Here is a 113,441-nt window from a genome sequence, read left to right as displayed (position 1 = left end):
GCCGCGCAAGGCCGTGCTCTGGTAGACGCCAACCTTGGTTGGCGCTTCCGGGAAAATCGCCAACCAAGGTTGGCAACTACAGACGAGCCGCCGGGCGTGGCCCGGCGTTTCCATTTCCCTACCAGCCACCGCCCAGCGCGCGGTACAGCTCCACCCGCGCGATCGCAGCCGTGGCCTGGCTGTTGGCCAGCGCGGCCTGGTTGTCCAGCGCGATGCGCTGGGTGGTCAGCACATCCAGCATGTCGACCACGCCAGCCTGGTACTGCCGGCGCACCGCGCCCAGTGCGCTCTCGCTCTCGTCCACCGCTACATGCAGCTGCACCGTGCGCTGCTGCTCAGCGGCATAGCCATCGATGGCGTCGTCCACTTCATGCCAGGCCTGCAGCACGGTACGGCGGAACTGCAGCGCCGACTGTTGCTGCTGCAGCCTGCTCAGCGCCAGGTTGGCCTTCAGCCGCCCGCCCTGGAAGATCGGCACGCTGATCGACGGCCCGATGCTGAAGCGGTGCGCGTTCCAGCCATCCAGATCATCCAGCTGCTTGGCCTGGAAACCAGCGTCGCCATTCAAGGTGATGCGCGGCAGGAAACTGGCCTTGGCCACGCCGATGCCGGCGGTTGCCGCATGCAGTGCCGCTTCGGCACGACGGATGTCCGGGCGACGCTCGGCCAGTTCACTGGGCAGCCCCACCGCCACCGCCGGCAACGCCGGCCAGTCACGGCGTGCATCCTGCAGCTGCGCGTCCAGCGCCTGCGGCGGCTGCGCCAGCAGGAACGCCAGCGCATTGCGCAGCTGCGATTCACGATGCCGCAGCGGCGCGATGCGGGCCTGCAGCGATGCCACCTGCGCGGACGCGCTGGACACCTGCAGCGTGCTGGCCACGCCCTGCTGCTGGCGTGCCTCGGTCAGGTGCTTCATGTCGTGGGCGATGCTGAGGTTGTCCTCGGTGATCGCCAGCAGCTGCCGCGTCGCACGCAGCTGCAGGTAATCACGCGCGGTTTCCGCCAGCAGCGCGATGCGCACCGCATGTGCATCCTCCTCGGCCATCTGCACGCGTGCGTCGGCCGCTTCCACCTGGCGGCGCACACGCCCCCACAGGTCCAGCTCCCAGCTCAGCCCGATGCCGGCCTGGAACAGCCCGTAGTCATCACGGCCGCCGTTGCCGGACGGATCATTCAGGCCCACCTCGCTGTTGCGTGCGCGCACGCCACTGGCGCTCGCGCTGACGTTGGGCAGGCGATCGGCGGCGGTGATGCCACGTGCGGCGCGGCTCTGCTGCACGCGGTTGGCGGCCAGCTGCAGGTCCAGGTTGGCGGCGAGCACCTGGCCGGCAAGCTGCCCCAGCAGTGGATCGTCGAAGCCGGCCCACCAGGCCGCGTCCTGGTCGATGGCGTTGCCGGCGACCGCCTCACCCTGCCACTGGCTGGGCAGTTCCGCCTGCGGGCGTACGAAGTCCGGACCCATCGTGCAGGCAGCCAGGGCCGTGCACAGGGTGGCCGCAACGAAGGTGCGGAACACGGTGGCTGCGCTCATGCATCCTCCCCGCTCTTGTGCCCCGGGCTGTGCTGCACGCTCTGCGCGCGGGCGCGGCTGCCCAGGTCAACACTGGCTTCCACCGACATGCCGGCACGCAGCTGGTCCAGCAGTGGCTGGCCGGGTTCCAGCACGATCTTGACCGGAATGCGCTGCACCACCTTGGTGAAGTTGCCGGTGGCGTTTTCCGGTGCGACGGCGGCGAAGGTGACGCCGGTGGCCGGTGCGATGCTGTCGATGTGCCCGCGCAGCGGCTTGCCCGGGAACACGTCCATCTTCAGCTCGACCTGCTGGCCGGCCTGCATGTGGGTCATCTGCGTTTCCTGGAAGTTGGCGACCACGAAGGCGCGCTTCAGCGGTACCACCGCAGCCACCGGCGTACCCGGGGTCAGGTAGGCGCCCACGCGCACAGCGCGGCGGCCGACCATGCCGTCGATCGGCGCGCGCAGCACGGTGTGCGACAGGTCCAGTTCGGAACGCGCCTGCGCCGCTTCTGCACGCTGTACCGCCGCCTGTGCGGCCTGCACGCCAGCGTTGAGGATGTCGGTGCGCTGGCGTGCGGTCGACAGCGCGGCCTGGCCCTGCTGCAGATGCGCACTGGCCACGGCCTGCTTCGACTGCGCCTGCTGTGCGTTCTGCACGGTGCCGGCGCCATCACGGGCCAGTTCGCGGTAACGCTGCTGGTCGGCGCTGGCCAGGGTCAGTTCGGAACGGCTGACATCGACACTGGCCTTGGCCTGTTCGATCAGCGAGTCCTGCTGGGCCAGTGCGGCCTGCGCGTTGGCCAGCTGTGCACGGGCGTTGGCGAGGTCGGCACGGGCCGCCTGCAGGGCCACCTGGTAGTCGCGGTCGTCGATGCGGGCAAGCACGTCGCCAGCCTTCACCGACTGGTTGTCCTCTACTTCCACGGCACTGACAAAGCCGGGAATCTTCGGCGCAACCAGCGTGTAGTCGGCCACGACGTAGGCATTGTTGGTGGTCTGGTGACCGCCGTCGCGCAGCAGCAGCCAGGCTCCGATGGCCAGCGCCAGCACGCCCAGGCCCAGGCCGGTATTGAGAGTGGTTCGATTGATCGTCATGAGGGGGTTCCTGCGAAAGGTTCAGGCCACGGCACGTGGCGGATGGATGCGGGTGGGCATCCAGGCGATGAGGGGAATGAAGGCCAGCGCCACCAGCGCCACCACCCAGTACAGGTCGGCCGAGGTCAGCGCCTGCACCTGTGCATGCAGGCGCGCGCCCAGCTGCGGGCCCTCGGCCAGCCACGGCTGCTCGCCGAGGCGGTCGACCAGCACGGTGGAATGGAAATGACGGCGGCCCTGGGCGACGGCATCCAGCACGCCGCTGGCGAGCACGGCGGCGAAGCCCTTGACCGTGTTGAACCACGCCGAAGCGAACGGGCCGTCCTGTGGCGGCAGGCCGTTGGTCGCCAGCATCAGCAGCGGCAACACCGCCATCGGCTGGGCGAATATCTGCAGCAGCTGCACCCACAGGAAGTTGTCGCGGATCCAGGCCACCTCCAGATGCGAGCCCAGCCAGCAGGCCAGGGCCAGCATCGCCAGGCCAGTGGCCTGCACCCAGCGGCAATCCACTGCACGGATGTTCAACAACGCCGCCACCAACGGCAGTGCGATCACCTGTGGCAGCGCCACCCACAGCAGCATCGGTGCGGTCTGCAATGGCCGGTAGCCCTGCACGCTGGCCAGGAAACCGGAGGGAATCGAGATCACTGCCAGCAGCACGAACAGCACGCCGCCCAGCGTCACCAGCGAGTAGCTGAGGTTGCGGTTGGCCAGCAGCTGCAGCTTGAAGAACGGCAGCGGGTGGAACCATTCATTGATCATGAACAGCACCATCAGGCCGGCGCCGCCACCGATCATCAGGGTGATCATCGGCGAGTCGAACCAGTTCAGGCGCGGGCCCTGCACCAGGCCCAGCACCAGCAGCACCAGCGCCGGCAGGCCCAGCGCCAGGCCCACGCCATCGAACTGGGCAAAACGCTCCAGCCGCAGCGGGTCCTGTGGCAGGCCCCAGCTGACCATCGCCATGGCCGCCAGGCAGTACGGCACGATCTGCCAGAACGCCCAATGCCAGCCCACCTGCTCGACCCAGAACGCGGCCAGCGGCGTGCCCATGCTCGGGCCGAAGGTAGCGGTCAACGCGTAGCCCGCCAGGCCATACAGCTTGATGCCCGGCGGCAGGAAGCGCAGCGCCACGCTCATCAGCAGCGGCGGCAGCGCACCACCGCACAGGCCCTGCAGCGCGCGCAGCAGCAGGAACACCTGCAGGTTCGGGGCAAGCGGGCAGAGCACGCCCAGCACCATGAAGCCACCGATCATCGCCAGCGCGAAACGGCGCAGCGAGAAGGTGGCGGCACACCACGGGGCGAAGGCCATCGCGCTGACCGACATCGCGCTGTAGAGGGCGACGATCCAGCTGCCGTCGTCGACGCTGAAACCCATCGCACCGCGGATGTCGGCCAGGGCGACCTTGGTGATGTTCTCGTTGAAGCCCGACACCAGCACCGCCAGCAGCACGCCACACAGGCCGACCAGGACGCGGCGGTCGAGCCCGGGGGCGGCGGCAGGACGGGGCGCTGCAGCGGCCGGGACAGCGGCGGCCGGCGTATTCATCGCCGGGCACCAATCCGTGCAGTGCACGGCATGTTGGGGGTCATTGGAATGCGCTCAGTGAAACTCCGGGGAGCGCAGTCTAGGGAGCCGGTACCCTGCGAAAAATGGTGCCATCGGCATCCCAGGCGTGCGCCGCGCGCACGCCTGCAGGTGTCACCGGTGGGTGTCCTCGACACGCTCGCACATGGTCTTGATCGAGCGGCGCAGCCACTGGTGCGCAGCATCGTTGTCCAGCCGCGGGTGCCAGGCCTGCACGATGGCGGCGGTGCGCACCGGGATCGGCAGCGGGAACAGGCGCAGCGGCAGGCGCATGCTGACGATCCGCTCCAGCATCACGCTCGGCATCTGCGGCAGGATCAGGTCCGACTCGGCCGCAGCGAAGATCGCGCCGTGGAAGGTCGGGCTGATCAGCGCCACCCGCCGCTGCAGGCCCAGCGTGGCCAGGTCGTCATCGATCGGGCCACGCGGCAGCCCCCGCCGCGACACCGCGATGTGATCGCAGGCAGCAAAACGCTCGGCGCTGATCTCCTCATCGAACAGCGGATGATCCTCGCGCGCAGCGCCCATGAACGAGGTACTGAACAGGTTCTGCACCTTGGTGTCGGGCGCATGCTTGCCGGCGGTGCTGATGTACAGGTCGATCCGGCCCTGCGCCATCGCATCGTCGTCGGTATCGCCCTCGGGCACGAAGCGCAGCACCGCGCGCGGCGCCTGCTGGCGGAACAGTTCACGCAGGCGTCCGCCGAATCCACCGATGAAGACATCATTGGCGCGGACGTTGAAGGTGCGCTCCAGGGTGCGCAGGTCGATCTCGCGACCGGCGTTGAACACGCGGTGGGCCTGCTCGATCACATCGCGGACCTGCTCACGCAGCTGCAGCGCACGCGGCGTGGGCGCCAGCCCGCGGCCGGCACGCACCAGCACCGGATCGCCCAGGGCGGTGCGGATCCGGCCAAGGGTACGGCTCATCGCCGGCGCGCTCAGGTTCATCCGCCGCGCGGCGGCGGCGACGCTGCATTCGTCGATCAGCACGTCCAGTGCCAGCAACAGGTTCAGGTCCGGCAGGGGCATGGCAGTCTCCAGTGGAACATTTTCCAGTAATCCGGATGACTCTACGGCACGCGTGGCCCCCATGGATTGCGCCTGGCGCATTCATTGACTGCCGCGCACGGCATGGGTGCGCGCGGTGACATCGGCGACCATCCCCGGCCTGCCAAGGAGACATCCATGTTCAATACCCTGCTGGTCGCCCTGGACGGCGGCCCCCAGCACGCTCGCGTGCTGGACCTGGCCGCCGCCATTGCCGGCCCCCGCAGCCGCCTGCACCTGCTGTGCGTGCTCGACCCCGAATTCGCGCTGGCGGCCGATGCCAGCGACGCCGACCGCATCGAGTACCCGGAAGCCGCCCGCCAGCGCTCGCGGGCCGAAGCGGTGCTGGCCGAAGCCCTGGCCGAGCTGCGCGAGCGCGGCGTCGACGCCATCGCGCAGATTCCCTCCGGTGACCCGGGCGAAGTGATCAGCGAGCAGGCCCGGCGCCTGAAGTGCGACCTGATCGTGATCGGCCACCGCCACCTGTCCCGCCTGGAACGCCTGTTCGAACCCTCGATCGGGCAATGGACCATCGACCACGCGCCGTGTCCCGTGCTGGTGGAAACCCGCGACCCACAACCCTAGCTGCCATGGCCTCCCGTTCCCCCTTGTTTCCTACCCGCGTCAACTACCGGGCATTCGGCCGCCAGTTTGGTCGAAGCGAGCAGGCACTGCTCGCCGCGATACGCCAGCTCCGTGATCCTACGCTGCAGGCCGAAGGGCTGGCCGGTTTGAGCCACCTTGGCCTGGACCGCGAGGGCTGCGATGCGTTCGTCGCCCTGCTGCCATTGCTGGCCGCGCCCGCCGCCCCGATCGACCTGCTGCCCGCCGGCTCTCCCTTCATTGCCGCCAGCGAACTGGACCTGCTGGTCTGCCTGCTGCGCATTGCCCAGTGGCGACATGCGCGCCCCCGCGAAGACGACACCCTGGCACCGTTGCGCCAGCAACTGGCGCGCTGCGCATTTGCTGTCCACGCGGCGAATCTGCCATTGCGACAACGCTCGCTGTCACCGGTCGGGCTGAGGTTGCTGGACCCGGCCGGCTGGCTGCGCCAGCGCTGAACCATCCACGGGCGGACGCGGCCGCATGGCATTCAGCAGTCGATCGTTCCATGTGCGCTGTCTTCGTCGTCAAGCACCTGCGCATGCAGTACCACCCGGTTGCGGCCGGCACGCTTGGCGGCGTACAGGCCGGCGTCGGCATCGGCCAGCAGCTGGCCTGCGCTGGCCAGCGCAGGCGGATGCAGGTAGCCCACGCCAATGCTGATGCTGACCCGCCCCTCCGGCAGCGGCAGCCCTTCCACCGCCTCGCGCAGGCGTTCGGCCAGTGCCAGCACGCCCGACAACGGGCTTGCCGGCACGATCACCGCGAATTCTTCGCCGCCGTAACGCGCAACACTGTCGCCGCCGCGACCGGCAATGACCTTCAGCACCGCAGCCACGGCCTGCAGGCAGCGATCTCCGGCGGGATGCCCGTGCTGGTCGTTGAACGCCTTGAAGTGATCGATGTCGACCAGCAGCAGCGCCAGCTCGGTGCCACTGCGACGCGCCCGGTTCCACTCCGCCAGCAGCAGTGCATCGAACTCGCGCCGATTGGCCACGCCAGTCAGGCCATCCTGCCGTGCCAGCTGGTCCAGCGATGCCTGCCGTTCCATCAGGTCCACCTGCAGCAGGATGCTGCGCACGCCGAAGCCCAGCGTGGCCACCACGAACCCACTGACCGCCAGTGGCCGTGCATGGTCGACCACCAGCGTACCCACCACCAGCAGCAGCAACGGCAGGATCATCGGCCCGGCCGCCTGCACCGTGCGTGCCAACCGCGGATGCGGCAGGGCAGCCGGCAGCGGCGTGTGGCTCAGTGCCAGCAGCGCCAGCAACAGGAACGGAAGATCGATCAACAGATCGTTGTAGGCGCCAAAGGAATCTTCCGAGGTGTAATGGTTGATGTAGTACGCCACCAGCAGGTAAGCCAGCGCGTAGAGCGCCAGCGCGCGGAAGAAGCTGCGCCGCTCGGGTACATCAACGGCCAGCCAGCGCACCACCGCGAACCCGGCGATGCACAGGTTCTGGATATCGAACATGCGCTGCATGCTGACCAGCGCCAGGGGATCGATCTCGACCCGGTCGGCGAACGACCGCGTATGTACGAAGAACAGCACGCCCAGCAGTGCCGCCATCGCCGCATCGATCAGGCTGATGCTCATTCGTTCGCGGCGCGCGCGGGCCAGGATGAACACCAGCGGGACGCCATACAGCACGTACAGGAACAGGCTTGCCTGCGGGGTGATATCGGCGCGGCCAGCCCCCAGCGCATCGACCATGTTGGAGGCCATGCCGCCCGCCCACAGCAGCAGCGCAAGCGCGGTGGCGCGCCAGCCCAAGGCCGCCCGGTCGCGGCGCGCCCGCCACAGGCAGGCGCCCGCCGCCAGCAACGGTGCGCCGGTGAGGAACACGAACGATCCCACCCCGGCGGGGCCCGGCCACAGGGTCAGCACCAGGCCATGGCACAGCACATACAGCAGCGCCAGCACTACCGGCATGCATCCCCCGATCCGCAAGGCCGTACGCGCGCACGATAGTCCTGCCCGCGCCACAGCGGCGTGATCCACTACGGCAAGACGACACGCCGCGTGCCCGCCATGGCAGTGCCGGCCGCTGGCCGGCAATCCCGGGGAATCACTGGGCTGCGGGTTGCCGGACAGCGGCCGGCACTACCCGAAAGCCGTCAGCCGTGCAGGGCGCGGGCGTGGTGCGCGATGTGCTCGCCGATGAAGCTGGCGATGAAGTAGTAGCTGTGGTCGTAACCGGGCTGCAGGCGCAGGGTCAGCGGGTGGTTGGCCGCATCGCAGGCCTGCTGCAGGCGCTGCGGCTGCAGCTGGGTCTGCAGGAACTCGTCCGCCTCGCCCTGGTCGACCAGCAGCGGCAGGCGCTCGTCAGCCACAGCGATCAGCTCGCAGGCATCCCATTGCGCCCAGTCGGCCGGGTTGTCGCCCAGGTAGGCATGGAAGGCCTTCTGCCCCCACGGCACGTGGCTGGGCGCGACGATCGGCGAAAACGCCGACACGCTGCGGTAGCGCCCGGGGTTGCGCAGCGCGATCACCAGCGCGCCATGGCCGCCCATCGAATGGCCACTGATCGCGCGCGCGTCGGTCACCGCGAAGTTCGCCTCGATCAGCGCCGGCAGTTCCTGCGCCACATAGTCGTGCATGCGGTAGTGCTTCGCCCACGGTGCGCGGGTGGCATTGAGGTAGAAGCCTGCCCCCTTGCCCAGGTCGTAGCCCTCGGCATCGGCCACGTCATCACCGCGCGGGCTGGTGTCGGGCGCGACGATGATCACACCGTGCTCGGCCGCATAGCGCTGCGCGCCGGCCTTGGTGATGAAGTTCTGCTCGGTGCAGGTCAGGCCGCTCAGCCAGTACAGCACCGGCAGCTTCTGCGTTTCCGCCTGCGGCGGCAGGTACACGGCGAACTGCATGTCGCAGCCCAGCGTGCTGGAATGATGGCGGTAGACGTCCTGCCGGCCGCCAAAACAGGCCCGGTGTTCAATACGCTCCATGGTGCTCTCCTGCGCGGCGCGTCAGCGCACGCGTGCTTCTGGTAGATGCCGACCTTGGTCGGCTTATCCACGCGCGGCGTGGACGCCTTTGTTGATCCGTTCATCCAGCTGCGCCAACAGGCGCAGCAAGGGTTCGACACCGGGCTGGCCGTCCAGGTTGCGATACGCCGCCACCGCCACGTTGCTGTGCGGTGGCCATTGGCCATCGGCGCGGGCTTCGTGCAGGCGCGGCAGGAACACCTGCGCCAGCCAGTGCTCGAACGGCATCTCGTCGATGCCGAAGGCGGAATCCACCGCGCGAGGCGGCCCGACCACACCCTCGACCCAGCCCAGTGCACGCAGGGCCTGCTCGATCGGATCGACCAAAGCCGCGCGCGGATCGTCCGCACGCGGCCTGCGCAGGGCATCGAACCAGCCCATGCCGCGCCTCAGTAATGGACTACCGAACGGATCGACTTGCCTTCATGCATCAGGTCGAAGGCATCGTTGATCTTGTCCAGGTCCATGGTATGGGTGACGAACGGTGCCAGTTCGATATCGCCCTTCATCGCGTCCTCGACCATGCCCGGCAGCTGGCTGCGGCCCTTCACGCCACCGAAAGCGGTGCCCATCCACTTGCGGCCGGTCACCAGCTGGAACGGACGGGTGGAGATTTCCTGGCCGGAACCGGCCACGCCGATCACCACGCTCTGGCCCCAGCCACGGTGCGCGCATTCCAGCGCCGCGCGCATCACGTTGACGTTGCCGATGCATTCGAAGCTGTGGTCCACGCCCCAGGTGGTCATCTCGACGATGACCTGCTGGATGGGCTTGTCGTGGTCTTTCGGGTTGATGCAGTCGGTGGCGCCGAATTCGCGGGCCAGCTCGAACTTGGACGGATTGGTGTCCACCGCGATGATGCGGCCCGCCTTGGCCTGGCGCGCCCCCTGGATCACCGCCAGACCGATGCCACCCAGGCCGAAAACCGCCACGCTGTCGCCTTCCTGCACCTTGGCGGTGTTGTGTACCGCGCCGATGCCGGTGGTGACGCCGCAGCCGAGCAGGCAGACGTGCTCCGGGTTCGCGTCCGGATTGATCTTCGCCAGTGAGACTTCGGCCACCACGGTGTACTCGCTGAAGGTCGAGCAACCCATGTAGTGGTACAGCGGCTCGCCGTTGTAGCTGAAGCGGCTGGTGCCGTCGGGCATCACGCCCTTGCCCTGGGTGGCACGCACCGACACGCACAGGTTGGTCTTGCCGCTCTTGCAGAACAGGCACTCGCCGCACTCGGCGGTGTACAGCGGAATCACGTGGTCGCCCGGCTTGACGCTGGTCACGCCCTCGCCCACTTCCACCACGATGCCGGCGCCTTCATGGCCCAGCACCACCGGGAACAGGCCTTCCGGATCATCGCCGGACAGGGTGAACGCATCGGTGTGGCAGACACCGGTATGGGTGATCTTCACCAGCACTTCGCCCTTCTTCGGCGGGGCGACGTCGATCTCGACGATCTGCAGCGGCTGGCCGGGACCAAAGGCGACGGCGGCACGGGACTTCATGGTGGTTTCTCCAAAAACAGGCAATGACAGGATGGGCGGCGCCATGTTGCGCCATCGTTTATTTCAGGTACGAGCGGATCAACGCGCTCATGTCGCGCACGCGTTCGGCGCGTTGTTCGTCGGAGGCCGCGGGTTGGCCGAACTCCTCGCGCAGATGGGCCTCCATCACCTCGGACATCAGGCCGTTGACCGCGCCACGGATGGCGGCGATCTGCTGCAGCACCGGCCCGCAGTCGGCACCGGCTTCCAGCGCGCGGTCCAGCGCATCGCACTGGCCACGGATGCGGCGCACGCGGGCCAGGACCTTCTTCTTCTCTTCGGGGGAGTGCGGCATGGCGGGCCACCTTGGAACTATACTGGGGGATAGTATACACAGCTGCACGAATGTGGCCACGCCGCGCCCAGCGCCGGCTGTTCCGCAGCAGGCCGGCGCGGCAAAATGAATGCACCATAAATAGATTCAATTGTTACTTTTTCATGGCGTAGGGTGCCTGCCCTCCGCCTGCGTTTATCCCCGAGTCACATTGGCGTGACCAGGGAGAAATCATGTACCGACCGTTGTTCGCCCGCAGTCGCTTGTCTGTCGCGCTGGGTTCGGCATTGATGCTGGTGGCCGCCGCACCGGCCATGGCGCAGCAGGCCGCCACGCAGGAACAGAAAGCCGAGCCCGCCAGCAGCAAGACCCCCGTGCAGCTGGACCGGATGACCGTCACCGGCTCGCGCATTTACCGCGCCGGCTTCGATACGCTGGAGCCCGCCGCGGTGGTCAGCCGTGAATCGATCGAGAACTATGGCGACACCAACCTCATCGACGCAGTGACCCGGATTCCCGGCGTCAGTGCTGGCGTGAGTTCACGTGGCGACCAGGCCGGGTTCGGCGCCGGCGTCAACTTCGCCAGCAAGTTAGCAAGTTCGGCCTGGGCAGCAATCGCCTGCTGACTCTGGTCAATGGACGCCGCTTCGTCACCTCCACACCGCCCACCATCTTCGGTGCCGGCGGTGGCTCGGGCATCCAGGTCGACATGAACGCCATTCCCAGCGTCATGGTGCAACGCATTGAAAGCCTGAGCGTTGGCGGTGCACCCACCTATGGCTCGGATGCGATCTCCGGCGTCAACAACATCATCCTGCGCGACCGGTTCGAGGGTGCCGAAGTCGAACTGGGCTATGGCAGAACCAGCAAGAACGACAACGAGCGCTACTCCTGGTCGGCCATCTTCGGTACCGGATTCGCCGATGGGCGTGGTCACATCGTGGTGGCGGCGGAACTGGACAATGCCGATGGCGTGAACGCGCTGCAGCGCGATTTCTACCGCCAGGGCTACAGCCTGCAGGCCAATCCCACGGCGGCCAACGCCACTGCCCAGCCCCTGCGCCGGCCAACCAATGATGGCCGCATCGACGGCAGCATTCCGTTCAATACCGGGCCGGCCGACGGCATCCCCGACCAGGTCTGGATCCGCAACCGGCGCATTGCCAGCATGACCTTCGGTGGCCTGGTGATGCCGGCGACCGGCAGCTACACGCGCAACGGCCTGGGCGACATCCTTGGCTTCGGCCCGAACAAAGACAAACTGTGGCAGTTCAACAACGAGGGCAAGCTGGTCGAGTTCAACCCCGGCATCAGCTACGCGGGCGGCAACGCCTCGGGCGGGGACGGCCTGAACCTGTTCGAGACGGTGCCGCTGATCGCCGACCTCGAACGACGCTCGGTGTTCTCCACAGGCAGCTTCGACTTCACCGACAACGTGCGCGGCTTCTTCGAGCTTTCGCGATACGAAGCGACCGCCCGCGAAACCCTGGACCAGAACGTCTACAACGCCGTGTCCTTCGGCAATGCGCGCCTGGACGGCGGCGGTGCCGCCAGCGGTGCACTGACCTTCAGCGCCAGCAATCCGTTCCTGAGTGCGGAAACCCGCAAGATCCTCGCGGACAACGGCATCACCTCGTTCCGCCTGTCGCGTTCTTCGCGAGACCTGTCGATGAACAACGCCAGCACCGAGACCCGCCTGACCCGCGCGGTGCTCGGCCTGAACGGCTTCTTCGATATTGGAAAGCGCAGCTTCAACTGGGAAGCCAGCGTCACCCACGGCCGCGGTGACTTCGACTACCTCGGCACCGGCCTGATCCAGCAGAACTTCATCAATGCGATCAACGTCACCACCGACGCCAGCGGGCGCATCATCTGTGATGCCACCCGTCCGGGCACCACGGCCGATGCGAACTGCCGCCCGCTGAATCTGTTCGGCGAGAACCAGGCGTCGCGCGAAGCCCTGGACTATGTCTCCACCCGGACCGTGGCCAAGGCGCAGACCCGCCAGACCGTCATCAATGCGTCGGTATCCGGCGGCCTGTTCGATCTTCCCGGCGGCGAGCTGTCCGCGGCGGCCGGCTTCGAACACCGCCGCGAAGAAGGCTCCTTCACCCCCAGCGAGTACCAGCGCCTGGGCCAGGGCCGTTCGGTGCCGACCCAGGCGGCGGAAGGCAAATACCACACCAATGAAGTGTTCGCCGAAGTGCTGGCACCGCTGTTCAATCCCGACTGGGATATCCCGGGCCTGCATCGCCTGGACCTGACCGCCAAGTTCCGCCGCGTCGACAATTCCGTCGCCGGCGCGTTCAATGCGTTCACCTACGGCATCCAGTACGAACCGATCGCCGGCCTGCAGCTGCGCGGCAACAAGACCCAGTCACTGCGCGCGCCGTCCATCGCCGAGCTCTACACCACCCAGCAGCCGGCCTACTACAACATTCCGGAAGTGTGCTCGCTGGACAACATCAGCGGCGGCTCCAATCCGGCGGTGCGTCGCCGCAACTGCCAGGCGTTCTTCGCCGCCTACCCGGGCGCCGATCCGAACACCTTCCGCCAGCAGCCGACCAATACGCTGGGCTCGACCAACGGCAGCACCCGCCTGCAGAACGAAACGGCGAAGTCGTGGACGGCCGGCATCGTGTTCGCGCCGGAATGGATCCCGGGCCTGCGCGTCGCCGCCGACTGGTATGACATCAAGATCAACAACGTGATCACGTCGCTGAGTGCCAACGACATCATCACCGGTTGCTTCGACACTGCCGACTTCAACGCCGCCAACGTGCCCAACGCCAACCGCTTCTGCAGCTTGGTGACGCGTGATCCGAACACCGGCGTGGCTACCGACATCAAGACCGAGTATGGCAACGGCCCGGTGCTGATGTTCCGCGGCTGGACCGCCGAAGTCGGCTACCGTTGGGACCTGTCGCGCTTCGGCGTGCTGGACCTGGACTTCTACGGCTACATGCCGAAGAACCGTGGCCAGGCCGCGAACCGGGACGTGCCGTTCGTCGAACAGGCGGGCAGCTTCAATGAACCCAAGCGCCAGTTCCGCTGGACCGCCCAGCATCGCATCGGCAACTGGAACTACGGCGTGGCCTCCAACTACACCAGCCGCGCCCAGTACACCATGACCGATACCCCGGAAAGTCGTCAGTATTTCTATCGCGACAGCTGGACCACCTGGGACGCCAACGTCACGTACCGCATTACCGACGCCGCACGGGTGACGTTGTCGGTGATCAACGTGGGCGATGACATCGGGCCGTTCCCGTATGTGCTGGATTCACTGGGCCGCCGCTACATGGCCAGCCTGCGCTACAACTTCAAGTAGGCCAGGCGCAGCGGTTCCACAGGCGGGGCCCGGTTTCCGGGCCCCGCTCAATCAAACAGACCTTCTTCCGCCAACCGGGTCAGTTCATCCACCACGTAGCGCACCTTCGGCCGCAGGTGACGCGTCGGTGGCCACAGCGCATGGATGTCGATGTGCCGCTGCATGTGTTCGTCCAGCACCGATTGCAGCACGCCGGAATCGAGATGGCGGCGCACCAGTGAAATGGGCATCTGGCAGATGCCGAGGCCGGCGATTGCCGCTTCGATCACCGCATCGCCATCATTGAGTTGATAGGGCGCACTGGGAATGAACGTTCCCTCGTCCTCCTCGCTGCCGATCCGCCACCAGATCGGCTGGCCATGGCGGAAGCCGACGATGCTGCGGTGCTGCGCCAGTTCCTCCACCGTGCGCGGCACGCCATGCGCCCGCAGGTACTCCGGCGATGCGCAGGTGACCAGGCGTTGGCGCCCCAACCGGCGCGCGACCAGGTGCTCGGCCTGGTGCAGCCCACCGAAGCGGATCAGCAGGTCGATGCCCTCTTCGACTGGATCGACGAAGTGATCGGTGAAGGTCATCGTCAACTGCAGGTCCGGATACTGCCGGCACAACCGCAGCAGCACCGGCAGCACCACCAGCCGCCCGAACGAGGACGGCATGTCGATGCGCAGCCGCCCGCTGGGCAGGCCCGCCGAACCCAGACAGGCCTCGGCCGCGGAGATTTCTTCCAGCGCCGCCGCACAGGAGGCGTAGTACGCCTCGCCATCAGTGGTCAGTGCGATGCGCCGCGTAGTGCGATGGAACAGGCGCACACCCAGCCGCGTTTCCAGCCGGGCGATGGCCTTGCCCACCGCCGAGCGCGAGATGCCCAGCGCGTCTGCCGCCTCGGTGAAGCTGCCCGAGCGTGCGGTCGTGACGAACGTCACCAGGCCATTCAAGGATTCCAGCGGCAGCATCGTTCGCACTCCATTGGGGACAAATAGTCCCGCCCCAAGGGAGATCGAAGCGCTTTATGCACCCGCATGTCAACTCCATCCTGTGTGCATCGCGCCGCTGGCGCCTCTCCCCCGCACCGAGATGACCGACATGACCACCGCCCTCTTCCGCCCGTTCGACCTGTCAGGAACCGCCCTGCGCAACCGCATCGCAATGGCGCCGATGACCCGCGCCCGCAATCCCGGCGCGATCGCCAACGCGCTCACCGCGCAGTACTACCGGCAGCGCGCCAGCGCCGGCCTGATCATCAGCGAAGGCACGCCGGTCTCGCCGCAGGGCCAAGGCTACATCGATGTGCCGGGCATCTGGTCGGCCGAGCAGGTGGCCGGCTGGAAGCTGGTCACCGAGGCCGTACATGCCGAGCAGGGCAGGATCTTCGCCCAGCTCTGGCATGTGGGCCGCATGTCGCATGCCTCGCTGCAGCCCGGGGGCGGTCAACCGGTCAGCGCGGGTACGCGCCCGGTGGCCAGCGCACCGAAGAACACCTCGTTCGTGTACCTGGACGATGGTAGTCGTGGCCACGCCGATCCCACTCCGGCACGTGCGCTGCAGACCGCGGAGATGCCCGGCATCATCGACGACTTCATACGCGGGGCGGACAACGCCATTGCGGCCGGCTTCGACGGTATCGAGCTGCATGCCGCCAACGGTTACCTGTTCGAGCAGTTCCTCAACCCGCTCATCAACCAGCGCGAGGACCGCTACGGCGGCTCATTGCCGAACCGTGCGCGGTTGATCCTGGAGACGGTCGATGCGATGGCCGAGCGCATCGGCGCGCATCGCATCGGCGTGCGCCTGGCACCGAACAACCTCACCTTCGACATGCCGTTCTACCCCGACAACGAAGCCACCTATCTGTACCTGGCCGAGGAGCTGGGCAAGCGCGGGCTGGCCTATGTGCATCTCAACGACAACCTGCAGGCGGGGCAGTCGGTGCTGGGCGAGGCCTTCCTGCGGCAGTTCAAGCAGGCCTACGGTGGCACCGTGATCCTGGCCGGTGGCATGACCCGCGAGCGTGCCCTGCAGCTGGTCGAGGCCGGAACCATCGACCTGGCCGCATTCGGCCAGCCGTTCATCGCCAACCCAGATCTGGTCGAGCGTCTGCAGCACGACGTCGCGCTGGCCACGCCCGACCGCAACACCTATTACGGTGGTGGCGAAGCAGGCTACCTCGACTACCCGCGCGCGCCGTAGAGCCACGCGATGCGTGGATGCGACGCGCCACTCGCCACAGGACACATCACGGCGCCTTCTCCACCTTGGTCGAGTCCGAATCAAAGGTCAGCACACGGGTGCTGATTTCGCCCTTGGCCGAATCCTTGCGACTCAGCTCAAGCCGCCCCTGGTTGCCCTGCGCCACCAGGCTGGCGGCAAAGCTGCCCTCATTGGACAGTGCCGTGATCACGGCGGAGCCATCGGCCGCGACCCTCATGCCCGCCCGATCGCGAACCTTGTAACCCACGCCAACCGGTGCATCCAACGCCATCACCGCGCTGCCGTTGGCCATGGTGCCGATGCCACCGCGCTCATCGCCCTTCGCATCGTAGATGGTCATGCCCGTTGCGCGTGAGTTGCGGGCAATGTCACTGGCATCCTCGGCAATCTGCACGCGCGTGCGCCCTTCACTGTCGAGCACGGTCAGCTTGTAGGTACGGATCTCCGGCACCACGCCGGCATCAGGTGTGGCCACGCTGGTTCCGATCAGGGCCAACGATGCGCCCAGCGCGAACATCGAGGCAGCCAGCAGATTCCTGCGGCGCAGCCCGTGCTCCAGGCGTTCCAAGCGTAGGGCTATATCCTGCTCATGCATGTTGTGCTCCCTGGTTGAGCCTGTTGTTGTTCCGTCACCTGCCATCAGCCTCCACGTGGACCACGCGGGTGGATGCTCCGCCTTCGGCGGAATCCACGCGGCTCAGCTCCAGCTGTCCTTCCGCCCCCTGCGCGACCAGCCTGGCGGCAAAGCCCCCGGCGTTGGACAGGACTCCGATGAGCGCCGAGCCGTCCGCGCCCACTTTCATTCCGGCCCGATCTGACACGCGATAGCCAACGCCACGCGGGGCATCCAGGGCAACCGTGGCGCTGCCATCGTCGGCGGTGACCATGCCGCCGCGTTCCTGTTCATTGCCATCGAAGATAATCAACCCCGCCACCCGCGCATTGCGCTTGATATGCAGGTCCGGCGCGTCCTCGCCGATCTCCACCCGCTTGCGCCCTTCCTGATCAAGCACAATCAGGCGCTGGGTGCGGATCTCCGGAACAATGCCGGCCTCCGGCCTGGCAAAACCGCGACCGGCCAGCACGATCGACATCATCAGCACGGGCGCTGCCACCAGCAGCCAGCGCCATCGGGCTGCCCGTTGCTCCAGCGTGCGTAGTCGCGCTTCCACTTCCAGATCCCGCATGGAATCCTCCCTGGCAACGAGGCCACCAGTCGCAACGACCGGGCACTCCGATCCTGAACTACAGTGCGATCCTAGACCGCCCATCCGTGCCCAACAACATGACGAAAGTCCCCATGAACTCCGTCACCACGTCGTTCATCGTCAACCTCGACGTGCCCGATCTTGCTGTCGCTGAAACCTTCTACACCGAAGCCTTCGGCCTGCGCATCGGCCGCCGTCTCGGGCCGGAGGCCGTGGAACTGCTCGGCGGGCCAACACCGTTGTACCTGCTGCAGAACGAAGCTGGCAGCGTCGCTACTGAAGACGGCGACGTGCGCGACTACGAGCGCCATTGGACGCCGCTGCACCTGGACTGGGTGGTGGATGACATCGAAGCTGCAGTGGTACGTGCGGTTGCGGCCGGGGCGACACTTGAGCAGTCCGTGCGCGAGCGTCGCTGGGGGCGCATCGCCGTGCTGGCCGATCCATTCGGCCATGGCTTCTGTCTGATCCAGTTCAGTGGCGAAGGCTACGACGTGCTGGTCGAATGACCGGCGCATCGTTCACCACGGCAACGGCACCGCTTCGCCGTTGGCACGCTCGCCGTAGTACAGCGACGGCAGCAGGCGCGAGAGGAAACTGAACTCCGTATAGCAGTGCTTGAGCAGGCCCAGGCCGACAGCATCGCCGGCATCGCGCTGCGGATCGGCGCTGTCCAGGCCGAGTACGAAGCGGCTGCGCAGCACGCAGCCAAACGGCGTATCGCGCGCCACGTGCAGCATCTGCCCGTCGCAGGGATCACCGTTTGCATCCAGGCGTACGTGGTCGCCGAAGCCGATGCGCGCGGCGATCACCGCCGATACACCACCTGCATCCTGTGCCGCCTGAAGCCGCTCAGGCACCAGCAGCGTGCGCGGGTCATGGAACTTCAGGCGCGCCGCCACCGGCGGAATGTCAGCCAGCGATTCCACGGCATGGATGCTGGCACCGTGGTAACTGCGTCCACGCTGCCAGGCCGCGTCCCAGCCGCGATGCTCGACATGGTCGACCGGATGCCACCAGCGGATGTGCTGGGTGGTCTCGAAGAAGGTGAACCACCAGTCCAGCATGCGGCCCTTGCAGCCATGCAGATCGGTACGCACCGCCACCAGCAGGGTGCCGTCTTCGCGGCGCTGGATGCCGGTTTCCAGATGCATCGGTGCCGGGTCCAGCAGATCGTGGTGGTTCAGCCAGGCGCGAGCGTTCACAGCGGTTTCCATCGGGGGTCTCCTGCGGGGTTGGGAGGCCCGACAATAAAGAAACGCAATTCGTTTCGCAATTATCTGAATGCGGTAAGATGGGCGTAATGAACAGCACCACCCTGCCCGAGCCCACAACGCCGACCCGCCGCCGCGGCCGCCCCGCGCGACCGGAAACCGAAGTCCGCCACGCGGTGCTGCAGGCCACCCTGGAACTGCTGCTGGCACAGGGTTACGAGGCCACCACCATCGAAGCGGTGGCGGCGCACGCTGGGGTGGCGAAGAAAACCGTGTACCGCCACGCCAGCAACCGCGAGGAACTGGTCGGGTTGGCAGTGCGCGAGTGGACCGACGGCTTCGCGCCGCAGTTGCAGCGCGATGCGCGCAACGCCGACGAGGTGCTGCCGTTGCTGCAGGACATCCTGCAGGCGGTCTGCGCGCAGGCACTGTCGGCGCAGGCGGTGCAGGTGTTCCGGCTGCTGGCCACCGACTTTCCTGGCAAGGACGCGCTGCTGCACGCCTACCTGGACAACGGCATCGAACGCGGCCGTGCGCTGCTGGCCGACTGGCTGGCGCGTCAGCAGCAGCGCGGGCTGCTGCGCGAGGGAGATGCCGCGTGCATGGCGCGGCTGATCCTGGCGATGGCCGTGGCCGAGCCGCTGCGCGAACGCGTGATCGGTGTGGTGGCCGAGGATGCGCCGGTAGAGGTGCATCTGCGTGAGTGCATGGCGTTGTTGGGGCCGGTGTTGCAGGCGCCGTAGTCAACCAGTAAGGCGCAGCTGTGTGCCACGCACTCAGGCGAAGCTACCTCGCAGGGCTCTTTGCAACTTCTTGTATGGCCTACTGGAAAGACTGCAGGGACTATTCGTGGTCGATCTCTTCGGCGCGGTCACATGCGATATCTCTTTTCCGAACTCTGCAATCTCCTGGGGCAACGAATCGATAGCGATCCGGTCCTTTCCATTGCCGAACGCATCGGAGCGAAGGCACCGAAGCCGACTTCCTTCGCGTACTCCAACTCTGTTGGCGGAATGTCTCACCGCCCCACGGGCCTGGAAATCAGCTGGAATCACGAGGTTCTCGCACCCGAATACTATCCACCCCGGAAATCGGGCCGCCACTTCGTCTGCTGGGTAGATTCAGTCTGGTTTGATCCGGCAACAGTAGACAACCTGCCTTTGCAGTTGTCTCCGAGCTCCCTCGCTGAGGATTTGGTTGAGGCTGCTCCTCAGCTCATTGTCGAGGATATGCCCAAGAGAACGGCCGCGATGCTCACAACTCGTCCAGACTGCGTGCTTGCCCTCCCCAGCACGCCTCGGCGCTGGCAGATCAAACTTGCACAGATGCACCGCTACTCCTTGCCAAGCTACGCTGCGGCTGGAAATGATCGTCCAGGGCAGAATGCCAATTCAGACAGGTGGGAATATTGGGATCAGGCTACCGCCTTCTTTCTCTACTGGTGCATTCTCAGAGGCTTCGCAAGCGAACGACATACCTGTGATCACGGCGCAGAAATCCAGAATCTACATCAGCAGCGCATGTCCGTGATGGACTACATCCGTGCGAACTGTATTGAAGGCGAGCTGTGGAGCTGGGATATCCGCGAGCCCGTGCGCCATTTTACCTACATCTACTTTCATGCTCTCTGCAATCGCAACTCAGCACATCCTGGAATTGGAAGACCGGACAGGTGCCATCCCAACGACGATCTGAGCGCGGTGGTGAACCACCTGTCGAAGTACGGGGTACCAAACGTAGATGACGAATGGCGGCTGTTCCGCCATTTCTCAACGATGCTGGACGCACGCTGGAAGGACTATCTTCTAACAGGACTTCAGACAGAAGTAAGCCGCCGCCAGACCGTCCAGCTCACGGCAATGTATCGGAAGATGGTGGACAACCTCTCCGCGGCCTCTGAACTGTCGTAGAAGTCCGAGTATTTATCGGTCCCCACGTATTGCGCGGAGATTCCTGGAGAGGCATCCACGCATGGCGTGGATCTACTGGTCTGGTCCTGGTGGACGCCATCCCGGTAGGTGCCGACCGTTGGTCGGCACCACATCATCCATCGCAACTCACTCGCGCAGCATATCCACGAACGCACGCAGTGCGGCAGGCATCTGCCGCTGCTTCGGGTAGTACAGCGCGAAACCGGCGAACGGTTCGCTCCAGTCTTCCAGCACCGCCACCATCTGCCCCGAGTCGATGTACGGCCGCGCGGTGTCTTCCAGCACATAGGCCAGGCCGATGCCATCGAGCACCGCACTGACCACGGTGCCCTGCTCGCCCAGCGTCAGTCGCCCCGGCACATCAATCTCCAACGCCCGTCCCTCGCGTTCGAATTGCCACTTGTACAGATGGCCACTGGCGAAGCGGAAGCGGATGCATTCGTGCGCGGCCAGGTCGCGCGGGTGCTGCGGCGCCGGGTGCCGGCGCAGGTAGTCCGGCGAGCCGACGATCAGCCCGCGCAGCGGTGGCCCCATCGGCACCGCCACCATGTCCTCCGGCACGAACTCATGCAGGCGCACGCCGGCGTCGTAGCCCTCGGCGACGATGTCGACCAGGCCATCGTTCTCGGTCAGTTCCACCCGGATGTCCGGATGCGCGTGCAGGAAACGCGCCAGCCGCGGCCGCAACTGGGTCGGCACCGCCGCGCGGGTGGCGTTGATGCGCAGCAGGCCGGCCGGGGCGGCCCGGAACTGGTTCATCTCTTCCAGCGCGTCATGCACCTGCCCCAGTGCCGGTTGCAGGCGCTCGAGCAGGCGCTGCCCGGCCTCGGTCAGGGCCACGCTGCGGGTGGTGCGATGGAACAGGCCCACGCCCAAGCGTTCTTCCAGCGCGCGGATCGCATAGCTCACCGCCGAGGTCGACAGCGCCAGCTCGGCGCCGGCGCGGCGGAAGCTGCGGTGGCGCGCGACCGCCGCGAACGCGGCCAGGTGGGAGAGGTTGTCAGTGGCCATGATTGTGCAGTTCCACTTGATGAATCATGCCGATATCCGCGCTTCTTGCAGCTGTGTACGGGGCGTATTGTAAAACGCCTTTCGACAAACCCTGCCAAGGATTCCCCATGTCCCTCGCCCGTGGTTACGCCGCCCATTCACATACCGACCCGCTGATCCCGTACGAGTTCGAACGCCGCGCGGTCGGCCCGGACGATGTGCGCATCGAGATCCTTTACAGCGGCATCTGCCACTCCGACCTGCACCAGGCCCGCGACGACTGGGGTGGCTCGATCTACCCGATGGTGCCGGGCCACGAGATCATCGGCCGCGTCACCGAGGTCGGCAGCAACGTCACCCGCTTCAAGGTCGGCGACCACGCCGGCGTGGGCTGCATGGTCGACTCGTGCCGCCACTGCGACGCCTGCGAGCACGACCTGGAGCAGTACTGCGCCGAAGGCGCGACCTGGACCTACAACGGCCGTGAACGCGAAAGCGGTGCGCCGACCTACGGCGGCTATTCCGACCACGTGGTGGTCGAGCAGCGCTTCGTGGTGAAGGTATCCGACACCCTCGACCTGAAGGCGGCCGCGCCGCTGCTGTGCGCCGGCATCACCACCTGGTCGCCGCTGCGCCACTGGAAGGTCGGCCCGGGCCAGAAGGTCGGCGTGATCGGCCTCGGTGGCCTCGGCCACATGGGCGTGAAGTTCGCCAAGGCACTCGGCGCGCATGTGGTGATGATCACCACCACGCCGGAAAAGGGCGCCGACGCCAAGCGCCTGGGCGCCGACGAAGTGCTGGTCTCGCGCGACGCCGCGCAGATGAAGGCGCACGCCGGCAGCTTCGACTTCCTGCTCAACACCATCCCGGTCGGCCATGACACCAACCCGTACATGGGCCTGCTCAAGCGCGAGGCCACCATGTGCCTGGTCGGTGTGCTGACCGAGCTGGATCCGCCGCTGACCGGCGGCAGCGTGATCTTCGGCCGCAAGCACCTGACCGGCTCGGCGATCGGCGGCATGGCCGAAACCCAGGAAATGATGGACTTCTGTGCCGAGCACGGCATCGTCAGTGACGTCGAGATGATCGACATCAAGAACGTCAACGAAGCCTGGGAACGCATGGCGAAGAACGATGTGCGCTACCGCTTCGTGATCGACATGGCGACGATGAAGAACGCCGCCTGATCGATCGGCGACTGTGAACGAAGAACCCCGGCACTGCCGGGGTTTCTTTCTGGTCGTGCCGGCCGCTGGCTGGCACCATCCATACGTTGGCATGACGAAGGTCAAGGCAGCGGCCGCCCCCTCCGGCGCAGACTCGCTGCATGGCCCGCCTGCCCTCCCCTGCGATGCTGATGCGCGCGCCGCACCGGCTGCTGTTCTTCATCGGCGCCAGCAACCTGCTGCTGGCAATGCTGTGGTGGGCGTTGTGGCTGGGCGCTCTGCGCGGACTGTGGACGCCGCAGCCATCGCCGCTGCCTCCGGCCTGGCTGCACGCGCTGCTGATGCAGTACCTGGTGCTGCCCAGTTTCATCTTCGGCTTCCTGCTCACCGTGTTCCCGCGCTGGATGGCACAGCCGGAGCTGCCACGCAGCCGTTACGCGCCGGTCGGCATCGGCCTGTTTGGTGGGCAGGCGCTGCTGATTGCCGCCGCCTGCGGCTGGACACCCGGGCTGTGGCCCGGCCTGCTGCTGGCACTGGCCGGCTGGAGCGCCGGACTGATCGTGCTGGGACGCGTGCTCAAGGCCGCCGGTCCCAACCGCAACTGGCATGCGCGCGCCTGCTATGCCGCACTGCTGCTGGGCTGCCTGGGGCTGCTGCTGTTCATGGCAGTGGTGCGCGGCCACGCCACCCTGATGCCGGTCACGGTGGCACTCGGCACCTTCGGCCTGCTGCTGCCGGTCTACCTCACCGTCGCGCACCGGATGATCCCGTTCTTCGCCAACAACGTGGTGAACGGCTACGTGCCGTGGCGACCGCTGCGCTGGTTGGCCGCGATGTGGGCGCTGCTGATGCTGCGCCTGCTGTTGAGCGCGTTGCAGATCGACCACCTGCTGTGGCTGGCCGATGCGCCGCTGCTGATGTTGTCGCTGCAGGCGCTATGGCACTGGTGGCCACGCGGGCCGATGCCGGGCCTGCTCGCGGCCCTGTTCCTGGCGCTGACGTGGCTGCCGATCAGCTTCGCGTTGTATCTGCTGCAGGACATCGGCCAGATGCTGGGCCATCTGCAACTGCTCGGCCGCGCGCCGCTGCATGCCCTCGCCGTGGGCCTGTTCGGCAGCCTGCTGGTGGCGATGGTGACCCGGGTCACCCAGGGGCATTCCGGGCGACCGCTGGTGATGCCGGCAGTGGCCTGGTTTGCGTTCGTCGCGCTGCAGGCGGTGGCGATCATGCGCATCGTCGCCGAACTGATGCCCGACGCCTATGCGTGGCATTTCGCCGCAGCCATCGGCTGGTTGCTGGCGCTTGCACCATGGGTGGCGCGTCTGGGCTGGATCTACCTGAGCCCACGTCGCGACGGCAAGCCGGGCTGACATCACCGCCGGGCATGGCACCATGGTGGGCATGTCCGATATCCCGTTCGATCCCACCGCAATCACTACCTTCGCCGATGGCGACCCTGACGAGAATCCCTGGGTTCTCGGCGCGCCGCAGCCGGAAGCGCTGCAGGTGGTGCCCTGGTCCACGCTGTGGGCCGACCAGTTCGAGCAGCAGCGCACGCAGCTGCAGGCGGCACTCGGCAACAACGCGCTGGGCATTGAGCACGTCGGCTCCACCGCGGTGCCGGGCCTGCCCGCCAAACCGGTACTGGACATCGACCTGCTGGTTGCCGATCCCGCCGACGAAGCGGCCTGGCTGCCACCGCTGCAGGCACTGGGCTACGTGCTTACCATCCGCGAACCCTCGTGGTACCAGCACCGCATGCTGCGGCTGGACGTGCCGCGCGTGAACCTGCACGTGTTCGCACCTGGTTGCGCCGAGCACCTCCGCCACTGCTTGTTCCGCGATTGGCTGCGCAGCCATGAAGACGAGCGCAGGCGCTATGCACAGGCCAAGCAGGCAGCACTGCAGGGCAATGCCAACGTGCAGGCCTACAACCGCAGCAAGCAGGATGTGGTTCGCGGCATCTACGCGCGCCTGTTCGCAGCGCGCGGCTGGTGACGCAACGGCAGGTGCCGGCCCCGGCTGGCACCTGCCGGAACAGTGTCAGTACGCGAACTCGCGGAACACCGGATCGACGTCGCCGTGCCAGCGGCCATGGAACAGCGCCAGCTTGCGTTCGGCCGGGGTCAGGCCGGACTCGACGATCTCCTGCAGCACGTCCAGGAACTTGCTCTCGTCCTGGCCGTCGGCATTGCGCGCCGCGCGGCGCTTGAGGCCTTCGACGGAAATCTTCACCGCTTCACGGGCCAGGTCGCGCACGCTGCCAGTGCGGAAGGGCAGGTTCATCGCATGCTTCGGCACGCCGTCGCGCAGTGCATGGCGCTCGGCCAGGGTGAAATCACGCACCAGGTCCCAGGCCGCATCCAGTGCGGTGTCGTCGTACAACAGGCCCACCCAGAATGCCGGCAGCGCACACAGGCGGCTCCACGGGCCACCGTCGGCACCGCGCATTTCCAGATACTTCTTCAGGCGCACTTCCGGGAACGCGGTGGTCATGTGGTCCGACCAGTCGCGCAGCGTCGGCAGCGCGCCCGGCAGCACCGGCAGCTTGGCCTGCATGAAATCGCGGAAGCTCTGCCCGCTGGCGTCGTGGTAGATGCCATCGCGGTAGGAGAAATACATCGGCACGTCGAGCAGGTAATCGACATAGCGCTCGTAACCGAAGCCATCCTCGAACACGAAGTCGAGCATGCCGGTGCGGTCGGCGTCGGTGTCGGTCCAGATGTGCGAGCGGTAGCTCAGGTAGCCGTTCGGCTTGCCTTCGGTGAACGGCGAATCGGCAAACAGCGCGGTGGCGATCGGCTGCAGCGCCAGCGACACGCGGAACTTCTTCACCATGTCCGCTTCGGTGGCGTAGTCCAGGTTCACCTGCACCGTGCAGGTGCGGGTCATCATGTCCAGGCCCAGTGAGCCGACCTTGGGCATGTACGCGCGCATGATCTTGTAGCGGCCCTTCGGCATCCACGGCATCTCATCGCGCTTCCACTTCGGCTGGAAGCCCATACCGAGGAAGCCCAGCTGCAGCTCACCGGCCACCTGTGCCACCTCGTTGAGGTGGGTGCCGGTCTCCACGCAGGTCTGGTGGATGGTCTCCAGCGCCGCGCCGGACAGTTCCAACTGGCCCGCCGGTTCCAGCGTGACCGAGGCGCCATCGCGCAGCAGGGCGATGGTGTTGCCGTTCTCCTGCACCGGCTCCCAGCCGAAGCGGACCAGGCCGTTGAGCAGTGCCTCAATGCCACGCTCGCCCTCGAAGGTCGGCGGTCGCAGGTCATCCAGGCGGAATCCAAACTTCTCGTGCTCGGTACCGATGCGCCACTGCGCGCGGGGCTTCTCGCCGGAGGCGATCACCTCCACCAGCTGCGAGCGGTCGGTAATGGGGGTATCGGCGACGTGGCTGGGGCTCGACAAGGGGAAGGCTCGCTGGACAGTGGCAGGGGATGTGGGGCCCGGGGCCTTCCATCGCAAGGGCGCACTATAGCGTGGCACCCCGTTGCGTCATGCGACGGTGACGGGTTTCAGCATCCTACCGACGCCCTCTTGACCCTCGTACACTCAAGCCATGAGCCGCCATTCACGACACCCCGAACTGCACCGCTCCGAGCGCGTCGGCTGGCTGCGTGCCGCCGTGCTGGGGGCCAACGATGGCATCGTCTCGGTGGCCGGCCTGGTGGTCGGCGTGGCCGCCAGCGGCGCCTCCGCGGCGACCATCCTGGCCACCGGCGTGGCTGGCACCGTGGCCGGCGCGATGTCGATGGCTGCTGGAGAGTATGTCTCCGTGCAGACCCAGGCCGACACCGAAGACGCCGACCTGGCGATGGAAAAACGCGAACTGCACGAAGACCCGCACAGCGAGCTGGAAGAGCTGGCTGCGATCTACCGCCACCGCGGACTGGACCCGGCGCTGGCACGGCAGGTGGCCGAGCAGCTCACCGCGCACGATGCCTTGGGTGCCCATGCACGCGACGAGCTGGGCATCACCGATACCCTGCGCGCGCGCCCGCTGCAGGCGGCGCTGGCCTCGGCCGGGGCGTTCACCTGCGGCGCCGCATTGCCGGTGCTGACATCGCTGCTCACCCCGGTGGACCAGGTTGCAGTGATCACCACCGGCAGCACCCTGCTGGGCCTGTGCCTGACCGGCGCGATGGCGGCCCGGGCCGGCGGCGCACCGCCGGTGCGTGGCGCGATCCGGGTGATGTTCTGGGGCGCGCTGGCAATGGCCGCCGCTGCAGGCGTCGGACGTCTGTTCGGCGCCCACGTGGCATGACCACCATGCTGCCCCCGGCCACCGTACTACTGGCCGAGATGGCCAGCCTGGCCGGCTGCGCGCGCGCCGAAGGCTATGCATGCATCACCGCTCGCCAAGAGCATGGCGCCAGCTCGGTGGAGATTCCGCAACCACAGTTCGCGATCCTGCTGGAAGGCCGCAAGCAGGTGCGTACCGCGCACCAGTCGCTGGAATTCATCCCTGGCGACATCCTGCTGCTGACCCAGCGCTGCCGTATCGACGTGGTCAACAGCCCCGATCCGCGCAGTGGCCGCTACCTCAGCGCCATCGTGCCGCTGTGTACCGAAGTGCTGGCGGCCGCACGCACGCTGTGGAGCGAGGACCTTCCCGCCCCGGGCCAGGCGATGACGCGACTGTCGTTGATCGACCATGGCACGGTGCTGCGCCAGTGGCGGCAATCGCTGCAGGACGGCCGTTACAGCGAGGCACGATTGGCCCTGGCCTCGCTGGTGCTGACCCTGTGCCGGCAGGGCCACGGCAACCTGCTGCTGCCGCAGGCACCGAGCCTGGGCGAACAGATCCGCGACCGCATCGCCGCCGAACCGGCTCGCGACTGGCAATCGCGTGATGTGGAAGAACAGTTCGCGCTGAGCGGTGCGACCCTGCGCCGTCGCCTTGCAGCCGAGGACACCAGCCTGCGCCAGCTGCTCACCGAGGCACGGCTGGCGCATGGCATGCAGCTGCTCTACACCACCGACCTGCCATTGAAGACCGTCGCCGCACGCGCGGGCTACCGGTCTGCGGCGAGTTTCAGCAAGCGCTTCGCCGAGCAGTACGGACTGGCTCCTACAGACATTTGAGGGGGGTTCGGCAGGGCTGCGCCCTGCACCTGCCGAGGCGACAGCAAGAGCCGAAGCAACAGCAACAGCAACAGCGGGCTATCCGTGGGATGGCGGGGCGGTGTCGGAGTGCGGGGACGCTGCAAGTACGTCCCTGTAAGCTTGGCAGCCGCATCCATGCGGCTGACACCCCGCACTCCGACACCGCCCCACCTTCGACGGGTTCACTCGGCTGTTGGTAGGTGTCGACCTTGGTCGACACGATTTTTCTGTCAGATATCGAAATCGATCTGGGGTCAGATCCGTTTTCCTACGGAAAACGGATCTGACCCCAAGAGCATTTCCAACAGATCGCGGAAAACTGTCGAAGGCGGGGTGGGTCCGGTTGCGGGGGCGTGAGCGCCATGGATGGCGCGACCGAGCCTACAAGGACGTATTTACGGCGTCCCCCGCAACCGGACCCACCCCGCCATCCCACGGATAGCCGCTGTTGCTTCGGCCGTTGCTGTTGCTTCGGCTGTTGCTCTGGCTCGTAGCGGGTGCAGGGCGCAGCCCTGCAGACACCCCCCCTCCCTGAGCATTCCGCGTAGTGGTTTGAGCGCCCTGCACACGCCGGCCACGGCACGCTGGGCGCAACGGAACCGCCCGTCATCCACCGAGAACCGCCATGCCCCTGCGTCCCTCGCCGCTACGCGGCGCCCTGCTGCTGGCCCTGTCGTCCCTGCCACTGGCCGCGCTGGCCGAAGCCACTTCGCCCGCCCCCACCCAGCAGGTCCCCGGCGTCTACCACCAGCGCATCGGTGCACTGCAGGTCACCGCCCTGTTCGACGGCGTGGTCGCACTGGGCCGGCAGGAAGTGGTCGACGTGCCGCCAACGCTGGTCAGCCGCCTGCTGGAGGGCCGCTACGTGCCTGAAGACAAGAAGGGCCTGCAGACCGCGATCAACGCCTTCCTGGTGCGCCAGGGCAACCACCTGACCCTGGTCGATACCGGCACTGCGCAGTGCTTCGGCCCCGGCCTGGGCCAAGTGCTGGGCAACCTGCGCGCCTCCGGCGTGGACCCGGCCGAGGTGGACGAGGTGCTGCTGACTCACGCCCATCCGGACCATCTGTGCGGCGTGCTCGACGCGCAGGGCAAGCCGGCCTACCCGAATGCCACGGTGTGGCTGTCCAATGCCGATGCCGATTACTGGCTCAATCCGGCCAGCGAGGCCACCGCGCCGAAGGGGGTGCGCTTCGCCTTCCCGCTGGCGCGCAACGCGGTGGCGCCTTACCAGGCCAGCGGCCACCTGCGCACGTTCAGCCCCGGCGATGCCCTGCCCGGTGGCGCGGTGGCGATGGATACCCATGGCCACACGCCCGGCCATGTCTCCTACCGGTTCGACAGCCAGGGCCAGTCGCTGCTGGTGTGGGGCGATGTGCTGCACTTCCATGCGGTGCAGTTCGCCCACCCGGAAGCCGCGTTCGAGGCCGATTCGGACCGCAAGGCGGCCACCGCCAGCCGTCGCAGCCTGCTGCAGCAGGCCACCGCCCACGGTTGGTGGGTGGCCGGTGCACACCTGCCGTTCCCCGGCCTGGGCCATGTGCGCAGCGAAGGCAAGGCCTATGCGTGGGTGCCGGCGGAGTATTCGCCGTTGTGAGGGTGTGCCGACCAAGGTCGGCACCCACCCGATCCGGTAGCGCCCGGCTGCCAGCCGGGCGACGGGGGAGCGCTTACTCCAACCCCAGCCAGCCGCCGATCACGCCGCGGGCTTCGTCCACGCCGGTGCGGTCTTCGCCGGAGAACACCTGCACGCTGACGCTGTCGCCGTAGGCCGAGTGCAGTTCCTTGCGCACTTTCTGCAGGGTCTGCATCTGCTGGCTGCGGCTGAGCTTGTCGGCCTTGGTCAGCAACGCATGCGCCGGCAGGCCACGCTGCACGGCATAGGCCAGCATCTGCCGGTCGTAGTCCTTCAGCGGGTGGCGGATGTCCATCACCACCACCAGCCCCTTCAGGGCCTCGCGGGTGCGGAAATACTTGTCGATGAAGGCCTGCCAGTGCGCCTGCAGGTCCAGCGGCACCTTGGCGTAGCCGTAACCGGGCAGATCGACCAGATGGGCTTCCGGGGTGATCTGGAAGAACACCAGCTGCTGGGTGCGGCCGGGGGTCTTGGAGACACGGGCCAGCGCGTTCTGGCGGGTCAGCGCGTTGAGCGCACTGGACTTGCCGGCGTTGGAGCGGCCGGCGAAGGCCACTTCGGCCCCTTCGTCGGGCGGCAGCTGCCGCACGTTGTGGGCCGAAAGGTGGTAACGGGCGCGTTCGATGAGCAATGACATGCGCCTAGGATCGCATGTTGCGGCGCCGCGCGCCCGTGCCGGCGGCCTTTGCGGGCATTTTGCTGCACTGCTGCGTTGACCGTGCGCGGAAACGGCGTTGATAATCCGGGCGATGCCGGCGGCCGCCGCCCGGCCCGGTCCATACGGAGCTTTAGCATGCGCCACGCTCGCGTTCTTGCCGTATCCGCCCTTGCCACTGCTGTAGTCGTTGCCGCTGCTGCGTTCGCGCAGACCACGTTGACCCCGCTGCCCGACAACGGGCCGATCAACACCGCCTCGCTGGAGGTGGATTTCAGCAAGACCCACTGGGGCGATGCCAAGGCCGGCCAGACCAAGGCCTCGGCCTGCGCGGCCTGCCATGGCGCCGACGGCAATTCCACGGTGGAGATGTACCCGTCCATCGCCGGCCAGAGCGAACGTTACGTGGCCCAGCAGATGGCCCTGATCGCCAATGGCCAGCGCAGCTCCGGTGCGGCGGTGGCGATGGTGCCGTTCGTGCAGAACCTCACCCCGCAGGACATGCGCGACATCGGCGCGTTCTTCGCCACGCAGAAGGCCACCGCCGGCATCGCCGACGACACCCTGGTTGCCGACGGCCCCTACAAGGGCATGAAGTTCTACGAGATCGGCCAGCAGCTGTACCGCGGTGGCGACGCCAAGCGCGGCCTGCCGGCCTGCATGGCCTGCCACGGCCCCAGTGGCGCCGGCAATCCGGGCCCGGCCTATCCGCACATCGGTGGCCAGCACGCCAGCTATGTCGCGCGGCGCCTGCAGGAATACCAGGCCGGGCAGACCCACGAGACCGACAAGGCGCACTTCCAGATCATGGCCACGGTCGCGCAGAAGCTCAGCGAGCAGGAGGTGCAGGCGCTGTCGAGCTACCTGCAGGGCCTGCACAACAAGGCCGACGACGTTGCCGTGACGACCACGCCGGCACAACCGGCTGCCGCGCCCTGACCACCGCTGGTCGGCCCGGGCCGCCACTGCGGCCCTCGCCTGCGGTATGTTTCCTTCACGCCGGCGACCGCGCCGGCGTTGCTTTTTTCAACGGAGATGCGTGTCGATGAGGTTGATTTCCCGCCTGCTGTTGTCCGTGCTGGTGCTGCTGCCGCTGGTAGCCTGCGCCGCCACTCCCGCCAATGCCCCGCTGGTCGAAGGCAAAGACTACGAGCGCATCGCCCAGCCGGGTCCGTTCCAGCCGCTGGCCGGCAAGATCGAGGTGGTCGAAGTCTTCGGTTACACCTGCCCGCACTGCGCCCACTTCGAACCGCAGCTGGAAGCCTGGGCGGCCAAGCTGCCGGCCGACGTGCGCTTCACCCCGGTCCCGGCCGCCTTCGGTGGTGCCTGGGATGCCTGGGCGCTGGCCTATTACGCCGCTGACGAAGTCGGCGTGGCCAAGCGCAGCCACGCCGCCGTGTTCAAGGCCCTGCACGAACAGGGTTCGCTGCCGATGCAGAACGTCTCGGCCGATGAGCTCGCCACCTTCTACAAGGCCTATGGCGTCACTCCGGACCGCTACATCCAGGCCCTGCGCGGCGAGGCCGTGCAGAAGAAGGTCGATGCCGCCCGCGCGTTCGCCCAGCGCACCAAGGTGCCGGGCACCCCGGCCATCATCATCAATGGCCAGTACCTGGTGCGCGGCAACAGCTTCGACGACCAGCTGCGCATCGCCTCGGCCTTGATCGCCCAGGCCCGCGCCGCCCGCGGCCGCTGAACCAACGCCCACCACCGACACGGCGCTGTCGCCGCCGCATGTCATCATTTCCCTCTGGCCGGCGCCTGACGCCGGCCCCACCTTTCCAGATGCTGGAGACGTTTCCATGAAGATCCGTTACGCCCTCGCACTCGCAGCGCTGCTGCCGATCCTGGCGGCCTGCAAGGCCGACGACGGCAGCACCAACACCACCGCGGCCCCGGCCGAACCGGCGACCGCTCCGGCCACCACCGAGCCCGCCGCTGCACCGGCCGCGGGCAGCGAAGGCACCGCTCCGGCTGCCGCCGAAGGCGAGAAGGCCCCAGCCGAAGCCGCACCGGCTGCCGCACCGGCTCCGAGCACCGCCGCGCTGACCGGCCCGGCTCCGGTGGAAGGCGCCGATTACCAGGTCATCCCGAACGGCCAGCCGTTCCAGCCGGCCGCCGGCAAGATCGAAGTGACCGAGATCTTCGGCTATGTCTGCCCGGCCTGCGCCGCATTCCAGCCGCTGGTCGGCCCGTGGAAGGCCGGCCTGCCGAGCGACGTGAACTTCGTCTACGTGCCGGCCATGTTCGGCGGCACCTGGGATGACTACGCCCGTGCCTTCTACGCCGCGCAGACCCTGGGCGTGCAGGAGAAGACCCACGAAGCGCTGTACGCCGCCATCCACTCGCAGAAGACCCTGAAGGGCGAGCGTGGCCGTGATTCGGTGGACGACATTGCCAAGTTCTACGGTGCCTACGGCGTGGATCCGAAGCAGTTCGCCGCCACCATGGGCAGCTTCGCGGTGAACGCCAAGACCAACTCGGCCAAGCAGTTCGCCCAGCGCAGCCAGATCAGCGGCACCCCGTCGATCATCGTCAACGGCAAGTACCTGGTGAAGGGCAAGAGCTTCCCGGACATGCTGCGCATTGCCGACCACCTGATCGCCCGCGAACGCGGTGCGGCCCAGGCTCACTGAGCCAAGAGAAGCGTTTCCCGGCCGTGAATTCCCCCCGTACACGGACCCTGCGCTTGCTGACGGCCAACATCCAGGCCGGCTCAAGTACCCGCCGCTACAGCGACTATGTGACCCGCAGCTGGTCACATGCGCTGCCGGCGGGCCGCAAGCGCAGCAGCCTGGACGCGATCGCCACCCTGGCGCGCGAACATGACATCGTCGGCCTGCAGGAGGCCGACCCGGGCAGCCTGCGCTCGGGCTTCACCAACCAGACCCACTACCTGGCCCAGCGTGCCGGCTTCAACTACTGGAGCCACCAGCCGAACCGGCGCATGGGCGGGGTCGCCTCCAGCGCCAACGGCCTGCTGAGCAAGCTGGAACCGGTGGAAGTACAGGACCACGCCCTGCCCGGCCGCATCGGCGGGCGCGGTGTGCTGCTGGCCAAGTTCGGCGACGGTGCCGATGGCCTGGCGGTGGCGGTGGCCCATCTGTCGCTGGGCGCGGGCTCGCGGATGTCGCAGCTGGGTTTCATCGCCGAGCTGCTGTCCGACCATCCCAACGCCGTGTTGATGGGCGACTTCAACTGCCTGGCCGAACGCCCGGAAATGCAGGTGCTGTACCAGAAGACCCGGCTGCAGCCTCCCGGCTGCATCGTGCCGACCTTCCCCAGCTGGCGCCCCGACCGCGCCATTGACCATATCCTGGTCAGCAGTGGCCTGCAGACCCGCACCGTGGAAGCCGTACCGGCCGCATTCTCCGATCACCTCGCCCTGGCGATGGCGATCGACGTCCCGGCCGACGCCCTGCGCTGAAAAAAGGGGACGGAGGGGATTAAGTCGTTTGTGCCACAAACGACTTAATCCCCTCCGTCCCCTTTTTTCATGCGGTGACCGGCACCTTCAGCCGCCGCGCGGTCATCGTGCTGCCCACCGAGGCCAGCACCGTGCAGCCGATCGCCAGCCACTGCAGCCCGTGCAGGTGCTCGTGCAGCAGCAGCATCGCCCACAGCGCAGCCACCGCCGGCTCCATGCTGATCAGGATGCCGAAGGTCTCCTTGGGCAGGCGCTTGAGCGCCATCATCTCCAGCGACATCGGAATCGCGCTGGAGACCAGCGCTACCAGCAGGCCGGCCGCCAGGATCTTCGGATCGAGCAGTGCGGCGCCGGCATGCATCACGCCCACCGGTACCACCACCAGCGACGCCGCCAGCAGCCCCAGCGACACCGAATGCCCGGCGTGCAGGTGGCCGGCACGCTTGCCGAACACGATGTACAGGCCCCAGCACGCCGCCGCACCCATGGCATACAGCACGCCGGCCGGATCCAGCGCCGGGCCGCCACCGATCGGCAACAGCAACAGCAGCCCCACCGCCGCGCAGCCCACCCACAGGAAGTCGATCGGTCGTCGTGATGACAGCATCGCTACCGTCAGTGGCCCGGTGAACTCGATGGCCACCGCGATGCCGAAGGGAATCGTGCGCAGGGCCATGTAGAACAGCAGGTTCATCAGACCCAGGGTGAGCCCGTAGCGCAGGATGGTGATCGCATCCACGCGGCTGGTCTTCCAGCGCCATGGCCGCCAGAACAGCAGCAGCAACAGCGCCGAGAAGCCCACGCGCAACGCGCTGGTGCCCTGCGCGCCGATCAGTGGGAACAGGTGTTTTGCGTAGGAGGTGCCGATGGCCAGCGAGGTGACCGAGCCGAGCACCGCCAGCGCCGGCAACATCGGCGCGAGTCGTGAGGTCTGCATGCGCAAAGTCTATTGCGCCGGCGCCGAGCACTTGGCTCAATTGACAGCCCGTTCGTGCAATTTCTGCTCGCCATGGCCACCGCCCCCGTGCTCGACAGCTTCGACCGCGCCATCCTCGACCTGCTGCAGCGGGACAACACCCTGCCGCAGCGCGAAATCGCCGAGGCCGTGCACCTGTCCACTCCGGCCGTGCAGCGCCGCATCAAGCGCCTGCAGGACAGCGGCGTGATCGCGGCCAATGTGGCTGTGGTCGCCGCCGCCAAGGTCGGGCGGCCGCTGACCATCATCGTCGAGGTGCGCGTGGTCAGCGAGCAGCGCGAACGCGTGGCGCCGTTCAAGCGCCGCGTACAGGACGACCCGGCCGTGCAGCAGTGCTACTCGATCACCGGCGATGGCGATTTCCTGCTGCTGCTTTCGGCCGCGTCGATGGAAGAATACGAGACGATCACCGAGCGCTTGTTCGGTGGCGACGACAATATCGAGCGCTTCCGGACGTCGGTCGCGCTGGGTACGTTGAAGCGGAGTTTCGAGGTCCCGCTGGCACCGGTTCTGTAGCGTCGAGCCAGGCTCGACTGCCTTTTGACCGCAAAGCAGCAGCCGTCGAGCATGGCTCGACGCTACAGTCGGAGACCATGAGCACATCGCCCTTCCCCGCCCGTCGCCTGCGCCGCTGGCTGCTGCGCGGCGTGTGGCTGGCCATTGCCCTCGTTGCCGCGATGGCGCTGTGGAACAGCCCGTGGGCGGCCACGCCGAGGATGCTGTGGGCACTCTCGCGGATGCCTCCGGCCACCGGACTTCCGGTGCCGGTGGAGGGTGTGCGCCCCCGCCAGATCGCCGATACCTTCGGTGCGCCGCGTGGCCGTGACCGTTCCCACGCCGGCATCGACATCTTCGCCAAGCGCGGTACGCCGGTGCGCAGTGCCACTGCCGGCGTCATCGCGGATGTCAGCGACCGCGGCCTCGGTGGCCGCCAGGTCTGGGTGATCGGGCCCGGACGCGAACGCTACTACTACGCGCATCTGGAAGGTTGGGCCGAGGGCCTGGCGCGCGGCCAGGTGGTACGGGCCGGTGACCTGCTCGGCCACGTGGGCGACAGCGGCAATGCCAAGGGCACGCCGCCGCATCTGCACTGGGGCATCTACGGCACGAACGGCCCTCGCGACCCGTTGCCGCTGCTGCGCTGAACGCCATGGCGCACCCGCGGACCGATCTGTTCATGATTTGTAAATAGGAATAGTTCGTATTACCATTTCTTTCGTTTCCGGTGGTGCCAGGACGGCCTGCCCGCCCTTCCCCTACCCGTAGCGCCTCGCCTCCTGGATGCCGGCCGAACGCGCGTGCTCGTCCAGGACCCCCATGACCCGTCCCGCCTTCCGTACCCTGCAGCCGCAGCGGCTGTCCGTTGCCGTGCTTGCTGTTCTCTGTGCCGTGGCCCCGGCCGCCTTCGCCGACACTGCCGCCGACCCGACCACGCTGGACAAGGTGGTGGTCAAGGGCGAGCGCGCCGAAGGCTATTCGGTGCGCCGCACCTCGGCCGGTACCCGCTTCGACCTGGCGCCGCGCGAGATCCCACAGTCGGTCAGCATCATCAGCCACCAGCGCATCGAAGATCAGAAGCTGGACGACATCATCGACGTGCTGGCCAACACCACCGGCGTGACCAGCACCCAGTCCGACAGCGAGCGCACCGAGTTCTACGCGCGTGGCTTCTACATCGATGCCTACCAGTTCGATGGGCTGCCGACGCAGATGGTGCAGAACTGGAGTTACGGTGATTCCGGCCTCGACCTTGCGCTGTACGACCGCGTGGAAGTGGTGCGCGGCGCCACCGGCCTGCTCAGCGGTGCCGGCAACCCGTCGGCGTCGGTGAACCTGGTGCGCAAGCATGCCGACAGCGCTGAGCTGACCGGCAGCGTGTCGGTGAACGTGGGCAGCTGGGGCCGCACCCGCACCACCGTGGACGTGGGCACCGCGCTGAACGCCAGTGGCACGGTGCGCGGCCGTGTGATCGGCAGTTACCTGGACACCGATGGCCAGATGGACCGCTACAACCAGCGCAAGACGCTGGGCTACGCGGTCATCGATGCCGACCTGACCCCGGACACCCAGCTGAGCGTGGGCTACGACTACCAACAGAAGCGCGCCAATGGCGCCACCTGGGGCGGCTTCCCGATGCTGTACTCGGACGGCAGCCGTACGCGGTATGACGAGTCCTTCAATGCCAGCCCGAACTGGACCTACTGGGACACCACCAGCAAGCGTGCCTTCGCCACGCTGCAGCATGCCTTCAGCAACGGCTGGAAGTTCAAGATCGGCGCCACCCACGACGAGTCCAAGGCCGACGACAAGCTGTTCTATCCGGCCTACAACAACTGGGTCACCGGGGCCTCCAACTTCAACAAGACCACCGGTGCTGGCATCTCGCCGTCGGCCGGCTTCTACAACACCGAGCGCAAGGTCAACGCCGTCGATGGCTACGTGGATGGTCCGTTCCGCCTGTTCGGCCGCGAACACCAGTTCATGGCCGGCCTGAGCTACAACAAGCGTGAGTACGCCAACTACGGCGACTACCAGGTGGGCGGCGCCAACCTGCCGTGGGATCCGTTTGCCAGCTACTTCAACTGGACCGGCAACATCAGCCAGCCCAACTGGAACCCGCTGGCGCTGGCCAGCCGCGGCACCATCACCCAGAAGGCCGGCTACCTCGCCACCCGCCTGTCGCTGGCCGACCCGCTGAAGCTGATCCTCGGTGCGCGCTACACCGACTGGAAGAGCGAAGGCGAGAACGATGACCGCGAACACAAGGTGACCACGCCCTACGCCGGCCTGGTGTACGACATCAACGACACCTGGTCCGCCTACACCAGCTATACCGAAATCTTCCAGCCGCAGACCGCGCGCGACCGCAACGATCGCTACCTCGATCCGGTGGATGGCAAGAGCTACGAAGTGGGCGTCAAGGCCGCCTGGTTCGACAATCGCCTGAATGCCTCGCTGGCGGTCTTCCGCATCGAGCAGGACAACGTCGCCCAGGCCACCAATGAACCGATCATCGGCCGGCCAGGTGAACTCGCTTCGATTGCCGCGCGTGGCACCGTCAGCCGCGGCTTCGAGTTCGAAGTGAACGGCGAGCTGGCACCGGGCTGGAATGCCACCTTCGGCGCATCGCGCTACGTGGCCAAGGACATCAATGGCGCCGACATCAACACCAACCTGCCGCAGACCGCACTGAAGCTGTTCACCAGCTACACCCCGCAGTCGCTGCAGGAGCTGACCGTCGGCGGCGGCGCCAACTGGCAGAACCGCATCTACTACACGGTGCCGGCCTATGGCCGCATCGAGCAGAGCGGCTATGCGCTGGTCAGCGCCTTCGTGCGCTATCGCATCTCGCCGGAGTTCAGCGTGCAGGCCAACCTCAACAACCTGCTGGACAAGACGTATCTCTCGCAGATCAATGGTTACGGCGCGTTCGGTGATGGCCGCAATGGCTCGCTGACGTTCACCTGGGCGTTCTGAGCTTAGAGACAAGAAGAAGTTGGGGGCTCTTTTGGGAGCCCCCACTTGAACCGTAGCCCAAGCCCAAATCTGCCTGGCAGCAGAATTGATGTTCCGGGGCTAACACCTATTGACAGGATCGTCAAGATAGCGTAGAGTGGAAGACCTTCGGAAGTGCAGGTGGTTCAAATCCATCGCTGCTAAGGAAGTCTGCCTTTTGGTTTGTTTTGAGTGTGGCTTTAGGCATTTTTGCCGTTGAGCCAGTAATTGCACTGAATTCGATTTTTAACCTAATAGGAGTAGTTATGCAGACATCCGTTTTTGATGCAGTCGTCGTTTCGTCATTCAAGTCGTTCTTCTCAGCGTCATCGGCAGTAACGGCAGGCTTGGCAGCGAGTGGTGCAGCACTCCACTTATAAGTAAACGCCCTCGGGAAAAAACGCCCTAGGGCGTTTTTTTTTGCTCGCAGTGGCTCCTATGAAGAATTGCTATCGGAATCGCGCACTTGGTGATGGGGATGGGATAGAGCCCATACTCGCAAGCAATACTGGTTGTCCATTTCCCGGCACCGCTCAATCAGTAGGCATGGTAGAGCCACCGGGCATGGCCCTGCGCCGCCGATGATGACCGGTGCCGGGAACATCCCGGCACCGGCTGCTCACATCAGAACCGCAGATCCGCGCGCAGGTACCAGTAACGGCCACGCGGAATGTCGTAGGTCGAAGCGTCGTAGCCGTTCAACGAGCACGACAGGCAGATCGGCGGATCCTTGTCGAACACGTTGTTCAGGCCAGCGGTCAGCTGCAGCCCCTTCATCCAGTCGATCTTGTAGCCCACCTGCATGTCGTGGAAGGTGGTGGCCGACAGTGTGTTGGTGCCTGCGGCCTGGTTGCTGCACACTGGGAAGGCAGCGGCATCACCGCAGTTTTCGGTCAGCTCGGAGATGTGCCGTACGGTCCAGTTGGCACTCCAGCGGTCCATCGTCCAGCCGATGCTGGCATTGCTGGTCCATTCCGGAATCGAACTGTCGGCCACTTCCACGCCTGGCTTCTGCGGCTGCTTCTGGCCGGCCGCGCCGGTGGCCTCGTAACGGCCGACGAAGGTGTTCTTCCAGCCCAGCTTGAACTGGCCGATGGAGGTCTGCGGCAAGGTCCAGAACAGATCCACGTCCCAGCCATCGGTCTTGATCGACCCCAGGTTGGTCAGGCGGTTGTTGAAGCTGCTCACTGCGCCGGTGCTGGCACGGGTGATGCCGTCGCAGTAGATCGGATCGAGCGTATCCACGCACAGGTCCAGCTGGGTCTGCGCGTTGATCGCCTGGATGGCACCATCGATGGCGTGGCGGTAGAAGGTCACTTCCACGTCGAAGCGCTCCGACCACGACGCATTGTTGCCGAACCACGGGCTCCACACGAAGCCGGCACTGAAGCTGCGCGAGCGTTCCGGATCAAGCTCGCGGTTGCCGCCGGTGGTCACCGAGATCTGCGAGTTGGCCTGCTGGAAGCCAGCCGGCACGCCCAGCGCAGCACAGTTGGCGGCGCTGCCACGCGGCGGCGTACCGCCCAGGCCCACCGAGCATGGATCGAACAACTGCAGGTCGGCACGTGCCGCCGAGCCGTACAGCTCACCGATCGACGGTGCGCGGAAGCCTTCGGCATAGGTCGTGCGCAGCACGAAGTCATCGGTCACCTGCCAGCGCAGGCCGTACTTGGGCGTGAATTCACCACCAAAGGTGGAGTAGTCCGAATAGCGGCCGGCCAGGCTCAGGTCCAGCTTCTTGCCGAACGAGGAGTCGGCGAAGATCGGCACGCTCAACTCCAGGTAAGCTTCATTGACGTCATAGGAGCCCGAGGTCGGCTGCGAGGGCACGCCGTTGTAGTGGCCCGCCACCGTCAACGGATCCGGCTGGTAGGAGCCCTTGTACCTGCGGTGTTCGACACCGGTGGCGAACGACACCGGGCCGGCCGGGAGCGTGAACAGCTCGCTGGACAGGTTGGCGGTGAACAGGCTCAGCTCGTTCTGGCTGCGGTCACGCACCACCGGCTGGATCCACTTCAGCATGTCCGGCGTGATCGAGCCCACACCACCGAAGATGTTCAGCGGCACGCACCCTGGCGTGGCGGCGCAGATGGCAGGATCGCCCAGCGCCATGTTGACGTTGTAGATGTTGTAGCTGCCGTAGTTGGTCTGTTCGGCCTTGTTCTTGCTGTACATGCCGTTGACGTCCCAGTACCAGTTGCGGTCAGCCGCCTGGAAGTTGCCGACCAGGCCGGTGGCGAAGTACGTGGTGTCCACCTTCTGCTTGAACACGCGCGCACCGCCCTCCACCGGACGGCGACCGATCAGGCTCAGGTTGTCACCCGAGACCAGGTCGAAGCCGAACGGGTTGTACGGGTTGAGCGCAGACACGGTGATGTTGTCGGCCAGCGGATTGCCGGTGGCGCCATCGGGACCGAAGAACAGCGGCTCCGGGCCGGCCTGGTTGGTCGACTCACGGCGGTTGCCCAGTGCCTTGACGTACCACTGCACGTTGTCGGTGATGTCGAAGCGGAACTGGCCGAACAGGCCTTTACGCTCCGAGGGTGTCAGCACCATGTTGTATTCGGCGAAGTTGAAGCGATCAGCACTGGTGAAGCAGTGATAGTCATCGGTGCGCGTGCAGCCGGCACTGCCGTCGTAACGCGGGTTGCTCACACCGGTATTGGGCACGATGTTCTGCACCGCACCAGTGTTCGGATCGGTGAACATGAAACGGCCCTGCGGAATGCCACCACTGCCGAAGGCCAGGCCGGTGCCCGGAATCGGGAAGCGCGACTGTTCGCGGTCCTTGGCAAACACCGGATCCTGCTTGGTCCAGCTCGCGCCCAGGAACAGGCTGTAGCGGTCGCCACTCTTGCCCCAGGCCAGGTCCACGCCCTTCTGCGTACCATCGCCCTTGCTGTACTCGCCGTAGTTCAGGGTCACCTGGCCGCCATCGAAATCACGGCGGGTGATGATGTTGACCACGCCGGCAATGGCGTCGGAGCCATACAGCGACGACGCGCCATCTTCCAGCACTTCAATGCGTTCGACGATGGCCAGCGGAATGGTGTTGAGGTCGGTCGCCGAGCCCACACCGGAGGCAGACGACTCATTGACCCAGCGGATGCCATCGACCAGCACCAGCACGCGCTTGGCCCCCAGATGACGCAGATCGACCTGCGCGGAACCGGCACCCACGCCACTGCCATCGGGCGGGAAGCCGAAGTTGCCGGACGAGTTGAACTTGGCATTGAGCGCGGAACCGGACCCGGTGAGCTGCTGCAGCACTTCGCCGATCGAATTCAGGCCGGTGCGTTCGATATCACCGCGGGTCAGCGTCTGGATCGGCACCTGGCCTTCGACTTCAGCGCGCTTGATGCGGGTACCGGTGACTTCCACCGCATCGAGGTTGGTGGTGGATTGTGCAGCGGCACCCAACGGTGCCAGGGCCGTCACGCACAGCGCAACGGCAACCGCCAACGGGCGGTGATGCAGGTGAATCATTCGCTCTCTCTCCAAAGGAATGTCGGGACATGGACTGCCGCGCTCCCCCCTGCATGGCGGCAGCGTCTCCTTTGTAAACAAGTGGTAAAAACCACGGCGTGATGATCGACACTCTTTCACACGGAATTGACGCAAATGACGGGTGATTGCGTCAGATCGCTACACATAAAGACCGGACGGTACTGTTCGCCGCGAACGGCGTTGATGCCGGCTGCGACAGCACCCGCCGATATCCGCCACAGCCCATCAAGTGGACTGGTCGGTGCCTGCGCTGGTTACCGGGCGCGCCCATCCGCAGCCCATGCTGGCTGAGGGCCAGCAGCACGCGCGCCATGTCTCCATCATCGGTGTCGTCGGCGGTCGCCAGGTGCACCCAGGGGCGACGCTGCTGCGGCATCTGTTGCGCCTGCACCAGCTGCCGCTGCAACGCGGCAGCGTCGAGCGGCTGGCCATTCCAGAACACAGCCCCTGCCGCATCGATGCGCAGGTTGATCGGCTGGGGCGAAGACGCCGGCCAAGGCGGGTACGCGGTGCGCTGCTGGAACGCCAGGAGGCCGGTTGCCTGCGCCATCGGCAGCGTGGTGATCACCCGTGCCAGCAGCACCCGCAACACATCCACCAGCGGTGCCAGGTTGGGGGGCAATCAGTGAGGCCGCACGCTGTGTCCCGTATCGCCTGCCACGTTTTCCTCGCAGGAGGAGCGGCCCGCCGATGGCAGGCCGCCCGTTGCCGGACTCACTGCACGAAGGCGATGCGCTCCATGCCGGTCGCTTCGGCCGCAGCCAATATCCGGGCCATGCCTTCGTACTCGGCCGCCGGGTCGGTGGCGATGCGCAGCTCCGGCAGGTTGCCGGCATGCGCGCCGGCCTGTGCCTGCAGGCGCGCCTGCAGATCGCCGATGGCCATCGGCTGGCCGTCCCAGCTCAACTGGTTCGACGCATCCAGGCGCAGTTCGATCGGCGGTGGCGGTTCGGGGCGATCGATCGTGCGATCGGTGGCCTGTGGCAACTGCACAGCAATCGGCCGGGCCACGATCGGCGCGGTCACGATGAAGATGATCAACAGCACCAGCATCACATCCACCAGTGGCGTGACATTGATGTCCGCCAGCGGGCCGCTTCTTCCTGCGCTACTGAACGCCATGTGCCGCTCCCTGCAGCCGGGCCGTTCGCCCAAGGTCGACACTACGTCGCCCGCAGGCCTGCCAGGCAGTGCACACGGCAGTGGCGTTCAGCTGCCGTTGCCGGCCAACAACGTGCACGCGCTGCGAAACTGAATTCAGCCAGCCCCCGCTATGCTGGGCGCCATGACCCGACGCTCTTCGACCGCCCTGTCCCTGCTGCCCTTGGCCACCACGCTGCTGATCGGTTGCGCCAATGCCCAGTCCCTCGACGCCCAGAACGCGCAGCTGAAGGCCGCGATCGCTGCCGCCGAACGCGGCCAGTTCGATCCCGGCCAGGCCGCTGCACTCAGCCGCCATCCGGCTTATGGCTGGCTGGAGTACGCCAACCTGCGCCGCAACATCGACACCGTCGATACCGCGCAGGCCCAGGCTTTCCTCAAGCGCTATGACGGCCAGGCGGTGGCCAATACCTTCCGCAGCGTGTGGCTGCCCTCGGTCGCACGCCGCCAGGACTGGCCGACCCTGCTCGCCAACTGGGTGCCCACCGACAACGCCGGCCTGCGCTGTGCGCAGCTGACCGCGCGCCAGGTGACGGGCAAGGTTGATCCGCAGTGGATCAGTGAAGCTCAGGATCTGTGGCGCAAGAACGGCAAGTCGCTGCCGGACGGCTGTGATGCCGTTTTCGCCGTACTGCAGGCCCAGGGTGGGCTGAGCGACGCCCTGCGCTGGGAACGCATCGATGCCGCCGCCGACGCGCAACAGCCGGCAGTGATGCGCAGCGCCGCACGCGGCCTGCCCGCCACCGACCTGGCACTGGCCAACAATTACGCTGCCTTTGTCGACAAGCCCAACGCCAGCGCGTTGAACTGGCCGCGCAACGAGCGCAGCCGGCGCATCGCCACCGATGGCCTGGCCAAGCTGGCCAAGGCCGATCCCGGCGCCACCGAACAGCAGCTGCCGCAATATGCGCAGGCACTGGGCCTGAGTGCCGACCAGCAGGGCCAGGTGCTGTACCAGATCGCATTGTGGACGGTGGCGTCCTACCTTCCGGATTCGGCGCGCCGCCTCAACGCGGTACCCGAATCGGCGTATGACGAGCGCCTGCACGAATGGCGCGTACGCGAAGCGATGTCGCGCGGTGACTGGCCGGCGGCGCTGACCGCGATCCGCAAGATGGGCAGCAAGCAGCGCAGCGACCCGCGCTGGCGCTACTTCGAAGGCCGCATGCTGGAGAAGACCGGCCAGGCCCAACAGGCGCAGCCGTTGTTCCGCGAGGCGGCGCGCGCACCGACCTTCCACGGTTTCCTTGCCGCCGACAAGCTGCAGCAGGGCTATACCCTGTGCCCCTGGAAGCCGAATGACAGCGCTCAGGCGCAGGCGGTGATCGCGCGCGACCCGGCCATCCAGCGTGCGATGGCGCTGTACCAGATCGATCGCGCTGGCTGGGCCGTGGCCGAATGGAACAGCGCGCTGTCGCGCTTCGATGACACCCAGCGCCGCCTCGCCGTGCGCGTGGCGCAGGACAACGGCTGGTTCGACCGCGCCGTGTTCGCACTCGGCAAGCAGCCGCAGGAGCAGCGCCTGTACGACCTGCGTTTCCCGCTGCACCACGACGCCACCATCCGTCGCGAATCGGCGCGCAACGCAATCGATCCGGCCTGGGTGGCGGCGGAGATCCGCGCCGAGAGCACCTTCACCCCGCGCGCGCGCTCACCTGCCAATGCCATGGGCCTGATGCAGGTGCTGCCGGCCACCGGTGCCGGCGTGGCCAAGTCGATCGGCCTGACCGGCTACGGCGGTGCCGACAGCCTGTACGACCCGGACACCAACATCGCCATCGGTACCGCCTACCTGCGCCAGCTGATGAACAAGTACGACGGCCTGCCGTACGTGACCATCGCCGCCTACAACGCCGGGCCGACCCCGACCGCGCGTTGGCAGGGCCAGCGCCCGGGCTTTGATCCGGACCTGTGGATCGAGACCATCAGCTACAAGGAAACCCGCGAGTACGTCGCCCGCGTGCTGGCCTTCAGCGTGATCTACGACTGGCGCCTCAATGGCGATGCACTGCCGCTGAGCGACCGCCTGATGGGGCGCCTGGTGGACAAGCGCAAGAGCTTCAGCTGCGCCGCCAACGCTGACCAGGGCGGCGATTGATCGCACAACGGTCGTGCCGGCCGCTGGCCGGCACGACCGGATCTCCATTCCCTGGAGAGGGAACGCAATGAGCCTGCTGGCCTGGATCGGGATGTTCGCCGCCTGGAGCCTGTTCGCCACCTGGGTGCTGCGCTGGGGTGGCGCGGCCTGGATGGAAGGCTGGAAGTCGCTGGCCTTCATCGACAGCTGGGGCAGCCTGTGGGACGAAGCGCAGATCAAGCTCTATTTCCTCTGCCTGTGGATCGTCTACGGCCTGTGGTTCCTGGCCGGCCTGTTCGTACCGGAGTGGCGCGGTTTGCCGTGATGCCTCTGCGTCGGTAGTGCCGGCCGCTGGCCGGCAACCGCTATTTGCCCAGGGGTTGCCGGCCAGCGGCCGGCACTACCAGTGCATCTGCGCCGACCATGCGATCATCCCCCCATGAAGATCTATCTTGTCGGCGGCGCCGTACGCGACCGCCTGCTGCAGCGCCCTGCCGGCGACCGCGACTGGGTGGTGGTCGGTGCCACGCCCGCGCAGATGGAAGCGCAGGGCTACACCGCCGTCGGCCGTGATTTCCCGGTGTTCCTGCACCCGAAGACCGGCGAGGAATACGCGCTGGCGCGCACCGAGCGTAAATCCGGCCGTGGCTATCGCGGCTTCGTGGTCGATGCCGATCCGGCGGTGACGCTGGAAGAGGACCTGCAGCGGCGCGACTTCACCATCAACGCGATCGCCTGCGATGAGGAAACCGGCACGCTGGTCGATCCTTACGGTGGCGTTCGCGATCTTGAGCAGCGCGTGCTGCGCCACGTCGGCCCTGCGTTCGTGGAAGATCCACTGCGCGTGCTGCGCGCGGCGCGCTTCATGGCGCGCTTCGCGCCACTGGGCTTCACCGTCGCCGAAGAGACCATGGCGCTGATGCGCGAGGTCGCCGCCAGTGGCGAGCTGGACGCGCTGGTGCCGGAACGCGTCTGGCAGGAACTGCGCAAGGCGCTGGCCAGTGAACGGCCCTCCGCCTTCCTGCGCACGCTGCACGATGCGCAGGCACTGGGCCCGATCCTGCCCGAGCTGGAAGCGCTGTATGGCGTGCCGCAGCGTGCCGAATTCCACCCGGAAGTCGACACCGGCATCCATCAGGAAATGGTCAGCGACATGGCCGCGAAACTGGCACCGGGTGATGACCTGGTCGGCTTCGCTGCCCTCACCCACGACCTCGGCAAGGGCCTGACCCCGCCGGAGGAATGGCCGCGCCACATCATGCACGAGCAGCGCGGCATCAAGCCGCTGAAGGTATTGTGCACGCGGTTGAAGATTCCCACCGAGCACCAGCAGCTGGCCGAAGCGGTCTGCCGCGAGCACTTGAACGTGCACCGCATCGACGAACTGCGCGATGCCACCGTGCTGGAACTCCTGGGCCGCTGTGATGCGCTGCGCAGGCCAGAACGCGTGGCGCGCATCGCACTGTGCTGCGAGGCCGACAAGCGCGGCCGGCTCGGTTTCGAGGACGCCGACTACCCACAGGGCGAAACGCTCAAGCGCCTGCACCGGGCCGCGCTGTCAGTGCAGGCGCGGGATCTGGATACCACGCATCTGAAGGGCCCGGCCATCGGTGAAGCACTGGCCAAAGCGCGGGTGAAAGCCATCGCCGCCGCCCGCTGAAGCACCTGGTAGTGCCGGCCGCTGGCCGGCACCTTCACATCTCCCGTCTATCGACGGCGCTTGCGCGAAAAGTGGTCGACAGCATGAGCACCCAACAAGACGGGTTGCATCAAGAGGAACAACCATCCACCCAACCGGAGCGTCTCCACCGGATTGAACCGGGTGATGAACGCAGCTGCCAGTGTCGAACTCGCAAGAAGGCCGATTTCATAGACCCATAGCGATCGGTTAGAACGCTTGCCCACGATGCTCCTCTCTATTGAGCAGGACGCACTTGCAAGCCATCGCTGTCGTCCGGCATCACGGGGAGCGCCGGCCGCTGGCCGGCAACCAGACAATCCCTGGATTCAGTGCGCCATGCCGCGGGTGATCGCTGCCGCACGCTGCTTCAGCTGGGCCACTGCATCGGGAATCATCTCCATGCCCACGTCCAGGCCCGGGTTCAGCACCAGGCCGACGCCGTCGCCGATACCGGCCAGCAGCGCGTGCACCGCAATCGGCATGGCATGGGCGAACTGCGGCAGCTGCTCGTGCCACAGACCAGCACGCTCGGGCGCGGTGAACACCGCGAACATCGGCTCGCCGCTCTCGCTGGTCAGCACCAGCGGCGAGATGCTCTCGTCCCAGGCGCCATCTTCACCAATGGCCTTGTCCAGCAGCACGAACGCCGTCGAGGTCAGCAGGCCGTCGAGGAACTGCGCTGCGGTCAGCGTGCCGTCCTGGGCCTGCAGCAGGCGCACCTCGAGGTCGTTGAGGGGTTCGAACGGGGTGTCGTGGTCCATGGTCGGTTCCGGTACGTGATTGCAGGACAGACTTTAACAGCCCCGGCCCTCAACCGATGAATCCGTGCCGCCACAGCCAGCCCAGCGCGGCCAGCCCGGCCACGACCACCAGCATCAGCGGCAGGCCGAAGCGGTGCCGCCACGGGATCGGTACCCCGCCCAGCTGCTGGTCCATGGTCTCGGTATCCAACACCCAGCCGTGCGCGCACCGGGTGCAGGCCAGTTCGTAACGGCGCTGGTAGGTGAAGCCGAACAGCAGGTCGATGCGCGCCATCGTGTAGCGCAGCTGCGGGGCGAACTCGGTTTCCGTCTGGCAGCGCAGGCAGTGATGCGCTTCGGCGGGGCCGACAATCACCACCCGTTCCTGTTGGCCGATCAGGATCATGGCTCAACGGCCCTGGCAGGCGGGCTGCGCCAGCAACCAGGCTTGGGCGGCGGCCACAGTGGCGGCATCACCCTCGACGCGCTGGTCAGGCTCGATCTTCAATCCATCGCCACGATCATTGCGGTCCCGCATCACGCTGGTGGTCAGCAGCAGGCGACTGCCATCAGCAAGGATGTGCACGACATTGCCGGTGGAGACACCCGCGGTCGGCTGGCCGAAACTCCGCGCCTGCGGGCGGCCACGCCACGCCAGCACCGAAGCCTCGCCCGAACTGCCGGTGCGCGGCCCGAACAGCACCGCCACCGGTGCGCCGGGCTGCCGCAGCACATGGCCGGACTGGCCGAAATCCAGCAATGGCTTGCCCGCCAGCTGCACGGCGGTCGCCGTCAACGTCCAGCGCTGCGGCCCGTGCGCGGTTTCGAACGAGCCCACGTCCTCGTTGTTCACCACCGAGGTACGCAGCAGCGGGGCCATGCCCAGCAGCATCGGCCACATGGCGCCACCGCCGTTATCCCGCAGGTCGACGATCCAGCCACAGCGCGCGCCGTCGTCCTTGCTGCGGATGACCTGCTGCCAGCGCGCGGCACGCTGGATGTCCTGACGGAATTTTTCCTGCGGCGTCGCGCCGGGCGTGGAGGCATAGCCCTCGATGACCACCCAGCCGATACGCGCATCCACCGCATCGGCGGCCCTGGCCCGGTCCACGGCGGCAGCGCCGGCCTGCTGCGCACGTGCAAGGGATTCGCGCTGGCGCTGGGTCGTGGTCCATGCACCATGGTGGCCGGTGCTGAGCGCAATGGCTTCGCGCAGAACGGCCAGCCGTTGCGCGGGGTCACCCTGCACCGATTGCAGTCGTGTGCGGGTGGCAGGCCAGTCCACCCGGTCGCGATACAGCGCCTGGCGTTCAAGCAGATTGAGGATCTCCGCTTGAGCCTCCGCAAAAGGCACTTCGACCGCAGTCGGGGAATTGGCCATGGCGTTGGTCGCCAGCAACACGAGCATCAGCGCGCCGATGCGGCGCACTCCCTTGCGAACCTGCATGCGACGTTTCCTTGTCGTTGAGTCAGGCGCGCAGGATAACCGGGAGAGGAGCGATTTCGCCACGCGCGAACTGTCGTATCTGACCCTGCCGCGACCTGCGGTAAAGCAGGCGCCAGGCGATCAGAATATTGCAACTTTGCCCATGTCATCGCGACGTACAACGCGCCAAGGTGGCCCCGTCGGCGCTTCCTGCGCTGACCGGGATTGGCGTCCTGAATCAAACATCGAAGGGAATGTGTTGCCGTCATTGCGGCAATCACGACAATGCACCTGCTCGCCCATGGCGGGCGGTGCGTGGGGATCCTCGCGATCCGTCGGCTTTTTTCCCTTCGATTTTGACCGGCACGCCAACCCGCACCGCCCGCCACCTTGCATCCCGCAGGTGGCCTTGCCCTGTGAGGTTGCCGCCATGAACACGCCCTTCCCCACCTATCCACGCCTGCAGGCACTGCTCGGCGCTGCACTACCCGGCCTGCAGCTGTCCACTACCGCAGCCGAAGCGTTGGAAGATGCGCTCACCGAAGTCCACGAACAGGCGCCGCCATCCGCGTTCTTCGCGCGATTGCGTGGTATCGCGCACAACCACGCGGCTGATGGGCAGCCGTGGCGCGAGCGGCAACTCAGCGAAGCGCGTGGCCGGGAACTGGCCGAGGCCACGCGCTGTCTGGCGGCAGTGTCTGCGTGTGGGGGTGTGTTGCTGGCCGCGCAGTCGGCGCGCGAGATGGACGATGCGACGGCGCAGTGTCCGCCGCAGGTGGAGGAAGGCTTGCTGCATGCAGTGGTGGTGCTGGCCGATCATGCCGGGGCGCTAGTGGAGCCCGATACACACGCCAGTGTGTTGTAGAGCCGAGCCTATGCTCGGCTTTGTGGAATTACGACCGAAGCAGCCGAGCATGGCTCGCCTCTACAGGGTCATGGCAGCGGCAGGGTTCGTGTCGACCAAGGTCGACACCTACCAGAGCGGAGCATGGCGGTGACGGGATGAGTGCCGACCCAAGTCGGCACCTACCCAAGCCTGCGGTGGTCACCAATCCGCGCGCAGGCCGATGTTGCCTTCGATGATGCGGCGCTTCTCGTTGCGGTCGCCACCTAGCTCGCGCGTGTAGTCGGCCACGGCATAGGCGCTGATCGTGCGGTTGAAGCGCCCGACCACACCCACACCGGCTTCCAGTGCACGCGAGCGCTGCGAATTGATGATCACGTCGTCGTCGAAACGGATGCGATCCTCGCCGGAACGGCCATGCCAGTAGTTGAGCTTGAAATACGGCTGCCAGCCGTTGTCGGCCAACTGGTAATCGCCAGCCAGGCGCAGGCCGATGCGGCCGGTCCAGGCGTTGTCGTTGTCGAAACGCACGCTCGATACCACATCGCGGCGGTCGTCCAGCGCGGTGCGCTGCCAGATCACCTGTACCTGCGGTTCCAGCCACCATGCGGACTGACCGACGTGCAGCAGCGGCTTGCCGGCTTCCACCGATACGCTGGTGCCATCGCCCTTGATCCCGAAGCCAAGCCCGCGCGAGGAACGTACGCGGCCGTCGTAGCGGCTCTGCATCGCCACGGCGTCGATGTAGCCGCCGCTGCTGTCGGTGAACGTCCAGTACAGACCCACGTGCTTGTCATCCAGGCGGTTCTGGCCCACCTGTACGTTCTCCCAACCCAGCGCCAGGCCGGTGGTCTTGCCCTGCGCACGGGTGCGGCCGACGAACACGCCGATCTGGTTGCGATGGTTGTCAGAGGCCGCGGCCCACACATCCAGACCGGCCTGCAGGCCCATCACATCGCCATCGAAGCCGGGCTGCGCATCCCCCTTCCAGTGGATCTCGCTGCTCTGGCCCACCATCCGGCCCCAGGCAGTGCGGAATGCGCCCTGGTTGTACAGCAGGCGCTGCTCGCCCTGCCGTTCGTGGAACGTGCCGAGGCTGGCCAGCGAGGTCTCGCGCAGCAGCGGCGGCACCACGGCGTAGGCGGCGGTCTCCACGCGGTACAGCGGCACCACTGCGCCCTCGGCGGGGCGTGCACCCGGCGTCGGCGGCGCGCCAGTACCGGGCAATGCACCGCCGGCCACCGGGACGTCCGGCACGGCCGGGTCGCTGGGCGGCGCCACCGGAGCGGGTTCCGGTGGCGGCGGTGGCGGCGCGGTCTCGCCGGCAGTCAGGTCCGGATCGGTAGCGCCTTCAGGCGGCGGTGGCGGTGCCGGGGTGATCGGCGGCGGCGGAGCGACCGGCGGCGTCAGTGGCGGTGGCGTGGCACTGCCGCCGCCGTTGGGTGCTGGCGTCGGCCCGGTCACCAGCGTCGAGCGCAGGTACCAGTTTTCGCTGGTACCAGCACTGACACCGCCCTTGAACAGGAAGTACTCGTAGGCACCGGCCGCGACCGGTGCGAACAGCGAGAACGCGCCCGGCGCGGTACGGCCACCATTCAACGCCTGAACCACCAGGATGCCATCGGCCAGCGTGGCCGCGCCGCTGCCGCCGGCATTGAGCACACCGATGCCGGTGGTCCCGGTGGCAGTACCGCCATCGATCACCAGGCGGTCGCTGGTGGAATTGTCCGCGCCCAGCACTGTACGCAGGTACAGCCCACCGCCGTCACCGCGGTAGTTGCCACGCACGGTGAACACGTCGCCAGCGCCGGTACCGGTCAGGTCGATGCGCCCGGCATTGACCATCTCCACCAGTGCGCCACTGTTGAACGGCCGGATGGCATGACCGCCACTGCCCGCGTAGACGGTACTGGTGTCATCCACCGTGAGCGTACCGGTACCGGTCCCGCTGTCGCCCAGCACCAGATCCCCATCGAAGCTCAGCTCGGTGCTGTTGGCCAGGCTGATCGCCTCCCAGTTCTGGAAACGGCCTACGCCGGCGGTCTTGACGTTGCTGAGGTTGAGCTGGTCGACGCCACTGCCACCGTCGAACAGCGGTACCGCACCGAGGTTGGCCTGGTTGAGATTGCTGAGGTTGGCCACGTCGTTGTCCGGCCCCATGTCGATCGCGCCGTAGACGATGCCGCCGCCGTTCCAGTTGAAGGTGTCGTTGCCGGTACTGAGCAGCACCTGGCCACGCACGGTGCCATCGGTGATGGTCACGCTGTCATTGCCGCCGCTGACGCTGATGTTGCCGCCGATGTAGGCCGTACCCGAGATGATGATGGTGTCGGTGTCGAAGCCGGTCACCACGTTGCCGTCCACGGTGCCGCCGGACTGGTCCCACAGGTTCTTGTCCAGCTTCATGTTGACGCGGCCGATGCGGCCACCGGTCATCCACGCCTGATCGCCATCCTCGAACGCGCCGATGATGCGGCCACCGCTCATGCGGAACGTATCGATGTTGTCGCCCTGCTGCAGCGCGCCGATCGTGCCGCCACTCATGACGAAATCGTCGCGGCCGCTGCCCTGCGCCACCACGCCGATGACAGTGCCGCCAGTGACGGTCATCTGGTCATCGCCACTGCCCTGGTCGACGCTGTCGATGGTGCCATTGCTCAGCAGCAGCACGTCGTTGCCATCCCCCTGCAGGACACCACCGGTGATGCTGCCGGCCTGCATTTCCAGGCGATCATTGCCGGCGCCGAACTGCACGCCGGTGCGCCCGCTGATCGTTCCGCGGTTGACCAGCACGCTGTCGCCGGCGCCAACGAACTGCAGGGCAGTGTTGTTGCCGGTGCTGATGCTGCCGGCATTTTCGACGCGGCTGCCACCGCCAAGCTGGACCGCCACGCCCCCCACCGAACTGATCGTGCCGAGGTTGGACAGCAGGTGTCCGCCGGCCCCGACCAGCGAAATCGCGCTGCCACCACCGCTCTGCTGCAGTTGTGCCGTGTTGGCGACATTGACGGTGATACCGGCCGCGCCAGTGGCGGTGACGGGAACGGTCTGTGGATTCGGCGCGTTGGCATCGCAGGTGACCGTCTGGCCCGCAGTCGGGGTGGCATTGTCACAGCCGGCCCAGGCGACACTGGCGGTCAACAGCAGGACGGACGGGACAGCCAGGGCCTGAAGCACGGAAACGGTGAGGCGGCGCGGACGGAACGCGCGCGGGACGGCACGGGACATACAGCACTCCTGGACAGGGGATCAGGAACTGCGGATATGCGGTACTGCGAAGGCAGTCTGCCGTGTGGTGAATGGTTTCGATAGGTGAAATTGAGTGCCCGTTATCACAGTTCAGATGCGAACTTGATCGGGCATCACCTCGCCTCTACGTGGCTGAAACCGTTCATCAAGGCGGCGATCGCAAGCCACGCGGAGAGCATCCACGCATGGCGTGGATCTATTGACCATTCCGCCTGCATCGCGTTCGCCTCTCGCCCGGTAGATCCACGCCATGCGTGGATATGGCGCGCCGCCGGGGGTCAGATCTTCAGATAGATCTTCCGCCGGTCCAGCCACCACGCCACGCCCCACCACAGCGCGACGAACACCAGCGCCTGCAGCATCGACGCCAGTTCCAGCGACTGCGGCATCGCGTTGGCCAGCTGCTGCCAGATCCAGCCCCAGGCGCCGGTCGCCATCAGCACCACCGACATCACCGATGCCCCCAGGTACGCGGTGATCGCGTTGACACCGAAGCGACGGCCCAGCGCCGGCCAGCCCTTCTGGTCGATCAGCATGTGGCCCAGCCACAGCGCCAGCGCGGCCAGGCCGCCGGTCCACAGCACGTAGCTGGGCGTCCACAGCTGTTTGTTCAGCGGCAACACGATGGCCAGCAACAGGCCGAGCACAGCGGTCGCCACGCCCAGCCCGGCCAATGCCGCCGAACGCCCGTTGCGCAGCAGGCCACCGGCAAGCAGGCCGAGCACCGTGCTGGCCAGCGCGCCCAGCGTACTCAGCAATCCTTCCGGGTCATGTCCGAGCCCGGTATCGGCATGCCACTGGTAGATCCACGGTGCGAACAGCGTGGTATCCAGACGACTGGCCGGATTGGTCCACGGCGCCAGATCGCCGACGCCCAGCAGCAGCACGGTATACCCCACCAGCAGACTGACCAGTACGGCCGCCTGTGCGCGCGGACGCGCATACACCGCCAGTACGCCCACCAGCGCCGCGCATACCGCGATCCGCTGCAGCACGCCCCAGATGCGGAAGTGAGGAGTATGCAACACCCACCAGATCAGCAGGTGCAGCAACGCACCGGCCACCAGGATGCGCAGTGCGCGCTCCAGAACGCCGCGCGCCAACGCGGGTCGCGCCGCCGTGTCCAGCGCGCGTGGCGCCACGCTGAAGGCCATCGACACGCCCACCAGGAACAGGAAGAACGGGAACACCAGATCGGTGGGCGTGCAGCCATGCCATTCCGAATGGCGCAGCGGCGCGAACACCGCGCTCCAGTCACCCGGGTTGTTGACCAGCAGCATTGCCGCCACGGTGATGCCGCGCAGGGCATCGATCGAGCCCAGGCGGCGCGGCGGCATACTATTCATCAGGCGGCCTCGTACTGTCCGGCAATCCAGGTACCACGCACCTGCAGGGTGTCATCCAGCAGCACCAGGTCGGCCTGGTAACCCTCGGCGATGTGCCCGAGGCGGTCGTCGACGTTGAGGAACTGCGCCGGATAGGTCGAGGCCATGCGTGCGGCTTCGGCCAGCGGTTGGCCGAGCAGCTGCACGGTATTGCGCACGGCGGTGGCCATGTCCAGCGCCGAACCCGCCAACGAACCGGCAGCGTTGCGCACCACACCGTCGATGGCGGTGATGGTTTCGCCATACAGCACGTAGCTGGGATCGTCGGCACCGACCGGCGGCATCGCATCGGTCACCAGCAGCAGGCGACCGCGCGGCTTGGCCGCCAGCGCCACGCGCAGGCTGGCCGGATGCACATGCACGCCATCGACGATGATGCCGATCCAGCTGTCGCGGTCTTCCAGCGCAGCGCCCACCGCGCCGGGCTCACGCCCCTGCAGCGGCGACATCGCGTTGTACAGGTGGGTGAAGCCGCGCACGCCGGCATCCAGACCCTCGCGGATCTCCTCGTAGGTGCCTGCCGTGTGGCCGGCGGCAACGATCACGCCGCGCTCGACCAGCGCACGGATCGTCTCCAGCGGCACGCGCTCAGGCGCCAGCGTCAGCAGGGTCACGCCGTTGTCGAGCGATGCGGCCAGTGCGATCTCCTCTTCGTCGGGCACGCGGAACTTGCTGGCATCGTGCGTGCCCTTGCGCGCCGGCGCGATGTACGGTCCTTCCAGATGGATGCCGATCACGCCTGGCACGCCCTGCGCGATCGCCTCGCGCATCGCACCGATGGCTTCACGCATCACCGCCACGTCATCGCTGATCAGCGTTGGCAGCATTGCGGTGGTGCCGAAGCGACGGTGCGCCTGCGCGATGGTGCGCAGTGCCGCCACGTCCGGCGTGTTGTTGAACAGCGCACCGCCACCACCGTTGACCTGCACATCGATGAAACCGGGCAGCAGCCAGCCACCGCCCAGGTCCACCTGCTCGGCGGCCTGGCCGAGCTGCGGTGCAGCGTCAGGCAGCAGCGCGCTGATGCGACCGCCCTCGATCACCACCGCCAGATCGTCTCGGAATTCATCGCCGGCAAGGATGCGGGCGTTGCGCAGGACCGTTGCCATCACACCGTCTCCGTAACCTTGTTCAGGTGCGGCGGCAGGTCCGGATTGAAGCCACGACGCAGCGCCAACGCGTTGATCGCGCGGTAGAAGCTCTGCACGGTCAGCAGCGGTGCGCACAGCGGATGCGGCGCGGCGGCCACCGGCAGATTGCCACCGGCACCGGCCATCCACACCTGCGCGCCACGTGCGGTGAACTCATCGACCACCGCGCGGGTACCGGCGCCGGTCTCATCCGGCTGGGCGAAGGCCAGCACCGGGAAACCACGATCAACCAGCGCCATCGGGCCATGCTTGACCTCGGCCGAGCTGTAGGCCTCAGCGTGCAGGCTGCAGGTTTCCTTGAACTTCAGCGCGGCTTCCTGCGCCGCGCCCAGGCCCAGGCCGCGGCCGAGTACGAACAGGTTGGTGGCATCGACCAGGCCCTCGGTCACCGACGTCCAGTCGCACTGCCAGGCCTCACGCATCGCGTCCGGCAGCAGGTCCAGCGCGGCACGCAGGCTGCTGTCCTGCTTCCAATAGGCAGCCAGCTGCAGCAGCGCGGCCAGCGACGCCAGGTAGCTCTTGGTCGCCGCCACGCTCTTTTCGGCACCAGCGTGCAGTGGAATGACCGTGTCGGCCAGCTGCGCCAGCGGCGAATCCTCGACGTTGACCAGCGCGATCACGCGCGCGCCGGCGGCCTTGGCAGCTTCCGCGTTGCGCAGCAGGTCCGGGCTCTTGCCCGACTGCGAGATGACGATGAACAGCGCGCCACGCAGCTGCAGCGGTGCGGCATAGACCGACCCCACCGACGGCGAGGCCGATGCGACCACCAGGCCCAGCTGGGTTTCCAGCAGGTACTTGCCATAGGTGGCGGCATGGTCGGAACTGCCGCGGGCGCAGGTGACCACGAACGGCGGCGGCGCGGCGCGCAGGCTGGCGGCCAGGGTTTCCATGGTGGCGTGGTTGCGCGAGAACTGGCGCGCGACCACGTCGGCCGCTTCAGCGGCCTCGGCGAACATCAGGGTGGACGTGGGGTCTGACAGCGACATGGCAGGCTCAGGCAGGATCGGAAGGAAGGGGGCGTGCGCCGGCTGGGCGCATCGGCGCGGTCGAGCCGCGCACCACCAGCTGCGGCACGAAGCCCTGGTTGTGCAGCGGTGCCGGCGCATCGTCGTAGGCGTCGCTGCGCAGCTGTGCGATCAGCAGGCGCGCGGCATGGCGGGCAATGTCCTCGGTGGCCTGCTTGGCGGTGGTCAGCGGCGGCCACGACTGGCGCGAGAACGGGCTGTCCTCGAAACCGGCGATGGACAGGTCGTACGGCACGTTCATGCCCGCCGACTTCGCGGCGGCCAGCACACCGGCGGCGATTTCGTCGTTGGATCCGAAGATGGCGGTGGGCGGCTCGCGCAGCGCCAGCAGGCGGCGCGCGCCACGGAAACCATCGTCGAAGGTGTAGTCGCCCTGCACCACCAGGTGCTTGTCCACGGTCATGCCGTAGTCCTTCAGCGCAGCTTCGTAACCGGCATAACGCTCGCCCGAGGAGCGGTGCGAGATGCCGCCCCAGAGGAAGCCGATGCGCTGGTGACCCAGCTGGATCAGGTGCTCGGTGATCTCGTAGGCGGCCTCGCGGTCGTCGACGAACACGCAGGCACCGTCGGCCGGGTCTTCGGTGGCGGCAATGATGCGCACCAGCTTGATGCCGCGCGCGGTCAGTGCCTGGATCAGGTCGCGGCGTTCGGACATCGGCGCGGTCAGCACCAGCCCGGCCAGGCGCGAACGCTGCACCCAGTCGGCCAGTTCATCGGCCAGCAGCGGCGAGCTGGAATCACAGGGATGGATCTGCAGGCCGAAGCCGGTCTCGCGGCAGGCAGCGAGCACGCCGTTCTGCACGCCGATGATGTGGTACGGGTTCGGGTTGTCGTAGACCAGCCCGATCACGAAGGTGGTGCCGCTGCGCAGGTTGCGCGCGGACGGATCGGGCTCGTAATCGAGTTCGGCGATGGCACGCAGCACCCGCGCACGGGTGGCCTGCATCACCGAAGGCTCGTTGTTGATCACCCGCGAGACCGTCTTCAGCGAGACCTTGGCCTTTTCCGCAACGTCCTTGATGGTCGCTCTGCGCATGGGTTTTCCCTGGGGTTGGCTGCCGTCCATCATCGCCGATCAGCGCTCCTGCGGCAGGCCGGCGCGGTGGCCGATCACCGAGTAGAACAGGATGTACAGGTAGCACGGCACCATCAGCAGCACGAACACCAGCTGGAAGTCGATGTGCTGCTTGAGCACGGCGAACAGCTGCGGAATGATCGCGCCACCGGCAATACCCATCACCAGCAAGGCCGAGCCGGTCTCGGTGAAGCGGCCCAGGCCGCGGATCGCCAGCGGGAAGATCGCCGGCCACATCATCGCGTTGGCGAAGCCCAGCAGGGCCACGAAGGCCACTGACACGTAGCCGTGGGTGGCCCAGGCGCCGAGGCAGAACACCACGCCCAGCACCGCTGAAATGGTCAGGTAGCGCGACTGCGAGACCACCTTGGGAATCAGCAGCAGGCCGACCACATAGCCGACCAGCATCGCGCCCAGCGTGAGCGAGGTGAACATCTTGGTCTGGTCCAGCGGCAGGTCGAAACCATGGCCGTAGGTACCGATCGCATCACCGGCCATCACCTCCACGCCCACGTAGACGAACAGGCACAACACGCCCAGCCACAGGTGCGGGAACTGGAAGATGCTGCGGCGTTCGGCGGCACCGGCCGCCACCGGCGTAGCGTTGGCTTCGGACGACTTGATTTCCGGCAGCGGCGAGAACAGCACGGCCACCGCCAGCAGCACCAGCAGGCCGGCCATCGCCAGGTACGGCGCATGGATCTTGGCGGCGAATTCGTTCAACAACTGCGCCTTGGTGGCTTCATCGGCAGCGGCCACCGTGGCCGACAGATCACCGATGCCATGCAGCACCACGGTACCGATCAGCACCGGGGCGAGCATGCCGGCGATCTTGTTGCAGATGCCCATCAGCGCGATGCGGCGTGCCGCCGTCTCGATCGGGCCGAGGATGGAGATGTAGGGGTTGATCGCGGTCTGCAGCAGGGCCAGGCCACTGCCGATCACGAACAGGCCGCCAAGCGCGCCCGGGTACCAGCGCTGGGTGGCGAACTCACCGAACAACGCAGCACCACCGGCCATCACCAGCAGGCTCAGGCTCAGGCCCTTCTTCATGCCGGTGCGGCGCAGGATCCACGATGCCGGCAGGGCCAGGAAGAAGTAGGACAGGTAGAACACCATCAGCACCAGGAAGGCACCAACCTCGCTGAGTTCGAAGGCGAGCTTGACGAAGGTGATCAGCGGGCCGTTGAGCCAGGTGAAGAAGCCGATCAGGAAGAACAACACGCCAACGATGGCGATGGAGGTGGCCACGTTCGGGCGCGCGCTTGCAGCGGGGACGGCGGACATCAGGAGGGCTCCTGCGGCGACGGCCGCAGAACGCGGCGTCGGAGAGTGGCTGGGAACAACGTTGTCACATTCTTTCGATGGACAACCGCGGTTTGTCAACTTCCATGCGCAGCCCCGTGAACCTCGTGCTGCACTGCGCAACCCGATCACAGCGCCGTGTGCTGAATGCGCCACAGCCCTTGAGCCCCTTGCAGCAACGGTTCCCGCGTGAAACCCAAGCTCACGCCATGTAAACGTTTACTGCATGTCGCATTCGTTGCGACGCAGCAACGAAAGTGTCACGAACTCGTTGACATCGTTGTCAGCGGGGTTACAGACTCCGCCCCAATCGCCGCCCCCGATCCCGGGTCCGGCCCCACCTGCAGCAGGAGCCCGCGTGACCGCCAGCCACCCCGCCCCGGCCCATGTCCTGTCCCGAGTCGCGCCCTCGTTCCTGGCCGCCGACGTCGGTGGCACCCATGTGCGCGTGGCCCGGGTCCAGGCCAGCGGTGATGCCGCCCACCCGGTGCAGGTGCTGGAGTACCGCAAGTACCGCAATGCCGACCATGCCGGCCTCAGCGCGATCCTGTCCGACTTCCTTGGCGAAGGCCCGCGGCCCACGCATTGCGTGGTTGCCAGCGCCGGCTACGCCCGCGAGGACGGCACGGTGATCACCGCCAACCTGCCGTGGCCGCTGTCGGCGCGCCAGGTGGAAGCAGACGTCGGCCTGCAGCGGGTCTACATCGTCAATGACTTCGAAGCGGTGGCCTATGCCGCCGCGCAGGTGGACGCCAGCGGCGTGCTGCACCTGTGCGGGCCGGACACCGCTGCGCGTGGCCCGACCCTGGTGGTCGGCCCCGGCACCGGCCTCGGCGCCGCGCTGTGGATTCCCACCGCGCACGGTCCGGTGGTCCTGCCGACCGAAGCCGGCCAGCCGACCCTGGCGGCCAGCACCGAACTGGAAATGGCCATCGTCCGCCACATGCAGCGCGACCGCGCCCACGTGTCGATCGAACACGCGATCTCCGGCCCGGGCCTGATGAACCTGTACCGCGCGGTGTGCGCGCTGCAGGGGCAGGCACCGACCCTGGCCAGCCCCGATGCAGTCACTGCCGCGGCCATGGCCGATACCGACGTGCACGCGCGCCAGGCGCTGGATGTGTTCTGCGGCCTGCTCGGCAGCACCATCGGCGACATGGCGCTGTTCTACGGCGCCCACGGTGGCGTCTACCTGGCCGGCGGCATCCTGCCGCAGATCCGCGAATACCTGCATGCCAGCACCTTCGTCGAACGCTACCTGCAGAAGGGGCCGATGGGCGAAGCGCTGGCACGCATCCCGGTGAAGGTCGTCGAACACGGCCAGCTGGGCGTGGTCGGCGCTGCCAGCTGGTACCTGCAGCAGCAGTCGGCCGCCTGACACCGCAACAGGCTTCAACGCAATCGCAGCACGCAGTACGTGGCACGCCAACGCACGGGACTTCGCCGCCGCCCCGCGCATGTCTTCGCAACCGTAATCGAACACCGCCGCCGGCATCCAATCGAGTGATGAGGAGAGACATCATGAACACCCGCAAGACCCTGCTTTCGGCCGCCATCGTCAGCTGCATCGCCTTCAGTGCGCACGCGCAGCAGGCCTCCCAGACCGCCACCGACCTGGACACCGTGCAGGTCACCGGCATCCGTGGTTCGATGGAAAAATCGCTGGACACCAAGCGCGAAGCGAACGCACGCGTGGAAGTGGTCACCGCCGAAGACGTGGGCAAGCTGCCCGCGCACAACGTCGCCGACACCCTGCAGCGCCTGCCGGGCGTCAACATCAGCTCGTCCAGCGCCGACGAAGGCGGCTTCGATGAAGCCGACCGTGTCAGCCTGCGCGGCACCAGCCCGAGCCTGACCCAGACCCTGATCAACGGCCACACCGTCGGCTCGGCCGACTGGTTCGTGCTCAGCCAGGGCAACAACGTCGGCCGCAGCGTCAGCTACTCGCTGCTGCCGTCGGAACTGGTCAGCTCGGTGGAAGTGAACAAGTCCTCGCAGGCCAAGCTGCAGGACGGCGGCACCACCGGTACCGTCAACATCATCACCCGCAAGCCGCTGGAATTCTCCAAGCAGTTCACTGCGGAAGGCTCCATCGGCATGGTGCGTTCGGACCAGGCCAAGTCGAACGACCCGCAGCTGTCGGCCTTGTTCAACTACAAGAACGACGAAGGCACCTTCGGTGTGATGCTGCAGGCCTTCAGCCAGAAGCGCGAGCTGCGCCGCGAAGCGCAGGAAATCCCGGGTGGCTTCTTCAAGATCGGCGCAGGCGATCCGGTGGCCAAGACCAATCCGGACCTGATCGGCGTCAATGTTCCGGGCCTGCTCGGCTCGACCCTGTTCGAACAGACCCGCAAGCGTACCGGCGGCCTGGTCTCGCTGCAGTTCAAACCGACCGACGACCTGAGCTTCGTGCTCAGCGGCTTCAGCTCCAAACTGGAAGCCAACAACTACAACCGCAACTTCATGATGTACGGCAACAGCTTCGCCAAGTCGCAGGCGCCTGATCCGGGCTATGTGGTGAAGGACGGCGTACTGACCCAGGCCAGCTACAAGGGCATGCCGGACACCAACTACGCGGTGTACGACATGATCTACCGCGAATCGACGGCCAAGACCAACTACATCACATTGGATGCCGATTGGCAGGTCAGCGAGAACCTGACTGCCAAGTTCCAGGCTGGTACCACCAAGGGTACCGGTGAGACCCCGCGCCAGTACATCGCCGAACTGCTGAGCGCCAAGGGTGGCGGTGCCAGCTGGAGCACCCATGGCAACAGCTCGCCGATCGACTGGAATGTCGGCGGCGACCTCACCCCGGCCGGCGCCAGCTGGAATGGCACCTGGGGCAACCAGCAGGTCACCGCGATCGACAAGGAAAAGTGGGCCAACGTTGACTTCAGCCAGTACTTCAACGCCGGCGTGCTGAGCTCGATCGATTTCGGTGCCCGCTATGCCGACCACAAGCGCGAGGCCAAGTCGCCGGAAGGCGCAACCCCGGGCAACATCTGGGATGCGCTGCGTGGCAGCGCGACCGCGAACTATCCGGGTGGTTTCGCCAGCAGCATCGGCGGCAGCTTCCCGCGCAACCTGTGGTACTACACCCCGGCCGCCCTGAAGGACGCGGTGACCAACAACTCCGAATGGCTGTCGGGCAATGACGGTCCGGATGGCCGCCACAACTATGGCGCCGAATGGAAGGTGACCGAAAAGAACTTCGCCGCCTACGTGCAGGGCAACTTCAGCGGCGATCGCTGGAGCGGCAACGTCGGCCTGCGCTACGTCAACATCAAGCAGGACATCGATACCTACGCCACCGCCATGGGCTCGACCGTGCCGGACGTGAAGAGCCTGTTCGGTGCCTGGACCCGCGAAGCCTTCGAGAACAAGCACAACCGCGTGCTGCCGAGCGCCAACTTCAAGTACGACCTGCGTGACGACCTGGTGCTGCGCCTGGCCGCCTCGCAGACCCAGACCCTGCCCGACTACTCCGCACTGGGTGCGTCTTCGTACGGCTCGGATCTGAACCGCACCGGTGGCGGCGGCAATCCGAAGCTGAAGCCGGTGATTTCGACCAACTTCGACGCCAACCTGGAGTGGTACTTCATGCCGCGCGGCATGCTGTCGGTCGGTGCGTACTCGATGCGCCTGAAGGACTACGTGGCCTTCAGCACCGAGAAGCAGATGCTGTTCAGCGAGCTGACCAACCGGCTCGAAGAGTACGACATCTCGCGTCCGAAGAACGCCGACGGCAAGGTTCGCGGTATCGAAGTGGCCTACGAGCAGCCGATCGGCGAGTACTTCGGCGTCAACGCCAACTACACCTACGCCGATGGCAGCACCGAACACACCTGGGCCGATGGAACCGACAACCTGCTGGGCACTTCGAAGAACACCTACAACGTGGGTGCCTACTTCGAGAACGACACCTTCGGTGCACGCGTCAGCTACACCCGCCGCTCGTCGTTCCTGATCGGCCTGTCCGGTGCCAACCCGTACTACCAGGATGACTTCGGCACGCTGTCGGCATCGCTGAGCTACAAGGCCACCGACTGGCTGAGCATCAGCTTCGATGCGCTGAACCTCAACAACCCGACCTACAAGTATTACCAGACCGCGGCCATCCCGACCTCGTTCTACAGCAACGGTCGCCAGTACTACCTCAACTTCCGCTTCAAGTACTGATCCAGCGGCGGCAACATCGCCGAGTCGTGCACGCACGCCGGGCCTGGGTCATTCCGGGCCCGGCGTTTTTCATGTATAGCGTTCATCGCACCGTTCCAAGGAGTCGTTCCGATGGTCAAGCCTTCCCGCGCCCGGATGCGCAGCGCAGTGCTGCTGGGCAGCCTGCTCGCTCTGTTGCCGGCACTGCCGGCACTCGCCGCCGATCCCACGCCGGCCGCTGAAGCGCCCGGTCCGCAGCTGCGCGCCGGCAGCCTGATGCTGATTCCCGCCCCCGGCAACGTGCAGGCCGGCCAGGGCAGCGGCATCACCGTGCGCGCCGATACCGTGCTGCACGCCGAAGGCGAGGCCGCACAGCGCGTCGCTGCCCAGTTCGCGGACCTGCTGGCCCGCAGTGGTGGGCCGCGCCTGGTCCTGGCCAAGGGCAAGGCTGCAGCCAGGGCCGGCAGCATCCGCTTCCAGATCGTGCCCACCTTCCGCGACAGCGGTGAGGGTTACACGCTGGACAGCACCGCGCAGGGCGTGGTGATCCAGGCTGGCAACGAAACCGGCCTGTTCTATGGCGCGACCACGCTCGCCCAGCTCGCCACCGGCGGCAGCAATGGGATGCTGCCAGCGGTGCAGATCCAGGATGCGCCGCGCTTCAGCTGGCGCGGTTTCATGCTCGACTCGGCACGGCATTTCCAGAGCCTGGACGAGATCAAGCGCGTGCTCGACGCAATGGCTGCGCACAAGCTCAACACCTTCCACTGGCACCTCACCGATGACCAGGGCTGGCGCATGGAGATCAAGCGCTACCCGAAGCTGACCGAAGTGGGCAGCTGCCGCCTCCCGGCCGGCGATGGCGGCATCGATCCGGCCAGCGGCCAGGAGCACCCGTACTGCGGCTTCTACACGCAGGACCAGATCCGCGAGGTGATCGCCTATGCCGCGAAGCTGCATATCCAGGTGATTCCGGAAATCGATGTGCCGGGGCACGCGACCGCAGCGATCGCCGCGTATCCGGAACTGGGTTCGATCAATGCCCCGCTGAAGCCGATCAGCGAATGGGGCGTGTTCCCGAACCTGTTCAACGTGGAAGACAGCACCGTCACCTTCCTCGAGAACGTCCTGGAGGAAGTGATCGAACTGTTCCCGGCCAAGTACGTGCACGTGGGCGGCGACGAGGCGGTCAAGGACCAGTGGGAAGCCTCGAAGCAGGTGCAGCAGCGCATGCGTGCGCTGGGCATCAAGAATGAAATGGCCATGCAGAGCCACATCATCAAGCGCCTGGAGACGTTCCTGGAGGAACACGACCGGCGCCTGATCGGCTGGGATGAGATCCTCGAAGGGGGTCTGCCACCGCAGGCCACGGTGATGTCGTGGCAGGGCACCGAAGGTGGCCTCGCTGCGGCCAGCGCCGGGCATGACGTGATCATGTCGCCGGTCGGCTACCTGTACCTGGACTACCTGCAGACGGCCTCACCGAACGAACCGCCCGGCCGCCCGACCCAGGTCAACCTTGGCAAGCTCTACAACTTCGAGCCGGTGCCGGCCGAACTGGCCGCCGACAAGCGCGGGCACATCCTCGGCCTGCAGGCCAACATGTTCACCGAACACACGCGCAGCTATGCACGCCTGCAGCACAACCTGTTCCCGCGCCTGGCCGCCGTGGCCGAGACAGGCTGGAGCACACCGGAACATCGCGACTTCCGCGATTTCCTCGCACGCCTGCCAGCGCAGCTGCAGCGCTACCGCGCCTGGGGCCTGGCCTATGCGCAGACTCCGTTCGAAGTAGGCGTGGACTACACCGATGATCGCGCGAAGAACACGGTGACCGTGTCGCTGGCCAATCCGCTGGGCTATGAAGTGCGCTACAGCACCGATGGCCAGCCGGTGACCGCACAGTCACCGTTGTATCAGCAGCCGCTGACCGAAACGCTGCCCGCCAACGTGCAGGCGGCCGCGTTCTACCAGGGCCAGATGCTGGCCGCGAAGCCGACGGTCGCGAACTTCAGCGCACAATCGCTGCTCAGCCGCCGCAGCGATGAACTGCTCAGCTGCGTGGGCAAGAAGGGGCTGGTGCTGCGCCTGGAAGACGATGGCCCACGCGAGGGCCCCCGTGCGGTGTTCAACGTGGACATCTTCCAGCCGTGCTGGCGCTGGCCGCAGGCGCAGCTGGACGGCATCGGCAGCGTGGAAGTGCGTGCAGGTCGCATCCCGTACTACTTCCAGCTGGCCCACGACGAACCCAAGCGCCGTTTCGAGAAGGCCAAGCGCGCGCATGGCGAGATGCAGGTGCGTCGTGGCGACTGCAGCGGCAAGGTGCTGGCTGAAGTAGCGTTGCCGGCCAAGCCCGATGCCGATGGCTTCGTGACGCTGAAGGCCACGCTGCCGAAGGACACCCAGGGCACGGGTGACCTGTGCATCAACTTCACCGGCGATACGCGCCCGGCGATGTGGGTGCTGGATGAGGTCACGCTGGGGAAGTAATGACAGGTCTGTCATGGTGGGTGCCGACCTTGGTCGGCACCTCGGGCAGCTCATCCTCGCATGGCGTGGATCTACTGTAGAGCCGAACCCATGCTCGGCTGCTTTTCAACCAGAAAGCCGAGCGTGGGCTCGGCTCTACAGCACGCCTTTACCCGCGCCAGCGCAGCAGCAGATCGCGCAGCGGGGTCAGTGCCGTAGCCAGACCGGCCAGCACGCCGATCGTGTTGGCCAGCGCATCCATCGGGTCGGCGGTGCGGTCGCTGGTCAGCGCACCCTGCGCGAACTCGATGCCGATCCCCATCAGCACCAGACCCACGCCGACCCACAGCAGCGGACGTCCGCGCCGGAACAGCTGCACCGCGCTGCCCGCCAGGATGAAGTAGGCGAGGAAGTGCTCGCCCTTGTCGCTGTTTTCCGGCAGCGGAATCGGCGGCGGCGGGATCAGGCAGACCACGATCACCAGCAGCACCGCCGTCGCCCACAGTACGGTCCACAACCGCGGCCGACGCAGCGGCTTGATCACCGGCAACGCGTGGCTCACAGGCGCCAGCTCAGGTCACCCAGCTCGAAGGCCGGTTCGAAATCGACGCCACGCTGCAGGCCGATGGCCTGGAAGCGCTCGCCCATTTCGGTCGGCAGGGTCAGCTTCTTCACCTGGTCACGCAGCTGGATGCGGCCCACTTCATCGGTGCGTTCCTCGGCCAGCAGCAGCACCTGGTCCAGCCCGTTGCCGAGCAGGAAACTGGCCTGGCTGCAGTAGCCGGCCAGCTCGAAACCACCGTGCATGCCGGCCTCGGCCATCGCGGTGAAATCCACCGACGCGGTGATGTCCTGCAGGCCCGGCCAACGATGCACGTCGTTGTGCACGTGATGGCGGTAGAACGCGCGCACGGTGCCATCATCGCGGTCGTGCTGGTAGAACTCGCCGCGGTTGTAGCCGTAATCGACGAACAGCATCGCGCCGCGCTGCAGGCCGCCGGCCACCGCCTGCAGCCAGTACGGCAGCTGCGGCAGCACCTCGGAACGGTAGCCCTCGGCGAAGGGCTTTTCCAGGTAGCGCTCGATATGGCGCACTGCCCCGTTGAGCAGGATGTCAGCCGGCTGCGCGCCCCGGATGAAGTTGCCCTCGGCGTCCAGCTCCACGGTTTCCTCGTAGACCTCGCCATCCCGGATCAGGAAGCGCGGGGTCGGCAATGCGTCGATCACCTCGTTGGCGAACACCACGCCCTCCCAGTCCTCTTCGAACGGGCGGTCGACCCAGTCCACGCGTGCGGCCAGCTCGGCCGGCAGGTTCTGCTGCAGGCGCAGCTGCTGGCGCTCGCGCAGGTCGGCGCTGGGTTCGAGGATGGCGTACCGCGACGGCAGTGCGTCGAGCTCGGCCAGGCGCAGCAGCACGGCTTCGGCGAAGGCGCCGGTACCCCCGCCCAGTTCCAGCATCCGCGCCTGCGCGCCCAACTGGGCGAACACCGGCGCCAGCGCATTGGCCACGCTGCCGGCGAACAGGCTGCCGAGCTCGGGTGCGGTGGTGAAGTCACCGCTGCCACCAAACTTGCTGGCGCCGGCGCTGTAATAGCCCCAGCCGGGGGTGTACAGGCACAGCTCCATGAAGCGGGAGAACGGCATCGCCCCGCCCTGCGCAAGGATTTCGGCGCGCAGGGCGGCGGCCAGCTGGTCGCTGTGGGCCAGGGCATCGGCTTCGGGCAGGGGGAAGGTGGGCTGCATGGCGTCTTCGAATGCGGTGACAATGGTGCACAGGATAGCCGAGCCTTGGAGGACCCTCGATGAGCGACACCCACCCCGTGGTCCTGATCACCGGCAGCGCGCGCCGGATCGGTGCGGCCATCGCCCGCCAGTTCCATGCCTGTGGCTGGTCGGTGGTGCTGCACGCCAACACCTCCAGCGCCGAGCTGCAGCAGGCCGCGTTCGATTTCGACAACGTGCGCCCGGGCAGCGTGCTGGCCCTGCAGGCCGACCTGCGTGACGCCGACGCCCTGCCCGACCTGGTGGAACAGGCCGTCACCCACTTCGGCCGGCTGGATGCGCTGGTCAACAACGCCTCCAACTTCTTCCCCACCCCGCTTGGCCAGGTCACCGCCGAGGCAATGGACGAGTTGTACGCGGTCAACGCGCGCGCGCCGCTGCTGCTGTCACAGGCGGCGGCGCCCTACCTGCGCCGCCAGCAGGGCTGCATCGTCAACCTGACCGACCTGCACGGCACCGACCCGATGCGCGACCACATCGCCTACACCATGGCCAAGGCCGCGCTGGAGATGGCCACCCGCTCGCTGGCGCTGGAGCTGGCGCCGAAGGTGCGGGTCAATGCGGTAGCGCCGGGGGCGATCCTGTGGCCGGAACAGGGCAAGGACGATTTCGCCCGCGAGGCGCTTCTGGCGCGTACACCGCTGGCGCGGATCGGCACCGTCGAGGAGATCGCCGAGGCGGTGTACTGGCTGGTGGCCGAAGCAAGTTTCGTCACTGGCCACACCCTGCGCGTGGATGGTGGGCGTACGGTCAGCTGAAATGTTGCCGGCCAGCGGCCGGCACTACCGGTAGTGCCGGCCGCTGGCCGGCAACCACCCTCATTCCAGGTCCACGACCTCGAACGCCTCGCCAAACTGCCTGTGCGCACGCCACAGCGTAGCCAGGTCCAGCCCGCTGACCGGGTCGATGAAGTCCGGCGCGATGTCGGCCAGCGGCTTCAGCACGAAGGCATGCTTCAGCTCCGGGCGCGGAATGCGCAGGTGGCCGGGGCCTTCAACCACCAGGTCGCCATAGAACACCACGTCGATGTCCAGGGTCCGGTCGGAGAAGCGCGGCCCGCTGCGGTCGCGGCCGTGCGCGTCTTCCAGCGCATGCAGCCAGTCGTCCAGTTCCTGCAGCGGCAGGTCGGTCTCGATCGCCACCGCATTGTTGAGGAAGGCCGGGCCATCGAAGCCGACCGCGGCGGTACGGTAGGCCGGCGATACCTGCAGCGCGCCGAAGCGCTCGCGCAGGGCCGTCACCGCGGCGTGGAGGTAGCGGCGGGGCTGGACGTTGCTGCCCAGGCTCAGGAGCACGGTGGTCATGCGTTCAGGTGACGGCACTTGGGGGGCGTGGACATGCCGTCGTCACGGCGGCCTGCCTACAATCCGGGACGCACATGATAGGGCACCGACATGACCTATTGCGTTGGAATCGAGGTGGACGAGGGCCTGGTCTTCGCTGCCGACACCCGGACCAATGCCTCGCTGGACGATGTGCGCGTGCACCGCAAGCTGCACGTGTTCGAGTACCCCGGCCAGGCAGCCTACGTGCTGATGGCGGCTGGCAACCTGGCCACCACCCAGCTGCTGGTGTCGCGCCTGGGGCGCGATGCCGACGAAGGGCGCGCGCCCAACCTGCGCGACATAACCCACCTGTTCGAAGCCGCCGAGTACGTCGGCCAGCTGCTGGTGGACAGCCAGGTGCACAGCAACCACAGCGAACATGGCCACGATGGGGTCAATACCCAGGCCACGCTGATCTTCGGCGGCCAGATCGCCGGCGAGCGCCCCGGGCTGTACATGATCTATCCGCTCGGCAACGCCATCGCCGCCTCGCCGGAGACGCCGTACCTGCAGATCGGTGAATCCAAGTACGGCAAGCCGATCCTCGACCGCATCCTCAGCCCGGCCACACACCTGGAGGATGCCGCGCGCACGGCCATCGTCTCGCTGGACTCCACCATCCGTTCCAACCTGTCGGTGGGCCTGCCGATCGACCTGGCGTTGCTGCGCGACGGCGAGTTGCGCATCGGCCAGCAGCTGCGGCTGGGCGCGGATTCAGCGCTGTATGCGGACATCCACCAGAACTGGTCGCGGCGGCTGGAACAGGCGGTGGATGCGCTGCCACGGTTCCCCTGGGAAACCCTGGACCGGTAGTGCCGGCCGCTGGCCGGCAACCGCAGTGATCCCACCGTACGGAGATGCCGGCCAGCAGCCGGCACTACCGCGGCATCAGCCAAGCGCTTCGGCCACCGCGCGGAACACCTGCTGCATCTGCAGCGGCTTGTGCAGCACATGCACCTCGACACCCGCAGGGAACGCATCGGCCGGTACCGTCACTGCCGCATCCTCCAGCACCAGCGCGGGGCCGCGATAGCCCAACGTCGCCATCTCGCCCAGCAGCTGGCTGGCCGGCAGCAGCTTGGAGCCAGCATCGGCAATCACCAGCGCCGGCATCGCCTCCTGCTGCATCCAGCGCAGCGCCGCCGGGCCATCGGAGGCCAGCTGCAACTGGTAGCCCTGGCTGGACAGCGCGTTGCCGAGCAGCGACAGGCGCGTGGCTTCGCCATCGACCACCAGGATCGACTGGCCGCTGCCCAGCGCCACCAGCTGCTCGATCGGCTCGCTGCCATCGATGGCCTCGTGCATCGGCAGCCGCAGTTCGAAGCAGGTGCCCTGCCCCGGCTGGCTGCTGACGTGGATGCTGCCGCCGGCGCCTTCAACGATGCGCTTGCAGGAAATCAGGCCCAGGCCCGTGCCATCGGCCTTGGTGGTGAAGAACGGATTGAACAGGTGCGACAGCGTGTCCGCATCCATGCCGATGCCTTCGTCGGCGACCCGGATGTGCATCCAGTCCACGCCATCGCGCTGGCCGGCATGGCTGGCAGTCAGGCTCAGGCGGCCGCCATTGGGCATCGCCTGGATCGCGTTGAGCGCCAGGTTCAACATCACCTGCTGCAGCTCGGTGTAGTTGGCATCGACCACCAGGCCTTCGTCCTGCACCTGCAGTTCCAGGCGCACGGCATCGGGCACGTTGCTGCGCAACAGCAGTGCCACCGCATCGAACAGGCCATCGATCTCGATGCGCTCGCTCGGCTTGCGCGAACCGCGCACGAACGACAGCATTGATTCGGCCATCTCGTGGCCACGCCGGCCGCACTCGGCGATGACATCGGCCAGATGGTGCAGCTGCGGATCCTCGGTACGCGCCTTCAGCAGGTCCGGCATGATCAGCAACGGCTGCAGGATGTTGCGCAGGTCATGGCTGAGGCCGGCGGCAAGCAGCGACAGGCTTTCCAGGCGCTGCGCGCGCATCAGTTCGGTTTCCACCCGTGCACGCTCCACCGCGCTGCGTGCATCGCGGATCGCACGCGCCACCGCCGACGGCAGGCGCGCCGGCAGGTGCTTGATGATGTAATCGTTGGCGCCCTTCTGCAGCGCCGCCACTGCGTTCTCCTCACCCATGGTGCCGGAGACGAAGATGAAGGGCACTTCCGGCGAGGTCTCGCGCACGATGCGCAGCGCGTCATCACCGGAGAACCCCGGCATGCTCAGGTCGGACAGCACGATGTCCGGCTGGAACCTGGCCAGTGCCTGGCGTAGTTCGGCCTCGCTCTCGACACGCTCGAAGCGGGCTTCCAGGCCCGCGTCGAGCATCTGTTCAGACATCAGCTCGGCATCTTCCGGTGAGTCTTCCACCAGCAGGATGCGCAGCGCCCCCAGGGCGGGACCGGTCAGGGGCATGGGCTCACTCGAGTTCCGGTGCCTGGTTGATCAACGCCCAGAACTTGCCCAGGGTCTGCACCGCGCCGAAGAACTGGTCCACGTCGACCGGCTTGACCACGTAGGCGTTCACGCCCATGTCCCAGCTGCGGGCCAGGTCGCTTTCCTCCCGTGAGGACGACAGGATCACCACCGGCAGGCGCTTGAGTTCTTCGTGCTCGCGGATCTGCCGCAGCACTTCCAGCCCATCCATGCGCGGCATCTTGATGTCCAGCAACAGCACCGCCGGCAGGCCTTCCTCGCGATTGGCGAAGGCACCACGGCGCAACAGGTAGTCCATCACTTCCACGCCGTCTTCGACGTGCACGATGGGATTGGCCAGACGCGCCTCTTCCAGGGCGTCGATCGCCATTTCGGCATCAGCCGGGCTGTCTTCGGCGAGAAGAATGGTGCGCAGAGTGGTCATGCAGAAGGCCCTTGTTTGTCCGCATCGATCGCGGGAGGCAGGTAGAAGTGGAAGGTGGCGCCGACGTCCGGTTCGGCCTCGGCCCAGATGCGGCCGCCATGGCGGGTCAGCACGCGGCGCACGCTGGCCAGGCCGATGCCGGTACCCGGGTAGTCACTGGCCTTGTGCAGGCGCTGGAACACACCAAACAGCTTGCCGGCGTAGGCCATGTCAAAGCCTGCACCATTGTCGCTGACCGTGAACTGATGACCGCCATCGGGCTGCGGCTGGTAATCCACGCGGATCTTCGCCGGCTCGCGGTTGCCCGAGTACTTCACCGCATTGCCGAGCAGGTTCAGCCAGACCTGGCGGATCATGTTCTCGTCCGCCACCACGATCGGCAGCGGCGCGATGCTCCACTCCACCTGGTGCGCGTGGCCGCTGCTTTCGGCCTCCGCCTGCAGGTTGGAATCGAGCATCGCACGGGTATCGGCCACCAGCGACTGCATGTCCACCGCCTGCTGGCGCATCGCCGCGCGGCCCAGCCGCGAGTAGACCAGCAGGTCGTCGATCAGTGCCGCCATGCGCCGCGCCGAACTGGAGATCACTTCCAGGTAATGGCGGCTCTTGTCGTCGGCAGCGTCGCCGAGGTGGCGCGACAGCTTGTCGGAGAAACCGGCCACATGGCGCAGCGGTGCGCGCAGGTCGTGCGACACCGAGTAGCTGAAGGCCTCCAGCTCACGGTTGACCTCGGACACCTGGGCCACCTTGCCTTCCAGCTGGCGATTCAGCTCTTCCACGCGCAGCTGAACCGCACGTTGCATGGTCACGTCACTGACCGTCAGCAGCACCACCTCGTCATCGGTATCCGGCAGCGGCATGCGCCGCGCATTGAGCAGCATGTAACGCGCCATGCCATCGGCAGTGCGCTGCTCGTGCTCGAAGTCCCACAGCTCCCGACCACGCGAGAGCACGTCGGACAGGCGCTGACGCACCACCGTGTCCTTCCACGCGCCATCACCGACGGATTCCAGCAGCAGGCCATCGGCACGTTCGTCCTGCAGCCCGTACAGCTCGGCGAAGGCAGGGTTGTGCAGCTGTACACGCAGGTCACGGTCAAGCAGCACGATCGGTTCGCGCACCGTCTGCAGTACCGACGCGGCACGTGCCGCCGCGCGCAGTGATTGCCGTTCGGCATGCAGGCGACGGCCGATCTGCCGCTGCAGCAGCCACAACACCAGGCCGAGCAGCGCCAGCTGGATCACCAGCGAACTCCACGACACCAGCTCGGTCTGCTTGCGCTGGCGCGCAGCCTGCTCCGCACGCAGGGTCAGCAGTTTCTGCTCGCTGGCCTGCAGTTCTTCAACCAGGCCGCGAATCGGATAGCGCGTGCTCAGGTCCTTCACCAGCCCGCGCTGATCACTGTTGGGCTCAGACTTGGCCAGCTCACGGGCAAGCGCCATGCGCCCTTCCAGCATCGACTCGATACGGCCGATGCGGATCAGCTGGTCAGGATTGTCGCGGGTCATCCGGCCCAGTTCGGCCAGGCGCCCGGGAATGTCGTTGGCCTTGGCCATGCGCTCGCGCAGCCCCGGCGCGTCCACACCCTTGGACAGCGTCAGCGCCGCCGACTCGACATCGCGTACGTCCGCCTGCAGCTGCTGCAAGGCTACGCCGACGGCCTGGGTGTGATTGACCCAGGCCATCGCCTGTTCGTTGTCCTGCTGCAGTTTGCGCAGGGTCAACCACGGCACCACGATGATCGCGGCGGCGGCCAGCGCCAAGGCTGGCAATCGCCAACGGTCCCAGATGTCGTCACTGAAAACCAGCGCCATAGTTCCTCGTCAGCACAGCCGCGAAGCGTTGTCCGGGACGAGCCCGGTTGCGGCGGAACCGGCAATATAGCGCAGGCGGTCACAAGTCTGGGGTTTCCAGCGCGGTTGCCTGAACGGGTTACGACATTTCCTGTGGAGCCGAGCATGGCTCGGCTCCACAGGGGCTGGGCGCCCCGCCTGGGGCGCCCACCGGGGTCAGCGCTTGGCAGCAGCGCTGACCTTCAATGCAGCGGCATCGACGCGGGTCACGCCCTTGATGCCCTTGGCGGTAGTGACCGCCTTGTCCTTCTCAGCCTGGGTGGCCACGGCACCGCTCAGGCTGACCACGCCGTTCACGGTTTCCACCTTGATTTCAGTGCCCGGAACGTTGCTGCTGGCCAGCAGATCGGCCTTCACCTTGGTGGTGATCCAGGTATCGGTCACCGGCTCGTTGGAGTCATGGCGATCGGCATGGGTTGCCGGATGGGTGCTGGTCGGCGGGCTCTTCGCGGCCGGATCCTTGGCGAATGCAGCCGAGGAGGACAGCGCCAGGCCCAGGGTCAGGGCGGAAGCAATCAGCGTGCGGGTGGTATTGCTCATCGTGTCGTACTCCTTCGGGATGTGCTGCCAGTCTGGACACGCGGCCGTAGAGCAGGCGTGGCGTTGCGGTCATGCCGCCGTGAATCGAAACGTTTCCAACGGCAACGGTTCAGTTTTGGACTGCCAGCAACCGTCGTTTACCCTGCCCTTCCCACTGCCGGAGCCCTCTCATGCGCCCCGACCTGCAACTGGCCCTGATCGGCTACGGCCTCGCCGGCCGCGTCTTCCATGCGCCACTGATCCAGCACACGCCGGGCCTGGTGCTGCACAGCATCGTCAGTTCGCAGCGCGACACGTTGCTGCGCGCGTTCAGCGACGTGCACGTGCGCGCCACGCCGCAGGAGGTGTTCGACGACCCGGCGGTGGACGCGGTGGTGATCGCCACACCGAACGCACAGCATGCACCGCTGGCGATCGCGGCATTGGCCGCGGGCAAGCATGTACTGATCGACAAGCCGTTCGCGCTGGATGTCGCTGAAGCCGAAGCGGTGCTGGCCGCGGCACGTGATGCCGGACGCATCGCCACCGTGTTCCAGAACCGGCGCTTCGATGCGGATTTCCTCACCCTGCAGGCGCTGCTGGCCGAAGGCACGCTCGGTGACGTGGCCGAGTGCCACGCGCACTTCGACCGCTACCGGCCGCAGGTGCGCGACCGCTGGCGCGAACAGGACGGCCCGGGCAGTGGCCTGTGGTACGACCTTGGCCCGCATCTGCTGGACCAGATGCTGGTGCTGTTCGGCTGGCCCGAGGCGATCGATGCCGATCTGGCCGTGCAGCGCGAAGGCGGCAGCGGCATCGATTACTTCCACGCGGTACTGCACTACCCGTGGCATCGCGCGATCGTGCATGCCGGTTCGCTGGTGGCGGCCCCCACGCCGCACTTCAGTGTGCATGGCAGTCGTGGCAGCTGGATCAAGCATGGGCTGGACGTGCAGGAGGCACAGCTGCGGCGCGGTGTTGCGCCAGGGGCGCCGGGCTGGGGCATCGACCCACGGCACGGCGAGTTGGTGCGCTGCGATGCCGAGGACAATGTGCAGCGCAGTACCGTGGACAACCTGCCGGGCGACTATCGGCGGCTGTATTCGCAGTTCGCGGCGGCGATGCACGGCGATGGCGAGCCGACGGTCAGTCCGGTGCAGGCACTGCAGTTGATGCGGTTGCTGCAGGCCGGCATGGACAGCGCGCGCGAAGGGCGGCGAATCGCGTTGGGGTGACCGGCAGGACTGCGCCCTGCACCTGCCGAATCAACGGCAACGTCAACGTCAACGTCAAAAGCAAGCTATCCGTGAGATGGCGGGATGGGTCCGGTTGCGGGGGACGCCGTAAATACGTCCATGTAGGCTCGGTCGCGCCTTGCTCGTGTGCGCTGTCCTGCGCACACGGCAAGACCGGGGTTGGGCGTCCTGCCCAACCCGCCCGAGGCATGCCTCGGGCCCATGGCGCTCACGCCCCCGCAACCGGCCCCACCCCACCTTCGACAGATTCCCGCGCCCAACGGTAGGTGTCGACCTTGGTCGACACATCGACGTGGAAACCATCGGAAACGGCTTTTCTAGATTCGAACCATGCTCGACTGGCTGCATGGGGTCAGAGCCCTTTCCTGCGGAAAGGGATCCGACCCCGATCTGCTTGGGGTCGGATCCCTTCGGCAACGCCGAAGGGCTCTGACCCCACCGCAGTGCTTACGATTTCTTGATGGCGTGGCCGCCGAACTCGTTGCGCATCGCCGACAGCAGGCGGTCGGTGAACGAATTCGATTCACGCGAACGCAGGCGTTCCAGCAGCGACAGGGTGATCACCGGTGCCGGCACGTCCAGCGCGATGGCTTCGGCGACGGTCCAGCGGCCTTCACCGGAGTCCTCCACGTACGGGGCGATGCCATCCAGCGAGGGATTGCGCTTGAGGGCTTCGGTGCTCAGGTCCAGCAGCCACGAGCGCACCACGCTGCCGTGGCGCCAGACGTCGGCGACCTGGGCCAGGTCCAGTTCCATTTCCTGCTTGCGCTCCATCAGCGCGAAGCCTTCGGCGTAGGCCTGCATCATTCCGTATTCGATGCCGTTGTGGACCATCTTGGTGAAGTGGCCAGCCCCAGACGGGCCGACACGCGCCCAGCCGCGGTCTTCGGCCGGTGCCAGCGTGCGCAGCAGCGGTGCGATCTGCTCCACCACCGACGCTTCACCACCGACCATCAGGCTGTAGCCTTCCTGCAGGCCCCACACGCCACCGCTGGTGCCGCAGTCGACGTAGCCCAGATCGTCTTCGGCCAGGGCCTTGGCGCGGCGGATCGAGTCCTGGTAGTTGGAGTTGCCGCCGTCGATGACGATGTCACCTTCGGCCAGGTGCGGGGTCAGCTGGCCCAGGGTCTGGTCGACGGTTTCGCCGGCCGGCACCATCAGCCACACCACGCGCGGCACCGGCAGCGCGGCAACCGCGGCGGCCAGCGAATCAACCACCTCCAGGCCAGCCTCGGCGGCGCGCTGGCGGGCGCCTTCGCCCGGGTCGTAGCCGACCACGCGGTGGCCGCCACGATGCAGGCGCTGAGCCATGTTGGCGCCCATGCGGCCGAGGCCGATCATTGCAATGTCCATTGTTTCACCTTCAGTTGGGGTCTAGGGTCAGGCTGCCTGGCCTGCCGGTAGCCGCGCAGTGGCGCAGCTGCGCCTCGCGCCAACGCCGGTAGAGCATGGTATGCAGATTGTGCACCGCCAGGTCGATCGAAAACGGCGTTCGCGGGTTGCGATCAAGCAGGCGGGCGACGTGGTAGCCGATGGGACGTATACCGCGTGGGTGCACATAGATCACGAACTGCTGGTAGAACGGATCGTCCAGCAGCTGGTCCATGCGTTCCAGCGTGGCGTGGTAGCGCGGTTCCAGCCGTGCACGAAGGTTGGGATCGCGCTCGAACAGCAGGCGCTCGAAGTAGCGCTGGCCGATGCGCGGGATGCCCTGCGCGAGTTTCCAGAGTTCGACATTGCGCTGGTCGTACCAGGCCAGCCCACCGTGCATCGCCAGTGCCTGCGCAGCGTCTGCACCCACATCGACCACCACGAAGTTCTCGGCCTGGTTGCTCAGATCGTCCAGCGTGCTCTTGTCGTACACATGTTCGATGAAACCGGGCACGCCGACGAAGGCCTGCCGTCCCATCGCCGAGGTGCGCACCGCTTTGCCATCGGCGAAGAAGTCGCCTGCATGTGCGCCGAGCAGGATGCTGTCGGTGTCATGCAGGGCGAGGAAGGTGCCGATCGACAGTTCATCCGCTGCGAACTCCGTATCGAACGCGGCATCGCCATACAGCTCTCGTTGCGTGGCCAACTGCGCGACCTGGCGGCCGACCCCGCATTCGGCACGCACGGCACCGCTGTAGAACGCCTCCAGTGCATGACTGTTGCCCGCGCTCGGCACGAAGCCACGACCGAAACTGCGCGTGCGCTGCCAGCCTTGCGCGCGTGGGCCCTGCAGGCCGAAGCCGATCCAGCCCAGCTGCGGGCCGGAGAAGCGGAAGGTGGGATTGTCCTGCAGTGCCGAGGCCGCACGCTGCGTGGCTGCGCCCAGCTGGAACGCATAGGCACAGACCGTGGCCGGATCGTCCAGCAATTGTTGCAGCAACGCCTGGCGTGCTGCAGCGGACATTCCGGCCGGCCACCCCACGCGCAGATCGCCTGCCGCCTGTGCTTCAGCCAGCGAGGCACGTGTACACACCGGGCCGCCGTGCACCTGTGGTGCACCGGCCGTAACCTCGTCAAAGCGCCATCCCAGCCGCTGCAGCAGGCCCTGCGTGCAGTCCGGCGTTGCGGACGCAATGCCCAGCGCGGGCATCAGCAGGAGTGCCACGCCCATCAACCTGCCGCGCACGATCACCCTTGATCCGTGCTGCGGGCCGGTGCGGGCTCGGACGATGCAGGCGCCGGCGGCGCGGGCGCAGGCGGTGCGGGTTTGCCAGCATCCGCAGGCAGGTACTGTTGCAGGCGCTGGAAGAAGCGCTGATAGAACCCGGCATCGGTGACGGTGCTGCTGGCCACTTTCACCAGCGAATCGTCATTGCTGCCGAACGGCAGCGACACCGAGCCCAATGCACCCACGCCCACGCTGGCCGACGTCGGGCTCTTCTTCAGCGCGTAGCGGTCCTGCACCGCGCTGACGAACACCAGCGTCTGGCTGCCACGCGGCGCGCAGGAGATGCGCAGCACCAGCTGCTCGTGGTCGTCCTCGCGTGGCTGGAAATTCTTGTTGCCCTCCACCTGTGCCTCGTCTGAGCGGGCGATGGCGTAGCCCTGGCTGAGCAGGGTGCGCCGTGCGGCCTCGCAGGCGTCACCGGGACGGCCATCGACGGTGCGCGAGAAGGTGTCGCCGGAATCAAAGGATTCGCGCAACAACGTGCTGTCGGCGGCGCGGCCACCACAGGCCGACAGGATCAGGGCGCTGGCGAGCGCCACGGCAGCACTGGAAAGACGGGAGGCCCGCATGGGTACTCCTGCGAGGACGGTACCGCCAAGGGTAGCCCTGCGGCCGTGTGCGGCAGGTCGAAACCGGCGTGACCGAGCCACCCCGTTGCTGCCGGTTCATGCACAGAAAAGGGGACGGAGGGGATTAAGTCGTTTGTGCCACAAACGACTTAATCCCCTCCGTCCCCTTTTACGCAGAAGGGCCGGCAATGCCGGCCCCTCGGGTATCACATGCCGTCGCCGGCTCAGTCGGCCCAGCGACCAGCGCCGGTCGACTGCGGCAGCACCTGTGCGGACAGCGGGCGATCATTGGCCAGCAGGTTCACCGCATCGGCCAGGATCGAGGCCGACTCGCGCAGCAGCGGGTCCGGACGCTTCTCGGCGGCCTTCTCGCGCGCTGCATCCTTGACGATGTCGCGCTCGTTGCCGGTCAGGCCGTCGTCGTTGCTGTCATCGGCCAGCGGGTCCAGGGCCAGGCCCAGTTCCTTGCGCATCGCCTGACGCTCCTTGCGCTGGGTGTCCTGGCGCTCACGCTCGGCGCGGCGGGTGGCCTCGTTGAGCGAGATGTACTTCTTCGCGGCCTCGGTGCGGAACTGCTGCACGTCCTCGTTCCACCACTGGAATTCCTTGTCGGCGGCGATGCGCGCGTCATGGCGGGTTTCCAGCTTCGGCAGCAGCGGCGCGAAGTTGCCGTACTGGGTGTGCGGCACGGCAGCGATGCGGGTCCACGGCAGCGCGTTGTCGTAGGTGCTCTCGCCGAATTCGGTGGCATCGACGCTGGCCGGGAAGGCCAGGTCCGGCACCACACCCTTGTGCTGGGTGCTGCTGCCGCTGATGCGGAAGAACTGGGCGATGGTCAGCTTCACCTGGCCGAAGCGCTGGGTCTCGCCACTCGGCCAACGGTCCAGGTCGACGATGTTCTGCACGGTACCCTTGCCGAAGCTGGTCTCACCGATCACCAGGCCACGTCCGTAATCCTGGATGGCACCGGCAAAGATTTCCGAAGCCGAGGCCGAACCGCGGTTGATCAGCACCGCCAGCGGGCCATCCCATGCCACGCCCTGGTTGCGGTCGCTGTTGACGGTGACGCGGCCACCGGACTCGCGCACCTGCACCACCGGGCCCTGCTCGATGAACAGACCGGTCAGTTCAATGGCTTCATCCAGCGAACCACCACCGTTATTGCGCAGGTCCAGCACCACGCCGTCCAGCTTGTCGTTCTTGAAACCAGCCAGCAGCTTGGCCACGTCGCGGGTAGCCGAGGCATAGTCGGCGGCATTGCGGCGACGGCCTTCGAAGTCCTGGTAGAAGGTCGGCAGCTTGATCACGCCGATCTTCCGTGCCGGCTCGCCGTTGGCGGCCGGAATGGTCATGGTCTCGCCCTTGGCGGCCTGTTCGGCCAGGCGCACCTTCTGCCGGGTCAGCACCAGGGTGTGGTGCTTGCCGTCGGCACCTTCGGCGGCCGGAATGAATTCCAGCTTGACCTGGGTGTCCTTGGCGCCGCGGATCTTGGCCACGACATCGTCGATGCGCCAGCCGATCACGTCCTCGACCAGACCGGACTTGCCCTGGCCAACGCCGACGATGCGGTCACCCGGCTTCAGCGTGCCATCCACGGCGGCCGGACCACCGGCGATGATCTCGCGGATCACCACCACGTCGTCCTGGCGCTGCAGCTGCGCACCGATGCCTTCCAGCGACAGCGACATCGCCTGGTTGAAGTTCTCGGCGGTGCGCGGGGTGAAGTAATCGGTGTGCGGATCAACCGCGCTGGTGTACGAGTTCATGAAGAACTGGAAGACGTCTTCGCCCTTCAGCTCGTTGACCGACTTCTCCAGCGTCGCGTAGCGCTTGTCCAGCGTCTTGCGGATGTCGTCCGGCTTCTTGCCGGCCAGCTTCAGGCGCAGCCAGTCGTTCTTCACCGACTTGCGCCACAGCTCGTCCAGCTCTGCACTGCTGGCCGCCCACGGCACCTTCTTGCGGTCGTATTCGAAGCGCTCGTCGGTGGTGAAATCCGGCTCCTGCTTGAGCAGCTTGCGCGCGTAGGCCACGCGTTCGCCGACGCGCTGCTTGTACACCGCGAACACCTGGAACGCCGGCTCCAGCTCGCCGCCACGGATGGCCGAGGAAATGTTGGCTTCGAACGGCGCGAAGCGCGCCACGTCGGCCTGGGTGAAGTACTGCTTGCCGCCGTCCAGCGTCTCCAGGTAGCGCTTGAACACGTCCTTGGAGGTGGCCTCGTCCAGCGCACGCGGGCGGTACGCGTAGCGGCTGTCGGACAGCAGGCCGTACACCAGTTTGGAGGTGGTCACCTGATCGGCGGTGGCCGCCGCGGGCAATGCGGGCGAGTCGGCCTTGGCCGCCAGCGCCAGCGGCGCGACCAGCGCCAGGGCCATCAGGAATGCGGGGGCTTTGAATTTCATTGACGTGCTCGAAGGCGCCTTGCCAAGGGGGAGACTGCGGGGTGTTAAGACACCACGACAGTGCCGAAAGTTGCCGGGTTTGTCACCCGGCCGCGCTCGGTGGAAAACCAGCCTAGCGGGGCCGGTGTAGCAAATTGTGAATGCAGGCGAAGGCACGGCAGAGCCCTTGCTCGGCAGGCCGCCAGCAAGCAAGCCGAGCATGGGCTCGGCTCTACAGCAGGCAAAGGCGTGCGAACCAAGGTTCGCACCCACCGGCAGAGTGGTTCGCACCCACCGAAGGTGGCGGGCCGCGCCCGCCTGGGGCGTCAGGAGACGCCGGCGCCCTTGGCCTGCACGTCGGCGTGGTACGACGAGCGCACCATCGGGCCGGACGCCACGTGGCTGAAGCCCAGCTCGTAGCCGTAGTCTTCCAGCGCCTTGTAGTCCTCGGGGGTCCAGTACTTCAGCACCGGGTGGTGGTGCGCGGTCGGCTGCAGGTACTGGCCGATGGTGATCATGTCCACGTCGTGCGCGCGCAGGTCGCGCAGGGTGGCCTTGATCTGTTCGAAGTCTTCGCCCAGGCCCAGCATGATGCCGCTCTTGGTCGGCACGTCCGGGTGCTGCGCCTTGAAGTTCTTCAACAGGTTCAGCGACCACTGGTAGTCCGCACCCGGGCGCACGTTGCGGTACAGGTCCGGCACGGTCTCGATGTTGTGGTTGAACACATCCGGCGGGTTCTGCGCCAGGATCTCCAGCGCGCGCTCCATGCGGCCCTTGCCGCGGAAGTCCGGGGTCAGCACTTCGATGCGGGTGCCCGGCGACTTCTCGCGGATGGCGCTGATGCAGTCGACGAAGTGCTGGGCACCGCCGTCGCGCAGGTCGTCGCGGTCGACGCTGGTCACCACCACGTACTTCAGCCCCATGTCGGCCACGGTCTGGCCGAGGCTGGCCGGTTCGTTGGCATCCGGCGGCTTCGGGCGGCCGTGGGCCACGTCGCAGAACGAGCAGCGGCGGGTGCAGACTTCGCCGAGGATCATGAACGTTGCCGTGCCGTGGCCGAAGCACTCGTGGATGTTCGGGCAGCTGGCTTCCTCGCACACCGTCACCAGGCGGTTCTCGCGCAGCTTGGCCTTCAGGTTCTGCACGGCATTGCCCGAAGGAATGCGCACGCGGATCCAGGACGGCTTGCGCAGCACCGGCGCATCGGCGAACTGCACCGGCGAGCGCTTGATCTTGTCACCGCCCAGCTGCTTGACCCCGGCCTGCAACGGCGCGGCGGACGGAGAATCACCCTGCACGATCTGCAGGGGAATGGAACGGGCGGTGGTTTCAGTCATGGCAGTTCCGGGGGGCGGTCAGGCGGCCGCAGAAAGATCGGGCAGTTCCGGCGTGTGCTGCAGCAGCAGGCCGAACTGGCGGGCCAGGTGGTCCAGCAGCACCGGCTTGACGGCATCCATCCCGGAGGGGCCGCCCAAGTCTACCACCGAGGTCACCTGCAACCCCTGGTAGCCACAGGGGTTGATACGGTGGAAAGGTTCCAGGTCCATGGACACGTTGAAGGCCAGTCCGTGGAAGGTGCAGCCGCGGCGCACGCGGATGCCGAGTGCGGCGATCTTGGCGCCACCGACGTAGACGCCCGGGGCACCCTCGCGGCGTTCGGCGCCGATGTTCCACTCGGCCAGCGTGTCGATGATGGCCTGCTCGATGCGGCACACGTAATCGCGCACACCGATGCCCAAACGCGGCAGGCGCAGCAGCGGATAGACCACGATCTGGCCGGGGCCGTGATAGGTCACCTGGCCGCCGCGGTCCACGTGCAGCACCGGGATCTCGCCCGGCGCCAGCACGTGCTCGTCCTTGCCGGCCTGGCCCAGGGTGAATACCGGGTCGTGCTCGACCACCCACAGCTCATCGGCATCGGCGTCGCTGCGCTGGTCGGTGAAGCGCTGCATGGCGCGCCACACCGGTTCATAGGCCTGGCGGCCGAGGTCACGGACCACCGCCGGACGCGGCGCGCGGTCTTCCGGGGCGGCTTCGGCCGGGCAGCTGCCGGCTACAGCGTCCACTTCACTTCCGGGTGGTCGCGCAGTGCCTGGTGCGCCAGGTCGTACTGTTCGCGGCTCTCGGCCTTGAACACGATGCGCACGGACACGTACTTGCCGTTGGAGGAATGCTTCCAGCTGATGCGTTCGTTGACGACATCGATGCCGGCAGCCAGCAGCAGGCGGGGGAGCTCATGTTCCAGGCCGCGGTTGGCCGGGCCCATGGCGCTGAGCTCGAACTGGCCGGGGAACTGGAAGCCGTGGTCGGGGTTGTCGGACTTGATTTCCATGGACCCATTATCGGGCCGCAGGGCAACAAACCCAAGAGTATTCATCAAAGTCAAAAGGCCCACCGGTGAGTCGCTGCGTTGCAGCTGAACAAGCGTTCAGCAATGGACCTCGCCCGCGCAGGCACCGCAGGACGGTGCAGGATTGTCTTCACGAGACAATGTCGTTTTCGGAACAGACAAGTGATTCGAACGCGCTCGTTCCGTCGCTCCCGCACGAGTACCGTGTCGCGGCATATAACGACAGACAGAAAAAACCTCCCCCATGAGCCCCCCTTCCCAACGCCGCCTCACGGCCCTCGGGTTGTCCGGCCTGCTGGCTGCTGCCCTTCCCCTTGCCGCCCAGGCGGCCGAACAATGCGGCCCGGACGCGATGCGCGACCACCCGCCGCAGATCAACTTCCGCGTCGACAACGATCTGTTCGGCGGCCGCCACCAGGACCAGGGTTACACCAACGGTGCGCAGCTGACCCTGGTTTCGCCGAACCTGGTCGACTACACCGATGACCCCTGCCTGCCGCGCATGGCGCGCTGGGTGAACCAGTACCTGGAAGGCCTGCACCCCGGCAGGTTCGAACAGCAGAACATGATCTTCAGCATCGGCCAGGGCATCTTTACCCCGACCGATCCGACCCGCCGCGACCTGATCAAGGATGACCGCCCGTATGCCGGTGTGCTGATCGCCAGCTTCGGCTTCAACGCGCGCAGCGGTGATCGCCTGCAGACCACCCAGCTGACGCTGGGCGTGGTCGGTCCGTGGGCACAGGGCAAGCAGGTGCAGGACGCGGTGCACAACATCCTCAACGACAAGAAGTTCGAGGGCTGGGACAACCAGCTGCACAACGAACCGCTGTTCATGCTGACCCACGAACGCATGCGCCGCTGGCCGGCCGATGCCAGCATCAATGCCGGCGGCTGGGGCTGGGATGCGATCAGCCACTACGGTGGTGCGATCGGCAACCTGGAAACCAAGGCCAATGCCGGCGGCGAAGTACGTTTCGGCTGGAAGCTGCCCGATGATTTCGGCAGCACGCCGTTGCGTCCCGCCGGTGAAAACACGGCGCCGACCCGCGGCGGCCGCCCCAATGGCTGGTCATGGCACATGTTCGTGACCACCGACGCGGCGTGGATGATCCGCGACATCACCCTGGACGGCAACACGTTCCGCAGCAGCCACAGCGTGGACAAGCGCCATGTGGTGGCCCAGGGCGGCTACGGCATGGCGCTGATGTACGGCCGCTGGAAGTTCGCGGTGGCGCGCTACCACAGCACCCGCGAGTTCTACGGCCAGCGCGAAGCCCCGGTGTTCGGCAGCTTCACCATCAGCCGCTCGCTGTAAGCGAGGGGCTGAGGGTAGTGCCGGCCGCTGGCCGGCTGCCGGCATATCCGGATGGGTTCATGAGGAGCCGGCCAGCGGCCGGCACTACCTGCATCCGGACCGAACCGGCATCCCGAAAACGGAAAAGGCCGGCTTTCGCCGGCCTTTTCCATCACCACGCGGGGACGTGGATCATTCCGATTCCCACCACATCCAGAAGCTGTCCCACAGGCGCTTGAAGAAGCCGGCCTGCTCGACCGCGGCCACGGCCACCAGCGGTGCCTCGGCGATGACCTTGCCATCCAGGGTGACCTTCACGGTACCGATCTGCTGGCCGGCGGTGAACGGTGCTTCCAGGGTCTTGGGCACGTCGATGCTCGGCTTCAGGTCGTTGTAGCGGCCGCGCGGCACACTCACCAGCATCGGCTGGGCCACGCCCAGCTGCACCTTGTCGGTGGTGCCCTTCCAGACCTTGTGCTCGGCCACGGCCTTGCCCGGCTCGTACAGGCGGTGGGTCTCGAAGAAGCGGAAGCCCCAGTTCAGCAGGGCCAGGCTGTCATCGGCACGCTGCTTTTCCGACGCACCGCCCAGCACCACGGCGATCAGGCGCTGGTCGCCACGCTGGGCCGAGCTCATCAGGCAGTAACCGGCTTCGGAGGTGTGGCCGGTCTTGATGCCGTCCACGCTGCCATCGCGCCACAGCAGCAGGTTGCGGTTCGGCTGCTTGATGTTGCCGACCTGGAATTCCTTGATCTTGTTGTACGCGTAGGTTTCCGGGTAATCGCGCACCATCGCGCGGCCCAGCAGTGCCAGATCGTAGGCGGTGCTGTGGTGACCCTGCGCGGTCAGGCCGTGGGCGTTGACGAAGTGCGAGTCCTTCATCCCGATCTTGGCGGCGTAGCTGTTCATCAGCGACGCAAAGGCTTCTTCGCTGCCAGCCACGTGCTCGGCCAGGGCGATCGCGGCGTCATTGCCGGACTGGATCGCCATGCCCTTTTCCATGTCTTCCAGGCGTGCGGTCTGGTTGACCGGGAAGCCGCTGTAGCTGCCGTCGGTACCGGCGCCACCTTCGCGCCAGGCGCGCTCGCTCATCATCACCTGGTCATCCGCACGGACCTTGCCGTTCTTGACCTCGGCGGCGATCACGTAGGACGTCATCACCTTGGTGATGCTGGCCGGGGCCAGCTGCTCGTGGACGTTCTCGCCGGCCAGCACCTGGCCGGTGGCGTAATCCATCAGGACCCAGGCTTTGGACACGCTCGGCGCCGGGGCCGGCGGAGTGGCAACAGTAGCCGGGGCAGCAGCGGCGGCGGCGGGCGCCGGCGTGGCCGGGGTCGGCAGCGGCGTCTGGGCGGAAGCCAGGCCGACCACCAGGGTGGCGGCCAGGGCGGTGGCGGCGGAACGGAAATTCATTGGACAGCAGGCTCCAGGGGACGGCCGGGAATGGAGGGTGGAACGTAGCGGCCATTGTAAGGCCGGGGCAGCATGGGCCGGCAGCACCGGCCCGGGTGGATCAATCCTTGACGATCTGCGGCGAACCCAGGCCCAGACCGGCGATGCGGCCGACAAGTTCCGCGGCACTGGCATGGTCGCTGGCGGGAACGCGCAGGCGGAACAAAGTACGGCCACCGGCGGCGATGTCGCTGATGGTTGCACCGACGATACCGGCGGCATTGAGCTGGCCCATCGCGCGGTTGGCGTTGTCACGGTTGGAGAAGCTGGCGACCTGCACCATGACCGCGCCCACCACCTGCTGCGACAGGCTGGGGCTAGCCGCTGCGGTGCGGACCGGCGCCGGCGCAACGGCGCGCGGCGTGGTGCTGGCAACGACCGCCGGAGCCGGTGCGTATGCGGTGCTGCGCACCGGCGGTGCACTCGGCGGCAGGCTGCTGACCGCCACGTCCGGCACGGTGCTGGCCACGCCCTGGGTGGTGGCCGGCTGGCCACGCGCCGGCATGCCATCGGCCGGTAGACCCTTGACCAGGCGATCGATGTCGCTGTCGGCGGCAGCACGTGCGGTCGGTGCCGGGCGCGCACTGGCTACAGCGCTGGCGGCGGCCGCTTCCGCAGCACGACGTTCACGGCGCGACGGCTTCTGCGCCATGAGGTTGCTTTCGCCCGGCTGCAGCGCGCGCACTTCGACGTTGCCGGTGCCGCGCTGGGTGATGCCCAGGCGCACGGCGGCGGCATAACTGAGATCGACCACACGACCATCGTGGAACGGGCCACGGTCGTTGACGCGCACGATCACCGATTCGCCGTTGTCCAGGTTGGTCACGCGGGCGAAGCTGGGCAGCGGCAGCGTCTTGTGCGCGGCGGTGAACTGGTACATGTCGTAGACCTCGCGGTTGGAGGTCAGGCGGCCGTGGAACTTGGCGCCGTAGTACGACGCAGTGCCACGCTCGACATAGTTGCGGGTGTCGTCGAGCACTTTGTACGACTTGCCCAGCACCACGTACGGGGTCTTGTTGCCGATCGCCGAGCGTTCTTCCGCGGTCACTTCCGGCTCAGGGATGCAGGCCACGTTGGGAATGTAGTCCGGCGTGCTGTCGCGCACGCCCGGCTTGTACAGGCCACCGGCGGTGTAGTTGCCGCGGGTGCTCAGGTCTTCCTTGGCCGCCGCGTACGGCGAGCCTTCCGGGCAATGTGCCGGGCGCGAGCCACGGCCCTGCACCAGGGTGCCGCCCGACTTGCCACCATGGCCGGCCGTGGCCGGCTTCTTCGGCGCGCTGCTGCAGGCAGCCAGCGCGAGGACGATCAAGCCTGGGACCAGCCATCTGATGTTCATGCCGGGGGCAGCTCCTGTCCGGCGATGGCCTGGGACAACTGGAACACGGCCATCGCGTACATCTTCGAGAGGTTGTAGCGGGTGATCGCGTAGTAGTTCTGGAAGCCCAGCCAGTACTGCTTGCCGGTGCTGCCTTCAAGCGTGATCGGGGTGGCGGTGGCACCCGGCTGCACCGCTGCGCTGGGCTGGTAGCCGCGCTGCGCCAGGTCGGCCAGCGACCAGGTCGGCATCCATTCGGTCGGATTGAACTCCTCGCGGCCCGGCGCCAGCGTGGCCGGCACGGCCACCTGCCCGCCACGCACCCAGCCGCCCTTCTTCACGAAGTAGTTGGCGATGGACGAGAACACGTCGTCGTAGCTGGTGAACAGGTCGCGACGGCCGTCGCCATTGCCGTCCACTGCGTAATCCAGATAGCTGGACGGCATGAACTGGCCCATGCCCATCGCGCCGGCATAGCTGCCCTTGAGCGTGGTGATGTCCAGGTTTTCTTCGCGGCCCAGCTCGAACAGCTTGGCCAGCTCATCGCGGAAGAACAGCTCGCGGCGCACTTCGCGTTCCAGCTTGGCCGGGTCGCCACTGCGCGGGTAATAGAACGCCAGCGTGTACAGCGCATCGAGCACGCGATGGCTGCCTGCATTCTTTCCGTAGCTGGTTTCCACGCCGATGATCGCCACGATTACTTCGGCCGGCACACCGGTGCGCTGCTGCACGCGATCCAGTTCGGCACGGTGCTGGGCCAGGAACGCGCGGCCGCCATCGATGCGCGCCTTGCTGATGAACATCGGCCGGTATTCGTTCCACGGCTTGACCCGCTCGGCCGGGCGCGACATCGCGGCGATGATCGGTTGGCGCACCTGCGCCTGGTCGAGCACGCTGCTGATCTGCTCCGGCTTCAGGCCATAGCGCTTGGCGGTATCGGCAATGAAGCGGGCCCGCGCGACTTCGAACGGTACCGGGGTGAGATCGACCGGCGGCGCAGTGGCGGCGGTGGCTTCGGGCGCCGCCTCTGCCGGGCCATGGGCCTTGGCGGCGGGCTGGCGCGGCGTACTGCTGGCCTGGGGCGAAGACGGTGGGGACTTCGGCTGGGTCGCGCAAGCGACCAGGCCGAGGGTGAGCATGCAGGCCAGAGTGCGTCGAATCATCGTCGCAGGTTAGCAGGTCATGGATGAATTAAAACCCCTAACACCATGAATCACAACGATTTGCCTGCAAGCAGCGGGAAATGTGAAGGCGTCGTGATCACCCTTCCCCATTCAGATAGAGGTTGCCGGTTGCGTCCCCATCCCCGCAGACGCAACCGGCGACCGGATCCGGTCGGTACCTGCACGGCTGCCGCTCCCCAGTGGCAGTGCTCCGCGCTCCCTGTACCCGTTGGATCAGTACTGCTTCCCGCCCGACGCCCCCTCGCGCTGCATCGATTGACGGCGCGCCGTGCCGAACGGGCCGCCATTGTGCAGGCCGATTACGACAAGTCCATTGATCAAGATCAACGCGCTGTAAAAGTGTGAACCAGCTAACGTTTTTTGCGGACTTTGGTCAGTGGGTGTGCTGCCATGCATCGTTGTGAGAACGCTTCCACAACGGGCGTTGCGCAGAGTCAGGAAGGTTCCAGCCAACGGCGCAGCCCCTCGTGGGTGGAATTGGTCGCTGAAAGCCGGATTGCTGAGGGCTGGCCGGGTGGGTGGGCACTGCGGGGACGCCGTGAACCCATCCATGGGGGCTTGGCCGCGGCATCCATGCCGCGGACACCCCGCACTGCCCACCCACCCGGCCGCTGGCAGATTCCGTGTTCGTCCACCCAAGGAAAAGAAAAAGAAGATCAAAAGCAAAACCAGCTTGGCCGCCCGCTTCATTGCTTCCTGTAGAGTCGAAGGCTGCGGCAGGAGCCGCTGCCAACGTCGCCCATGGCGACGGCCCGAAGGGTGCCGGTCAGGACGACCGGCATAGCCTTGCTCGGCTCACGAGCAAGCGCAGCGCCGCGACCCGCTTTTGATCTTCTCTTTCTTCTCCGTGGGTAGACGCGCACGGAACCTGTCCGTGGCCCGGTAGATGGGCTGCGCAGGGGCGTGAGCCGCATGGGCCCGAGGCATGCCTAGGGCGGGTTGGGCAGGACGCCCAACCCGGGTCTTGCCGTGTGCGCAGGACAGCGCACACGAGCAAGCGGCGACCGAGCTTACATGGACGTACTTGCAGCGTCCCCTGCGCCGCCCATCTACCCGGCCCCACCCATGAACTGCTTTGCGCGACCACCCACGAGGGGCTGCGCCGTTGGCTGGAAACCCTATCCCCCGTGCACGGGCCGGTGCCCACGCACCGCCATCACCAGTCCGATGCCGGCCAGCAGCGAGACCGCCGAGGTCCCGCCGTAGCTGATCAGCGGCATCGGAATGCCCACCACCGGCAGCAGGCCAGAGATCATTCCGCCATTCACCAGCACATAGACGAAGAACGCCAGCCCCAGGCTGCCGGCCAGCAACCGCGCATGCGTGTCGCGCGCGTGCACTGCGATCCACAGGCAACGCCCGACCACGAACAGGTACAGCGCGAACAGCGTCGCCACGCCGATCCAGCCGAACTCCTCGGCCAGCACCGAAAACGCGAAGTCGGTGGTGTACTCGGGCAGGAAATCCAGCGTGGCCTGGGTGCCCTGCCCCCAGCCACGTCCCTCCCAGCCACCGGAACCGATCGCGATGCGCGACTGCAGGATGTTCCAGCCGGTGCCGAGCGGGTCTGCTGCCGGGTCGAGGAAGGTCAGTACGCGATCCTTCTGGTACTGCCGCAACAGGCCGAACCAGGCCAGTGGCGCGGCCACCGCCAGCCCTGCCGCGCCGGTAGCCACCCAGCCCCAGTGCAGACCCGCCAGCAACAACGCGAACACGCCGCTGGCGGTGACCAGCGTCGCGGTGCCGAGGTTGGGCTGCATCAGGATCAGCACGGCGGGAACGCCGATCAGCACTGCGGCCGTCAGTACCGTGCGTGGCGACGGTGGCAGCGGTTGCCTGTGCAGGTACCAGGCCATCATCAGCGGCAGGCTGAGCTTGAGCAGCTCGGAGGGCTGCAGGTAGAACACCCCCAGGTTGAGCCAGCGCTGCCCGTACTTGCCGGTGCCGATCACGTACACCGCCATCAGCGGCAGCATCGACAACGCGTACAGCGCCGGTGTCCATGCGCGCAGGCGCAGCAGCGACACCCTCGACAGCAGCCACATCGCCAGCAGGCCACCGGCGAAGCGCGCCGCCTGCCCGCCCACCGGGCCGGACACGCTGTGCAGCACCGCCAGGCCCGCGCCCATCAGGATCAACAAGGCAGCCAGCAACGGCAGATCGATCGTGCGCACCGCCTCACGGCAGCCGCCAAGCATTCGTTTCCAGTCCACGCGCAGCACGGTAACAACGGGCGCTTGCGTGAAGCTGTCAGGGTGCTTCTGCTCTCCGTAGCCGAGCTCTGGGGTCAGATCCCTTTTTCCTGTGGAAAAAGGGATCTGACCCCGACGCCGGACTCAACCGTAACCGCCATGCACCGGGTTGTGGCTGCGCACCGCCATCACCAACCCGAAGCCGGCCAGCAGCGAGACCGCCGAAGTGCCGCCATAGCTGATCAGCGGCATCGGCACGCCCACCACCGGCAGCAGGCCGGAAATCATCCCGCCGTTCACCAGCACATAGACGAAGAACGCCAGGCCGGTGGCGCCGGCCAGCAGCCGCGAATAGGAATCACGCGACTGGCTGGCGATCCACAGGCAGCGCCCGATCACCACCAGGTACAGCGCCAGCACGGTCGCTACGCCGATCCAGCCGAATTCCTCGCTCAGCACCGAGAACGCGAAGTCGGTGGTCTGTTCGGGAATGAAGTTCAGGTGCGACTGCGAGCCCTCGCCCCAGCCCTTGCCATCGAAGCCGCCGGAACCGATCGCGATCTTCGACTGGATGATGTTCCAGCCAGCACCCAGCGCATCCATCTCCGGGTCCAGGAACATCATGATGCGGTCCTTCTGGTACGGCCGCAGCAGCCAGAACCAGGCCACCGGCGCGACCGCGGCCACGCCGCCCACACCCAGGCCGACCCACCACCACGGCAGGCCCGCCAGCAACAGCACGAACACACCACTGGCGGCGATCAGCACACCGGTACCGAAGTCCGGCTGCAGCATCACCAGGCCGGTTGGCACGCCGATGATGACCAGCGCCACGAGCACGGTGTTGAAGCGCGGCGGCAACGGCATCTTGTGCAGGTACCAGGCCACCATCATCGGCAGACTGACCTTCAGCAGCTCGGCCGGCTGCAGGTAGAAGAATTTCAGGTCCAGCCACTGCCGGCCGTACTTGCCGGTGCCGAGCACGAACACCGCCAGCAACGGAATCATCGAGATCGCGTAGATCATCGGCGTGGCCGAGCGGATGCGCAGGATCGGTACCCGTGAGATGCCCCACAGCGCCGCCATGCCCACTGCGAAGCGCGCGCCCTGGGCCATCACCAGACCATCGCCACCGGCGCTCTTCAAGGTGGCCAGGCCGATCACCATCAGCGCGCCGAGGGCCAGGCACAACACCCAGTCCAGCGTGCTGAAGAAGCGGCGCAGCATGTCGCCGGCCCAGCGCAGGAACACTCTCATCGTGCGGGCTCCGCGACGGTCGGGCGCGGCGTGGCCGGCAGCGCGGCGGCGGCCGGCGTCCCCGGCTGCGGTGCGGGTTGCGGTTCCGGCGCAGGCATGCCGACCAGCACCGGATGTTCTCCCAGCTGCGCCGCGGCGAGATCGCCCGCCTGGCGCGCGCCGGCGTCTTCGTTGTCGAACGCGGTAGCGCCGATGGCGGTGGTGCCGCGCTCGCTGTCCAGCGGCTGCATGCCTTCGGGCATCTTGCCCAGCAGGTAGGCGTCGAACACCTTGCGCGCGATCGGCGCGGCCGCCGAACCGCCGTAACCGCCGCCTTCCACGGCCACCGCAATCGCGATCACCGGGTTCTCGACCGGTGCGAAGCCGACGAACAGCGCGCGGTGGCGCAGGTGCATCGGCAGGCTCTTTGGATTCACCGCCGCCGTGCCCTTGCGACTGATGACCTGCGCGGTACCGGTCTTGCCGGCCATCACGTACGGCGCACCCACCGCCACGCGCCAACCGCTGCCGCCGGGCCGCATGGTCGCCATCATGCCCTCGCGCACGGCCTGCACGTTGTTGGGGTTGGGGCTGACCGGCTTGCTCTCGCCTGCCGGCATCGCCGACCAGTCGCTGTCGAATCCGTCGCGCTGCTGGATCACCAGGTGCGGGGTGCGCAGCTGGCCGTCGGCTAGACCGCTGACGCCGCGCGCCAGCTGCAGCGGGGTGACCTTCCAGTCGCCCTGGCCGATGCTGATGTTGACCGTATCACCGGGATACCAGGCTTCCTTGCGGCTCTTCCGCTTGTAGGCCGGCGACGGCAGGATGCCGCCGATCTCACCGGTCAGGTCGATGCCAGTCGGCTGGCCGAAGCCGTAGTACTCCATGTAGTGGTCGAAGCGCTCGATGCCCAGGTCCAGCGCCAGCTTGTAGTAGTAGGTGTTGACCGATTCGGCGATGGACTTGCGCAGGTCGGTCCAGCCGTGGCCGCCACGATGGGCGTCACCCCAGCCGCGCGAGGTCCCCGGCAGGTAGAACATGCCGGTGGACAGCACCTTGTCCTCCGGGCGGCGCACGCCGGAATCCAGGCCGGCCAGGCCGATCAGCGGCTTCAGCGTGGAACCGGGCGCGACACCACCGAGCACCAGGCGGTTGAACTGCGGCCGCGACGGATTTTCGTTCAGCGCCTTGAAATCGGCATGCGAAATGCCGTTGACGAACAGGTTGGGGTCGTAGGACGGCAGGCTGACCATCGCCAACACCTCGCCGCTACGCGGGTCCATCGCCACTGCCGAGCCTTCCTGGTCGCCAAAGGCGGCCACCATGGCGCGCTGGAGGTCGGCGTCGATCGACAGCCGCAGGTCGGCACCGGACTGCGCGGCGACGCGACCGATAGTGCGGATCGCACGCCCCTGCACGTTGGTCTCGACCTGCTCGTAGCCGACCTTGCCGCGCAGCTGCTGCTCGTAATAGCGCTCCAGGCCGGATTTGCCGATGTGGGTCAGCGCGGCATTGCCTTCGCCGAGGATCTCCAGGTCCTTGTCATCGACGCGGCCGACGTAGCCGATGATGTGCGCGAACAGATCGCCGTACGGGTAGCGCCGGGTCAGGTAGGGCTCCAGCTCGACGCCGGGGAAACGCCAGCGGTCGACGGCGAAGCGCGCCATCTCCTCGTCGCTCATGCGCAGCTTCAGCGTGACCGGCAGGAACTTGCGGCGCGCCTTGCGCGACTTGTTGAACGCTTCCAGTTCTTCCGGGCTGATGCTGATGATCTTCGCCAGCCCCTCGAGGGTGGCATCCATGTCCTTGACCTTGTCCGGGGTCACGTCCAGGCGGAAGGCCGGCACGTTCTCGGCCAGCAGGCGGCCATTGCGGTCGTAGATCATGCCGCGCCCGGGCACCACCGGCCGTGGCTTGATGCGGTTGGCTTCCGAGCGCGTGGCGTAGACGTCGTGGTCCAGCACCTGCAGCTTGAAGTACCAGCCACCCAGGCCCAGCAGGCAGACCAGCACGCCCAGGAAGCCCAGCGCCGCACGACGGCGGAACTGTTCGGCTTCTGCGTGCGGATTCTTGACCTGGCGGCGCGGGATCATGGCTCAGCGCCCGCGCTTGCCGAAACGCACCGCGTCCAGCAGCACGAATACCAGCGGCCACAGGCCCATGCCCAGCAGCGGTGCCCACCAGTACGACCACGGCAGGGTCGGCTCATCCACCACGATGTGGACCAGCGCACTGACAATGCGGTCGTTGAACAGCAGGCCGCCGATGGCGAGCATCTGCTGCGACATCGGGAAGAAACGGATACGGGCACGGAAGCGCTGCAGGATGAAGGCCAGCATCACCAGCCGCAGCGACTGTTCACCGAGTACCCCACCGTACAGCAGATCGGCGATGACGCCGCTGGCGAAGGCAATGCCCAGGCCAACACGCTCCGGCGCTTCGATCACCCAGTAGGCGAGCACCAGCGCCAGCCAGTACGGACGCAGCGGCTGCAACAGCGCCGGCAACGGCAGCAGGCCCAGCAGCAATGCCACCACCAGGCTGGCCGGCAGCACCCACGGATTGTCGCGCAAGCGGCTCATCGCTGGGCCTCCGGCGTGGTCGGTTGCCGGCCAGCGGCCGGCACTACCGGAGCAGCAGGATCAAGGGAGGATGCGGGGACAACCGTCGGCGTCGCAGGCGGAGCCGGTGACCGGCCCACTGCCGGTGCAGGCGTTGCCGGGGCGGGGGCGGCCGGTGTGGTTGCAGCAGGCACGGCTCCCGCCGGCGCGGCAACGGCGCTGGCCGGGCCGCCCGGCGCGGTGGCTTCCAGTTGCAGACGCAGCTCCGCCGGAATCCGGATCGCTGCACCCGGGCGCAGCAGCAGCACGTCGCGGCCGCGGTCGAGCTGGGCCGCCGGCTTCAGCTCGCCAACCAGGAAGGCATGGGTATCGTCCGGACGCAGGCCGGTGATGGTGCCTACCGGGAAGCCGGCCGGGAAGCGGCCGCCGAGGCCGGAGGTGACGATTTCATCGCCGACTTCCACGCCAGCGCTGAGCGGAATGTCGCGCAGTTCCAGTTTGTCACCGCGGCCGTACACGATCAGGCGCACGCCGTTGCGGGCCACGGTCACCGGCACCGCGTGGTCGGGGTCGGTCAGCAGCAGCACGGTGGAGGTGCCGCCGGTGACGCTGATCACCTGACCCATCAGGCCGCCGGCATCGATCACCGCCTGGCCGACATGCACACCTTCACGACTGCCAGCGTCGAGCACCAGACGCTGCTTCACCGGGTCCAGGTCAATGTCCAGGATCGGTGCCAGCTGCACGTCCAGGCCGCTGCGCTCGGCCACATTCAGCAGCTCGCGCAGCTGGGCATTGTCCAGCGCGGCGGTCTGCAGGCGGGTCAGGCGCGCGTTGGCCAGCAGCAGCTGGTTGCGCAGTTCGCGGTTCTCGGTGACCAGCTGGGTGTGGCTGGCAGCGGAATCCTTGACCTGGTTGCCGAGCTTGCCCGGCAGTCCCGCCAGTGCCCATACCGGCTGCACCAGGCTGTTGGCCTGCCCGCGCAGCTGCGCAAGCCAGCCGGCCTGGTCGTCAAGCACGATCAGGGTGATGGCCAGTGCGAGATAAGCCAGCAGACGCAGCGGGCTGGCGGCATCACCGGATCGGGAAGCAACGGGAGGTCCGGCGTAGGGCGGCACGGCAACGATTCAACTGGCAGAAGGCGGAAGGGAAACACGCGGACGCCCCGCCGGTGCCGGCCTACCCTCATGGTGGGCCGCACCCCGGAGGGGCGCTGCGGGCGCAGGCAGCCGGGACGGCTTATTCCGGCGCAAAGAACTCGTTGCCGTGCATGTCGACCAGCTCCAGCGCACGGCCACCGCCGCGGGCCACGCAGGTCAGCGGGTCATCGGCCACCTGCACGTGCAGGCCGGTTTCCTCGGAGATCAGGCGGTCCAGGTCGCGCAGCAGGGCGCCACCACCGGTCAGCACGATGCCGCGCTCGGCGACGTCGGCGCACAGTTCCGGCGGGGTCTGCTCCAGCGCCAGCTTGACCGCGCTGACGATGCCCGACAGCGGTTCGTGCAGGGCCTCGAGCACCTCGTTGGAGCTGATCTTGATCATCTTCGGCACGCCCTCGGCGAGGTTGCGGCCGGAGATTTCCATCTCGATCACTTCCGCCTGCGGGTAGGCACAGCCCAGCTCGACCTTGATGCGCTCGGCGGTGGCTTCACCGATCAGCATGCCGTGGTTGCGGCGCACGTAGTTGGTGATCGACTCGTCGAAGCGGTCGCCGCCGATGCGGACCGAGGCCGAATAGACGATGCCGTTGAGCGAAATCACCGCAACTTCGGTGGTGCCGCCGCCGATGTCGATGACCATCGAGCCACGGGCTTCGGTGACCGGCATGCCGGCGCCGATCGCGGCGGCCATCGGTTCTTCGATCAGGAACACGTCACGGGCACCGGCTTCCTCGGCCGATTCCTTGATCGCGCGGCGCTCGACCTGGGTCGAGCCGGCCGGCACGCAGACCAGCACGCGCGGGCTCGGGCGCAGCACGCGCGACTTGTGCACCTTCTTGATGAAGTGCTTGAGCATCGCCTCGGTGTAGGTGAAGTCGGCGATGACGCCGTCCTTCATCGGGCGGATGGTGGTGATGTGGCCCGGGGTACGGCCCAGCATCTGCTTGGCTTCGGCACCCACGGCTGCCACCGAGCGGGTACCACCGATGGCACGGTCCTGGCGCACGGCCACGACCGACGGCTCGTTCAGCACGATCCCCTGCCCGCGCACGTAGATGAGGGTGTTGGCCGTGCCCAGGTCGATGGACAGGTCATTGGAGAACATGCCACGGAGTTTCTTGAACATCTGAGGAAGGAGTCCTGAGGGGTGTCGTGCCCGCCGCGGGATGGCGAAAAAATGGGCAGAAATCGAGGCCGACAAGCCTAGCAACCCGCCTGCCGCCGAGCAAGGAAAAAACTAGCTGAACCCGCGTCTTCACAGGCTTTCGGCCTGATCGGGTCTCACCCGGTTCTGGCCCTGAGCGGCACCAGCGGGTAACCTTTGCGCCGTCGGGCGCCCAAGGGCGCCGTTTGCTTGCCCGCTGAACCGGGCCGGCCCACCCCAAAATTCACCGCATAGGCTTACATCGATGTCCGCTCTGATCTGTGGTTCTCTTGCCTTCGACACCATCATGGTGTTCCCGGACCAGTTCAAGAATCACATCCTGCCGGACAAGGTGCACATCCTGAACGTGTCCTTCCTGGTGCCGCGCATGCGCCGCGAGTTCGGCGGCTGCGCCGGCAACATCGCCTACAACCTGCACCTGCTGGGCGGCCAGCCGATCCCGATGGGCACCGTGGGTTCGGACTTCGGCCCGTACCGCGAGTACTTCGAAGGCCTGGGCATCGACCTGACGCGCGTGCGCGTTATCGATGAGCTGTTCACCCCGCAGGCGTTCATCACCACCGACCACGACAACAACCAGATCACCGCCTTCCACCCGGGCGCGATGATGCGTTCCTACGAGAACCACGTGCGTGGCGTGCCGGGCGTGACCCTGGGCCTGGTCGGCCCGGATGGCCGCGAAGGCATGATCCAGAACGCGCAGGAATTCCACGAAGACGGCATTCCGTTCATCTTCGACCCGGGCCAGGCCATGCCGCTGTTCAACGGCCCGGAGCTGCGCGCCTTCATCGACCAGGCCGACTACGTGGTGGTCAACGACTACGAGTCGAACCTGCTGCAGGAACGCACCGGCTGGGACGAGAAGGAGATCGTCAGCCGGGTCAAGGCCTACATCACCACCCGCGGCCCGAAGGGCGCAGTCATCCACACCCCGGAAAAGAGCTACGACATCCCGCCGGCGCACGAGCGCCGCGTGGTCGACCCGACCGGCTGTGGCGACGCCTTCCGCGCGGGCCTGATCTACGGCATCCAGAAGGGCTACGACTGGCTGACCATCGGCCGCATGGGCAACCTGATGGGCGCACTGAAGGTCGAGCACCCGGGCACGCAGAACCAGCGCTTCACCTTTGACGAGTTCAACGAGCAGTTCAAGCAGCAGTTCGGTTACGCGCTGGGCGCGTAAACGAACTGCCCGCGCACCCGCTCGGTGGGTGTCGACCTTGGTCGACACGCTGTGCCCTGGTAGGTGTCGACCTTGGTCGACACTGCCGGCCAGCGGCCGGCACTACCCCCTGCGCTGCCAGGCGGCCAACAGGTCGCGGCAATCGGCGAAATGCCAGTCGGCACGGCCCGGCCACGGGTTCTCCGGCAGGTTGACCAGCACGGTGTGCGTGCCTGCGGCGCGGCCGCACTCCAGGTCGTAGGCGTGGTCACCGACCATCACCGCCTCCGACGCTGCGATGCCCCAATGCCGCAGGTGCTGCTGCAGCCCATCCGGTGAGGGCTTGGGCACCGCTTCATCGCGGCCAATGATGTCGGCATCGTCGAACAGCTCCCCGACCCCGATCGCGTCCAGGGTCAGCTTCGCCAGCGCATGGTCGTTGCGGGTCAGGATGCCCAGCCGGCAGCCCGCCGCCGCCAGCGCGCGCAGCAGCTTCACCGCGCCCGGTGCCGGCAGCGCGTCCTCGGCCAGCGTGCGCTCGTGTTCCAGCAGCCACTCACGCTTGGCCTGCGCCGATGCGTCCGGCAGCGCCGCGATGTGGTCGAGGATGTCTTCCTCCGCGGCGATCTCCAGCGCGCGGCGGATCGCGGCGAAGTCATGCACGGCCACCGTCAGTGTGCCGTCCATGTCGAACACCCAGTGCCGGATCGCGGACAACGCGTGCACTGCGCTGCCCGCCGCAACCATCACTGCCACCACTGCGGCATGCGGCTGGCGTCGACACCACCGGTTTCGAACACGGCAGTACGCGTGCCGCCGGCCTTGACCGGGAACTCGATGCTGATCGACTTGCCCTTGCGCGCCAGCTTCCACAGCGCCTTCTGGTCGGTGATGAACAGCGCGATGGCTTCATCGGTCTTCGGGCGCCAGGCTGCCATCGACACCGGCTTGCCGTCGTCCACGGTCACCTTCACCGTGCACTGCGGGCAGCGGAAGTCGCCGGCCTGCAGCACCAGGTAGGCATGCCGCTTCCACTCCGGGTGATCGCGGAACACCAGCTGCACCGGCTTGGCGCCGCTGCCGTCCACGTCCACCCGTTCCTTGCTGTAGATCTGCGCCGAAACCTGGTTGCCCTTGTTGCCCACCGGGATCTGGTTGTACTGCCACAGCGCCTGCATGCGGCGCAGGTCGCGCGCGGCATCGCCCTTGGCCTTGACCTCGTCGAAGCCTGCGGCGATGCGCTCGGCGGCGGCGGTGTCCTTGTACTGGTCCAGCAGCGAGGCGCCATGCAGGCGCGCACGCTCCCAGTCCTGCGCGGCCACGGCCATGTCGTACTGTTTGGCCACGTCTTCGGCCTTGGCTTCCTTCTGCGCCTGCACGGCGGCTGCGGCGGCTTCCTGCGCCTTGCGTTCTTCCTCGGGGTTGCTGCAGGCAGCCAGGGCCAGGGTGCAGGCGGTGAGCAGGATCAGTCGTTTCATGGCGGAGGTCCTATGCGAGTGCATCCCGATTCTATCGGCAGCGAAAAGCGGATACACCAACGGCGGGTTTCCCCGCCGTTGGTGGTGAAGCAGTGACCGGTTGCCGGCCAGCGGCCGGCACTACCGCTTACTTGGCTTCGGCCTTGGCCAGCATGTCCTGGACCGAGGCGGTGGTGATCGGGTGGTAGCCCGGCTTGGCCTTTTCGAAGGCCTGCTTGGCCAGCTCCAGGCCCTTCGGCGTCTTCACCAGTTCGGCGTAGATCGGCAGGATCAGCTTGCGACGACCGACGCGCTCGATGAATGCAGCCGCCCCTTCATTGGCCTGCTCGTAACCGCTGCGGATCGCCAGCGGATACCAGCGCATGGCGATCTCGCCATTCGGGGTGCCGGTGAAGTGGAACGCCTTGTCCAGCGTGGCCAGCTTGTCCAGCGGCTGGGTCGCGCCCAGGCCGTCGATGAAGCGCACCCATTCCTGCGTGCTCCAGTCAGCGATGACCTGGCTGCTCGGCACGGTGCCGGCGCTGGCGAAGGCGATGCGTGCGGTATCCACGCTGCTGAAGTTGCGCGACTGCGCCTTGGCCGCGAACGCCGGAATGCCCGGCTCGTCCAGCCACGCCTTCAGTTCGGCTTCCGTCACTGCAGACGGGTTCTTCGGCAGCAGCTTTTCCTTCATGTAGGCAACGAACTGATCAGTGTTCGCGCTCTGGAAGGCGTGGTCATCGAACCAGCCACGCAGGAACGGATCGAAGGTTTCGCGGCCGAAGCGCTGTTCCAGGAATTCCAGGAACCACGCACCCTTGACGTAGGCCACCTGGCTGAGGGCTTCATCGGGATCGCGCTCGTTCAGCGGCGGCAGCGCCAGCGCCTGGTCGGCCGGGCTCATGTCCTTCACTTCGGCCAGCAGGTCGGTCTGGTCGATCTGCTTCTCCATCTCGGCCATCTCCTTGCCGTACAGGGCTTCGGTGATGCGGCCCTGGACGTAGGTGGTGAAGCCTTCATTGAGCCAGATGTCCTTCCAGCTGGCGTTGGTCACCAGGTTGCCCGACCAGCTGTGCGCCAGTTCGTGGGCCACCAGCGAGACCAGCGACTTGTCGCCGACGATCACGGTCGGGGTAGCGAAGGTCAGGCGCGGATTCTCCATGCCGCCGAACGGGAACGACGGCGGCAGCACCAGCATGTCGTAGCGGCCCCAGCGATATTCGCCGTACAGCTTCTCGGCGGCACCGATCATCTTCTCGGTGTCTTCGAATTCCTTGGCGGCCTTGTTGACCATGGTCGGCTCGGCCCAGACGCCGGAGCGGCCGGAGATCGGCTCGAACACCAGGTCGCCGGCGGCGATGGCCAGCAGGTACGACGGAATCGGCTGCGGCATCTTGAAGGTGTAGTCACCGTCACGCGCCGCCTTCGGATCGTTGTCGGCGCTCATCAGCACCATCACGTCCGGGCGCGAGACCACGTGCGCGCTGTAGGTGAAGCGCACGCTCGGGGTGTCCTGCAGCGGCACCCAGGAACGGGCGTGGATGGCCTGCGACTGGCTGAACATGAAAGGCAGCTTCTTGCCTTCGGTCATCGACGGCGCCAGCCACTGCAGCCCCGAAGCGGTCGGTGCGGTGTGGTAGGTCACTTCCACCTTGGCCGGCTGTTCCGGGGTCTCGATGGTCAGCTTGCTGCCGAACACTTTGTCGGCCGGGGCCAGCGCGAACTGCAGCGGGCTGCGCGCGCCATCGGCGGCAACGGCCTCGACCTTGGACACGGTCAGCTCGCGGGTGTCGAGCACCAGCTGCCTGGCGTCCTTCTGCTTCCATTCCAGGGAGTAGGTGGCGGTGCCGCCGATCTGCTTCTGGTCGAAGTCCAGCTTCAGATCCAGCGCGATGTCCTTGATGACGACCTTGTCCGGCTCGGCGTACGAGCTTTCGTCGTGGCTGCGGTTCTCGGCGTTCACGGGGGCGGCGGGGGCCTTGGCGGCAGTCGGGGCGGCGGCGGGCGCGGCCGCCTCCTGGGAGCAGCCGGCGGCCAGGGCCACGGCCAGCGGAAGGAGCATCAGCGGATTACGCATGAATCGGGACCGTTACGGGGATCAGACCCCCAATGGTAACTCCCTCCGGCCCCGCAGGCGTTGCGCGGTGCGGGGTAATGGCGGGCGGGGCCGATCCTGCGCCTGCGGCGCATGCCAACCAAGGTTGGCATCCACAGGTAGGTGCCAACCTTGGTTGGCACGGATCTTTCATCGCTCGCGGCCGGGGTGTGCCAACCAAGGTTGGCACCTACCAGAACAGGTAGCGCCGGGCCATGCCCGGCGGCCCCACACGCTTTACAGCTTGTAGCCGGAGTGGATCGAAACGATGCCGCCGGTCAGGTTCTTGTAGTGGCAGCGCTCGAAGCCGGCCTGCCCCATCATCGCCTTCAGCTCATCCTGCGGCGGGTGCTTGCGGATGCTCTCGGCCAGGTACTGGTAGCTGTCCGAATCGTTGGCGAACAGCTTGCCCAGCTTGGGCAGGATCTTGAACGAGTGGAAGTCGTAGATCGGCTTGAACCAGTCGGCGGTGACTTCCGAGAATTCCAGCACGCGGGCCTGGCCGCCGACCTTCAGCACGCGGTACATCTCGCGCAGGCCGGCGTCCTTGTCGGTCACGTTGCGCAGGCCGAAGGCGATGGTGACCAGATCGAAGCTGTTGTCCGGGAACGGCAGGGCTTCGGCGTTGCACTGCACGTAGTCCAGGCCGAGCACCAGACCGCGATTGGTCAGACGGTCACGGCCGACCGACAGCATGCCGGCGTTGATGTCGCCCAGCACCACCGAGCCCTCGGCGCCAACACGCTCCTTCAGCAGGGCGGCGATATCGCCGGTGCCGCCGGCCAGGTCGAGCACGCGGTCGCCCGGCTTCACCTGCGCGGTGGCCACGTAGTAGCGCTTCCACGCCCGGTGCACACCCAGGCTCATCAGGTCGTTCATCAGGTCGTAGTTGCGCGCGACCGAGGTGAACACCTGGCCGACCAGCTTCTGCTTGTCCTTGGCGGCGACGTCGCGGAACCCGAAATGGGTGGTACCGGCTTTGTAGGGGGATTCGCTCATGGCCCCGATTATCGCACCGCCGGCGGCCAGCGGCACCCCCTGCCCGTATCATGGCGGGCCACGACTTACCGGAGCCCCGCATGATCACCACGCCCGACTACCAGGCCCTGCTGCAGACCGCCATCGCCGAAGCCCGCCAGGGCCTGGCCGAGGGCGGCGTGCCGATCGGCGCGGCGCTGTACCACAACGATGGGCGCCTGCTCGGCTGCGGCCACAACCGCCGGGTGCAGGAAGGCGACCCCTCCGTGCACGGCGAAACCGACGCCTTCCGCAAGGCCGGCCGCCAGCGCCGCTACCAGGACACCATCATGGTCACCACGCTGGCGCCTTGCTGGTACTGCTCGGGCCTGGTGCGCCAGTTCAACATCGGCACCGTGGTGGTGGGCGAATCGCGCACGTTCCAGGGCGGCATCGACTGGTTGCGCGAAAACGGCGTCAACGTGATCGACCTCGACAACCAGGAATGCGTCGATCTGCTCGGCGGCTTCATTGCGCAGCATCCCGAGATCTGGAACGAAGACATCGGTGAATGAGCACCACGCAGTGTGCTGTTGAACCCGCTTAATGAACGCTTCAGTGCCGGCACGCCCTAGTGCCGGCAGCGTTTGCGGCGCCAGCCGTGAACCCGTGCACAGTCAGCCGTGCCCCGTGCACACGCTGCGGTAACACCCCGCCCCATCGTCGCGCCTAGGGTGGGGCTACCGGGACCTTCCTTCCCCGGCGGAGCCAGCCATGTGCGCGCACGCCGTACGCCCCACGCCCGACCCGATCCTTGACGCCATCCGCAAGCGCCTGCAGCAGCAGTTCGCGCTGCATCAGCGTGGCGCCCGGTTCTGGACCGCTTACCAGGGCCTGCAGCTGGAACTGGTGCGCGGCCATCCGCTCGAACACGAACGCCTCTGCAATGCCATGGCCGACATGGCCGAAGAGATGGGCGCGGTCGAGCATGCGCAACTGATAGGCAATCGCAACGCCGGCTGCACATCTCCCTGACGCGGTATCCACCGGGGTCCGGGCCACACTGCGATGAACCCCCACTCCCATCCACTTCAACCGATTGGATCGACATGCACGCCGAAGTCCCCACCATTCCCCCGGTCATCAATGTTGACGCTGAGCTTGACCACTGGCGCCGCCAGCATGCCGACGGTGCATTGGCGCACAACTCGTTCGGCTCGTACGTACCGTGGATCAAGTTCGCCTGCGATTCGCTGATCACCCAGCCGCGCGCCAGCAATGCGCAGCGCGACGAGATGTTCCAGACCCAGTACGCGCTGCAGATCATGCCGCGCCTGAGCGAAGCCCAGGCCCGCGAATTCGTCGACCGCTGCTGGCAGCACGTCTACCAGACCAGCCCGATACGGCTGCAGGACGCCCCGCGCCTGCGCGCCTGAGCTGCACGGCGCCTGCACGAGCCGCTGCCGATCATCCTCGTCACCTGAGTGGGACGACGACGATGAAAGCACGCAACCTGTTCAATACGATCGCCAAGAAGGCCGCGGCCGCCACCGGATCGCCGTGGACCTTCCTGGCCGCAGTGGCGATCGTGGTGATCTGGGGCATCAGCGGCCCGGTGTTCGGCTTCAACGATACCTGGCAGCTGGTGATCAATACCGGCACCACGATCATCACCTTCCTGATGGTGTTCCTGATCCAGCACACGCAGAACGCGGATACCGCCGCGATGCAGATCAAGCTGGACGAGCTGATCCGCGCGACGGCCGAAGCCAACAACGAACTGTTGGATCTGGAAGAACTGGACGAGGAGCGGCTGGAGGAGATCCGCCGCGAGTACGAGCAGATGGCGCGCGAAGCCGGCGACGCGCTGGCGCGGGTACGCGCCTGCCACGTCCCGCACCGTGACGACGAAGCGGTGTAGCAGGCCCCGGAATGACAATGCCGGCCCGCGGCCGGCATTACCATCGATCTCCAGGTAGGTGCCAACCGTGGTTGGCACAGGGTCAGCCGCCTGCGCTGACGCATTCGTGCCAACCACGGTTGGCACCTACCAGAAGCGCTGCTTACCCGCGCTCGTGCCAGCCGCCGCCCAGCACCTTGTAAAGGGTGATGCGGTTGGCCTGCTGGGCCAGCTGCGCCTGCAGCTGGGTCTGCTGCGCGTTGTAGGCGGTACGGCGCGCATCAAGCAGGGTGACGAAGCTGTCCAGGCCTGCGTCGTAGCGTGCCTGCGACAGGCGGTTGGCCTGTTCGGCCGCTTCCACCAACCGCTGCTGTGAACTCACCTGCTCATCCAGGCTGACATTCAACGCCAGCGCATCGGCGGTTTCGCGGAAGCCCACCTGGATCGACTTCTCGTACTGCGCCAGCGCGATGTCACGATCGGCGTTGGCGATGGCCAGGTTGGCGCGCAGCTTGCCACCCTGGAAGATCGGCAGCGTGATCTTCGGCAGGAAGCTCCACACGCGGGTGCCGCTGTCGAACAGGTTGGACAGTTCGCTCGAACCACTACCGATGCTGCCGGTCAGCGAGATGCTCGGGAAGAACGCCGCGCGTGCCGCACCGATGTTGGCGTTGGCCGCCAGCAGTTGGTGTTCGGCGGCCATGATGTCCGGGCGCTGCAGCAGCACGTCGCTGGGCAGACCGGCCGGCGGCGGTGCCAGTGCCAGCAGCTGCGGTTCGATGCTGTCCGGCAGCAGTGCCGGATCCAGCTGGCCACCAGCCAGCAGCGCCAGAGCGTTGCGGTCCTGGGCCAACTGCCCACGCAGGCGCGCGGCATCGGTGCGCGCGGTCTCGACCAGGGTACGGGTCTGGGTCAGCTCCAGCGCCGAACTGCCACCACGCTCGTGGCGGGCCTCGGCCAGACGCAGCGAATCCTCGTAGGTCTTCAGCGTGGCATCGGCGATCTTCAGCCGCTGCGCATCAGCCCCATAGGTCAGCCACGCGGTGGCGGTCTCGGCCACCAGGCTCAGCTGCGCGTTGCGGCGGTTGGCGGCCACGGCGAAGTACTGCTGCAGCGCCGCTTCACTGAGATTGCGCACGCGGCCGAACAGGTCCAGCTCGAACTCGGCTACGCCGACACCGGCGGTGAACTGCTCGGTGACACCGGCGTCGGTACCACGGCGGTCCATCTGGCCGGTGACGGCCACGCCGGGCACACGGTCGGCGCGCTGTACGCGGTACTGGCCGCGCGCGCGTTCAACGTTGAGTACGGCCACGCGCAGGTCGCGGTTGTTCTGCAGCGACTGGTCAATCACCTGCTGCAGGCGCGCATCGGTGAAGAAGTCGCGCCAGCCGACGGCAGCAACATCGGCCACCTGACCCTGCGTGGCCTCGGCCGGCCACTGCGCCGGAATGGCCGGAGCAACGGCGGTGTTCTTCGGCACCAGGGTGGAGCAGCCGGCCAGCGCGAGCGCGGCGGCAATGGAAAGGAACAGGGATGCACTTTTCATGGGAATGACTTCCATCGGTACTGCCAGATGGCAGGAGGCAATGCCGGCCAACGGCCGGCATTACCGTTTCGCTTACGTGGAGGATTTGCGCTTGAACACGCGCTGCACCACCACGAAGAACAGCGGCACGAAGAACACGCCGAGCACGGTGCCGACGATCATGCCGCCGAGCACGCCGGTGCCGATCGCCTGCTTGGCACCGGAGCCGGCACCGGTGGAGATCGCCAGCGGCACCACGCCCATGCCGAAGGCCAGCGAAGTCATCACGATCGGGCGCAAACGGTCGCGCACGGCGTGCATGATCGATTCGATCAGGCTGGCCCCCTTCTCCAGGTTTTCCTTGGCGAACTCGACGATCAGGATCGCGTTCTTGCTGGTCAGGCCCACCGTGGTCAGCATCGCCACCTGGAAGTAGATGTCGCGTTCCAGGCCCTTGAAGGTATTGGCCAGCACCGCGCCGAGGATACCCAGCGGGGCCGCCAGCAGCACCGCGGTCGGCACGCTCCAGCTTTCATACATCGCGGCCAGGCACAGGAACACGATCATCAGCGACAGCGTGTACAGCAGCGGCGTCTGCGAGCCGGCCTGGCGTTCCTGGTAGGACATCGCCGTCCACTCGATGCCGAAGCCCGCCGGCAGCTGCTTGGCCAGCTGTTCGATCTCGGCCATGGCGTCACCGGACGCGACACCCGGTGCCGGTTCGCCCTGGATTTCCATCGCCGACACACCGTTGTAGCGTTCCAGGCGCGGCGAACCGTAATCCCAGTGCTTGGTGGCGAAGGCACTGAACGGCACCATCTCACCCTTGTCGTTCTTCACGGACCAGAGATCGAAGTCCTCCGGCACCATGCGGAACGGCTGGTCGGCCTGCACGAACACGCGCTTGACGCGGCCACGATCGACGAAGTCGTCGATGTACGAGCTACCCCATGCGGCGGCCAAGGTACCGTTGATCTGGTCGATCGACAGCCCCAGCGAGGTCGCCTTGGCCGCATCGATGTCGATGCGGAACTGCGGCGTGTCTTCCTGGCCGTTCGGGCGCACGTTGGCCAGCTTCTTGCTGCCGGCGGCGAGGCCCAGCAGCTGGTTGCGCGCGGCCACCAGTGCCTCGTGGCCCTGGCCGCTGTTGTCCTTCAGGAAGAAGGTGTAGCCCGAGGCGGTACCCAGTTCCGGAATGGCCGGCGGCGGGAAGGCGAAGATGAAGGCATCCTTGATCTGGCCCAGCGCTGCCATGGCGCGACCGGTGATCGGCATCACGCCATTGTTGGCGTCACGCTCGCTCCAGTCCTTCAGCTTGACGAATGCCATGCCCGCGTTCTGGCCCATGCCGGCGAAGCTGAAGCCCTGCACCGAGAACACCGAGTCCACCGCATCCTTCTCGTTCTGCAGGAAGTGGTTTTCCAGTGCCGCGATCGATTCCAGCGTACGTTCCTGGGTGGCACCGACCGGCGCCTGCACCAGCGCCATCAGCACGCCCTGGTCTTCGTTGGGCAGGAACGAGCTGGGCAGGCGCACGAACAGCACGCCCATCAGCACGAACAGTGCCGCCACGATGCCCATGAAGCGCCACGGACGGTGGATGATGCCGCGCACGCCGCGCTGGTAGCTTTCGCTGGTGCGGTCGAAGCCGCGGTTGAAACCGTTGAAGAAACGACCGGACCAGCCCTTGTGTGCGACGTGGTGCTCACCCTTCTTCAGCGGCTTGAGCATGGTCGCGCACAGCGCCGGGGTCAGTACGATCGCGACCAGCACCGACAGCGCCATCGCCGAAACGATCGTGGCCGAGAACTGGCGATAGATCACGCCGGTGGAACCGCTCATGAAGGCCATCGGCACGAACACGGCCGACAGCACCAGGCCGATACCCACCAGCGCGCCGGTGATCTGGCCCATCGACTTGCGGGTGGCCTCGAGCGGCGACAGTCCTTCCTCGGACATGATGCGCTCGACGTTCTCCACCACCACGATGGCATCGTCCACCAGCAGGCCGATCGCCAGCACCATCGCGAACATGGTCAGCATGTTCACCGAGAAGCCCAGCATCGCCAGCACGCCGAAGGTACCCAGCAGCACCACCGGCACGGCGATGGTCGGGATCAGGGTGGCGCGGAAGTTCTGCAGGAACAGGTACATCACCACGAACACCAGCACGATCGCTTCGATCAGGGTCTGCACCACGCCCTTGATCGACACGCGCACGAACGGGGTGGTGTCGTACGGGATCTCGGCCTTCAGGCCGGCCGGGAAGAAGCTCTTCATGTCCTGCAGCGCGGCATCCACGCCGGCCGCAGTATCCAGCGCGTTGGCGCCGGTGGCCAGGGTGACCGCCAGGCCGCTGGCCGGCTGGCCGTTGTAGCGGGTGACGAAGTCGTAGGACTCTGCACCCAGTTCGACACGGGCGACATCGCCCAGGCGCAGCTCGGCACCGTCCTGCGCACCGCGCACGATGATGTTGCGGAACTGTTCCGGGGTCTGCAGGCGCGACTGCGCATTGATGGTGGCGTTGAGCTGCTGGCCCTTGATCGACGGCGCGCCGCCGAGCTGGCCGATGGCCACCTGGGCGTTCTGTGCCTTGATCGCTGCGGTCACTTCCGCAACGGACAGGCCGTAGGTGTGCAGCTTGTTCGGGTCCAGCCAGATACGCATGGCGTACTTGCCACCGAACACCTGGATGTTGCCCACGCCCGGCACGCGGCTCAGACGGTCGACGACATTGGAACCGACGTAGTCGGCGATGTCGTTGGCGTCCATGCTGCCGTTCTCGGACACGAACGCGATGACGTTCAGGAAGCCCGAGCTGGACTTGGCCACGTTGATGCCCTGCCGCTGCACTTCCTGCGGCAGCAGCGGCATGGCCAGCTGCAGCTTGTTCTGCACCTGCACCTGGGCGATGTCCGGGTTGGTGCCGCTCTCGAAGGTCAGGGTGATGGTGGCCTGGCCATTGGACGAGCTGTTGGAGGAGAAATAGATCAGGCCATCAAGGCCCTTCATGTTCTGCTCGATGATCTGCGTCACCGAGTCCTCGACCACCTTGGCCGATGCACCCGGGTAGGTGGCGCTGATTTCCACCGCCGGCGGTGCGACGTTGGGGTACATCGAGACCGGCAGCTTGAACAGGGCCAGGCCGCCGGCGAGCATGATGATGATGGCGATCACCCACGCGAAGATGGGTCGATCGATGAAAAAGCGTGCCATGGGGTTCTCCGCTTACTTCGCGTCGCCGGCCGGAGCGGCAGGCTGGGCGGCCGCTGCCGGCTTGGCCGGAGCAGCGCCCTTCTCGGTGGCCTTGACCGGCATGCCGGGGCCGATCTTCTGCAGGCCTTCGACGATGACCTTGTCGCCGGCCTTCAGACCGTCCTCGACCAGCCACTTGTCGCCGACCGTGCGGCTGACCTTGACCGGGCGCACTTCGACCTTGTTGTCCTTGTCGACCACCATCGCCGAGGTGTCACCCTTCGGATCGCGGGCGATGCCGGCCATCGGCACCAGCACCGCATCGCTGCGCACGCCGCCGCCGATCACCGCGCGCACGTACGTGCCCGGCATCAGCAGGCCGTCCGGATTGTCCACCTTCACGCGCAAGCCGAAGCTGCCAGTGGCCGGGTCGACGCTGACTTCGGAGAATTCCAGCGTACCCTTGTGCTCGAAGGTGCTGCCGTCTTCCATCAGGATGCTGACCGGCAGCGTCTGGTTGTCCTGCAGGCGGCCCGCGGCCAGCTCACGACGCAACTGCAGCAGCTCGGCCGAAGACTGGGTCAGGTCGACATAGATCGGGTCCAGCTGCTGCACGGTGGCCAGCGCATTGGCCTGGCCGGCGCTGACCAGCGCACCCTGGGTGACGCTGGACTTGCCGATGCGGCCGCTGATCGGGGCGGTGATGCGGGCGTAGCCCAGAGTGACGTTGGCCGCATCCAGCGAGGCCTTGGCGGCACCGACGTCAGCCTCGGCCTGCTTCTGCGCGGCCACCGCGTTTTCCAGGTCCTGCTGGCTGACCGCATCAACCTTGGCCAGCTCGGTGATGCGCTTGGCGCTCAGGCGCGCGGCGTTGGCGGTGGCCTCGGCACGCGCCAGCTGGGCACGGGCACTGTTGGCCTGCGCGCGGTAGCTCGCGTCCTCGATCTGGTACAGCGGCTCGCCGGCCTTGACCATGCCGCCCTCGGTGAACAGGCGCTTGGCGACGATGCCGTTGACCTGCGGACGCACTTCGGCGACCAGGAAGGCGTTGGTACGGCCCGGCAGCTCGCGGGTCAGGCCCACGGTCTCGGACTTCAGCGTGACCACGGTGACGTCACCCGGGCCCTGTTCGGGGGCCTGGGGTTGGCCGCCGCAGGCAGCCACGGTCGCGGCGATTGCCAGCGACAGTGCAAAGGGTCGGATTCGGCTCAGCAACATGACGGAAAGGCTCTTGGAGGAAAGGGTCTCAGCCAGCGCTGATACGGCGGACCCTCCACCAGCAAAGGTGAAGACCGTGCGAACAGCGCCCACCCGGGTGGAGTGGGAGCCGGACGGGCCTGCCACGCACACGACGGGAATGATGGGTGCGAAATATACATACATGCTTGTTTGTTTGTAAACCGGTACAATTCAGCCACGTTTCACCCGCACTCGTACCCTACCCATGGCCCGCAAGACCAAAGAGGACACCCAGGCAACCCGGGAAGGCATCCTTGACGCCGCCGAAGCCTGCTTCCATGAACACGGCGTGGCCCGTACCACGCTGGAGATGATCGGCGCCCGCGCCGGCTATACCCGTGGCGCGGTGTACTGGCACTTCAAGAACAAGAGCGAGGTGCTCGCCGCGATCGTCGAGCGCGTGCACCTGCCCTTCATGCAGGAACTGGAGCGTACCTCCACCGACCAGCGCGACACCCCGGTGCACGACCTGCGCGCGGTGATGATCCACTCGTTCATCGAGCTGTCCGAGGACGAGCGCCTGCGCAAGACCATGGAGATCATGCTGCGCAGCGACGCCTCGGCCGATACCAAGGTGCTGACCGAAATGCAGCAGGCCGGCTTCCGCGATGCGCTGGACCGGATGGAGCGCGCCCTGCGCCGCGCCCGCGATCTGGGCCAGCTGCGCGAAGGCGCCGACCCCAAGATCGCCGCGCGCATGCTGCACGCCACTGTGCTGGGCGTGCTGCACGGCGCGATGGTCGAACCGGAACTGATGGACCTCAAGCGCGATGGCATGCTCGCGCTGGACATGACCCTGGCCGCCTACGTGAAAGAAGGCGTGTTCGTGCCCGGAACGGTGCCCGAGCCGCTGCCGGAAGCATGAGCGGCATTGCTGCCGCCACTGCGGCACTGCACGATCTCTACCTGCCCGCAGGGCTGCGGTTGACCGGACCGATCGTGGCGGAAGCGGAAAGCGCAGAGTACGGTGCCTGCCGCTTTGCCCTTGAGGGTCACAGCATCGTGTTCCGCGTCGCGAAGATCACCCCCACCAAGACCGGCCAGTTCGTAACCCTGTGGAAGCGCCCCGCCCCCGGTTCTGATATCGCTCCATTGGATGCAGCCGATGCTGTGCACTTCGTGGTGATCGCGGTCTTCGACGGAACACAGCGCGGGCAGTTCATCTTCAGTCGTGACCTGCTGATCGAGCGCGGCGTGATGTCGCGCGATGGCGAGGGCGGAAAGCGCGCCCTCCGTGTCTATCCGCCGTGGAGCACGCCGACCGCAAAGGACGCGATCCGGACCCGGCAGTGGCAGCTTCGTTGCTTCCTGCCCACCGGTGCCGATGTCTCCGCCTCCACCGGTGATCGATTACGCTCACTGTTGGGTTGAACCCGGCGGACCTTCCCTTTTCTGGACGCATCGTGATGATCCTGGACAACGTGGTATGGGGCTTCATCGGCTGTGGCAGCGTCACCGAGAAGAAGAGCGGGCCGGCCCTGGCCAACACGCCGGGCTCACGGGTGGCCGCGGTCATGCGCCGCAATGCGGCATTGGCCGAGGATTATGCGCGGCGCCATGCGATTCCCCGCTGGTACGCGGACGCCGATGCACTCATCGCCGACCCGGAAGTGAACGCGATCTACGTTGCGACGCCGCCCTCCACGCACATGCACTACGCATTGCAGGCGATTGCCGCGGGCAAGCCGGTCTACATCGAAAAGCCGATGGCCATGGATCACGACGAGTGCCAGCGCATCATTGAAGCCAGCGCCCGCAGCGGCGTGCCGGTGTTCGTGGCCTACTACCGCCGCGCCCTGCCCCGCTTCGCGCAGGTGAAGCAGCTACTGGACAGCGGCGCGATCGGCACACCGCGCAGCGTGCGCGCCACCCTGCACCGGCCGCATTCGGCGAACGCTGCATCGCCGGACTTCTGGCGGACCAACCCGGCGATCGCTGGCGGCGGGCTGTTCGTCGATCTGGGCTCGCACACCCTGGACCTGCTGGATCATCTGCTGGGACCGCTGAGCGATGTGCGCGGCCTGGCCAGCTCGTTGACCGGCGCCTATGCCGCTGAGGACAGCGTCTCGATGTGCTTCCGCACCGGGACGGGGGTGCACGGCATCGCGCAATGGAGCTTCTGCGCGTTCCGCCGCCAGGATGAGATCGAGATCACCGGCGATCGCGGACAACTGCGCTTTGCCACCTTCGAGGATGTTCCAGTGGTACTGGAAACCGAAGCCGGTATGCAGACGTTCGATATCCCGAACCCGCCGTCGATCCAGCAGCCGTTGATCGCTACCATGGTCGATGAGTTGCGTGGCTGGGGTCACTCGCCGTCGAACGGCATCAGCGCCGCCCGCACCAGTGCGGTGATCGACCAGGTGCTGCAGGCCTACCGCGTCAGACATCCGCACTGACCACCAGCAAAAAGGCCGCCTTTCGGCGGCCTCATGCTTTGCAGCGTCAGGCATTACAGGATGTAGCGGCTCAGGTCCGGATCCTGCACCAGCTCACCCAGATGCGCATCGACATAAGCACTGTCGATGGCCAGGGTCTCGCCGTCGCGGTCCGGTGCCTCGTAGCTGAGCGAATCCAGCAGGCGCTCCAGTACGGTGTGCAGGCGACGGGCACCGATGTTCTCCTGGCGCTCGTTCACCTGGAAGGCGATCTCGGCCAGACGATCAATGGCATCGGCGGTGAAGCTGACCTTGACGCCCTCGGTGGCCAGCAGTGCTTCGTACTGCTTGGTCAGCGCGGCCTTCGGCTCGGTCAGGATACGCACGAAATCACCCTTGCTCAGCGCACCCAGTTCAACGCGGATCGGGAAGCGGCCCTGCAGCTCCGGAATCAGATCGCTCGGCTTGGCCAGGTGGAACGCACCCGAAGCAATGAACAGGATGTGGTCGGTCTTGATCGTGCCGTACTTGGTCGACACGTTGGAGCCCTCCACCAGCGGCAGCAGGTCGCGCTGCACGCCTTCGCGCGACACGTCGCCACCACCCACGTTGTCACCACGCTTGGCGACCTTGTCGATCTCGTCGATGAAGACGATGCCGTGCTGCTCGCAGGCCTCGATCGCCGCGGTGCGGATGTCGTCCTCGTTGACCAGCTTGCCGGCCTCTTCCTCGATCAGCAGCGGACGCGCGGCCTTGATGGTCAGCGTGCGCTTGTGCGCCTTGGCGCCGCCGCCGAGGTTGGCGAACATCGACTTCAGCTGCTGGCCCATTTCCTCCATGCCCGGCGGGGTCATGATGTCCATGCTGACATTGGCGGCCAGGTCGAGTTCGATCTCGCGCTCGTCCAGCTCACCGTTGCGCAGCATCTTGCGGAACTTGATGCGGGTCTCGTTGTCCTGCGCCGACGGTTCGTTGCGGGCGACTTCCGGATCGAAGCCGATGCCACCGCTGCGGCGCGGCAGCAGCGCATCGAGGATGCGGTCTTCGGCGCGTTCTTCGGCCTGGGTACGCACGCGCACCTTGGCCTGCTCGCGATAGAGCTTCACAGCGGTATCGGCCAGGTCGCGGATGATCTGCTCGACGTCCTTGCCGACGTAGCCGACTTCCGTGAAGC

The 113,441-nt window shown here is 66.7% G+C and carries 100 protein-coding genes (1 of these 100 only partly in view); 40 read left to right on the top strand and 60 right to left on the bottom strand.

The window, feature by feature from the left end:
- Nucleotides 1-118: 118 nt before the first annotated feature.
- The 4 genes from VPH47_RS03290 to VPH47_RS03275 form a co-directional block, all read right to left on the bottom strand.
- On the bottom strand, nt 119-1,531 hold the full coding sequence (locus tag VPH47_RS03290) for an efflux transporter outer membrane subunit (protein ID WP_368850113.1): 1,413 nt from the start codon (nt 1,529-1,531) through the stop codon (nt 119-121).
- A complete protein-coding gene (locus VPH47_RS03285) occupies nt 1,528-2,610 on the bottom strand; it encodes an HlyD family secretion protein (protein WP_368850112.1) in 1,083 nt (360 codons plus the stop codon). Before VPH47_RS03285 ends, VPH47_RS03290 begins: the two co-directional genes overlap by 4 nt.
- Before the next feature lie 21 nt (nt 2,611-2,631).
- Nucleotides 2,632-4,161: an MFS transporter gene (locus VPH47_RS03280; protein WP_368850111.1), complete on the bottom strand. Its 1,530-nt coding sequence runs from the start codon at nt 4,159-4,161 to the stop codon at nt 2,632-2,634.
- A gap of 153 nt (nt 4,162-4,314) precedes the next feature.
- Nucleotides 4,315-5,232, bottom strand: coding sequence for a LysR family transcriptional regulator (locus VPH47_RS03275; protein WP_110713629.1), 918 nt, complete (start codon nt 5,230-5,232; stop codon nt 4,315-4,317).
- 156 nt (nt 5,233-5,388) lie between these two features.
- On the opposite strand from VPH47_RS03275, the gene VPH47_RS03270 reads away from it, so the two are divergent.
- Together VPH47_RS03270 and VPH47_RS03265 are read left to right on the top strand one after the other, a co-directional pair.
- Complete coding sequence (locus VPH47_RS03270; protein WP_125430690.1) at nt 5,389-5,835, top strand: universal stress protein; 447 nt, start codon at nt 5,389-5,391, stop codon at nt 5,833-5,835.
- A gap of 5 nt (nt 5,836-5,840) precedes the next feature.
- Nucleotides 5,841-6,311: a hypothetical protein gene (locus tag VPH47_RS03265; RefSeq protein ID WP_368850110.1), complete on the top strand. Its 471-nt coding sequence runs from the start codon at nt 5,841-5,843 to the stop codon at nt 6,309-6,311.
- A 32-nt stretch (nt 6,312-6,343) separates the two neighbouring features.
- On the opposite strand, the gene VPH47_RS03260 is transcribed toward VPH47_RS03265, so the two are convergent.
- The 5 genes from VPH47_RS03260 to frmR all read right to left on the bottom strand — a co-directional run bounded on the left by VPH47_RS03260 (nt 6,344) and on the right by frmR (nt 10,677).
- Nucleotides 6,344-7,789 carry a GGDEF domain-containing protein gene (locus VPH47_RS03260; RefSeq protein ID WP_180860680.1) on the bottom strand — a complete coding sequence of 482 codons (1,446 nt, stop codon included), beginning with the start codon at nt 7,787-7,789 and terminating at the stop codon, nt 6,344-6,346.
- A 185-nt stretch (nt 7,790-7,974) separates the two neighbouring features.
- Nucleotides 7,975-8,805 carry an S-formylglutathione hydrolase gene (gene fghA / locus VPH47_RS03255; RefSeq protein ID WP_164162272.1) on the bottom strand — a complete coding sequence of 277 codons (831 nt, stop codon included), beginning with the start codon at nt 8,803-8,805 and terminating at the stop codon, nt 7,975-7,977.
- Between the two features lie 63 nt (nt 8,806-8,868).
- Entirely contained in the window at nt 8,869-9,225 is a 357-nt protein-coding gene (locus VPH47_RS03250) for a YqcC family protein (protein ID WP_180854356.1), read from the bottom strand.
- Between the two features lie 8 nt (nt 9,226-9,233).
- On the bottom strand, nt 9,234-10,343 hold the full coding sequence (locus VPH47_RS03245; protein WP_133935544.1) for an S-(hydroxymethyl)glutathione dehydrogenase/class III alcohol dehydrogenase: 1,110 nt from the start codon (nt 10,341-10,343) through the stop codon (nt 9,234-9,236).
- Nucleotides 10,344-10,401: 58 nt separating this feature from the next.
- The gene (gene frmR / locus VPH47_RS03240; RefSeq protein ID WP_005411009.1) at nt 10,402-10,677 is read right to left on the bottom strand and encodes a formaldehyde-responsive transcriptional repressor FrmR; all 276 of its coding nucleotides are present in this window, start codon (nt 10,675-10,677) and stop codon (nt 10,402-10,404) included.
- Nucleotides 10,678-10,889: 212 nt separating this feature from the next.
- Here frmR and VPH47_RS03235 point away from each other — a divergent pair, with 212 nt between their 5' ends.
- Entirely contained in the window at nt 10,890-11,282 is a 393-nt protein-coding gene (locus tag VPH47_RS03235; protein WP_368850109.1) for a TonB-dependent receptor plug domain-containing protein, read from the top strand.
- A complete protein-coding gene (locus VPH47_RS03230) occupies nt 11,261-13,987 on the top strand; it encodes a TonB-dependent receptor (protein ID WP_368851565.1) in 2,727 nt (908 codons plus the stop codon). The genes VPH47_RS03235 and VPH47_RS03230 overlap by 22 nt, the downstream gene beginning before the upstream one ends.
- 47 nt (nt 13,988-14,034) lie before the next feature.
- On the opposite strand, the gene VPH47_RS03225 is transcribed toward VPH47_RS03230, so the two are convergent.
- Complete coding sequence (locus VPH47_RS03225; RefSeq protein ID WP_110713642.1) at nt 14,035-14,940, bottom strand: LysR family transcriptional regulator; 906 nt, start codon at nt 14,938-14,940, stop codon at nt 14,035-14,037.
- 130 nt (nt 14,941-15,070) lie between these two features.
- Between VPH47_RS03225 and VPH47_RS03220 the strand changes: the two genes are divergently transcribed.
- Nucleotides 15,071-16,174, top strand: a complete 1,104-nt coding sequence (locus VPH47_RS03220) for an alkene reductase (protein WP_110714377.1) — start codon at nt 15,071-15,073, stop codon at nt 16,172-16,174.
- Between the two features lie 46 nt (nt 16,175-16,220).
- On the opposite strand, the gene VPH47_RS03215 is transcribed toward VPH47_RS03220, so the two are convergent.
- The gene (locus tag VPH47_RS03215) at nt 16,221-16,835 is read right to left on the bottom strand and encodes a hypothetical protein (RefSeq protein ID WP_368850108.1); all 615 of its coding nucleotides are present in this window, start codon (nt 16,833-16,835) and stop codon (nt 16,221-16,223) included.
- Complete coding sequence (locus tag VPH47_RS03210) at nt 16,825-17,382, bottom strand: hypothetical protein (protein WP_110713645.1); 558 nt, start codon at nt 17,380-17,382, stop codon at nt 16,825-16,827. Before VPH47_RS03210 ends, VPH47_RS03215 begins: the two co-directional genes overlap by 11 nt.
- A 113-nt stretch (nt 17,383-17,495) precedes the next feature.
- On the opposite strand from VPH47_RS03210, the gene VPH47_RS03205 reads away from it, so the two are divergent.
- The gene (locus VPH47_RS03205; RefSeq protein WP_368850107.1) at nt 17,496-17,912 is read left to right on the top strand and encodes a VOC family protein; all 417 of its coding nucleotides are present in this window, start codon (nt 17,496-17,498) and stop codon (nt 17,910-17,912) included.
- A gap of 12 nt (nt 17,913-17,924) precedes the next feature.
- On the opposite strand, the gene VPH47_RS03200 is transcribed toward VPH47_RS03205, so the two are convergent.
- Nucleotides 17,925-18,620, bottom strand: a complete 696-nt coding sequence (locus tag VPH47_RS03200) for a hydrolase (RefSeq protein WP_368850106.1) — start codon at nt 18,618-18,620, stop codon at nt 17,925-17,927.
- Nucleotides 18,621-18,697: 77 nt separating this feature from the next.
- Between VPH47_RS03200 and VPH47_RS03195 the strand changes: the two genes are divergently transcribed.
- Both VPH47_RS03195 and VPH47_RS03190 read left to right on the top strand, forming a co-directional pair.
- The gene (locus VPH47_RS03195) at nt 18,698-19,360 is read left to right on the top strand and encodes a TetR/AcrR family transcriptional regulator (protein WP_197612242.1); all 663 of its coding nucleotides are present in this window, start codon (nt 18,698-18,700) and stop codon (nt 19,358-19,360) included.
- 132 nt (nt 19,361-19,492) lie between these two features.
- The gene (locus VPH47_RS03190; protein ID WP_368850105.1) at nt 19,493-20,527 is read left to right on the top strand and encodes a hypothetical protein; all 1,035 of its coding nucleotides are present in this window, start codon (nt 19,493-19,495) and stop codon (nt 20,525-20,527) included.
- A gap of 147 nt (nt 20,528-20,674) precedes the next feature.
- Here VPH47_RS03190 and VPH47_RS03185 read toward each other — a convergent pair whose 3' ends face one another.
- Complete coding sequence (locus VPH47_RS03185) at nt 20,675-21,559, bottom strand: LysR family transcriptional regulator (protein WP_368850104.1); 885 nt, start codon at nt 21,557-21,559, stop codon at nt 20,675-20,677.
- Nucleotides 21,560-21,666: 107 nt separating this feature from the next.
- Between VPH47_RS03185 and VPH47_RS03180 the strand changes: the two genes are divergently transcribed.
- The 3 genes from VPH47_RS03180 to VPH47_RS03170 all read left to right on the top strand — a co-directional run bounded on the left by VPH47_RS03180 (nt 21,667) and on the right by VPH47_RS03170 (nt 24,702).
- Nucleotides 21,667-22,725: an NAD(P)-dependent alcohol dehydrogenase gene (locus tag VPH47_RS03180; protein WP_005419275.1), complete on the top strand. Its 1,059-nt coding sequence runs from the start codon at nt 21,667-21,669 to the stop codon at nt 22,723-22,725.
- A gap of 140 nt (nt 22,726-22,865) precedes the next feature.
- Nucleotides 22,866-24,074, top strand: a complete 1,209-nt coding sequence (locus VPH47_RS03175) for an NnrS family protein (RefSeq protein WP_368850103.1) — start codon at nt 22,866-22,868, stop codon at nt 24,072-24,074.
- Between the two features lie 31 nt (nt 24,075-24,105).
- Nucleotides 24,106-24,702: a GrpB family protein gene (locus VPH47_RS03170; RefSeq protein ID WP_368850102.1), complete on the top strand. Its 597-nt coding sequence runs from the start codon at nt 24,106-24,108 to the stop codon at nt 24,700-24,702.
- 45 nt (nt 24,703-24,747) lie between these two features.
- Here VPH47_RS03170 and VPH47_RS03165 read toward each other — a convergent pair whose 3' ends face one another.
- Complete coding sequence (locus VPH47_RS03165) at nt 24,748-26,112, bottom strand: glutamate--cysteine ligase (protein ID WP_032129893.1); 1,365 nt, start codon at nt 26,110-26,112, stop codon at nt 24,748-24,750.
- A gap of 151 nt (nt 26,113-26,263) precedes the next feature.
- Here VPH47_RS03165 and VPH47_RS03160 point away from each other — a divergent pair, with 151 nt between their 5' ends.
- From VPH47_RS03160 to VPH47_RS03150, 3 genes are all read left to right on the top strand, one after another.
- On the top strand, nt 26,264-26,968 hold the full coding sequence (locus tag VPH47_RS03160) for a VIT family protein (RefSeq protein WP_368850101.1): 705 nt from the start codon (nt 26,264-26,266) through the stop codon (nt 26,966-26,968).
- A complete protein-coding gene (locus VPH47_RS03155; RefSeq protein ID WP_368850100.1) occupies nt 26,965-27,789 on the top strand; it encodes a helix-turn-helix transcriptional regulator in 825 nt (274 codons plus the stop codon). Before VPH47_RS03160 ends, VPH47_RS03155 begins: the two co-directional genes overlap by 4 nt.
- A gap of 646 nt (nt 27,790-28,435) precedes the next feature.
- Nucleotides 28,436-29,407, top strand: a complete 972-nt coding sequence (locus tag VPH47_RS03150) for an MBL fold metallo-hydrolase (protein WP_368850099.1) — start codon at nt 28,436-28,438, stop codon at nt 29,405-29,407.
- Between the two features lie 73 nt (nt 29,408-29,480).
- Here the strand turns inward: VPH47_RS03150 and yihA are convergent, their stop codons facing one another.
- A complete protein-coding gene (gene yihA / locus VPH47_RS03145; RefSeq protein ID WP_368850098.1) occupies nt 29,481-30,083 on the bottom strand; it encodes a ribosome biogenesis GTP-binding protein YihA/YsxC in 603 nt (200 codons plus the stop codon).
- Between the two features lie 156 nt (nt 30,084-30,239).
- Between yihA and VPH47_RS03140 the strand changes: the two genes are divergently transcribed.
- From VPH47_RS03140 to VPH47_RS03125, 4 genes are all read left to right on the top strand, one after another.
- Nucleotides 30,240-31,040: a cytochrome c gene (locus VPH47_RS03140; RefSeq protein WP_153854513.1), complete on the top strand. Its 801-nt coding sequence runs from the start codon at nt 30,240-30,242 to the stop codon at nt 31,038-31,040.
- Nucleotides 31,041-31,146: 106 nt separating this feature from the next.
- A complete protein-coding gene (locus VPH47_RS03135; protein ID WP_110713671.1) occupies nt 31,147-31,797 on the top strand; it encodes a thiol:disulfide interchange protein DsbA/DsbL in 651 nt (216 codons plus the stop codon).
- A 106-nt stretch (nt 31,798-31,903) separates the two neighbouring features.
- The gene (locus VPH47_RS03130; RefSeq protein ID WP_110713673.1) at nt 31,904-32,737 is read left to right on the top strand and encodes a thiol:disulfide interchange protein DsbA/DsbL; all 834 of its coding nucleotides are present in this window, start codon (nt 31,904-31,906) and stop codon (nt 32,735-32,737) included.
- A 53-nt stretch (nt 32,738-32,790) separates the two neighbouring features.
- A complete protein-coding gene (locus VPH47_RS03125; RefSeq protein ID WP_008267450.1) occupies nt 32,791-33,528 on the top strand; it encodes an endonuclease/exonuclease/phosphatase family protein in 738 nt (245 codons plus the stop codon).
- A gap of 67 nt (nt 33,529-33,595) precedes the next feature.
- On the opposite strand, the gene VPH47_RS03120 is transcribed toward VPH47_RS03125, so the two are convergent.
- Nucleotides 33,596-34,465, bottom strand: coding sequence for an EamA family transporter (locus VPH47_RS03120; RefSeq protein ID WP_164162149.1), 870 nt, complete (start codon nt 34,463-34,465; stop codon nt 33,596-33,598).
- Nucleotides 34,466-34,537: 72 nt separating this feature from the next.
- Between VPH47_RS03120 and VPH47_RS03115 the strand changes: the two genes are divergently transcribed.
- From VPH47_RS03115 to fhuE, 3 genes are all read left to right on the top strand, one after another.
- A complete protein-coding gene (locus VPH47_RS03115) occupies nt 34,538-35,020 on the top strand; it encodes an Lrp/AsnC family transcriptional regulator (protein WP_153854515.1) in 483 nt (160 codons plus the stop codon).
- Between the two features lie 77 nt (nt 35,021-35,097).
- Nucleotides 35,098-35,649, top strand: a complete 552-nt coding sequence (locus VPH47_RS03110) for a M23 family metallopeptidase (RefSeq protein ID WP_368850097.1) — start codon at nt 35,098-35,100, stop codon at nt 35,647-35,649.
- A gap of 172 nt (nt 35,650-35,821) precedes the next feature.
- Nucleotides 35,822-37,981, top strand: coding sequence for a ferric-rhodotorulic acid/ferric-coprogen receptor FhuE (gene fhuE, locus VPH47_RS03105; RefSeq protein ID WP_368850096.1), 2,160 nt, complete (start codon nt 35,822-35,824; stop codon nt 37,979-37,981).
- Nucleotides 37,982-38,623: 642 nt separating this feature from the next.
- Here fhuE and VPH47_RS03100 read toward each other — a convergent pair.
- The 3 genes from VPH47_RS03100 to VPH47_RS03090 form a co-directional block, all read right to left on the bottom strand.
- A complete protein-coding gene (locus VPH47_RS03100; protein ID WP_368850095.1) occupies nt 38,624-41,485 on the bottom strand; it encodes a TonB-dependent receptor in 2,862 nt (953 codons plus the stop codon).
- Nucleotides 41,486-41,636: 151 nt separating this feature from the next.
- A complete protein-coding gene (locus VPH47_RS03095; RefSeq protein ID WP_368850094.1) occupies nt 41,637-42,074 on the bottom strand; it encodes an ExbD/TolR family protein in 438 nt (145 codons plus the stop codon).
- Nucleotides 42,075-42,220: 146 nt separating this feature from the next.
- Entirely contained in the window at nt 42,221-42,628 is a 408-nt protein-coding gene (locus VPH47_RS03090; protein WP_197612311.1) for a biopolymer transporter ExbD, read from the bottom strand.
- A gap of 151 nt (nt 42,629-42,779) precedes the next feature.
- Between VPH47_RS03090 and VPH47_RS03085 the strand changes: the two genes are divergently transcribed.
- The 3 genes from VPH47_RS03085 (at nt 42,780) to VPH47_RS03075 (ending at nt 46,404) form a co-directional block, all read left to right on the top strand.
- The gene (locus tag VPH47_RS03085; protein WP_368850093.1) at nt 42,780-44,765 is read left to right on the top strand and encodes a transglycosylase SLT domain-containing protein; all 1,986 of its coding nucleotides are present in this window, start codon (nt 42,780-42,782) and stop codon (nt 44,763-44,765) included.
- Nucleotides 44,766-44,832: 67 nt separating this feature from the next.
- Complete coding sequence (locus tag VPH47_RS03080; RefSeq protein ID WP_125895797.1) at nt 44,833-45,069, top strand: hypothetical protein; 237 nt, start codon at nt 44,833-44,835, stop codon at nt 45,067-45,069.
- Nucleotides 45,070-45,183: 114 nt separating this feature from the next.
- Nucleotides 45,184-46,404: a multifunctional CCA addition/repair protein gene (locus tag VPH47_RS03075; protein ID WP_368850092.1), complete on the top strand. Its 1,221-nt coding sequence runs from the start codon at nt 45,184-45,186 to the stop codon at nt 46,402-46,404.
- A 347-nt stretch (nt 46,405-46,751) separates the two neighbouring features.
- On the opposite strand, the gene VPH47_RS03070 is transcribed toward VPH47_RS03075, so the two are convergent.
- The 3 genes from VPH47_RS03070 to VPH47_RS03060 are packed head-to-tail and all read right to left on the bottom strand — an operon-like array spanning nt 46,752 to nt 48,612.
- The gene (locus tag VPH47_RS03070) at nt 46,752-47,186 is read right to left on the bottom strand and encodes an SseB family protein (RefSeq protein WP_005419309.1); all 435 of its coding nucleotides are present in this window, start codon (nt 47,184-47,186) and stop codon (nt 46,752-46,754) included.
- Nucleotides 47,187-47,235: 49 nt separating this feature from the next.
- Nucleotides 47,236-47,571 carry a hypothetical protein gene (locus tag VPH47_RS03065; RefSeq protein WP_368850091.1) on the bottom strand — a complete coding sequence of 112 codons (336 nt, stop codon included), beginning with the start codon at nt 47,569-47,571 and terminating at the stop codon, nt 47,236-47,238.
- A gap of 3 nt (nt 47,572-47,574) precedes the next feature.
- Nucleotides 47,575-48,612, bottom strand: coding sequence for a S41 family peptidase (locus VPH47_RS03060; RefSeq protein ID WP_368850090.1), 1,038 nt, complete (start codon nt 48,610-48,612; stop codon nt 47,575-47,577).
- A gap of 409 nt (nt 48,613-49,021) precedes the next feature.
- Here VPH47_RS03060 and VPH47_RS03055 point away from each other — a divergent pair, with 409 nt between their 5' ends.
- The gene (locus tag VPH47_RS03055; protein ID WP_368850089.1) at nt 49,022-49,456 is read left to right on the top strand and encodes a hypothetical protein; all 435 of its coding nucleotides are present in this window, start codon (nt 49,022-49,024) and stop codon (nt 49,454-49,456) included.
- A gap of 180 nt (nt 49,457-49,636) precedes the next feature.
- Here the strand turns inward: VPH47_RS03055 and VPH47_RS03050 are convergent, their stop codons facing one another.
- From VPH47_RS03050 to VPH47_RS03025, 6 genes are all read right to left on the bottom strand, one after another.
- A complete protein-coding gene (locus VPH47_RS03050) occupies nt 49,637-52,663 on the bottom strand; it encodes an autotransporter outer membrane beta-barrel domain-containing protein (protein ID WP_368850088.1) in 3,027 nt (1,008 codons plus the stop codon).
- A gap of 299 nt (nt 52,664-52,962) precedes the next feature.
- Nucleotides 52,963-54,030 (bottom strand): acyltransferase family protein, encoded by a 1,068-nt coding sequence (locus tag VPH47_RS03045; RefSeq protein ID WP_368850087.1) that lies wholly within the window; start codon nt 54,028-54,030, stop codon nt 52,963-52,965.
- Nucleotides 54,030-55,178 (bottom strand): N-acetylglucosamine-6-phosphate deacetylase, encoded by a 1,149-nt coding sequence (nagA, locus tag VPH47_RS03040; protein WP_110713698.1) that lies wholly within the window; start codon nt 55,176-55,178, stop codon nt 54,030-54,032. Before nagA ends, VPH47_RS03045 begins: the two co-directional genes overlap by 1 nt.
- Nucleotides 55,178-56,206 carry an SIS domain-containing protein gene (locus VPH47_RS03035; protein WP_110713700.1) on the bottom strand — a complete coding sequence of 343 codons (1,029 nt, stop codon included), beginning with the start codon at nt 56,204-56,206 and terminating at the stop codon, nt 55,178-55,180. The genes nagA and VPH47_RS03035 overlap by 1 nt, the downstream gene beginning before the upstream one ends.
- Before the next feature lie 7 nt (nt 56,207-56,213).
- The gene (locus VPH47_RS03030; RefSeq protein ID WP_006391719.1) at nt 56,214-57,281 is read right to left on the bottom strand and encodes a LacI family DNA-binding transcriptional regulator; all 1,068 of its coding nucleotides are present in this window, start codon (nt 57,279-57,281) and stop codon (nt 56,214-56,216) included.
- 39 nt (nt 57,282-57,320) lie between these two features.
- On the bottom strand, nt 57,321-58,607 hold the full coding sequence (locus VPH47_RS03025; protein ID WP_110713702.1) for a sugar MFS transporter: 1,287 nt from the start codon (nt 58,605-58,607) through the stop codon (nt 57,321-57,323).
- A 376-nt stretch (nt 58,608-58,983) separates the two neighbouring features.
- Here VPH47_RS03025 and VPH47_RS03020 point away from each other — a divergent pair, with 376 nt between their 5' ends.
- The 3 genes from VPH47_RS03020 (at nt 58,984) to VPH47_RS03010 (ending at nt 65,276) form a co-directional block, all read left to right on the top strand.
- Nucleotides 58,984-60,003 (top strand): glucokinase family protein, encoded by a 1,020-nt coding sequence (locus VPH47_RS03020; protein WP_164162137.1) that lies wholly within the window; start codon nt 58,984-58,986, stop codon nt 60,001-60,003.
- Nucleotides 60,004-60,146: 143 nt separating this feature from the next.
- The gene (locus VPH47_RS03015; RefSeq protein ID WP_368850086.1) at nt 60,147-62,807 is read left to right on the top strand and encodes a TonB-dependent receptor; all 2,661 of its coding nucleotides are present in this window, start codon (nt 60,147-60,149) and stop codon (nt 62,805-62,807) included.
- A 111-nt stretch (nt 62,808-62,918) separates the two neighbouring features.
- A complete protein-coding gene (locus VPH47_RS03010) occupies nt 62,919-65,276 on the top strand; it encodes a beta-N-acetylhexosaminidase (protein ID WP_368850085.1) in 2,358 nt (785 codons plus the stop codon).
- Between the two features lie 148 nt (nt 65,277-65,424).
- Here VPH47_RS03010 and VPH47_RS03005 read toward each other — a convergent pair whose 3' ends face one another.
- Both VPH47_RS03005 and VPH47_RS03000 read right to left on the bottom strand, forming a co-directional pair.
- On the bottom strand, nt 65,425-65,817 hold the full coding sequence (locus tag VPH47_RS03005) for a VanZ family protein (protein WP_368850084.1): 393 nt from the start codon (nt 65,815-65,817) through the stop codon (nt 65,425-65,427).
- The gene (locus VPH47_RS03000; protein ID WP_350259600.1) at nt 65,814-66,998 is read right to left on the bottom strand and encodes an SAM-dependent methyltransferase; all 1,185 of its coding nucleotides are present in this window, start codon (nt 66,996-66,998) and stop codon (nt 65,814-65,816) included. Before VPH47_RS03000 ends, VPH47_RS03005 begins: the two co-directional genes overlap by 4 nt.
- 59 nt (nt 66,999-67,057) lie before the next feature.
- Between VPH47_RS03000 and VPH47_RS02995 the strand changes: the two genes are divergently transcribed.
- Complete coding sequence (locus tag VPH47_RS02995; protein WP_008265570.1) at nt 67,058-67,795, top strand: pteridine reductase; 738 nt, start codon at nt 67,058-67,060, stop codon at nt 67,793-67,795.
- 60 nt (nt 67,796-67,855) lie between these two features.
- On the opposite strand, the gene folK is transcribed toward VPH47_RS02995, so the two are convergent.
- Nucleotides 67,856-68,341, bottom strand: coding sequence for a 2-amino-4-hydroxy-6-hydroxymethyldihydropteridine diphosphokinase (folK, locus tag VPH47_RS02990; protein ID WP_368850083.1), 486 nt, complete (start codon nt 68,339-68,341; stop codon nt 67,856-67,858).
- A gap of 90 nt (nt 68,342-68,431) precedes the next feature.
- Here folK and VPH47_RS02985 point away from each other — a divergent pair, with 90 nt between their 5' ends.
- Nucleotides 68,432-69,175, top strand: a complete 744-nt coding sequence (locus tag VPH47_RS02985; protein WP_110713713.1) for a 20S proteasome subunit A/B — start codon at nt 68,432-68,434, stop codon at nt 69,173-69,175.
- A 75-nt stretch (nt 69,176-69,250) separates the two neighbouring features.
- Here VPH47_RS02985 and VPH47_RS02980 read toward each other — a convergent pair whose 3' ends face one another.
- The 4 genes from VPH47_RS02980 to VPH47_RS02965 form a co-directional block, all read right to left on the bottom strand.
- Nucleotides 69,251-70,762 (bottom strand): ATP-binding protein, encoded by a 1,512-nt coding sequence (locus tag VPH47_RS02980; protein WP_110713715.1) that lies wholly within the window; start codon nt 70,760-70,762, stop codon nt 69,251-69,253.
- 4 nt (nt 70,763-70,766) lie between these two features.
- Nucleotides 70,767-71,207: a response regulator gene (locus tag VPH47_RS02975; protein ID WP_005411057.1), complete on the bottom strand. Its 441-nt coding sequence runs from the start codon at nt 71,205-71,207 to the stop codon at nt 70,767-70,769.
- Complete coding sequence (locus VPH47_RS02970; protein WP_110713717.1) at nt 71,204-73,021, bottom strand: ATP-binding protein; 1,818 nt, start codon at nt 73,019-73,021, stop codon at nt 71,204-71,206. Before VPH47_RS02970 ends, VPH47_RS02975 begins: the two co-directional genes overlap by 4 nt.
- Before the next feature lie 195 nt (nt 73,022-73,216).
- A complete protein-coding gene (locus tag VPH47_RS02965; RefSeq protein WP_006470382.1) occupies nt 73,217-73,600 on the bottom strand; it encodes a BON domain-containing protein in 384 nt (127 codons plus the stop codon).
- 170 nt (nt 73,601-73,770) lie between these two features.
- On the opposite strand from VPH47_RS02965, the gene VPH47_RS02960 reads away from it, so the two are divergent.
- Nucleotides 73,771-74,814 carry an oxidoreductase gene (locus VPH47_RS02960; protein ID WP_368850082.1) on the top strand — a complete coding sequence of 348 codons (1,044 nt, stop codon included), beginning with the start codon at nt 73,771-73,773 and terminating at the stop codon, nt 74,812-74,814.
- A gap of 468 nt (nt 74,815-75,282) precedes the next feature.
- Here VPH47_RS02960 and gnd read toward each other — a convergent pair whose 3' ends face one another.
- The 7 genes from gnd to VPH47_RS02925 all read right to left on the bottom strand — a co-directional run bounded on the left by gnd (nt 75,283) and on the right by VPH47_RS02925 (nt 82,776).
- Complete coding sequence (gene gnd / locus VPH47_RS02955) at nt 75,283-76,188, bottom strand: phosphogluconate dehydrogenase (NAD(+)-dependent, decarboxylating) (RefSeq protein WP_133935587.1); 906 nt, start codon at nt 76,186-76,188, stop codon at nt 75,283-75,285.
- Nucleotides 76,189-76,198: 10 nt separating this feature from the next.
- On the bottom strand, nt 76,199-77,437 hold the full coding sequence (locus VPH47_RS02950; RefSeq protein WP_368850081.1) for a hypothetical protein: 1,239 nt from the start codon (nt 77,435-77,437) through the stop codon (nt 76,199-76,201).
- A gap of 17 nt (nt 77,438-77,454) precedes the next feature.
- On the bottom strand, nt 77,455-78,063 hold the full coding sequence (locus VPH47_RS02945; RefSeq protein ID WP_368850080.1) for a DUF2242 domain-containing protein: 609 nt from the start codon (nt 78,061-78,063) through the stop codon (nt 77,455-77,457).
- 224 nt (nt 78,064-78,287) lie between these two features.
- Nucleotides 78,288-80,465 carry a carboxy terminal-processing peptidase gene (locus VPH47_RS02940; protein WP_049429375.1) on the bottom strand — a complete coding sequence of 726 codons (2,178 nt, stop codon included), beginning with the start codon at nt 80,463-80,465 and terminating at the stop codon, nt 78,288-78,290.
- 305 nt (nt 80,466-80,770) lie between these two features.
- Nucleotides 80,771-81,781, bottom strand: a complete 1,011-nt coding sequence (gene lipA, locus VPH47_RS02935) for a lipoyl synthase (protein ID WP_368850079.1) — start codon at nt 81,779-81,781, stop codon at nt 80,771-80,773.
- Between the two features lie 18 nt (nt 81,782-81,799).
- Nucleotides 81,800-82,510, bottom strand: coding sequence for a lipoyl(octanoyl) transferase LipB (gene lipB / locus VPH47_RS02930; RefSeq protein ID WP_368850078.1), 711 nt, complete (start codon nt 82,508-82,510; stop codon nt 81,800-81,802).
- Nucleotides 82,498-82,776 carry a YbeD family protein gene (locus tag VPH47_RS02925; protein WP_005411067.1) on the bottom strand — a complete coding sequence of 93 codons (279 nt, stop codon included), beginning with the start codon at nt 82,774-82,776 and terminating at the stop codon, nt 82,498-82,500. Before VPH47_RS02925 ends, lipB begins: the two co-directional genes overlap by 13 nt.
- A gap of 262 nt (nt 82,777-83,038) precedes the next feature.
- On the opposite strand from VPH47_RS02925, the gene VPH47_RS02920 reads away from it, so the two are divergent.
- On the top strand, nt 83,039-84,112 hold the full coding sequence (locus VPH47_RS02920; protein ID WP_197612332.1) for a lipid A deacylase LpxR family protein: 1,074 nt from the start codon (nt 83,039-83,041) through the stop codon (nt 84,110-84,112).
- Nucleotides 84,113-84,283: 171 nt separating this feature from the next.
- Here VPH47_RS02920 and VPH47_RS02915 read toward each other — a convergent pair whose 3' ends face one another.
- The 9 genes from VPH47_RS02915 to VPH47_RS02875 form a co-directional block, all read right to left on the bottom strand.
- Complete coding sequence (locus tag VPH47_RS02915; protein ID WP_049447834.1) at nt 84,284-85,504, bottom strand: D-alanyl-D-alanine carboxypeptidase family protein; 1,221 nt, start codon at nt 85,502-85,504, stop codon at nt 84,284-84,286.
- A 100-nt stretch (nt 85,505-85,604) separates the two neighbouring features.
- On the bottom strand, nt 85,605-86,879 hold the full coding sequence (locus VPH47_RS02910; protein WP_368850077.1) for a septal ring lytic transglycosylase RlpA family protein: 1,275 nt from the start codon (nt 86,877-86,879) through the stop codon (nt 85,605-85,607).
- On the bottom strand, nt 86,876-88,021 hold the full coding sequence (mltB, locus tag VPH47_RS02905) for a lytic murein transglycosylase B (RefSeq protein WP_180855318.1): 1,146 nt from the start codon (nt 88,019-88,021) through the stop codon (nt 86,876-86,878). Before mltB ends, VPH47_RS02910 begins: the two co-directional genes overlap by 4 nt.
- Before the next feature lie 1,139 nt (nt 88,022-89,160).
- On the bottom strand, nt 89,161-90,240 hold the full coding sequence (gene rodA, locus VPH47_RS02900; protein WP_368851564.1) for a rod shape-determining protein RodA: 1,080 nt from the start codon (nt 90,238-90,240) through the stop codon (nt 89,161-89,163).
- Nucleotides 90,241-90,378: 138 nt separating this feature from the next.
- On the bottom strand, nt 90,379-91,491 hold the full coding sequence (rodA, locus tag VPH47_RS02895; RefSeq protein ID WP_010481418.1) for a rod shape-determining protein RodA: 1,113 nt from the start codon (nt 91,489-91,491) through the stop codon (nt 90,379-90,381).
- Nucleotides 91,488-93,563: a penicillin-binding protein 2 gene (gene mrdA / locus VPH47_RS02890; protein WP_110713732.1), complete on the bottom strand. Its 2,076-nt coding sequence runs from the start codon at nt 93,561-93,563 to the stop codon at nt 91,488-91,490. The genes rodA (VPH47_RS02895) and mrdA overlap by 4 nt, the downstream gene beginning before the upstream one ends.
- Before the next feature lie 3 nt (nt 93,564-93,566).
- Nucleotides 93,567-94,052, bottom strand: coding sequence for a rod shape-determining protein MreD (mreD, locus tag VPH47_RS02885; RefSeq protein WP_110713734.1), 486 nt, complete (start codon nt 94,050-94,052; stop codon nt 93,567-93,569).
- On the bottom strand, nt 94,049-95,149 hold the full coding sequence (gene mreC / locus VPH47_RS02880) for a rod shape-determining protein MreC (RefSeq protein WP_368850076.1): 1,101 nt from the start codon (nt 95,147-95,149) through the stop codon (nt 94,049-94,051). Before mreC ends, mreD begins: the two co-directional genes overlap by 4 nt.
- A 121-nt stretch (nt 95,150-95,270) precedes the next feature.
- On the bottom strand, nt 95,271-96,317 hold the full coding sequence (locus VPH47_RS02875) for a rod shape-determining protein (protein WP_005419402.1): 1,047 nt from the start codon (nt 96,315-96,317) through the stop codon (nt 95,271-95,273).
- A gap of 283 nt (nt 96,318-96,600) precedes the next feature.
- On the opposite strand from VPH47_RS02875, the gene VPH47_RS02870 reads away from it, so the two are divergent.
- Entirely contained in the window at nt 96,601-97,539 is a 939-nt protein-coding gene (locus VPH47_RS02870) for a carbohydrate kinase family protein (protein ID WP_134951036.1), read from the top strand.
- Between the two features lie 102 nt (nt 97,540-97,641).
- Here VPH47_RS02870 and VPH47_RS02865 read toward each other — a convergent pair whose 3' ends face one another.
- From VPH47_RS02865 to ubiE, 4 genes are all read right to left on the bottom strand, one after another.
- Complete coding sequence (locus tag VPH47_RS02865; protein WP_368851563.1) at nt 97,642-98,265, bottom strand: HAD family hydrolase; 624 nt, start codon at nt 98,263-98,265, stop codon at nt 97,642-97,644.
- Nucleotides 98,265-98,996: a hypothetical protein gene (locus VPH47_RS02860; protein ID WP_008265071.1), complete on the bottom strand. Its 732-nt coding sequence runs from the start codon at nt 98,994-98,996 to the stop codon at nt 98,265-98,267. Before VPH47_RS02860 ends, VPH47_RS02865 begins: the two co-directional genes overlap by 1 nt.
- A gap of 127 nt (nt 98,997-99,123) precedes the next feature.
- Nucleotides 99,124-101,052, bottom strand: a complete 1,929-nt coding sequence (locus tag VPH47_RS02855) for a M1 family metallopeptidase (RefSeq protein ID WP_180848010.1) — start codon at nt 101,050-101,052, stop codon at nt 99,124-99,126.
- A 255-nt stretch (nt 101,053-101,307) separates the two neighbouring features.
- Nucleotides 101,308-102,069 (bottom strand): bifunctional demethylmenaquinone methyltransferase/2-methoxy-6-polyprenyl-1,4-benzoquinol methylase UbiE, encoded by a 762-nt coding sequence (gene ubiE / locus VPH47_RS02850; protein WP_005411082.1) that lies wholly within the window; start codon nt 102,067-102,069, stop codon nt 101,308-101,310.
- A gap of 80 nt (nt 102,070-102,149) precedes the next feature.
- On the opposite strand from ubiE, the gene VPH47_RS02845 reads away from it, so the two are divergent.
- The 4 genes from VPH47_RS02845 to VPH47_RS02830 all read left to right on the top strand — a co-directional run bounded on the left by VPH47_RS02845 (nt 102,150) and on the right by VPH47_RS02830 (nt 103,948).
- Complete coding sequence (locus VPH47_RS02845) at nt 102,150-102,602, top strand: nucleoside deaminase (RefSeq protein WP_049399252.1); 453 nt, start codon at nt 102,150-102,152, stop codon at nt 102,600-102,602.
- A 199-nt stretch (nt 102,603-102,801) separates the two neighbouring features.
- A complete protein-coding gene (locus tag VPH47_RS02840) occupies nt 102,802-103,062 on the top strand; it encodes a hypothetical protein (RefSeq protein ID WP_049399251.1) in 261 nt (86 codons plus the stop codon).
- 74 nt (nt 103,063-103,136) lie between these two features.
- Nucleotides 103,137-103,463, top strand: coding sequence for a hypothetical protein (locus VPH47_RS02835; protein WP_110713742.1), 327 nt, complete (start codon nt 103,137-103,139; stop codon nt 103,461-103,463).
- A 62-nt stretch (nt 103,464-103,525) separates the two neighbouring features.
- Nucleotides 103,526-103,948 carry a low affinity iron permease family protein gene (locus VPH47_RS02830; protein ID WP_164161506.1) on the top strand — a complete coding sequence of 141 codons (423 nt, stop codon included), beginning with the start codon at nt 103,526-103,528 and terminating at the stop codon, nt 103,946-103,948.
- Between the two features lie 142 nt (nt 103,949-104,090).
- On the opposite strand, the gene smeF is transcribed toward VPH47_RS02830, so the two are convergent.
- The 3 genes from smeF to smeD are packed head-to-tail and all read right to left on the bottom strand — an operon-like array spanning nt 104,091 to nt 109,868.
- Nucleotides 104,091-105,491, bottom strand: coding sequence for a multidrug efflux RND transporter outer membrane subunit SmeF (gene smeF, locus VPH47_RS02825; RefSeq protein WP_162622097.1), 1,401 nt, complete (start codon nt 105,489-105,491; stop codon nt 104,091-104,093).
- A 57-nt stretch (nt 105,492-105,548) separates the two neighbouring features.
- Nucleotides 105,549-108,671 carry a multidrug efflux RND transporter permease subunit SmeE gene (gene smeE / locus VPH47_RS02820; protein ID WP_153854549.1) on the bottom strand — a complete coding sequence of 1,041 codons (3,123 nt, stop codon included), beginning with the start codon at nt 108,669-108,671 and terminating at the stop codon, nt 105,549-105,551.
- Between the two features lie 12 nt (nt 108,672-108,683).
- On the bottom strand, nt 108,684-109,868 hold the full coding sequence (gene smeD / locus VPH47_RS02815) for a multidrug efflux RND transporter periplasmic adaptor subunit SmeD (RefSeq protein WP_032129008.1): 1,185 nt from the start codon (nt 109,866-109,868) through the stop codon (nt 108,684-108,686).
- 226 nt (nt 109,869-110,094) lie between these two features.
- Here smeD and smeT point away from each other — a divergent pair, with 226 nt between their 5' ends.
- Genes smeT through VPH47_RS02800 form a run of 3 tightly spaced genes read left to right on the top strand, consistent with a single transcriptional unit; the run spans nt 110,095 to nt 112,288 of the window.
- Complete coding sequence (smeT, locus tag VPH47_RS02810; RefSeq protein ID WP_111202805.1) at nt 110,095-110,754, top strand: efflux transporter SmeDEF transcriptional repressor SmeT; 660 nt, start codon at nt 110,095-110,097, stop codon at nt 110,752-110,754.
- Nucleotides 110,751-111,260, top strand: a complete 510-nt coding sequence (locus VPH47_RS02805; protein ID WP_368850075.1) for a MepB family protein — start codon at nt 110,751-110,753, stop codon at nt 111,258-111,260. Before smeT ends, VPH47_RS02805 begins: the two co-directional genes overlap by 4 nt.
- 35 nt (nt 111,261-111,295) lie before the next feature.
- Nucleotides 111,296-112,288 carry a Gfo/Idh/MocA family protein gene (locus VPH47_RS02800; RefSeq protein WP_197612338.1) on the top strand — a complete coding sequence of 331 codons (993 nt, stop codon included), beginning with the start codon at nt 111,296-111,298 and terminating at the stop codon, nt 112,286-112,288.
- Between the two features lie 53 nt (nt 112,289-112,341).
- On the opposite strand, the gene hslU is transcribed toward VPH47_RS02800, so the two are convergent.
- Nucleotides 112,342-113,441: the 3' portion of an ATP-dependent protease ATPase subunit HslU gene (gene hslU, locus VPH47_RS02795; protein ID WP_014038532.1), read on the bottom strand. Its footprint extends 274 nt past the window's final position; only the last 1,100 of its 1,374 coding nucleotides appear in the window; the start codon falls outside the window, past its right edge; it ends in the stop codon at nt 112,342-112,344.

It is taken from the genome of Stenotrophomonas sp. WED208, from assembly GCF_040984485.1.
Lineage (GTDB): Bacteria > Pseudomonadota > Gammaproteobacteria > Xanthomonadales > Xanthomonadaceae > Stenotrophomonas > Stenotrophomonas riyadhensis.
The sequence above is the reverse complement of the archived record's forward strand: the minus strand, read 5'-3'. Positions and strand labels throughout refer to the sequence as shown.

What these genes read in the sequence shown, in the direction of transcription:
- VPH47_RS02800 (WP_197612338.1), top strand. Translation starts at nt 111,296, where the DNA reads ATGATCCTGGACAACGTGGTATGGGGCTTCATCGGCTGTGGCAGCGTC.
- VPH47_RS03275 (WP_110713629.1), bottom strand. Translation starts at nt 5,232, where the DNA reads ATGCCCCTGCCGGACCTGAACCTGTTGCTGGCACTGGACGTGCTGATC.
- VPH47_RS03110 (WP_368850097.1), top strand. Translation starts at nt 35,098, where the DNA reads ATGAGCACATCGCCCTTCCCCGCCCGTCGCCTGCGCCGCTGGCTGCTG.
- VPH47_RS03205 (WP_368850107.1), top strand. Translation starts at nt 17,496, where the DNA reads ATGAACTCCGTCACCACGTCGTTCATCGTCAACCTCGACGTGCCCGAT.
- VPH47_RS03285 (WP_368850112.1), bottom strand. Translation starts at nt 2,610, where the DNA reads ATGACGATCAATCGAACCACTCTCAATACCGGCCTGGGCCTGGGCGTG.
- VPH47_RS02995 (WP_008265570.1), top strand. Translation starts at nt 67,058, where the DNA reads ATGAGCGACACCCACCCCGTGGTCCTGATCACCGGCAGCGCGCGCCGG.
- lipA (WP_368850079.1), bottom strand. Translation starts at nt 81,781, where the DNA reads ATGACTGAAACCACCGCCCGTTCCATTCCCCTGCAGATCGTGCAGGGT.
- VPH47_RS03215 (WP_368850108.1), bottom strand. Translation starts at nt 16,835, where the DNA reads ATGGCAGGTGACGGAACAACAACAGGCTCAACCAGGGAGCACAACATG.
- VPH47_RS03055 (WP_368850089.1), top strand. Translation starts at nt 49,022, where the DNA reads ATGAACACGCCCTTCCCCACCTATCCACGCCTGCAGGCACTGCTCGGC.
- VPH47_RS03210 (WP_110713645.1), bottom strand. Translation starts at nt 17,382, where the DNA reads ATGCGGGATCTGGAAGTGGAAGCGCGACTACGCACGCTGGAGCAACGG.
- VPH47_RS03045 (WP_368850087.1), bottom strand. Translation starts at nt 54,030, where the DNA reads ATGAATAGTATGCCGCCGCGCCGCCTGGGCTCGATCGATGCCCTGCGC.
- VPH47_RS03190 (WP_368850105.1), top strand. Translation starts at nt 19,493, where the DNA reads ATGCGATATCTCTTTTCCGAACTCTGCAATCTCCTGGGGCAACGAATC.
- VPH47_RS02835 (WP_110713742.1), top strand. Translation starts at nt 103,137, where the DNA reads ATGCACGCCGAAGTCCCCACCATTCCCCCGGTCATCAATGTTGACGCT.
- ubiE (WP_005411082.1), bottom strand. Translation starts at nt 102,069, where the DNA reads ATGAGCGAATCCCCCTACAAAGCCGGTACCACCCATTTCGGGTTCCGC.
- VPH47_RS03065 (WP_368850091.1), bottom strand. Translation starts at nt 47,571, where the DNA reads ATGATCCTGATCGGCCAACAGGAACGGGTGGTGATTGTCGGCCCCGCC.
- VPH47_RS03025 (WP_110713702.1), bottom strand. Translation starts at nt 58,607, where the DNA reads ATGTCCGCCGTCCCCGCTGCAAGCGCGCGCCCGAACGTGGCCACCTCC.
- VPH47_RS03135 (WP_110713671.1), top strand. Translation starts at nt 31,147, where the DNA reads ATGAGGTTGATTTCCCGCCTGCTGTTGTCCGTGCTGGTGCTGCTGCCG.
- VPH47_RS03290 (WP_368850113.1), bottom strand. Translation starts at nt 1,531, where the DNA reads ATGAGCGCAGCCACCGTGTTCCGCACCTTCGTTGCGGCCACCCTGTGC.
- VPH47_RS02920 (WP_197612332.1), top strand. Translation starts at nt 83,039, where the DNA reads ATGAGCCCCCCTTCCCAACGCCGCCTCACGGCCCTCGGGTTGTCCGGC.
- VPH47_RS02965 (WP_006470382.1), bottom strand. Translation starts at nt 73,600, where the DNA reads ATGAGCAATACCACCCGCACGCTGATTGCTTCCGCCCTGACCCTGGGC.
- VPH47_RS03220 (WP_110714377.1), top strand. Translation starts at nt 15,071, where the DNA reads ATGACCACCGCCCTCTTCCGCCCGTTCGACCTGTCAGGAACCGCCCTG.
- VPH47_RS03100 (WP_368850095.1), bottom strand. Translation starts at nt 41,485, where the DNA reads ATGATTCACCTGCATCACCGCCCGTTGGCGGTTGCCGTTGCGCTGTGC.
- VPH47_RS03200 (WP_368850106.1), bottom strand. Translation starts at nt 18,620, where the DNA reads ATGGAAACCGCTGTGAACGCTCGCGCCTGGCTGAACCACCACGATCTG.
- VPH47_RS02980 (WP_110713715.1), bottom strand. Translation starts at nt 70,762, where the DNA reads ATGCCCCTGACCGGTCCCGCCCTGGGGGCGCTGCGCATCCTGCTGGTG.
- rodA (WP_368851564.1), bottom strand. Translation starts at nt 90,240, where the DNA reads ATGCTTGGCGGCTGCCGTGAGGCGGTGCGCACGATCGATCTGCCGTTG.
- VPH47_RS03235 (WP_368850109.1), top strand. Translation starts at nt 10,890, where the DNA reads ATGTACCGACCGTTGTTCGCCCGCAGTCGCTTGTCTGTCGCGCTGGGT.
- VPH47_RS03030 (WP_006391719.1), bottom strand. Translation starts at nt 57,281, where the DNA reads ATGCGCAGAGCGACCATCAAGGACGTTGCGGAAAAGGCCAAGGTCTCG.
- smeF (WP_162622097.1), bottom strand. Translation starts at nt 105,491, where the DNA reads ATGGAAGTCATTCCCATGAAAAGTGCATCCCTGTTCCTTTCCATTGCC.
- VPH47_RS02945 (WP_368850080.1), bottom strand. Translation starts at nt 78,063, where the DNA reads ATGCGGGCCTCCCGTCTTTCCAGTGCTGCCGTGGCGCTCGCCAGCGCC.
- VPH47_RS03180 (WP_005419275.1), top strand. Translation starts at nt 21,667, where the DNA reads ATGTCCCTCGCCCGTGGTTACGCCGCCCATTCACATACCGACCCGCTG.
- VPH47_RS03080 (WP_125895797.1), top strand. Translation starts at nt 44,833, where the DNA reads ATGAGCCTGCTGGCCTGGATCGGGATGTTCGCCGCCTGGAGCCTGTTC.
- VPH47_RS03075 (WP_368850092.1), top strand. Translation starts at nt 45,184, where the DNA reads ATGAAGATCTATCTTGTCGGCGGCGCCGTACGCGACCGCCTGCTGCAG.
- VPH47_RS02860 (WP_008265071.1), bottom strand. Translation starts at nt 98,996, where the DNA reads ATGAAACGACTGATCCTGCTCACCGCCTGCACCCTGGCCCTGGCTGCC.
- mltB (WP_180855318.1), bottom strand. Translation starts at nt 88,021, where the DNA reads ATGATTCGACGCACTCTGGCCTGCATGCTCACCCTCGGCCTGGTCGCT.
- VPH47_RS03225 (WP_110713642.1), bottom strand. Translation starts at nt 14,940, where the DNA reads ATGCTGCCGCTGGAATCCTTGAATGGCCTGGTGACGTTCGTCACGACC.
- VPH47_RS02970 (WP_110713717.1), bottom strand. Translation starts at nt 73,021, where the DNA reads ATGGCGCTGGTTTTCAGTGACGACATCTGGGACCGTTGGCGATTGCCA.
- folK (WP_368850083.1), bottom strand. Translation starts at nt 68,341, where the DNA reads ATGACCACCGTGCTCCTGAGCCTGGGCAGCAACGTCCAGCCCCGCCGC.
- VPH47_RS02915 (WP_049447834.1), bottom strand. Translation starts at nt 85,504, where the DNA reads ATGAATTTCCGTTCCGCCGCCACCGCCCTGGCCGCCACCCTGGTGGTC.
- VPH47_RS02870 (WP_134951036.1), top strand. Translation starts at nt 96,601, where the DNA reads ATGTCCGCTCTGATCTGTGGTTCTCTTGCCTTCGACACCATCATGGTG.
- VPH47_RS03140 (WP_153854513.1), top strand. Translation starts at nt 30,240, where the DNA reads ATGCGCCACGCTCGCGTTCTTGCCGTATCCGCCCTTGCCACTGCTGTA.
- VPH47_RS03155 (WP_368850100.1), top strand. Translation starts at nt 26,965, where the DNA reads ATGACCACCATGCTGCCCCCGGCCACCGTACTACTGGCCGAGATGGCC.
- VPH47_RS02875 (WP_005419402.1), bottom strand. Translation starts at nt 96,317, where the DNA reads ATGTTCAAGAAACTCCGTGGCATGTTCTCCAATGACCTGTCCATCGAC.
- VPH47_RS02865 (WP_368851563.1), bottom strand. Translation starts at nt 98,265, where the DNA reads ATGGTTGCGGCGGGCAGCGCAGTGCACGCGTTGTCCGCGATCCGGCAC.
- rodA (WP_010481418.1), bottom strand. Translation starts at nt 91,491, where the DNA reads ATGAGAGTGTTCCTGCGCTGGGCCGGCGACATGCTGCGCCGCTTCTTC.
- VPH47_RS03015 (WP_368850086.1), top strand. Translation starts at nt 60,147, where the DNA reads ATGAACACCCGCAAGACCCTGCTTTCGGCCGCCATCGTCAGCTGCATC.
- VPH47_RS03130 (WP_110713673.1), top strand. Translation starts at nt 31,904, where the DNA reads ATGAAGATCCGTTACGCCCTCGCACTCGCAGCGCTGCTGCCGATCCTG.
- smeT (WP_111202805.1), top strand. Translation starts at nt 110,095, where the DNA reads ATGGCCCGCAAGACCAAAGAGGACACCCAGGCAACCCGGGAAGGCATC.
- VPH47_RS02910 (WP_368850077.1), bottom strand. Translation starts at nt 86,879, where the DNA reads ATGAACATCAGATGGCTGGTCCCAGGCTTGATCGTCCTCGCGCTGGCT.
- VPH47_RS03070 (WP_005419309.1), bottom strand. Translation starts at nt 47,186, where the DNA reads ATGGACCACGACACCCCGTTCGAACCCCTCAACGACCTCGAGGTGCGC.
- VPH47_RS03195 (WP_197612242.1), top strand. Translation starts at nt 18,698, where the DNA reads ATGGGCGTAATGAACAGCACCACCCTGCCCGAGCCCACAACGCCGACC.
- VPH47_RS02985 (WP_110713713.1), top strand. Translation starts at nt 68,432, where the DNA reads ATGACCTATTGCGTTGGAATCGAGGTGGACGAGGGCCTGGTCTTCGCT.
- VPH47_RS03000 (WP_350259600.1), bottom strand. Translation starts at nt 66,998, where the DNA reads ATGCAGCCCACCTTCCCCCTGCCCGAAGCCGATGCCCTGGCCCACAGC.
- yihA (WP_368850098.1), bottom strand. Translation starts at nt 30,083, where the DNA reads ATGTCATTGCTCATCGAACGCGCCCGTTACCACCTTTCGGCCCACAAC.
- VPH47_RS02805 (WP_368850075.1), top strand. Translation starts at nt 110,751, where the DNA reads ATGAGCGGCATTGCTGCCGCCACTGCGGCACTGCACGATCTCTACCTG.
- VPH47_RS03270 (WP_125430690.1), top strand. Translation starts at nt 5,389, where the DNA reads ATGTTCAATACCCTGCTGGTCGCCCTGGACGGCGGCCCCCAGCACGCT.
- VPH47_RS03280 (WP_368850111.1), bottom strand. Translation starts at nt 4,161, where the DNA reads ATGAATACGCCGGCCGCCGCTGTCCCGGCCGCTGCAGCGCCCCGTCCT.
- smeE (WP_153854549.1), bottom strand. Translation starts at nt 108,671, where the DNA reads ATGGCACGCTTTTTCATCGATCGACCCATCTTCGCGTGGGTGATCGCC.
- VPH47_RS03175 (WP_368850103.1), top strand. Translation starts at nt 22,866, where the DNA reads ATGGCCCGCCTGCCCTCCCCTGCGATGCTGATGCGCGCGCCGCACCGG.
- VPH47_RS02925 (WP_005411067.1), bottom strand. Translation starts at nt 82,776, where the DNA reads ATGGAAATCAAGTCCGACAACCCCGACCACGGCTTCCAGTTCCCCGGC.
- VPH47_RS03260 (WP_180860680.1), bottom strand. Translation starts at nt 7,789, where the DNA reads ATGCCGGTAGTGCTGGCGCTGCTGTATGTGCTGTGCCATGGCCTGGTG.
- VPH47_RS03085 (WP_368850093.1), top strand. Translation starts at nt 42,780, where the DNA reads ATGCTGGGCGCCATGACCCGACGCTCTTCGACCGCCCTGTCCCTGCTG.
- VPH47_RS03060 (WP_368850090.1), bottom strand. Translation starts at nt 48,612, where the DNA reads ATGCAGGTTCGCAAGGGAGTGCGCCGCATCGGCGCGCTGATGCTCGTG.
- VPH47_RS02845 (WP_049399252.1), top strand. Translation starts at nt 102,150, where the DNA reads ATGATCACCACGCCCGACTACCAGGCCCTGCTGCAGACCGCCATCGCC.
- VPH47_RS03010 (WP_368850085.1), top strand. Translation starts at nt 62,919, where the DNA reads ATGGTCAAGCCTTCCCGCGCCCGGATGCGCAGCGCAGTGCTGCTGGGC.
- VPH47_RS02830 (WP_164161506.1), top strand. Translation starts at nt 103,526, where the DNA reads ATGAAAGCACGCAACCTGTTCAATACGATCGCCAAGAAGGCCGCGGCC.
- VPH47_RS03265 (WP_368850110.1), top strand. Translation starts at nt 5,841, where the DNA reads ATGGCCTCCCGTTCCCCCTTGTTTCCTACCCGCGTCAACTACCGGGCA.
- gnd (WP_133935587.1), bottom strand. Translation starts at nt 76,188, where the DNA reads ATGGACATTGCAATGATCGGCCTCGGCCGCATGGGCGCCAACATGGCT.
- fghA (WP_164162272.1), bottom strand. Translation starts at nt 8,805, where the DNA reads ATGGAGCGTATTGAACACCGGGCCTGTTTTGGCGGCCGGCAGGACGTC.
- VPH47_RS03090 (WP_197612311.1), bottom strand. Translation starts at nt 42,628, where the DNA reads ATGGCGTTCAGTAGCGCAGGAAGAAGCGGCCCGCTGGCGGACATCAAT.
- VPH47_RS03160 (WP_368850101.1), top strand. Translation starts at nt 26,264, where the DNA reads ATGAGCCGCCATTCACGACACCCCGAACTGCACCGCTCCGAGCGCGTC.
- VPH47_RS03185 (WP_368850104.1), bottom strand. Translation starts at nt 21,559, where the DNA reads ATGGCCACTGACAACCTCTCCCACCTGGCCGCGTTCGCGGCGGTCGCG.
- VPH47_RS02960 (WP_368850082.1), top strand. Translation starts at nt 73,771, where the DNA reads ATGCGCCCCGACCTGCAACTGGCCCTGATCGGCTACGGCCTCGCCGGC.
- smeD (WP_032129008.1), bottom strand. Translation starts at nt 109,868, where the DNA reads ATGTTGCTGAGCCGAATCCGACCCTTTGCACTGTCGCTGGCAATCGCC.
- VPH47_RS03120 (WP_164162149.1), bottom strand. Translation starts at nt 34,465, where the DNA reads ATGCAGACCTCACGACTCGCGCCGATGTTGCCGGCGCTGGCGGTGCTC.
- VPH47_RS03050 (WP_368850088.1), bottom strand. Translation starts at nt 52,663, where the DNA reads ATGTCCCGTGCCGTCCCGCGCGCGTTCCGTCCGCGCCGCCTCACCGTT.
- mrdA (WP_110713732.1), bottom strand. Translation starts at nt 93,563, where the DNA reads ATGATCCCGCGCCGCCAGGTCAAGAATCCGCACGCAGAAGCCGAACAG.
- VPH47_RS03245 (WP_133935544.1), bottom strand. Translation starts at nt 10,343, where the DNA reads ATGAAGTCCCGTGCCGCCGTCGCCTTTGGTCCCGGCCAGCCGCTGCAG.
- VPH47_RS03250 (WP_180854356.1), bottom strand. Translation starts at nt 9,225, where the DNA reads ATGGGCTGGTTCGATGCCCTGCGCAGGCCGCGTGCGGACGATCCGCGC.
- VPH47_RS02950 (WP_368850081.1), bottom strand. Translation starts at nt 77,437, where the DNA reads ATGGGCGTGGCACTCCTGCTGATGCCCGCGCTGGGCATTGCGTCCGCA.
- VPH47_RS03170 (WP_368850102.1), top strand. Translation starts at nt 24,106, where the DNA reads ATGTCCGATATCCCGTTCGATCCCACCGCAATCACTACCTTCGCCGAT.
- VPH47_RS02855 (WP_180848010.1), bottom strand. Translation starts at nt 101,052, where the DNA reads ATGCGTAATCCGCTGATGCTCCTTCCGCTGGCCGTGGCCCTGGCCGCC.
- VPH47_RS02975 (WP_005411057.1), bottom strand. Translation starts at nt 71,207, where the DNA reads ATGACCACTCTGCGCACCATTCTTCTCGCCGAAGACAGCCCGGCTGAT.
- mreD (WP_110713734.1), bottom strand. Translation starts at nt 94,052, where the DNA reads ATGAGCCGCTTGCGCGACAATCCGTGGGTGCTGCCGGCCAGCCTGGTG.
- VPH47_RS03115 (WP_153854515.1), top strand. Translation starts at nt 34,538, where the DNA reads ATGGCCACCGCCCCCGTGCTCGACAGCTTCGACCGCGCCATCCTCGAC.
- VPH47_RS02840 (WP_049399251.1), top strand. Translation starts at nt 102,802, where the DNA reads ATGTGCGCGCACGCCGTACGCCCCACGCCCGACCCGATCCTTGACGCC.
- frmR (WP_005411009.1), bottom strand. Translation starts at nt 10,677, where the DNA reads ATGCCGCACTCCCCCGAAGAGAAGAAGAAGGTCCTGGCCCGCGTGCGC.
- fhuE (WP_368850096.1), top strand. Translation starts at nt 35,822, where the DNA reads ATGACCCGTCCCGCCTTCCGTACCCTGCAGCCGCAGCGGCTGTCCGTT.
- nagA (WP_110713698.1), bottom strand. Translation starts at nt 55,178, where the DNA reads ATGGCAACGGTCCTGCGCAACGCCCGCATCCTTGCCGGCGATGAATTC.
- VPH47_RS03150 (WP_368850099.1), top strand. Translation starts at nt 28,436, where the DNA reads ATGCCCCTGCGTCCCTCGCCGCTACGCGGCGCCCTGCTGCTGGCCCTG.
- VPH47_RS02940 (WP_049429375.1), bottom strand. Translation starts at nt 80,465, where the DNA reads ATGAAATTCAAAGCCCCCGCATTCCTGATGGCCCTGGCGCTGGTCGCG.
- VPH47_RS03035 (WP_110713700.1), bottom strand. Translation starts at nt 56,206, where the DNA reads ATGTCGCTGTCAGACCCCACGTCCACCCTGATGTTCGCCGAGGCCGCT.